This is a genomic window from Roseovarius gahaiensis (assembly GCF_011601345.1).
Lineage (GTDB): Bacteria > Pseudomonadota > Alphaproteobacteria > Rhodobacterales > Rhodobacteraceae > Roseovarius > Roseovarius gahaiensis.
This window is the reverse complement of record NZ_JAAORB010000001.1, coordinates 1-114655: the sequence shown is the minus strand read 5'-3', so window position 1 is coordinate 114655 and position 114655 is coordinate 1. Positions and strand designations below refer to the sequence as shown.

Annotated in this window: 110 protein-coding genes and 1 pseudogene (1 of these 111 cut by a window edge); 26 read left to right on the top strand and 85 right to left on the bottom strand. The window is 61.1% G+C overall.

Going from position 1 to position 114655, the window contains the following annotated elements:
• From lpdA to HAT86_RS00530, 5 genes are all read right to left on the bottom strand, one after another.
• Positions 1-695 carry the start of a dihydrolipoyl dehydrogenase gene (gene lpdA / locus HAT86_RS00550; RefSeq protein ID WP_167192641.1) on the bottom strand. The gene continues 700 nt to the left of window position 1, outside the view, so 695 of the gene's 1395 nt are visible here — the first part of the coding sequence; its start codon is at positions 693-695; the stop codon falls past the left edge of the window.
• Positions 696-932: 237 nt separating this feature from the next.
• Entirely contained in the window at positions 933-1520 is a 588-nt protein-coding gene (locus HAT86_RS00545) for a DUF924 family protein (RefSeq protein WP_167192640.1), read from the bottom strand.
• 126 nt (positions 1521-1646) lie between these two features.
• Positions 1647-2915, bottom strand: a complete 1269-nt coding sequence (locus HAT86_RS00540) for an MFS transporter (RefSeq protein WP_167192639.1) — start codon at positions 2913-2915, stop codon at positions 1647-1649.
• Positions 2916-2985: 70 nt separating this feature from the next.
• Positions 2986-4038 (bottom strand): tRNA preQ1(34) S-adenosylmethionine ribosyltransferase-isomerase QueA, encoded by a 1053-nt coding sequence (gene queA / locus HAT86_RS00535; protein ID WP_167192638.1) that lies wholly within the window; start codon positions 4036-4038, stop codon positions 2986-2988.
• Positions 4035-7367, bottom strand: a complete 3333-nt coding sequence (locus HAT86_RS00530; RefSeq protein WP_167192637.1) for a DUF3971 domain-containing protein — start codon at positions 7365-7367, stop codon at positions 4035-4037. The genes queA and HAT86_RS00530 overlap by 4 nt, the downstream gene beginning before the upstream one ends.
• 109 nt (positions 7368-7476) lie before the next feature.
• Between HAT86_RS00530 and HAT86_RS00525 the strand changes: the two genes are divergently transcribed.
• From HAT86_RS00525 to HAT86_RS00500, 6 genes are all read left to right on the top strand, one after another.
• Positions 7477-7938: a peroxiredoxin gene (locus HAT86_RS00525; protein WP_167192636.1), complete on the top strand. Its 462-nt coding sequence runs from the start codon at positions 7477-7479 to the stop codon at positions 7936-7938.
• A 20-nt stretch (positions 7939-7958) separates the two neighbouring features.
• On the top strand, positions 7959-8756 hold the full coding sequence (locus tag HAT86_RS00520) for a ferritin-like domain-containing protein (RefSeq protein WP_167192777.1): 798 nt from the start codon (positions 7959-7961) through the stop codon (positions 8754-8756).
• Positions 8757-8952: 196 nt separating this feature from the next.
• A complete protein-coding gene (locus HAT86_RS00515; RefSeq protein WP_196780455.1) occupies positions 8953-10272 on the top strand; it encodes a M23 family metallopeptidase in 1320 nt (439 codons plus the stop codon).
• Positions 10262-10807 (top strand): bactofilin family protein, encoded by a 546-nt coding sequence (locus tag HAT86_RS00510; protein WP_167192635.1) that lies wholly within the window; start codon positions 10262-10264, stop codon positions 10805-10807. Before HAT86_RS00515 ends, HAT86_RS00510 begins: the two co-directional genes overlap by 11 nt.
• 110 nt (positions 10808-10917) lie before the next feature.
• The gene (locus tag HAT86_RS00505; RefSeq protein WP_167192634.1) at positions 10918-11880 is read left to right on the top strand and encodes a glycosyltransferase family 2 protein; all 963 of its coding nucleotides are present in this window, start codon (positions 10918-10920) and stop codon (positions 11878-11880) included.
• A gap of 195 nt (positions 11881-12075) precedes the next feature.
• Positions 12076-13572, top strand: a complete 1497-nt coding sequence (locus HAT86_RS00500) for a DEAD/DEAH box helicase (protein WP_167192633.1) — start codon at positions 12076-12078, stop codon at positions 13570-13572.
• Between the two features lie 120 nt (positions 13573-13692).
• Here HAT86_RS00500 and HAT86_RS00495 read toward each other — a convergent pair whose 3' ends face one another.
• The 31 genes from HAT86_RS00495 to HAT86_RS00345 form a co-directional block, all read right to left on the bottom strand.
• The gene (locus tag HAT86_RS00495; RefSeq protein ID WP_167192632.1) at positions 13693-15363 is read right to left on the bottom strand and encodes a ribonuclease J; all 1671 of its coding nucleotides are present in this window, start codon (positions 15361-15363) and stop codon (positions 13693-13695) included.
• A complete protein-coding gene (locus tag HAT86_RS00490) occupies positions 15360-16139 on the bottom strand; it encodes a type III pantothenate kinase (RefSeq protein ID WP_167192631.1) in 780 nt (259 codons plus the stop codon). Before HAT86_RS00490 ends, HAT86_RS00495 begins: the two co-directional genes overlap by 4 nt.
• Positions 16140-16149: 10 nt before the next feature.
• Entirely contained in the window at positions 16150-16917 is a 768-nt protein-coding gene (locus HAT86_RS00485) for a biotin--[acetyl-CoA-carboxylase] ligase (protein WP_167192630.1), read from the bottom strand.
• Between the two features lie 105 nt (positions 16918-17022).
• Positions 17023-18456, bottom strand: a complete 1434-nt coding sequence (nuoN, locus tag HAT86_RS00480; protein WP_167192629.1) for an NADH-quinone oxidoreductase subunit NuoN — start codon at positions 18454-18456, stop codon at positions 17023-17025.
• A gap of 15 nt (positions 18457-18471) precedes the next feature.
• Positions 18472-20019, bottom strand: coding sequence for an NADH-quinone oxidoreductase subunit M (locus HAT86_RS00475; protein ID WP_167192628.1), 1548 nt, complete (start codon positions 20017-20019; stop codon positions 18472-18474).
• Positions 20019-22091, bottom strand: coding sequence for an NADH-quinone oxidoreductase subunit L (gene nuoL / locus HAT86_RS00470; protein WP_167192627.1), 2073 nt, complete (start codon positions 22089-22091; stop codon positions 20019-20021). The genes HAT86_RS00475 and nuoL overlap by 1 nt, the downstream gene beginning before the upstream one ends.
• A gap of 4 nt (positions 22092-22095) precedes the next feature.
• Positions 22096-22401, bottom strand: a complete 306-nt coding sequence (nuoK, locus tag HAT86_RS00465; protein ID WP_009818941.1) for an NADH-quinone oxidoreductase subunit NuoK — start codon at positions 22399-22401, stop codon at positions 22096-22098.
• A gap of 116 nt (positions 22402-22517) precedes the next feature.
• Positions 22518-23126 carry an NADH-quinone oxidoreductase subunit J gene (locus HAT86_RS00460; protein WP_167192626.1) on the bottom strand — a complete coding sequence of 203 codons (609 nt, stop codon included), beginning with the start codon at positions 23124-23126 and terminating at the stop codon, positions 22518-22520.
• A complete protein-coding gene (locus tag HAT86_RS00455; protein WP_167192625.1) occupies positions 23123-23536 on the bottom strand; it encodes a carboxymuconolactone decarboxylase family protein in 414 nt (137 codons plus the stop codon). The genes HAT86_RS00460 and HAT86_RS00455 overlap by 4 nt, the downstream gene beginning before the upstream one ends.
• Positions 23533-24027, bottom strand: coding sequence for an NADH-quinone oxidoreductase subunit NuoI (nuoI, locus tag HAT86_RS00450; protein WP_167192624.1), 495 nt, complete (start codon positions 24025-24027; stop codon positions 23533-23535). The genes HAT86_RS00455 and nuoI overlap by 4 nt, the downstream gene beginning before the upstream one ends.
• Before the next feature lie 3 nt (positions 24028-24030).
• On the bottom strand, positions 24031-25068 hold the full coding sequence (gene nuoH, locus HAT86_RS00445) for an NADH-quinone oxidoreductase subunit NuoH (protein ID WP_167192623.1): 1038 nt from the start codon (positions 25066-25068) through the stop codon (positions 24031-24033).
• 7 nt (positions 25069-25075) lie between these two features.
• Entirely contained in the window at positions 25076-25480 is a 405-nt protein-coding gene (locus HAT86_RS00440; RefSeq protein ID WP_167192622.1) for a hypothetical protein, read from the bottom strand.
• Positions 25480-27468, bottom strand: a complete 1989-nt coding sequence (gene nuoG, locus HAT86_RS00435) for an NADH-quinone oxidoreductase subunit NuoG (protein WP_167192621.1) — start codon at positions 27466-27468, stop codon at positions 25480-25482. Before nuoG ends, HAT86_RS00440 begins: the two co-directional genes overlap by 1 nt.
• Before the next feature lie 6 nt (positions 27469-27474).
• A complete protein-coding gene (locus tag HAT86_RS00430) occupies positions 27475-27888 on the bottom strand; it encodes a DUF5333 domain-containing protein (protein ID WP_167192620.1) in 414 nt (137 codons plus the stop codon).
• Between the two features lie 127 nt (positions 27889-28015).
• A complete protein-coding gene (locus HAT86_RS00425) occupies positions 28016-28336 on the bottom strand; it encodes a hypothetical protein (RefSeq protein ID WP_167192619.1) in 321 nt (106 codons plus the stop codon).
• Positions 28337-28341: 5 nt separating this feature from the next.
• Complete coding sequence (gene nuoF / locus HAT86_RS00420; RefSeq protein WP_167192618.1) at positions 28342-29637, bottom strand: NADH-quinone oxidoreductase subunit NuoF; 1296 nt, start codon at positions 29635-29637, stop codon at positions 28342-28344.
• 4 nt (positions 29638-29641) lie between these two features.
• Complete coding sequence (locus HAT86_RS00415; protein WP_167192617.1) at positions 29642-29863, bottom strand: DUF5337 domain-containing protein; 222 nt, start codon at positions 29861-29863, stop codon at positions 29642-29644.
• A gap of 11 nt (positions 29864-29874) precedes the next feature.
• Complete coding sequence (locus HAT86_RS00410; protein ID WP_167192616.1) at positions 29875-30648, bottom strand: NADH:ubiquinone oxidoreductase; 774 nt, start codon at positions 30646-30648, stop codon at positions 29875-29877.
• A 37-nt stretch (positions 30649-30685) separates the two neighbouring features.
• Positions 30686-31882 carry an NADH-quinone oxidoreductase subunit E gene (locus HAT86_RS00405; protein ID WP_167192615.1) on the bottom strand — a complete coding sequence of 399 codons (1197 nt, stop codon included), beginning with the start codon at positions 31880-31882 and terminating at the stop codon, positions 30686-30688.
• 2 nt (positions 31883-31884) lie between these two features.
• A complete protein-coding gene (locus tag HAT86_RS00400) occupies positions 31885-32139 on the bottom strand; it encodes a hypothetical protein (RefSeq protein ID WP_167192614.1) in 255 nt (84 codons plus the stop codon).
• A 29-nt stretch (positions 32140-32168) separates the two neighbouring features.
• Positions 32169-33386 (bottom strand): NADH-quinone oxidoreductase subunit D, encoded by a 1218-nt coding sequence (locus tag HAT86_RS00395; RefSeq protein WP_167192775.1) that lies wholly within the window; start codon positions 33384-33386, stop codon positions 32169-32171.
• On the bottom strand, positions 33386-33592 hold the full coding sequence (locus tag HAT86_RS00390; RefSeq protein ID WP_231125767.1) for a hypothetical protein: 207 nt from the start codon (positions 33590-33592) through the stop codon (positions 33386-33388). Before HAT86_RS00390 ends, HAT86_RS00395 begins: the two co-directional genes overlap by 1 nt.
• Complete coding sequence (locus tag HAT86_RS00385) at positions 33589-34197, bottom strand: NADH-quinone oxidoreductase subunit C (protein ID WP_167192613.1); 609 nt, start codon at positions 34195-34197, stop codon at positions 33589-33591. The genes HAT86_RS00390 and HAT86_RS00385 overlap by 4 nt, the downstream gene beginning before the upstream one ends.
• A gap of 55 nt (positions 34198-34252) precedes the next feature.
• Positions 34253-34786, bottom strand: coding sequence for a NuoB/complex I 20 kDa subunit family protein (locus HAT86_RS00380; protein ID WP_167192612.1), 534 nt, complete (start codon positions 34784-34786; stop codon positions 34253-34255).
• Positions 34777-35142 (bottom strand): NADH-quinone oxidoreductase subunit A, encoded by a 366-nt coding sequence (locus tag HAT86_RS00375; protein ID WP_167192611.1) that lies wholly within the window; start codon positions 35140-35142, stop codon positions 34777-34779. The genes HAT86_RS00380 and HAT86_RS00375 overlap by 10 nt, the downstream gene beginning before the upstream one ends.
• A 265-nt stretch (positions 35143-35407) precedes the next feature.
• Positions 35408-36190, bottom strand: coding sequence for a crotonase/enoyl-CoA hydratase family protein (locus HAT86_RS00370; RefSeq protein ID WP_167192610.1), 783 nt, complete (start codon positions 36188-36190; stop codon positions 35408-35410).
• Positions 36191-36218: 28 nt separating this feature from the next.
• Positions 36219-37082, bottom strand: a complete 864-nt coding sequence (locus tag HAT86_RS00365; protein ID WP_167192609.1) for a hydroxymethylglutaryl-CoA lyase — start codon at positions 37080-37082, stop codon at positions 36219-36221.
• The gene (locus HAT86_RS00360; RefSeq protein WP_167192608.1) at positions 37075-37743 is read right to left on the bottom strand and encodes a glutathione S-transferase family protein; all 669 of its coding nucleotides are present in this window, start codon (positions 37741-37743) and stop codon (positions 37075-37077) included. Before HAT86_RS00360 ends, HAT86_RS00365 begins: the two co-directional genes overlap by 8 nt.
• Positions 37740-39695 carry an acetyl/propionyl/methylcrotonyl-CoA carboxylase subunit alpha gene (locus tag HAT86_RS00355; protein WP_167192607.1) on the bottom strand — a complete coding sequence of 652 codons (1956 nt, stop codon included), beginning with the start codon at positions 39693-39695 and terminating at the stop codon, positions 37740-37742. Before HAT86_RS00355 ends, HAT86_RS00360 begins: the two co-directional genes overlap by 4 nt.
• A gap of 106 nt (positions 39696-39801) precedes the next feature.
• Entirely contained in the window at positions 39802-40764 is a 963-nt protein-coding gene (locus tag HAT86_RS00350) for an NAD(P)H-dependent flavin oxidoreductase (RefSeq protein WP_167192606.1), read from the bottom strand.
• Between the two features lie 146 nt (positions 40765-40910).
• Complete coding sequence (locus HAT86_RS00345) at positions 40911-42515, bottom strand: carboxyl transferase domain-containing protein (RefSeq protein WP_167192605.1); 1605 nt, start codon at positions 42513-42515, stop codon at positions 40911-40913.
• Between the two features lie 74 nt (positions 42516-42589).
• On the opposite strand from HAT86_RS00345, the pseudogene HAT86_RS00340 reads away from it, so the two are divergent.
• Positions 42590-43333 (top strand): annotated as a pseudogene (locus tag HAT86_RS00340) (OmpW/AlkL family protein).
• A gap of 74 nt (positions 43334-43407) precedes the next feature.
• Here the strand turns inward: HAT86_RS00340 and HAT86_RS00335 are convergent.
• From HAT86_RS00335 to HAT86_RS00315, 5 genes are all read right to left on the bottom strand, one after another.
• Entirely contained in the window at positions 43408-44964 is a 1557-nt protein-coding gene (locus HAT86_RS00335) for an AMP-binding protein (protein WP_167192604.1), read from the bottom strand.
• 9 nt (positions 44965-44973) lie between these two features.
• On the bottom strand, positions 44974-45285 hold the full coding sequence (locus HAT86_RS00330; RefSeq protein ID WP_167192603.1) for a hypothetical protein: 312 nt from the start codon (positions 45283-45285) through the stop codon (positions 44974-44976).
• Complete coding sequence (locus HAT86_RS00325) at positions 45282-46445, bottom strand: isovaleryl-CoA dehydrogenase (RefSeq protein ID WP_167192602.1); 1164 nt, start codon at positions 46443-46445, stop codon at positions 45282-45284. Before HAT86_RS00325 ends, HAT86_RS00330 begins: the two co-directional genes overlap by 4 nt.
• Positions 46446-46665: 220 nt before the next feature.
• Positions 46666-47859, bottom strand: coding sequence for a DegT/DnrJ/EryC1/StrS family aminotransferase (locus tag HAT86_RS00320; RefSeq protein ID WP_167192773.1), 1194 nt, complete (start codon positions 47857-47859; stop codon positions 46666-46668).
• 152 nt (positions 47860-48011) lie between these two features.
• Positions 48012-48674: an HAD-IIIA family hydrolase gene (locus HAT86_RS00315; protein WP_167192601.1), complete on the bottom strand. Its 663-nt coding sequence runs from the start codon at positions 48672-48674 to the stop codon at positions 48012-48014.
• Positions 48675-48812: 138 nt separating this feature from the next.
• Here HAT86_RS00315 and glmU point away from each other — a divergent pair, with 138 nt between their 5' ends.
• On the top strand, positions 48813-50168 hold the full coding sequence (gene glmU, locus HAT86_RS00310; RefSeq protein WP_167192600.1) for a bifunctional UDP-N-acetylglucosamine diphosphorylase/glucosamine-1-phosphate N-acetyltransferase GlmU: 1356 nt from the start codon (positions 48813-48815) through the stop codon (positions 50166-50168).
• Entirely contained in the window at positions 50168-51991 is a 1824-nt protein-coding gene (glmS, locus tag HAT86_RS00305; protein WP_167192599.1) for a glutamine--fructose-6-phosphate transaminase (isomerizing), read from the top strand. The genes glmU and glmS overlap by 1 nt, the downstream gene beginning before the upstream one ends.
• Positions 51992-52002: 11 nt before the next feature.
• Here glmS and HAT86_RS00300 read toward each other — a convergent pair whose 3' ends face one another.
• A complete protein-coding gene (locus tag HAT86_RS00300) occupies positions 52003-52524 on the bottom strand; it encodes a hypothetical protein (RefSeq protein WP_167192598.1) in 522 nt (173 codons plus the stop codon).
• Between the two features lie 86 nt (positions 52525-52610).
• Between HAT86_RS00300 and moaA the strand changes: the two genes are divergently transcribed.
• From moaA to HAT86_RS00285, 3 genes are read left to right on the top strand one after another with little or no spacing between them, the layout of a single operon-like run.
• Positions 52611-53618 carry a GTP 3',8-cyclase MoaA gene (gene moaA, locus HAT86_RS00295; RefSeq protein WP_167192597.1) on the top strand — a complete coding sequence of 336 codons (1008 nt, stop codon included), beginning with the start codon at positions 52611-52613 and terminating at the stop codon, positions 53616-53618.
• Between the two features lie 7 nt (positions 53619-53625).
• Positions 53626-54906, top strand: coding sequence for a 3-deoxy-D-manno-octulosonic acid transferase (locus HAT86_RS00290; RefSeq protein WP_167192596.1), 1281 nt, complete (start codon positions 53626-53628; stop codon positions 54904-54906).
• Positions 54907-54942: 36 nt separating this feature from the next.
• Positions 54943-55989 carry a glycosyltransferase family 4 protein gene (locus HAT86_RS00285; RefSeq protein ID WP_167192595.1) on the top strand — a complete coding sequence of 349 codons (1047 nt, stop codon included), beginning with the start codon at positions 54943-54945 and terminating at the stop codon, positions 55987-55989.
• 93 nt (positions 55990-56082) lie between these two features.
• Here the strand turns inward: HAT86_RS00285 and HAT86_RS00280 are convergent, their stop codons facing one another.
• On the bottom strand, positions 56083-57246 hold the full coding sequence (locus tag HAT86_RS00280) for a M20 aminoacylase family protein (RefSeq protein ID WP_167192594.1): 1164 nt from the start codon (positions 57244-57246) through the stop codon (positions 56083-56085).
• A 379-nt stretch (positions 57247-57625) separates the two neighbouring features.
• On the opposite strand from HAT86_RS00280, the gene HAT86_RS00275 reads away from it, so the two are divergent.
• From HAT86_RS00275 to HAT86_RS00265, 3 genes are all read left to right on the top strand, one after another.
• Positions 57626-58672: a YeeE/YedE family protein gene (locus HAT86_RS00275; protein ID WP_167192593.1), complete on the top strand. Its 1047-nt coding sequence runs from the start codon at positions 57626-57628 to the stop codon at positions 58670-58672.
• Between the two features lie 117 nt (positions 58673-58789).
• Complete coding sequence (locus HAT86_RS00270) at positions 58790-59161, top strand: DUF4177 domain-containing protein (protein ID WP_196780454.1); 372 nt, start codon at positions 58790-58792, stop codon at positions 59159-59161.
• Between the two features lie 188 nt (positions 59162-59349).
• Positions 59350-59973, top strand: coding sequence for a J domain-containing protein (locus HAT86_RS00265; protein ID WP_167192592.1), 624 nt, complete (start codon positions 59350-59352; stop codon positions 59971-59973).
• Positions 59974-59983: 10 nt separating this feature from the next.
• Here the strand turns inward: HAT86_RS00265 and msrB are convergent, their stop codons facing one another.
• The 4 genes from msrB to HAT86_RS00245 all read right to left on the bottom strand — a co-directional run bounded on the left by msrB (position 59984) and on the right by HAT86_RS00245 (position 62470).
• Positions 59984-60460: a peptide-methionine (R)-S-oxide reductase MsrB gene (gene msrB / locus HAT86_RS00260; protein ID WP_167192591.1), complete on the bottom strand. Its 477-nt coding sequence runs from the start codon at positions 60458-60460 to the stop codon at positions 59984-59986.
• An 88-nt stretch (positions 60461-60548) separates the two neighbouring features.
• Positions 60549-61109, bottom strand: a complete 561-nt coding sequence (locus tag HAT86_RS00255) for a fasciclin domain-containing protein (RefSeq protein WP_167192590.1) — start codon at positions 61107-61109, stop codon at positions 60549-60551.
• Between the two features lie 120 nt (positions 61110-61229).
• Positions 61230-61925 (bottom strand): anti-sigma factor, encoded by a 696-nt coding sequence (locus tag HAT86_RS00250; RefSeq protein ID WP_167192589.1) that lies wholly within the window; start codon positions 61923-61925, stop codon positions 61230-61232.
• Positions 61922-62470, bottom strand: coding sequence for a sigma-70 family RNA polymerase sigma factor (locus tag HAT86_RS00245; RefSeq protein WP_167192588.1), 549 nt, complete (start codon positions 62468-62470; stop codon positions 61922-61924). The genes HAT86_RS00250 and HAT86_RS00245 overlap by 4 nt, the downstream gene beginning before the upstream one ends.
• Positions 62471-62615: 145 nt before the next feature.
• Between HAT86_RS00245 and cobS the strand changes: the two genes are divergently transcribed.
• The 4 genes from cobS (at position 62616) to HAT86_RS00225 (ending at position 67959) form a co-directional block, all read left to right on the top strand.
• A complete protein-coding gene (gene cobS, locus HAT86_RS00240; protein ID WP_167192587.1) occupies positions 62616-63602 on the top strand; it encodes a cobaltochelatase subunit CobS in 987 nt (328 codons plus the stop codon).
• A gap of 88 nt (positions 63603-63690) precedes the next feature.
• Positions 63691-65568, top strand: coding sequence for a cobaltochelatase subunit CobT (gene cobT, locus HAT86_RS00235; RefSeq protein ID WP_167192586.1), 1878 nt, complete (start codon positions 63691-63693; stop codon positions 65566-65568).
• Positions 65569-65752: 184 nt separating this feature from the next.
• Positions 65753-67561 (top strand): aminopeptidase P family protein, encoded by a 1809-nt coding sequence (locus HAT86_RS00230; RefSeq protein ID WP_167192585.1) that lies wholly within the window; start codon positions 65753-65755, stop codon positions 67559-67561.
• A gap of 56 nt (positions 67562-67617) precedes the next feature.
• Positions 67618-67959 carry a DUF427 domain-containing protein gene (locus HAT86_RS00225; RefSeq protein WP_167192584.1) on the top strand — a complete coding sequence of 114 codons (342 nt, stop codon included), beginning with the start codon at positions 67618-67620 and terminating at the stop codon, positions 67957-67959.
• A gap of 65 nt (positions 67960-68024) precedes the next feature.
• Here HAT86_RS00225 and HAT86_RS00220 read toward each other — a convergent pair whose 3' ends face one another.
• The gene (locus tag HAT86_RS00220) at positions 68025-69713 is read right to left on the bottom strand and encodes a chloride channel protein (RefSeq protein WP_167192583.1); all 1689 of its coding nucleotides are present in this window, start codon (positions 69711-69713) and stop codon (positions 68025-68027) included.
• Between the two features lie 88 nt (positions 69714-69801).
• Here HAT86_RS00220 and HAT86_RS00215 point away from each other — a divergent pair, with 88 nt between their 5' ends.
• Positions 69802-71178 (top strand): FAD-binding oxidoreductase, encoded by a 1377-nt coding sequence (locus tag HAT86_RS00215; RefSeq protein ID WP_167192582.1) that lies wholly within the window; start codon positions 69802-69804, stop codon positions 71176-71178.
• Between the two features lie 124 nt (positions 71179-71302).
• On the opposite strand, the gene recN is transcribed toward HAT86_RS00215, so the two are convergent.
• The 13 genes from recN to ftsW form a co-directional block, all read right to left on the bottom strand.
• Positions 71303-72952, bottom strand: a complete 1650-nt coding sequence (gene recN / locus HAT86_RS00210) for a DNA repair protein RecN (protein ID WP_167192581.1) — start codon at positions 72950-72952, stop codon at positions 71303-71305.
• Positions 72953-72991: 39 nt separating this feature from the next.
• Entirely contained in the window at positions 72992-73840 is an 849-nt protein-coding gene (locus HAT86_RS00205) for an outer membrane protein assembly factor BamD (protein ID WP_167192580.1), read from the bottom strand.
• A gap of 110 nt (positions 73841-73950) precedes the next feature.
• Entirely contained in the window at positions 73951-74871 is a 921-nt protein-coding gene (gene lpxC / locus HAT86_RS00200; RefSeq protein ID WP_167192579.1) for a UDP-3-O-acyl-N-acetylglucosamine deacetylase, read from the bottom strand.
• Positions 74872-75090: 219 nt separating this feature from the next.
• Positions 75091-76737, bottom strand: coding sequence for a cell division protein FtsZ (gene ftsZ, locus HAT86_RS00195; protein ID WP_167192578.1), 1647 nt, complete (start codon positions 76735-76737; stop codon positions 75091-75093).
• A 206-nt stretch (positions 76738-76943) separates the two neighbouring features.
• Positions 76944-78278, bottom strand: a complete 1335-nt coding sequence (gene ftsA, locus HAT86_RS00190) for a cell division protein FtsA (RefSeq protein ID WP_167192577.1) — start codon at positions 78276-78278, stop codon at positions 76944-76946.
• Positions 78279-78282: 4 nt separating this feature from the next.
• Entirely contained in the window at positions 78283-79149 is an 867-nt protein-coding gene (locus HAT86_RS00185; protein ID WP_167192576.1) for a cell division protein FtsQ/DivIB, read from the bottom strand.
• Positions 79137-80015, bottom strand: coding sequence for a D-alanine--D-alanine ligase (locus tag HAT86_RS00180; RefSeq protein WP_231125765.1), 879 nt, complete (start codon positions 80013-80015; stop codon positions 79137-79139). The genes HAT86_RS00185 and HAT86_RS00180 overlap by 13 nt, the downstream gene beginning before the upstream one ends.
• Before the next feature lie 107 nt (positions 80016-80122).
• Complete coding sequence (gene murB / locus HAT86_RS00175) at positions 80123-81043, bottom strand: UDP-N-acetylmuramate dehydrogenase (RefSeq protein ID WP_167192575.1); 921 nt, start codon at positions 81041-81043, stop codon at positions 80123-80125.
• Positions 81030-81293: a DUF2484 family protein gene (locus tag HAT86_RS00170; protein ID WP_167192574.1), complete on the bottom strand. Its 264-nt coding sequence runs from the start codon at positions 81291-81293 to the stop codon at positions 81030-81032. Before HAT86_RS00170 ends, murB begins: the two co-directional genes overlap by 14 nt.
• Complete coding sequence (locus HAT86_RS00165) at positions 81290-82477, bottom strand: APC family permease (RefSeq protein ID WP_167192573.1); 1188 nt, start codon at positions 82475-82477, stop codon at positions 81290-81292. Before HAT86_RS00165 ends, HAT86_RS00170 begins: the two co-directional genes overlap by 4 nt.
• 63 nt (positions 82478-82540) lie before the next feature.
• Positions 82541-83941 carry a UDP-N-acetylmuramate--L-alanine ligase gene (gene murC / locus HAT86_RS00160; RefSeq protein ID WP_167192771.1) on the bottom strand — a complete coding sequence of 467 codons (1401 nt, stop codon included), beginning with the start codon at positions 83939-83941 and terminating at the stop codon, positions 82541-82543.
• 29 nt (positions 83942-83970) lie between these two features.
• Positions 83971-85086: a UDP-N-acetylglucosamine--N-acetylmuramyl-(pentapeptide) pyrophosphoryl-undecaprenol N-acetylglucosamine transferase gene (locus HAT86_RS00155; RefSeq protein ID WP_167192572.1), complete on the bottom strand. Its 1116-nt coding sequence runs from the start codon at positions 85084-85086 to the stop codon at positions 83971-83973.
• Complete coding sequence (gene ftsW, locus HAT86_RS00150) at positions 85083-86249, bottom strand: putative lipid II flippase FtsW (RefSeq protein WP_167192571.1); 1167 nt, start codon at positions 86247-86249, stop codon at positions 85083-85085. Before ftsW ends, HAT86_RS00155 begins: the two co-directional genes overlap by 4 nt.
• Before the next feature lie 174 nt (positions 86250-86423).
• Between ftsW and HAT86_RS00145 the strand changes: the two genes are divergently transcribed.
• Entirely contained in the window at positions 86424-87617 is a 1194-nt protein-coding gene (locus tag HAT86_RS00145) for a BaiN/RdsA family NAD(P)/FAD-dependent oxidoreductase (protein ID WP_167192570.1), read from the top strand.
• Here HAT86_RS00145 and HAT86_RS00140 read toward each other — a convergent pair.
• The 15 genes from HAT86_RS00140 to HAT86_RS00070 form a co-directional block, all read right to left on the bottom strand.
• Complete coding sequence (locus HAT86_RS00140; RefSeq protein ID WP_167192569.1) at positions 87607-88011, bottom strand: hypothetical protein; 405 nt, start codon at positions 88009-88011, stop codon at positions 87607-87609. The two genes, HAT86_RS00145 and HAT86_RS00140, sit on opposite strands and share 11 nt — an antisense overlap.
• 119 nt (positions 88012-88130) lie before the next feature.
• On the bottom strand, positions 88131-89528 hold the full coding sequence (gene murD / locus HAT86_RS00135; protein WP_167192568.1) for a UDP-N-acetylmuramoyl-L-alanine--D-glutamate ligase: 1398 nt from the start codon (positions 89526-89528) through the stop codon (positions 88131-88133).
• Positions 89529-89538: 10 nt separating this feature from the next.
• The gene (gene mraY / locus HAT86_RS00130) at positions 89539-90621 is read right to left on the bottom strand and encodes a phospho-N-acetylmuramoyl-pentapeptide-transferase (RefSeq protein WP_167192567.1); all 1083 of its coding nucleotides are present in this window, start codon (positions 90619-90621) and stop codon (positions 89539-89541) included.
• The gene (locus HAT86_RS00125) at positions 90622-92058 is read right to left on the bottom strand and encodes a UDP-N-acetylmuramoyl-tripeptide--D-alanyl-D-alanine ligase (protein ID WP_167192566.1); all 1437 of its coding nucleotides are present in this window, start codon (positions 92056-92058) and stop codon (positions 90622-90624) included.
• Positions 92055-93560, bottom strand: a complete 1506-nt coding sequence (locus tag HAT86_RS00120) for a UDP-N-acetylmuramoyl-L-alanyl-D-glutamate--2,6-diaminopimelate ligase (RefSeq protein WP_408014977.1) — start codon at positions 93558-93560, stop codon at positions 92055-92057. Before HAT86_RS00120 ends, HAT86_RS00125 begins: the two co-directional genes overlap by 4 nt.
• Before the next feature lie 19 nt (positions 93561-93579).
• A complete protein-coding gene (locus HAT86_RS00115) occupies positions 93580-95364 on the bottom strand; it encodes a peptidoglycan D,D-transpeptidase FtsI family protein (protein WP_167192564.1) in 1785 nt (594 codons plus the stop codon).
• Positions 95361-95708, bottom strand: coding sequence for a cell division protein FtsL (gene ftsL, locus HAT86_RS00110; RefSeq protein ID WP_196780452.1), 348 nt, complete (start codon positions 95706-95708; stop codon positions 95361-95363). The genes HAT86_RS00115 and ftsL overlap by 4 nt, the downstream gene beginning before the upstream one ends.
• Entirely contained in the window at positions 95708-96700 is a 993-nt protein-coding gene (rsmH, locus tag HAT86_RS00105; RefSeq protein WP_167192563.1) for a 16S rRNA (cytosine(1402)-N(4))-methyltransferase RsmH, read from the bottom strand. The genes ftsL and rsmH overlap by 1 nt, the downstream gene beginning before the upstream one ends.
• Before the next feature lie 3 nt (positions 96701-96703).
• Positions 96704-97207, bottom strand: coding sequence for a division/cell wall cluster transcriptional repressor MraZ (mraZ, locus tag HAT86_RS00100; protein WP_167192562.1), 504 nt, complete (start codon positions 97205-97207; stop codon positions 96704-96706).
• A 646-nt stretch (positions 97208-97853) separates the two neighbouring features.
• A complete protein-coding gene (locus HAT86_RS00095) occupies positions 97854-98294 on the bottom strand; it encodes a GNAT family N-acetyltransferase (RefSeq protein WP_167192769.1) in 441 nt (146 codons plus the stop codon).
• A gap of 174 nt (positions 98295-98468) precedes the next feature.
• Positions 98469-98885 (bottom strand): universal stress protein, encoded by a 417-nt coding sequence (locus tag HAT86_RS00090; RefSeq protein WP_167192561.1) that lies wholly within the window; start codon positions 98883-98885, stop codon positions 98469-98471.
• A gap of 200 nt (positions 98886-99085) precedes the next feature.
• A complete protein-coding gene (gene acuI, locus HAT86_RS00085) occupies positions 99086-100081 on the bottom strand; it encodes an acryloyl-CoA reductase (protein WP_167192560.1) in 996 nt (331 codons plus the stop codon).
• A gap of 106 nt (positions 100082-100187) precedes the next feature.
• Positions 100188-101297, bottom strand: coding sequence for a dimethylsulfoniopropionate demethylase (locus tag HAT86_RS00080; RefSeq protein ID WP_167192559.1), 1110 nt, complete (start codon positions 101295-101297; stop codon positions 100188-100190).
• Positions 101298-101365: 68 nt separating this feature from the next.
• Positions 101366-101995, bottom strand: a complete 630-nt coding sequence (locus HAT86_RS00075) for a DUF1326 domain-containing protein (RefSeq protein ID WP_167192558.1) — start codon at positions 101993-101995, stop codon at positions 101366-101368.
• An 18-nt stretch (positions 101996-102013) separates the two neighbouring features.
• Positions 102014-102748: a DUF2182 domain-containing protein gene (locus tag HAT86_RS00070; RefSeq protein WP_167192557.1), complete on the bottom strand. Its 735-nt coding sequence runs from the start codon at positions 102746-102748 to the stop codon at positions 102014-102016.
• 84 nt (positions 102749-102832) lie between these two features.
• Here HAT86_RS00070 and HAT86_RS00065 point away from each other — a divergent pair, with 84 nt between their 5' ends.
• Positions 102833-103567 (top strand): FadR/GntR family transcriptional regulator, encoded by a 735-nt coding sequence (locus tag HAT86_RS00065; RefSeq protein ID WP_167192556.1) that lies wholly within the window; start codon positions 102833-102835, stop codon positions 103565-103567.
• Positions 103568-103689: 122 nt separating this feature from the next.
• Here HAT86_RS00065 and HAT86_RS00060 read toward each other — a convergent pair whose 3' ends face one another.
• The 5 genes from HAT86_RS00060 to HAT86_RS00040 form a co-directional block, all read right to left on the bottom strand.
• A complete protein-coding gene (locus HAT86_RS00060) occupies positions 103690-103908 on the bottom strand; it encodes a Trm112 family protein (protein WP_167192555.1) in 219 nt (72 codons plus the stop codon).
• Positions 103905-104564, bottom strand: a complete 660-nt coding sequence (locus HAT86_RS00055; RefSeq protein ID WP_167192554.1) for an LON peptidase substrate-binding domain-containing protein — start codon at positions 104562-104564, stop codon at positions 103905-103907. The genes HAT86_RS00060 and HAT86_RS00055 overlap by 4 nt, the downstream gene beginning before the upstream one ends.
• Positions 104565-104591: 27 nt before the next feature.
• Positions 104592-105503, bottom strand: coding sequence for a thioredoxin family protein (locus tag HAT86_RS00050; protein WP_167192553.1), 912 nt, complete (start codon positions 105501-105503; stop codon positions 104592-104594).
• A 279-nt stretch (positions 105504-105782) separates the two neighbouring features.
• A complete protein-coding gene (locus tag HAT86_RS00045) occupies positions 105783-106571 on the bottom strand; it encodes an exodeoxyribonuclease III (RefSeq protein WP_167192552.1) in 789 nt (262 codons plus the stop codon).
• 260 nt (positions 106572-106831) lie between these two features.
• Entirely contained in the window at positions 106832-107518 is a 687-nt protein-coding gene (locus tag HAT86_RS00040) for a response regulator transcription factor (RefSeq protein ID WP_167192551.1), read from the bottom strand.
• Positions 107519-107682: 164 nt separating this feature from the next.
• On the opposite strand from HAT86_RS00040, the gene ribA reads away from it, so the two are divergent.
• Positions 107683-108774, top strand: a complete 1092-nt coding sequence (gene ribA, locus HAT86_RS00035; protein WP_167192550.1) for a GTP cyclohydrolase II — start codon at positions 107683-107685, stop codon at positions 108772-108774.
• A 71-nt stretch (positions 108775-108845) separates the two neighbouring features.
• Here the strand turns inward: ribA and HAT86_RS00030 are convergent, their stop codons facing one another.
• Positions 108846-109100, bottom strand: coding sequence for a DUF2842 domain-containing protein (locus HAT86_RS00030; protein WP_167192549.1), 255 nt, complete (start codon positions 109098-109100; stop codon positions 108846-108848).
• Between the two features lie 22 nt (positions 109101-109122).
• Positions 109123-110418 (bottom strand): adenylosuccinate synthase, encoded by a 1296-nt coding sequence (locus tag HAT86_RS00025; RefSeq protein WP_167192548.1) that lies wholly within the window; start codon positions 110416-110418, stop codon positions 109123-109125.
• Positions 110419-110609: 191 nt separating this feature from the next.
• Here HAT86_RS00025 and secG point away from each other — a divergent pair, with 191 nt between their 5' ends.
• Together secG and HAT86_RS00015 are read left to right on the top strand one after the other, a co-directional pair.
• Positions 110610-110972: a preprotein translocase subunit SecG gene (secG, locus tag HAT86_RS00020; RefSeq protein ID WP_167192547.1), complete on the top strand. Its 363-nt coding sequence runs from the start codon at positions 110610-110612 to the stop codon at positions 110970-110972.
• Between the two features lie 172 nt (positions 110973-111144).
• Complete coding sequence (locus tag HAT86_RS00015) at positions 111145-112788, top strand: CTP synthase (RefSeq protein WP_167192546.1); 1644 nt, start codon at positions 111145-111147, stop codon at positions 112786-112788.
• A gap of 93 nt (positions 112789-112881) precedes the next feature.
• On the opposite strand, the gene dusA is transcribed toward HAT86_RS00015, so the two are convergent.
• On the bottom strand, positions 112882-113877 hold the full coding sequence (gene dusA, locus HAT86_RS00010) for a tRNA dihydrouridine(20/20a) synthase DusA (protein WP_167192545.1): 996 nt from the start codon (positions 113875-113877) through the stop codon (positions 112882-112884).
• Positions 113878-114066: 189 nt separating this feature from the next.
• On the opposite strand from dusA, the gene HAT86_RS00005 reads away from it, so the two are divergent.
• The gene (locus HAT86_RS00005; protein WP_167192544.1) at positions 114067-114405 is read left to right on the top strand and encodes a hypothetical protein; all 339 of its coding nucleotides are present in this window, start codon (positions 114067-114069) and stop codon (positions 114403-114405) included.
• A 28-nt stretch (positions 114406-114433) separates the two neighbouring features.
• Here HAT86_RS00005 and HAT86_RS16785 read toward each other — a convergent pair.
• Positions 114434-114655: hypothetical protein (locus HAT86_RS16785; protein WP_231125764.1), on the bottom strand; the 222-nt coding region annotated here is incomplete at its 5' end.

Sequence of the window (114655 nt, the reverse complement as noted above, 5' to 3'; positions counted from 1 at the left end):
ATGATCTTCATGCCCTGTTTCTCAAAGGCTTTCTTGGCCATGCCCGCAATCTCGGCATCTTCGACCGGAAGGATCCGGTCCATCACCTCAACCACGGTCGTATCTGCGCCTAACGTGTTGTAAAAGCTTGCAAATTCGATCCCAATCGCACCCGAGCCGATGACCAGCAGCTTTTTCGGCATATGCGGCGGCACCAAGGCGTGCTTGTAGGTCCAGACCCGTTCACCATCGGCCTCCAGCCCGGGCAGTTCGCGCGCGCGTGCGCCGGTGGCCAGCACAATATGCTTGGCCGTCAGGTCCTCGGTGCCCTTCTCGGTCTTGACGCTCACCTTGCCCTTGGCAGGCACCGTCGCCTCGCCCATGATGGTCGTAACCTTGTTTTTCTTCAACAAATGGCCAACGCCAGAATTGAGTTGTTTGGCCACCCCGCGCGAGCGTTTGACAACCGCGTCCAGATCATAATCGATCTTGTCCGCCTTCAGGCCGAACTCGGCCGCGCGATGCATCAGGTGAAACACTTCCGAGCTGCGCAGCATCGCCTTGGTCGGGATACAGCCCCAGTTCAGGCAGATACCGCCCATATGCTCACGCTCGACCACGGCCACGTTCAGCCCCAGTTGCGCGCCCCGGATCGCGGCTACATAGCCCCCCGGTCCGGCACCAATCACGATCATGTCAAAGCTTTTCGCGGCCATTCCCATCTCCGTCTGCAAATTTAGTTTGATACTAAACTATCTCTAACCAATTCACAACGCAGCTTGTTGCGTGCCCGCTCAAACACCGCACACAGGCGCCCAACCCGTTGACACGCGGCAACTCTTTTTTTGCGGGTTGCCACGAAAAACCGCCGCGCCTTGGGCGCAGCGGTTGGTGTCGGCCAGTGCTTGGACCGGATAGATGGCGCAGGCAATCTGCTGCCAACGCGGCATGGATCAGGCCGCCTCAGCCGCCGCCTGCAATTTCCTCAGGGTGGACCCATAGCCGCCATTGTCGACATAGGTTTGCTCGGCTGCTGTGGTCGCGCGGGCCAAGGCGGTATTGCGATACGGAAAGCGGCCGAACTTGCGGATGACCTCGCGGTGCGCGCGGGCGTGCAGCAGGCTATCGGCCCCGGTCTCGGGCATACGCTCACAGATCAGGCGGATGCACTGTTCCTGATCGCACAGGTTTTCGGAATGCATAAGCGGCAGATAGAAAAACTGCCGGGCCGGTTCATCAATGCGCAAATCCCACTTGCGATGAACAGCAGCCTTGGCTGCGGCCAGTGCGGCCCGGTCACTGGCAAAGGCTTTGCCCTGTCCCCGGAACATATTGCGCGGGAATTGGTCCATCAAAATGATATATGCCAATGTGCCGGATGGATAGGTCAGCCACAGGGCGCAACTGCCCTCGCACGCCTCGCGCCACGCCTCCTCGAACCGGTCGCGTATCGCGCTGTCCAAGTCGTCCGAGACGGCATACCACCGCTTTGGGCCAACCTCGTCCAACCAAAAACTCAAAACCTCTTGTGGTGCGATCATGGGCGAACCTCCCTGCCACTGCGCACAAACCTGTTACAAAAATGTTAACTGCACATTTAGATTAAATGACAGTCACTTATTACTACAAATCCGACATTTTATTGAGGTTAGCGCAATCACCCCCGGTCACGGCGTCTGATCAGCGGCGTCCTGCTCATCTTGGGCGGTCTCAATCGCATATTCCTGTGCGAATTCCACCGCCACCGGCGACGCCGAGGCGATGATCGGCGCATAGCTTTCGGTATCTTCCACCGACGGCGCGGCGCGTTGTGTCATCCGGTAAGCGGCATAGGCGGCCATCGTCAGCATCAAGCCAGCGATGAACAGGAAAAACCCACGCGGGCCCACAAGACCCATAAACCACCCGGTGATCAACGGCCCGGCCACCGCGCCCAAGCCGTTGATGAACACCATGCCACCGGCTGCGGCGGCCATATCGTCATGCTCCAAAAAGTCGTTGGTGTAGGCGATCAGCAGCGAATAAAGCGGGTTAGACATGCCCCCAACCAGAACGCCTGCGATCAACAGCATTGCGAAAAAATCAATCAGCATAAACCCGATCACACCGCCGATCCCACAGATCAATGCGGCTGAAAAGATCAGAACCCGGCGGTCCATCCGATCCGACAGCCATCCGATCGGGTATTGCAACACCAATGCGCCAACGAAAAAGCTGGACACGAACATCGAGATTTGCTGCACGCTCAACCCGGCTTCGGCGCCAAACACCGCAGCCATGCCGAATTGGGCCGAAAAGACACCCCCCAGCAAAAACATACCAACGCAGCCCAAGGGTGACGTTTCAAGGATTTGCCGTAATGTCATCGGCTTGGCGGTTCCAAAGGCCGGTGTTGGGCTGATCGACAGCAAAATCGGCGCAAAGGACAGCGAGACCAGAACCGATGGGATAATAAACAGGATGAACCCGCCCGGATCGCCCACCAGCAACAGCCCCTGTGCGCTGACGATTCCAGCCATCTGCACGATCATGTAAAGCGACAGCGCCTGACCACGGGTCTCATTGGTAGAGGAATTGTTCAGCCAGCTTTCGGCCGTGACATACACCCCGGAAAAGCAAAACCCGATCAGAATGCGCCCAAGCCCCCACGGGATGGGATGGGTCAGCGTCGGGTAAAGAATCATCACCGCCGAGATCAAAGATGCCAACGCCGCGAACACCCGCACATGCCCGACGCGGCGGATCATCTCGGGCGCCATCCGCGAGCCGAACAGGAAGCCCACGAAATACCCCGCCATGACCAACGACATATCGAAGGTGGAAAACCCCTCAAGCGCGCCGCGAATACCCAAAAGCGTGCCTTGCATGCCATTGCCAACTTGCAACAGCATCATGCCCAGCAACAGCGCCCATGCGCCCGAAAGCACCTTGATCATCGCGTTTCACCTTGTCGAAACCAGCGCCAGCTTGCGCCCAAACCTCTGCTACCCTTGGCGTGCCAGCAAATCAGCCGGGGATCAACAACGAAGCATCCCCGTATGAAAAGAAGCGATACCGTTCTTCCACCGCATGCGCATAGATATTGCCCACCCGATCAACGCCCATCAAGGCGCTGACCAGCATCATAAGCGTCGATTTCGGCAAGTGAAAATTGGTCATCAGCGCATCGGTCACGCGGAATTGAAAACCGGGATAGATGAAAATATCCGTCTCACCCTCCCACGGTGCGATCTGACCGGTCTCGCGCGCGGCGCTTTCGATCAGGCGCAGGGCGGTGGTGCCCACCGGTATAACCCGGCCCCCGGCGGCCTTGGTTGTGGCAATCTCGTCGGCGGCTTGTTGGCTGACGACGCCCCATTCGGCATGCATCTTGTGGGTGGTCACATCCTCGACCTTCACAGGCAGGAACGTGCCCGCCCCCACATGCAGCGTGACATGGCTGAAGGCCACGCCGATATCGCGCAGCGCCGCCAGCAGCCCCTCGTCGAAATGCAAGGACGCGGTCGGCGCGGCCACCGCGCCGGGGGTGCGGGCCCAAACGGTTTGATAGTCGGTTTTGTCCTGCTCGTCCGCCGCGCGCCGGGCGGCAATGTATGGCGGCAAGGGCATCGCACCGGCCTGTGCCAAGGCCGCATCAAATGCCGCGCCTTCAAGGTTGAACTGCAGTTTTGCCTGCCCCTCGTGCTTGGCCAGAAGTTCGGCCTGCAAGCCGGCGGCAAATTGGACAACATCACCCGGTTGCAGCTTTTTCAAGGGTTTGACCATCGCCTGCCACGTGCCATCGGCCCCCGGCTCCAGCAAGGTCACCTCCATCTTCGCAACGGTCTCGCCTTGCGGGCCATGGCGGTGGCGCGCACCGCTCAGCCGGGCAGGAATCACGGCGGTATCGTTCAGCACCAGCCGATCACCGGGGCGCAGCCAATCGCCCAAATCGCGCACAATCGCGTCATGAATGGCATCGCCCTGCGCCACCAAAAGCCGCGCCGAAGAGCGCGGCCGCGCAGGCCGCGTGGCAATCAACTCGTCTGGCAGATCAAAATCAAAATCGCTCAACTTCACGGGCGGTTCTCCTCAAGCCTCGGCGCTGCTTCGCCGGGTGGCGGGCGGCGGAACAGGCGGCGGAATACACCCGGTGTCAGCACGGATAAAGGATTAACATCAACATCCGGCGCAGCCGCTGCGCCGCGTAGGGTATAATTCATGCCAACCAACCCTTCGCCGCGCCGTGTGAACAGCCCGCCCATGGCATTGAGCATAAAAAATGGTGAAACGACGCCCTGCATATCCATGCGCTTGCTGCCAAGATGATAATATCCATCCATCGAAATCCCCATCGACGCGCCGGTCGCACTCCCTGACAGCAGGGTCAAACGGTCGGGTGTCAAACGAAACCGGGCCAGAACCTCGGTAAAGTGGATGCCCTCGCCGTCCAGTTGCTCCAACAGGCCGACCACGCTCATCGCATTCAGCAGTTCAGCCATGGCCGGGGCGTCCTTTAGCCTGACATCGCGCACCGTCAATTGGCCTTCGTAAACCCCGGTTTCCCCGGTCGGCACCAGCGCCAGATCCATCCGGCCCTCGCGGGCCTGTTTCAACAGTCCGGCTGCTGCCATCACGCCGCCCGCATCGGTGGACAGGATGCGAATCGCGCTATTCCCGGCGGCAGGCGTGATCGTGCCCTGCACCTGAGGCCCGCCATTCACCCGCCCGGTGAAATTGCCGCTGGTGCCTTGGCTCATGTCGAAATCGGCGCGCAGGTTGGTCAAGGCGATCCCGTCCGAAATCTGGAGCCGGTCCAGCACCAGCGACACCGGCCCGGCCCGCTGGGCAGCCCCTTGGCCGCCGCCGCTCTGCCCCCCCGCGGATGGGCCAAAGCGACTTTTGCGCAGGTCAATAACGCCACCGCTGACCCGCACCTGTGGCACCTGCCCCGCCCCGCGGCCGACCAGTTCGACCGGCGCACTGAGCCACTCGTCCAGTCGCACCCGGTCAAAACTGGCGCGCTCCAACGTGCCGTCATCATTCAACCGCACCACGCCCTGCGCCTGCAAACCGCCCGCATCCAACGCCAAAAGGTCAATGCGCGGCGGCTGGCCCAACTGGCCTGTCACCTCAAGGCTGCCGCGCGCGCGTTGCCCAAAGCCCCAGCCCAATGCCGGTGCCGACAACCCGACCCCGGCCAGATCCGACCGCAGGGAAAATTGCGCCGGGGCATCGCGGCGCAAGTCAATCTCGATCTGGGCACGCCCCGCGCCGCTGAGGCTGCCGGGCGGCAAACCAATCATGAATTCATCCAAAAACCGGTCAGACACTTCGATCGAGCCGGTCACGGTGCTGCGGCCTTGCCCGTCATCATCGGGACCAAGCGGGCTTTGCCAACGGGCGTCAAACGGCACACGGCCGATCCGGCCCGCCCCTTCGACGCGGATCGCCGCATTGTCGGCGCGCACGGTCATCTCGGGCGCGGCCAATACCCGGCCCTGCACCAAAGTTTCGCTGCGCAGATCACGCAGCGTGCCGCCGACATCAAAGGCCACTTCATCCGGCGTCAAATTGGGCTTGAGCAGGAAAACCAGCCGCCCGGCCAAATCTGCGCGGCCATCCGCCAACGTGACAGGCTGGCCCGCCTTGGTCATGAACCGAAACGGCTTTTCATCCAGCAGCGACAACGCCGCCGTCACCGTGCTGTCGATGCGCATTCGCGCCTGCGCCGGGCCGCGTTTGATATGCACGTCAGGGATGATGAAACTGGTGCCGCTGATGTCGATCCGCCCACCTTGGGCGGCATTCACATAGCCACGGTCGGCGCGGATCGCGAAACGATCGGCAAACAGCGACGCGTGCCCCGAGGCCGCCGTGATCGGCGGCACATCCTTGATGAACCGGGTTTCCAACGCCTCGTAATCAAACGCCAAAAACAACTCCGGCTTGGCCTGTTCCGGCTCAAGCCGCAGGGCGAATTGAACATCGCGCAGCATCGCGTGGCGAACGTTTTTTACCACCCATTCCCGCGCCTTTGGGGCGACACCGCGTTCGGGCCACAGCTCAAGCAACCGGACAAGGCCCAAGCCGTCGCGCCGCGCCTCAAGCGCAACACGCCAACCTTCTGCCGTGCCGACCAATGTGCCCGACACCACCGTTCGTTCGGCCTTGTCCATCAGCGCCGCTTGCCCAAGGCTTACTTCGAACGGGTCAAGCCGCAGCCGGATATCCATCACCGCGCTGTCCAGCGTCACCGGCGCGGGGTACAGATCATCAGGATTGGCGCTTAACGCAGTGACACGAAACTGGCCCAACAATTCGTCGGGCCAGCCCTGTCCCATACCAACCAGATAAGCCCGCCCTTCGATGCGGGCGGTCATCCACTGACTGTCGACGGCAATTTCATCAAATTGTAGCACCTGCTGCACAGGGTCGTAGGAAAAATAGGTTTGCGCCTTGGTGAACGAAATCGGCTTGGTCGCCGGGTTGGGCTGCACCGCGCCCGCGCCTATATCCAGCGTCGCCGACAAGCCAGACAACGCGCCGCTGTCATTCACCGACACGCGCATCGCACCCGAAATCGGGGCATCCAGCGCCGCCAGCCAACTCAGCGCCGGGGTTTGTCCCGCGACATCCCGCGCTGGCATGTCTTCGAAGGTCACCCCCAAATCACCCGCTGTGTGGCCGACACGACCCTGATAGTTTATCGCCAGTGTGGTTGCGTAGTCTCGATCCCCCAACAGGGCGAAATCTCCGCGAAGGGTCAGATCCTCTCCGTCACGGTTCAAACTGACCCGCCCGCCATCCACGCTCCACGCCCGGCCTGCGCGCGCGTCTTCGTAGCGAATGGTCAGGTTGTTGGCCTCAATCTGGCGCAACGCGGCGAAATGCGGACGTTCCAGAATGGCATCCATCTGCCCCACCAACGCGGCCATGTTGGGAGCGTCCTGCACCGTCGGGCGCGCCTCGCCCACGGTGACGCCCACCGCACCATCTTTGGACCGGCGCAGCGTCAGCCGCGCCCCCGACAGCGTTACCACCGCAGGCTGCACATTGCCGCGCAACAGCGGGCCAAAGGCCACCTCGCTATGCGCCTGTGACACACTGGCCATCGGCGCGCCTGCGTCGTCGCGCAGCACCACATCGCGCAAGCTCAGACGCGGCACCCAGTCGGTGTCGACCAGAATGGCCATATCACCAAACCCCATCGACAGCCCATCCAGATCGGCATTGATCCTTTCGGTGATCTGCGCGCGCAGCCAATCCGGCGCGGCAATGTCGCGGCCAACCGCGAAATTCAAAAGCAGCCCGGCTGCCAGCATCAGAACAAAAAGCAGCCCAAGCAGCGCAACCCCAACCCGCCGGGCCAGAGGTTTGCGCGTTTTATCTTGTGCTTGCTCGTTCATTTCGTCCAAGAAATCACACGGAACACCGCCCGCCGCCTGCCTGATGCCTTTATTCCGGCTTGTCCTGCTCTAATATGAGCGCAACAGCAATGCATAACAAGGAAAGCCCATGACCGAGACCGGCCAAACCGCCCCCGATTTCACCCTGCCCCGCGACGGCGGGGACCAAGTGACCCTGTCCGCGCTGCGCCCCGCGCCCGTGGTTTTGTTTTTCTATCCGCGCGATGACACATCGGGGTGCACCAAAGAATCGCTGGCCTTCACCGCGCTGCAAGACGAGTTTCAGGCCGCCGGGGCGATTGTCATGGGTATTTCCAAGGATACTGTGGCCAAACATGATAAATTTCGCGACAAGCATGATCTAGGCGTGCCGCTCTTGTCGGATGCCGATAGCGACATTTGCGAACAATACGACGTTTGGAAAGAAAAAAGCATGTACGGCAAAACATTCTGGGGCATCGAACGCTCGACCTTTTTGATCGACGGCAACGGGCAAATCGCCCGCGTCTGGCGCAAGGTCAAAGTGCCGGGCCATGCCGAAGAGGTGCTGGACGCGGTGAAATCACTGTGACCGCCCAAACGCTTACACAAATGGCGGTGGACGTTCTGACCACCGCCGATGGGCGCGAAAAGACCGCCCTGTCGCGGCGCTATGCACAGACGTGGTTCGAGGCGCGCGCGGCGGGGCAAGACATTCCCGTTGGCGAAGGCGCGCCGCCCCTGCAACCGGCGCGCCCCGACCGGCCCGAGTTGCTGGACCCGCGCGATGTGCCCCGCCGCCGCCCCGGCAGCCCGCAAGGCCGGCAGGCCATTCTACATGCCGTGGCGCATATCGAATTGAACGCAGTTGATCTTCACTGGGACATCATCGCGCGCTTTGGCCATGTGCCGATGCCGATCGGGTTTTACGACGATTGGGTCAAATCGGCCGATGAAGAATCCAAACATTTCAACCTGATATGCGATTGTCTTGAAGCGCAGAACAGCCATTACGGTGCCTTGCCCGCACATGCGGGCATGTGGCGTGCTGCCGAAGACACGGCACAGGATCTGATGGGGCGTCTGGCCGTCGTCCCTATGGTGTTGGAAGCCCGCGGTCTGGATGTCACCCCCGGCATGATCGACATTTTCACCAAGGCCGGCGATACCCGCGCCGTCGAGGCGATGCAGGTGATTTACGCCGAAGAGGTACACCATGTCGCCTATGGCTCCAAATGGTTCCATTTCCTATGCGGGCGGCACGACCTTGACCCCAAAGAGGTATTTCATGATCTGGTGCGCCGCTATTTCCACGGTCCGCTGAAGCCGCCGTTCAACGAAGAAAAACGCGCCGAGGCTGGTCTGCCACCGGATTTCTACTGGCCGCTAGCCGATCAGCCCCCTGCGTAAGAATAGGCAAGCCCTTGCAAATCGGCGGTTTTTTGCCGGGATGGCGGCATTTGGCTCAAAACAGGGTTAAGCCGCCCCAAAAACCTTGATCAAAGCTTAAGCACTCGGTAACCCCTCGGTGAAGGCGCGTGGTCACACAAGATGACCAATTCGGAACAGCGCTGCGCGTGAGTAGGGTTGAATAGGGACTGGGAACTTGCGGACAATTCTTGCCATCAGGGCGCATGCCCTGCTCGAACGATATTTTCCCGAACGCCGGGTATTCCTGAAATCCGATACAGACACCCGCTTTATCCGTCTTCGACCGATGTCGCAGATCATCGGATTTGTCGGGGCCTCGGCCATCATGGCATGGGCGATTATTGCCACCTCAATACTTTTGATGGACAGCATCGGTTCGGGCAACTTCCGCGAGCAGGCCAAACGGGACCAGCGCACCTACGAGGCGCGACTGAATGCACTGGCCTCGGAACGTGACAGCCGCGCCGCCGAAGCGCGTGCCGCGCAAGAGCGGTTCAACTCGGCTCTGGAACAGATTTCTGCGATGCAATCCGAATTGCTGGCCTCCGAAACCCGCCGTCGCGAAATGGAAACCGGGATCGAAGTGATCCAAACGACCTTGCGCCGCACCATGAAAGAGCGCGAGAGCGCGCGCGATGAAGCACAGAAATTGGCGTTGGCGTTGGACAGCCAAGGCATGACGACTGGTGACAACGCCGCCACCACGTCCGACGACAGCACCCTCGATTTTCTAGCCGCTGCTTTGGCCGACACGGCCACCGAGCGCGACCAGATCACCGAAAACGCGCAGAACGCCCTCCTGCAAGCCGATGAAATGGCCGCGCAGATCAGATACCTGGAAGATCGCAACGAACAAATTTTCAGCCAGCTTGAAGAGGCGATGACAATCTCGGTCGAACCGCTTGATAAGATGTTTCGCGCCGCTGGCCTGAATACCGATTCCCTGCTGGACGAAGTGCGCCGTGGCTACTCGGGCCAAGGCGGGCCGCTAATGCCGCTCAGCTTCTCGACACGCGGCGAAGAACCTTCGGCAGACGCGCTGCGTGCCAATCGTATCCTCAACCAGATGGACCGGCTGAACCTGTATCGGATCGCCGCACAGAAAGCACCGTTTGCAGTGCCACTCAAAGGATCGTTTCGCTATACCTCGGGATATGGTATGCGGTGGGGACGAATGCACAAAGGCACTGATTTCGCCGCCCCGCACGGCACCCCGATCTACGCGACCGCCGATGGTGTCGTCATCCACGCAGGCTGGCAATCCGGCTACGGACGCATGGTGAAGATCCAGCATGAATTCGGTATCGAAACCCGTTACGCGCATAACTCGAAACTCTTCGTGAAGAAGGGGGAAAGGGTCTCGCGCGGGCAGAAGATTGCTGCTATGGGCAATACTGGACGTTCGACGGGCACGCATTTACACTACGAAGTCCGTGTCGGCGGCAAGGCCGTCAATCCCATGACCTATATCAAGGCTGCTAAAGATGTTTTCTAAAAGCAAAATCAACGAACCCGGCCCCAAGACAGATGACAAGCCGCGCACGGCACCCGCCGCTGACGCGCCGCAGGCCGCCCGCTCCGAACAGACCGGGACCGAATTCAAGGCCTCCAGCCCCAAGGCCAAGCCGCCCGCCTCTGTCCTGTCGACCGACCTTCAGGTCACGGGCAATCTTAAGACGACCGGCGACATTCAAGTCGAAGGCACCGTCGAGGGCGATATCCGCGCCCACCTGCTGACCATTGGCGAAACCGCCACCATCAAGGGCGAGGTCATCGCCGATGACGTTGTGATCAATGGCCGCATCGTGGGCCGTGTGCGGGGCCTCAAGGTGCGCCTCAGCTCAACCGCGCGCGTCGAGGGCGACATCATCCACAAAACCATCGCCATCGAATCCGGCGCCCATTTCGAAGGCTCGGTGCAGCGTCAGGACGATCCGTTGAACGGCAAATCCGGCGCAGCCAAACCCGCAGCCGCCGCAGACAAGCCGGCAGCCGCGCCGAAGCCCGCAGGCGACGCACCCAAAGCCTGATCCGAATACCGCGACGTGACAAGGCGCCCTGCCCTTGCAGCGGCGCCTTTTTCTTGGCCCCACGCCTGCGGCCCCTTGCATGCCTGCACCGCTGACCGCATTCTGCCGATATGAGCCAACCCACTTGGGGTCTTGTCGCCACGATCAAGGCCGATACCAGCGACATCCTGAACTTTGCCGCCCACCATCTGGATTTGGGCGCGCACCGGCTGCATATCTATCTGGACCAAGACAACCCGCAGGCCTTTGCCGCGCTCAAGGCGCATCCCAAATGCCGCGTCACGGTCTGCGATGCGGGCTATTGGAAACGCCGTGGCAAATCCCGGCCCGACGCGCATCAGCCGCGCCAGTCGATGAACGCCACCCATTGCCTGAACAAACGCCCGCAGGTCGATTGGCTGGCGCATATCGACGTCGACGAATTCCTGTGGCCTGCCACGCCCCTTCAGGCGCAACTGGCCGCCCTGCCAGACAGCACACGCAGCGCGCGCATCCGACCCGTCGAGGCGATGGCCGCCGACCCCGCCGATCCGCCCGCGCCGGGGCATACGTGGTTCAAAGGGTGTTCGCCGTTCCAAGGTGAACGCCGCGACCAGACCGCCCAAATCTACCCGACCTACGGCACGCATCTGAATGGCGGGTTTCTAAGCCATGTGGCGGGCAAGGTATTCGTGCGCACCGACCTGCCCGACAGCAGCCTGCGCATTCACAACGCGTTTTTTGGCAAGGAGAAAGACCCGGCCCCGGCCACGCTGGACGACACCGTGCTATGCCACCTGCACGCCCCCGACTGGCCCCGATGGCGCGCCGCCTACCGGTTTCGCCTACAACAGGGGTCGTATCGTGACGGGTTGAAACCGCCACCCGCCTCGGGCGCTGAAAGCCTGACAATGAATGCTTTGTTCACCCTACTTGAGGCCGAACAAGGCGAAGCTGCGCTTGAGGCCTTCTTTGCCGAGGTCTGCACCGCGACGCCCGACCTGCGCAAACGGCTGGCGGCCCATGGCCATTTGCACGATATCGCACTGGATCTTGACCGAAAGCGCGCGCGCCATTTCCCGGACCACATTTAACCTGTTGCCAATTGCACAACACTCAGCGCCCCGGTTGCCGGATTCCCCCGCCAATCCGCGCCTGCATTGACCCACCCCCCCGGTTTCCGGTAAACGCATGCCAAGGGTCACAGATGTGACGAAACACAGGGCTAAACGGGCCCGACCCTAAACAGACGTGCGGGCCAGGATCGTGTCCGCAAACCACGGACACACATGATAAAATTTTCTGAACTCAACCTGAACCCCAAGGTCCTCAAAGCTATCGAAGAGGCCGGATATACCGAACCGACGCCCATTCAGGCCGGTGCGATTCCCCCTGCCCTTGAAGGACGCGACGTTTTGGGCATTGCCCAAACAGGCACCGGCAAGACCGCCAGCTTCACCCTTCCCTTGCTGTCGCTTCTGGCGCGTGGCCGCGCCCGCGCCCGGATGCCACGCAGCCTTGTGCTGTGCCCGACGCGGGAATTGGCCGCCCAGGTGGCCGAAAACTTTGACACCTACGCAAAGCACCTGAAACTGACCAAGGCCCTCCTGATCGGCGGTGTCAGCTTCAAAGAACAGGACAAGCTGATCGACAAGGGCGTTGATGTGCTGATCGCCACACCGGGCCGATTGCTGGATCATTTCGAGCGCGGCAAACTTCTGTTGACCGGTGTGCAGATCATGGTCGTGGACGAAGCCGACCGCATGCTTGATATGGGATTCATCCCCGATATCGAACGGATCTTTTCACTGACGCCATTTACCCGTCAGACGTTTTTCTTCTCGGCCACCATGGCGCCCGAGATCGAACGCATCACCAATACGTTCCTGCAAAACCCTGAACGAATCGAAGTTGCCCGTCAGGCCTCGGCCTCGGAAACCATCGAACAGGGTGTCGTGATGTTCAAACCCTCGCGCCGCGACCGGGCCGACAGCGAAAAGCGCAATCTGCTGCGCGCCTTGATCGACGGGGAAGGCGAAAAATGCACGAACGCCATCGTGTTCTGCAATCGCAAGATTGACGTCGATGTCGTTGCCAAGTCGCTCACGAAACACGGCTATGACGCTGCACCGATCCACGGCGATCTTGACCAGTCGCAACGCACCCGGACACTTGATGGATTCCGTGCCGGAGATTTGAAAATCCTCGTGGCCTCGGACGTGGCCGCGCGCGGGCTTGATGTGCCCGCGGTCAGCCACGTGTTCAACTTCGATGTGCCCGGCCATGCCGAAGACTACGTGCACCGCATCGGTCGTACGGGGCGTGCTGGTCGTGACGGGAAGGCGATGATGATCTGCGCTCCGCGCGACGAAAAGAACCTCGAAGCGATCGAACGTCTGATCCAGAAAGCAGTGCCGCGGCTCGACAATCCAATCACAGGCACCAGCCCCGCAGCCGAGGCCGAAACCCCTGAGGACAGCAAGAGCGACGACACGCCGCCACGTAGAACGCGCAGCCGTCGCAGTAGCTCGAAACCCAAAGCGGACCCGGTTGATACAACAGCCGCCGAGGCACCCGCGGCCGAGGTCGTGGCCGAAGCACCCGCGCCTGAAAAGCCCGCCGAGACACCGCAAGACGACAGCCAACAGAAATCCTCACGGTCGCGCCGTGGTGGCAGCGGGCGTGGCCGGTCGGACAATGGCAACGGCAACAATAAGGTGGTCGGCATGGGCGATCACTTGCCCAGCTTCATCGCGCTTAGCTTTGATGAGCGGCGCACCGGGTAAGCCAACCCGCAGCCGCCGACCAAACGAAAAAAAACCAGCCGTGAAAGCGGCTGGTTTTTTGTTGTCACGGACAAGCGCGGCACGCGTGATAACGCCAACGGGCGTCCGCGTGCGGCGGGCTTATTCGATCAACCGGCTGATGATCACCGTCACTTCCGGCCGCTTGCCAATCTCGGTTTGCGCAGATTGACGGGCAACTTTACGCAATCCGTCTTCCAGCTTTTCATCATCGGCCATGGTCCGGCGCCCGGCCCGTCCCATGAATTGGCTCAGGTCTTCTTCCAATACGTCCACCAGTGGCGCGCGGCTCCGGCCCTCTTCGGGCAAGCCCATGGTTTCGCACCAAGGTTCTCCCAAAGGCTCGTTTGACTCGTCCAGAATGACATTGACCAAAACATGCCCGTTGAGGGCCATGCGGATACGGTCCCGCACAATCCCGTCCATCGCACCGATCTTGATGCTGCCATCCAGATAGGTGCGCCCTGTTTCGACATAATCGCAAATCTGCGCCTTGGTGCCGGTCAGGTCCACCATGGACCCATTGACCGCCAGAACCCCCTGCCGCCCTTTCGAATTGGCCAATTTCACATGTTCGCGCAGGTGACGGTGCTCACCATGCATGGGCACCACGACAGAGGGCTGCAACAAATCTTGCAGCGCCTCCAGATCAGGCCGGTTCGCATGGCCGGACACATGGTATTTGCCGCTGGATTCATCCACCACATCAACGCCCATCTCGCTGAACTGGTTCATAATCTTGATGACACCCCGTTCATTGCCGGGGATCGTCTTGGACGAAAACAGGAACATATCGCCTTCTTTCAGGCTGATGCCCTGATACTTGCCCTGCGCCAGTTGCGCGCTTGCCGCACGCCGCTCACCTTGGCTACCCGTGACCAGAAGCATCACGTTTTCACGCGGAACTTCTTTGACTTCCTCGGGGCTGATGGTTTTCGGAAAGCCTGTCAAAACGCCGGTTTCAACCGAGGCCTCGATCATCCGGCGCATCGCGCGGCCCAGCAAACACACCGAGCGTCCGGCGCGATCGGCCGCTTCGGCCAATGTCTTGACCCGCGCCACATTGCTGGCAAACGTGGTGGCCACAACCATCCCCTTTGCCCCGGCAATCAAGGCTTCGATATCAGGGCCAAGCGTGCTTTCGGAGCGGCCCGCATGGGTGCTGAACACATTGGTCGAATCGCACATAAGCGCCTTGACCCCCGGTTCGGCCAAGCTGGCCCACAGGTCGGTATCGAACGGCTCACCGACCACCGGGTTTGCATCAATCTTGAAGTCCCCCGAGTGCACCACCCGCCCAGCAGGCGTGTCGATGACCATCCCGGAACTTTCCGGAATCGAATGGGAAATCGGCACGAAACCAACGCTAAAGGGCCCCGCCTGCGTGACCTCGGGCCACGCAGACACAGTGCGCACCGATTTCTCGGAATAGCCGAACTCGGTCATTTTGCGCCGGGCGATATTGGCGGTAAAGGCCCGCGCAAATACCGGCGCCCCAAGTTGGTCATAGAACTGCGCCACCGCGCCCACATGGTCTTCGTGCGCGTGGGTAATAAAGATCGCCTCCAACTGGTCACGCCGTTCAATCAGCCAGCTCATGTCGGGGAAAATCAGATCGACACCGGGGCTGGTGTCCATATCCGCAAAGGTCACCCCAAGATCGACAAGGATCAGTCGTTCCTTGCCCGGCGCACCATATCCATAGACATAGGCGTTCATGCCAATTTCGCCCGCCCCGCCAAGGGGAAGGTAGATCAATCTGTCGCTGCTCATGTCGTCTCTGCTTTCTTGTTAAACTCGTGGATCACGGTCAGCCCGTGAATTGTCAGATCATCTTCAATAAAATCAAACAGCATCTCGCCCTGCGCAAACAAAGGTGCCAGCCCGCCGGTCCCAATGATCCGCATCGGGCGGTCATACTCGGCGCGAATGCTGTCACAAATCCCATGCACAAGGCCAACGTATCCCCAGAACACCCCGGATTGCATGCAATCCACGGTATTGGTGCCGATTACCTTCGGCGGCTTGGTCACATCCACATGCGGCAGCGCCGCCGCGGCGGTATGCAGCGCCTCAAGGCTGAGGTTCACCCCCGGTGCAATCGCGCCGCCCACATAGGCCCCATCATGGGCAACCACATCAAACGTGGTCGCGGTTCCGAAATCGACCACGATCAGATCACCACCATGCCGGTCATAAGCCCCGGTTGAATTGACCACCCGATCCGGCCCCACTTGGGTGCCGGGATCAACCCGCGGCGCATGCGGCAACAGACATTCAGGTTTGCCAACCACCAACGGTCTGCACCCAAAGAACCTGTCGGCAAAGACTCGCAAATTGAAAACCACACGCGGCACCGTGGACGAAATGATAACATCGGTAATGTCCGCCTTGATCCCGTAATGTTTGACCAATGTCGAATACCAAGTGAAATAGGCGTCCGCCGTGCGCGCATGATGGGTCGACGTGCGCAATGTGCACAAAAATGACGTGCCGTCCCAGATCGAGAACACGGTATTTGTATTGCCGCAATCTATGGCCAAAAGCATGGCGACCCTTTCAGAAAAACACCTCGGCCGCCGGAATGGCGTGCCGGGATTTTGCTGTTGTTAAAACAAGATTGCCGCTCGCGTCCACTGTCTCGAACGTGCCCTTGATGCTCTCCCGCGCGGTTCGGGCGGTGATGGCCTGCCCCAATTTGGCCGCGCGATCCAGCCATGCCCGCCGGATCGGCGCAAACCCGTAGGTTCTAAACTGATCCTCATACCGGGCATAGGCCGGTGCCAAAAGGTCCAGAAAAGCTTCTGGCGTGACGCTGGCTCCGGTTTCCGACAGCAACGACACAGGCCGCAGCGCTTGCGGCTCGACCTGATCAGGCGATGGCGCTTGGGCAAGGTTCACACCCACCCCGATTGCAAAATACGACAGGCCCGCCGAACTGCCCGCGCTTTCCAGCAGAATCCCCGCCAGTTTCCCACCATTCAGCAAAACATCATTGGGCCACTTCAAAGCGACCCCATCGGCCCGGCCGGTCGCGGCCACGACCGCGTCAAACACCGCCAGTGAGCCAACAAAGGACCGCAAGGCAACCTGATCGGGGCTTTCGGTCGGGCGCATCACCAATGTCGCCGCAAAATTGCCCGGCGGGTTGGTCCACGGCCGGCCCCTGCGCCCGCGCGCCGCTGTTTGCGTCAGGGCCAAAATCCACTCAGGCCCGGTCAAATCCGGGGCGATGCGCGCGGCTTCGGCGTTCGTGCTGTCCACTTCGGCCAATACACGTCGCCCGACCCCAATCGGCCAGTCTTGCCTGTCGCATCCCGACTTCATTGTTCGCAAAATACTCCCGCCGGAGGCAGCGCCCCACCGGGGCGCCCATAAACAAAGCGACGCGCCAAGGGCGCGTCACCTTTTTTATAAATCGTGCCTGTCGGATCAGTTGACAAGGGTTGCCGCCGCAGCTTGCGCCATGCCTTCTACGCCGAACATATTGATGATCCCTAAAAGCATCAGCGCCGCCGAGACCATCAAGAAACTCCACTGCACCGGAGAGCGCGACGTTTCCAGCGGTTCGCGTTCTTCGCCGAAATACATGTAATACACGATCCGCAAATAGTAGAACGCCCCGATCACCGACGCGATCACACCGGCCACGGCCAGCCATGCCAGACCGCCCTCATACGCCGCACGCAGAACATAAAGCTTGCCAAAGAACCCCAAAAGCGGGGGCACACCGGCGAGGCTGAACATCAAGATCAACATCGCCAAGGCCCGCGCCGGATGGGCGCGCGAATAATTGTTAAGGCTGGCGATTTCAGTGATCGGCTGGCCGTCACGCTCCATCGACAGGATAAAGGCGAAGGTGCCAACATTCATCGTCACGTAGATCGACATGTAAATCAGCATGGCTTGCACGCCAAACGCGGTGCCCGCAGCCAACCCCATCAGCGCATAGCCCATATGAGCAATCGATGAATAGGCCATCAGCCGCTTGATATCGGTTTGCCCAATCGCCGCCACCGCGCCTAGGAACATCGACAGAACGCTCAAAACCGCCAGCACCTGCTGCCAGTCGCCAACAACCCCGCCGAACGCGTCATGCACGACCCGCGCGAACAGCGCCATTGCGGCCACTTTGGGTGCCGTGGCGAAAAAGGCGGTGATCGGCGTTGGCGCGCCTTCGTAAACATCCGGAGTCCACATGTGGAACGGCACGGCCGAGACTTTGAAGGCCAGCCCGGACAGCACGAACACCAAGCCAATCAGAAGGCCAATCGGGGCTTGGCCCTCGGCGGCGTCGATGATGCCGGAAAACAGGGTCGTGCCCGCATATCCATAGGTCAGCGATGCGCCATACAGCAACAGCCCCGAGCTAAGCGCGCCAAGCACGAAATACTTAAGCCCCGCCTCGGTCGATTTGGCACTGTCGCGCCGCAAAGAGGCGACCACATAAAGCGCCAGGGATTGCAGCTCCAACCCCATATACAGCGCCATCAGGTCTCCGGCGCTGACCATCAGCATCATGCCGACGGCCGACAGGGCAATCAGAACCGGATACTCGAACCGCAGGATCTTGCGGCGCATCATGTATTCTTGGCCCATCACCATGACAGCCGCCGCCGACAGCAGGATCACCACTTTGGCAAAGCGGGCGAACCCGTCATCGTTGAACATGCCGCCAAAGGCCGTGCGTGTGCCCTGCCCCGTGGTTCCGATCCACAGCGCCATGGCCGCAAACAGGGCGGCCGTCAGCCACAGCAGCATCCCGGCCATCCTGTCACGCCCGGTATAGGCCGTGAACAGCAAAGCGGCGATCGCGTAGACCGAGATCACGATCTCGGGCAGGATAATATTCAGATCAGCCTGCATGTCTCAGGGCCTCCGTTAATGCGACGCATCGGCGATTTGGCTGGCGGCATGCGCCGCGGCCAAATCCGTGTCGTAGTTTGAAATCAGCGCTTCGACCGAAGGGCCGATGATATCGGTGACAAGGCTGGGGTAGACACCAAGCAGCAAGGTCATCACCACCAACGGCGCAAAGATCGCGCGTTCGCGGCCTGTCATGTCGGTGATGGATCGCAGGCTTTCCTTGATCAGATCGCCCAAGACCACCCGGCGATAGAGCCACAGCGCATAGGCGGCGGACAGGATCACACCGCTGGTCGCCACAAGTGCGACCCATGTGTTGACTTGGAAAATACCCACCAGCGTCAGGAATTCACCGATAAACCCGGATGTGCCCGGCAGGCCTACATTGGCCATGGTGAACAGCATGAAGATCAGCGCGTAGGCCGGCATCCGGTTGACCAAGCCGCCATAGGCGTCAATCTCGCGGGTGTGCATCCGGTCATAGATAACGCCCACACACAAGAACAGCGCCCCCGAGATGAAGCCGTGGCTGATCATCTGGAAAATCGCCCCGTCGATCCCCTGTTGGTTGGCGGCAAAGATACCCATTGTCACATAGCCCATATGCGCCACTGACGAATAGGCAATCAGCTTTTTCATGTCTTCCTGCGCCAAAGCCACAAGCGAGGTGTAAACAATGGCAATCGCTGACATCCACAGGATCAGCGGTGTCAACACCTCGGCCCCCACCGGGAACATCGGCAGGCTGAACCGCAAGAAGCCATAGCCGCCCATCTTGAGCAGGATTGCCGCCAGCACGACCGAGCCCGCCGTCGGCGCCTGCACGTGCGCATCCGGCAACCATGTGTGAACCGGCCACATCGGCATTTTCACCGCAAAGCTGGCGAAGAACGCGATGAACATCAGCGTCTGCATGCCGCCCACGATATGGATGCCCAGAATGCTAAAGCTTTCCGATCCGAACTGGTGGCTTAGCAACGTGACGATATCGGTGGTGCCTGCGTCCGAGAACATGGCCACCATCGCCACCAGCATCAGCACCGAGCCGAGGAAGGTATAAAGGAAGAACTTGAAGCTGGCGTAAATCCGTTCCTTGCCGCCCCAAATCCCGATGATCAGGAACATCGGGATCAGGCCCGCCTCGAAGAACAGGTAGAACAAGACCAGATCAAGCGCCATGAACACGCCAAGCATTAGCGTTTCAAGGATCAGGAAGGCGATCATGTATTCCTTGACCCGCTTGGTCACATTCCAAGACGCGGCAATGGTCAGCGGCATCATGAAGGTGGTCAGCAACACAAACAGAACGCTGATCCCGTCAACGCCCATCTTGTATTCCAGACCCAAAAGCCACTGGTGCTCTTCCACGAACTGAAAGCCCGTATCGCTTGGGTCGAACCCGGCCAGAATGAACAGGGACACGATGAATGTCAGCGTCGTGGCGATCAGCGCGACCCATTTGGCGTTGCGCTGTGCCGCGGCATCCTCGCCACGCAAAAAGATCGCAAGGATCGCTGCGGCGATGGCGGGGATAAAGGTTGTGATGGAAAGCAGGTTGTCCATTATTCCGCCCCTCCGGTCAGCGACATCCACGTGACCAGAACCGCAATCCCGATCACCATCGCAAAGGCATAGGTAAAGATGTAGCCAGACTGCGCACGGCCAGCCAGACGGGTGAAGAACGGCACGATCCCCATGGCCACACCATTAAGCGAGCCGTCGATCACATCACCGTCACCGCGTTTCCAGAAGAACTGTCCAAGCGCCCGTGCAGGACGCACAATGAGGAAATCATAGATCTCGTCAAAGTACCATTTGTTCAGCAAGAACAGATACAGCGGGCGTTGGTTTTCCGCCAACCGCTTGGGCAGGCTCGGGTTCACGATATAGAACCAGTAGGCCACGATCAGGCCAAGCACCATCGCGACGAAGGGCGAAAGCTTGACCCATGTCGGCACATAATGCGCCTCGTGAAGAACGGTATTCTCGGGCGCGATATAGATGGCCGCCTCGCCCGGTGCGCTGTCCATGACATAGTGCAATTCCGAGGCTTTCGGGCTGCGCTCTGCAACGGCCTCGACCAGTTCCTGCGCAGGCTCACCGTATGTGCCGCCAAAGAACTTCACCACCTCGTTGGTCTTGCCAAAGAAGCTGCCATACCAGATCGCCCCGGCAAAGATTGCCCCCACGGCCAGAACGCCGAGAGGGATCAACATGACCTTAGGGCTTTCATGGGCGTGTTGATGGGTGTGCTTGTCGCCACGCGGCTTGCCCCAGAAGGTCAGGAACATCAACCGCCAGCTATAAAAGCTGGTGAACAGCGCCGCGATCACCAGCATCCAGAAGGCATAGCCCCCCGCGGTGCCCGCATAGGCGCTTTCGATCACCGCGTCTTTCGACGCAAAGCCAGCAAAGCCGATCCAGCCGGTTAGCGGGATCCCCACCCCGGTAATCGCCAGCGTGCCGATCAGCATGGCCAAGAAGGTCAGGGGCATCTTTTTACGCAGGCCGCCATAGTTGCGCATGTCCTGCTCGTGATGCATCCCATGGATGACCGACCCGGCCCCAAGAAACAGCATCGCCTTAAAGAACGCATGGGTGAACAGGTGGAACATCGCCACGCTGTAGACACCCAAACCGGCCGCCACGAACATGTAACCAAGCTGCGAACAGGTCGAATAGGCAATGACGCGTTTGATGTCGTTTTGCACCAGGCCCACGGTGGCTGCGAAAAACGCCGTGGTCGCGCCGATGAAGGTGACAAACATCATCGCCTCGGGCGCGAACTCCATGATCGGCGACATCCGACATACAAGGAACACACCTGCCGTCACCATGGTGGCAGCGTGGATCAGGGCCGACACCGGTGTCGGCCCTTCCATCGCATCGGGCAGCCACGTGTGCAGGAACAGCTGCGCCGATTTCCCCATGGCGCCCACGAACAGCAGGAACGCAATCAGGTTGGCCGCGTTCCATTCGGTCCACAGAAAGCTAAGCTGCGTTTCGGCCAATTCAGGGGCGGCGGCGAAAATATCATCAAACCGGATCGAGTCGGTGAGGAAATACAGCGCCATGATCGCGAGCGCGAAGCCGAAATCACCCACGCGATTGACCACGAACGCCTTGATCGAGGCGGCATTGGCGCTTGGCTTGCGGAAGTAGAAGCCGATCAGCAGATACGAGGCAAGGCCCACACCCTCCCAGCCAAAGAACATCTGGGCAAGGTTGTCGGCGGTGACCAGCATCAACATCGCGAAGGTAAACAGCGACAGATAGGCGAAAAACCGTGGTCTGTAGCTTTCGTTTTCGCGGAAGTTCTCGTCATGGGCCATATAGCCCATCGAATACAGATGGACGAGCGCCGAGACCGTGGTCACGACGATCAGCATGATCGCGGTCAGACGGTCCAGACGGATGGCCCAAGCCGTGTTCAACGTGCCGGATTCGATCCAATCCAGAATGTGAACGATATGGGTTTCCCCGTCATGGCCAAGGAATACGATCCACGACAGGATACACGACAGGAACAACAGGCCCGTCGTCACCCATTGCGCGCCCATGTCGCCGATGATCCGCCAGCCAAACCCGGCGATTATGGCCCCGATGAGAGGCGCGAAAAGAATGGTCAACTCCATCGGATCAGCCTTTCATCACATTGACGTCTTCCACGGCGATGGTGCCGCGGTTGCGGAAGAAGCAGACAAGAATGGCCAACCCAATCGCCGCCTCGGCCGCCGCGACTGTCAGGACGAACAGGGTAAACACCTGCCCGACCAGATCGCCCAGAAAGGACGAAAACGCGACAAGGTTAATGTTGACCGAGAGCAGCATCAATTCAATCGACATCAGCAGGATGATGACGTTCTTCCGGTTCAGGAAGAGGCCGAAAATCCCGATGACGAACAGCGCCGCCGCCACCGTCAGGTAATGTTCAAGTCCAATCATGCGTGTCCCTCCGGGCCATGCCCGTCCGTCTTGTTATTCGTGTCATCCCGGGTTTTTCTCCGGGATCTCTTTGTTTTCGTGCTGCACTTGAAAAATCGCGCAGACAAGGCGCGGGCTTACAGCCCTTGCCCCGGTTTCACATCCTTCAACTCCATCGCCTTGGCCGGATCGCGATACATCTGCGCAAGCACATCTTGGCGCTTGATATCGGTGCGGTGCCGCAAGGTCAGGACAATCGCCCCGATCATCGCGACCAGCAGGATCAGGCCCGCCGTCTGGAACAAAAGGAAATAGGTGTCATAAATCAGCAGACCCAAGGCAGCGGTGTTTTCAACGCCTTCGGGTGCCACGGCCGCGCGCGCATTCTCGGCACCGTCCGCCATCTGCCAGTTGCCAAAGGCCAAACCGAATTGCATCAACAAGATCACACCGATCAACAGCGCCAGCGGCATGTATTTCGCCATCTCGGCCTTCAGTTCGGCAAAATCCACATCCAGCATCATGACCACGAACAGGAACAGCACGGCAACGGCGCCGACATAGACGATGATCAGCAACATCGCCACGAATTCTGCCCCTAGCAAAACGAACAACCCCGCCGCACTGATAAAGGCCAAGATAAGCCACAATACGGAATGCACCGGGTTTCGGCTGATCACGGTGAATAGGCCCCCGGCCAGAACCGAAACAGCAAACAAATAGAATGAAAGTACCGCAACGCTCATGTCTGGGTATCCTTTTCGTCGTTCTCGTCCAGCACCTCTTGGGCGAAATCCATCGCGCGGTGCATGGACGGGATGCCTGCAAACATCGCCATTTGGGCGATTGTCTCGGCGATTTCCTCTTTCGTGGCGCCCGCTTCCAGCGCGTGGCGCACGGTCATCCGAATTTGCGTATCGCTTTGCGCACCCAGCATCGTCAGCCCCGCCAAAGTCAGCAAAAGACGGGTCTTGGCGTCCAGCCCTTCTTTGCTGATGCCCTTGCCAAAGGTCATCTCCATGATGTCCTTGGGCAGCACCGGCCACAGCTTTTCCAGCCCTTCGGGCGAGAACGTCTCAAGCGCCGGATTCATGGATTTCGCCATCTCCTGCGCCTGCGCCATCATGGCCGCAAAGGGGTTGCTCGTATCGGTCATCGGTACGGGGCGTCCAGTTCAAGGTTGCGAGCGATTTCTGCTTCCCACCGGTCACCGTTCTCAAGCAGTTTTTGCTTGTCATAAAACAGCTCTTCACGGGTTTCGGTGGCAAACTCGAAATTCGGCCCCTCTACGACGGCATCCACCGGGCAAGCTTCCTGACAGAAGCCGCAATAGATGCATTTCGTCATATCGATATCATAGCGGGTGGTGCGGCGGCTGCCGTCATCGCGCGGCTCGGCATCAATCGTGATGGCCTGCGCGGGGCAGATCGCCTCGCACAGTTTGCACGCGATACAGCGTTCTTCGCCGTTCGGATAGCGGCGCAACACATGTTCGCCGCGAAAACGCGGGCTAAGCGGACTTTTCTCGTGCGGATAGTTCAGCGTCGCCTTGGGCGCAAAGAAATACTTTAGGCCCAGCCTGAAACCGTTGAAGAAATCCTTGAGCAGGAAATACCCTGCCGCGCGTCCATAATCGATCTGCGTCATGGTTTAACCTCCAATGGCCCAACGGGCCCACATGCCGCCAAGCACTTCGAACTTGGCAAGGAACGACACGATCACCACCCATGCCAGCGACATTGGCAGGAACACCTTCCAACCGATGCGCATTAACTGATCATAGCGATAGCGCGGGGTAATGGCCTTCACCATCGCGAAGATGAAGAAGAAAAACGCCATTTTGCCAATCATCCACAAAACCCCGTCGGGCAGGCCCGGTATCGGCGACAGCCAGCCCCCGAAAAACAGCAATGACATCAAGGCGCACATCAGGAAAATGGCAATATATTCCCCCGCCATGAACAAAAGGAACGGCGTTGCGGAATATTCCACCTGATACCCCGCCACCAGTTCCGACTCGGCCTCGGGCAGGTCAAACGGTGGGCGGTTGGTTTCCGCCAAGGCCGAGATGAAGAACAAGAACACCATCGGCAGATGCGGCAACCAATACCAGCCAAAGAAGCCATAGGCGGTATCCTGCGCGGCAACGATAGAGCCGAAATTCATCGACCCGGTCGAGAGGATGATGCCGACAATGATCAGGCCGATACTGACCTCGTAAGAAATCATCTGCGCGGCGGACCGAAGCGAGCCGAGGAACGGATATTTCGAGTTCGAGGCCCAACCGCCCATGATCACGCCGTACACCTCCAAAGAGGACACGGCGAAGACAAACAGGATTGCCACGTTGATATCGCTCAGCACCCAGCCTTCGTTCAACGGGATCACAGCCCAAGCCAAAATCGCCAGCACAAAACTGGTCAAAGGCGCCAGCATGAACACGGTCTTGTCGGCTCCGGCAGGCACGACGACCTCTTTCACCACGTATTTCAGCGCGTCGGCCACCGACTGCAAAATCCCGAAGGCGCCCACCACGTTGGGGCCCCGGCGCATTTGCACAGCCGCCCAGATTTTCCGGTCGCCGTAGACCAGAAACAGCAGCGAGATCATGACAAAGCCCACCACCGCAAGACATTGCGCCACGATGATCACCGCGATCCCAAGCGGGGTTGTAAAGAATTCAGCCATCAGGTCCTCACACCATCGGTATTCCGTTTTCCGCGCAATCGGCGGCGACGACTTCTGCGTCGATTGTCTTCAATCCTCGCGGCAATGCCGGCGAGATCGTATAAACCGCATCGCCGCTCCAGATGCCACCCGCTTCGGCGACATTTGTGCGCAAATGCCGGGCAAATCCGTAACCACGGATCAGGGCGTATTGCGCAGCCGCGCATTCTGCGTATCGGCTGACGTCCTCGCTGTTGCGCGCACCGCGCATTGCCACCCGAAAACTGACCAGCTCATTGTCCAAAAGCCGCGTTTCAACGCCTTGATAATCGGGCGCAAAACGGCTGACGCGGTCGGCGGCGGCGTTTTCACAGCCCGACACAGCACCGGCAAACACAAGCGCAATCGGCGATATCAGGGCGGCGCGCCGCATCACTCGGCCGCCACGGGCGTATCTTGGCGGGCCTTGGCGTTGGCGCTTAGCTCGGCCATCAGTTCGCTGGCGCGGGCAATTGGATTTGTCAGGTAGAAATCCTGAAGGCTCAGGCGGAAATCGGCATCGCCAAGCTTACCCTTGGGCAAAGGTTGCCAGTCATTCGCAATCACCTGATCGACCTTTGCCAAATGCGGCACCTCGGCCACCAAGGCCTTGCGCAATTGAACCAAGCTGTCAAACGGCAGGGCCTGCCCCATTTCGCCCGACACGGCGCGCAGGATCGCCCAGTTTTCCTTGGCCTCACCCGGTGCAAACCCGGCGCGCAACGCCAATTGCGGGCGGCCTTCGGTGTTGACGAAAAGCCCCTGTTCTTCGGTATAGGCCGCCCCCGGCAGGATCACATCGGCACGATGTGCGCCGCGGTCCCCATGGCTGCCTTGGTAGATCACAAAGGGACCGTCCTGAATATCAATCTCATCAGCGCCAAGGTTGTAGACCACGTCGGCCCCGTCAATCGCGGCCGCCATGCCACCCTCGGTGACACAGCCCGCATCCATCGCGCCGACGCGCGCGGCAGCGGTGTGCAGCACCAACAGGTTCCCCGATATCGCCTGAGCCGCGGCCAGAACCGCTGCGCCATCCGCCTCGTTCAGCGCGGATTGGCCAATGATAACAATGGCATCGTCACCGGCTTTGACCTGCGACAGCGCCGCGCGCCCGGTGCCGGCATGGGTGTAATCGTAGGTCAAATTCACCGCCGGGCCGACCACCGTCACGTCCGCGCCTTTCAGCCACGCCTTGCGAATACGCGCATTCAAAACCGGCGATTCGATGCTGGGGTCGGTGGCGATCAAAACGATTTCCTTGGCGGTATCCAGATCTTCGATGGCCACATTTCCCACATAGCCCGAGCGGTTCCCGGCAGGCAATTTGGCCCCATCTGTGCGGCATTCGACCGAACCGCCCTGCGCTTCGATCAATTGCTTGAGGGCAAACGCCGCCTCGACCGGGGCCAGATCACCGACCAAGCCAGCAACCTTCGATGCGCCTTTGATCGCCTCGGACACCTTGCCCAAGGCTTCGGGCCAGGTGGCGGCGCGCAGCTTACCGTTTTCGCGCACATAGGGGCGATCCAGACGCTGGCGGCGCAAGCCATCCCAGACAAAGCGGGTTTTATCCGAAATCCATTCCTCGTTCACGCCGTCATGGTTGCACGGCAAGATGCGCATGACTTCGCGGCCCTTGGTATCAACACGGATATTCGCGCCAAGCGCATCCATCACGTCGATGGTTTCGGTTTTGCGCAATTCCCACGGCCGGGCGGTGAACGCATAGGGTTTCGACACCAAAGCCCCCACCGGGCACAAATCAATGATATTGCCCTGCATGTTGCTATCCAGCGTTTGGCCCAGATAGCTGGTGATCTCGGCATCTTCACCGCGTCCGGTCTGGCCCATCTGCGCAATGCCTGCCACCTCGGTGGTGAAGCGCACACAGCGCGTGCAGGAAATGCAGCGCGTCATGTGGGTTTCGACAAGCGGGCCAAGGTCCAGATCCTCGGTCGCGCGCTTGGGTTCGCGGTAGCGGCTGAAATCCACGCCATAAGCCATGGCCTGATCCTGCAGATCACATTCGCCGCCCTGATCGCAAATCGGGCAATCCAGCGGGTGGTTGATCAGCAAAAACTCCATCACGCCCTCGCGGGCCTTCTTGACCATGGGCGAGTTCGTCTTGACCACCGGTGCCTGCCCCTCGGGGCCAGGGCGCAGATCACGCACCTGCATGGCACAGGAGGCCGCAGGTTTCGGCGGGCCGCCCACAACCTCGACAAGGCACATGCGGCAGTTGCCAGCAATCGACAGACGTTCATGATAGCAAAACCGCGGGATTTCGACCCCAGCCTGTTCACAGGCCTGAATCAGCGTCATCGCGCCGTCTACTTCCACTTCTTGATCGTCGATAATGATCTTGCGCAGGTCAGACATTGTTTCTCACTTCGTTTTCAGCAGCAGGCCGATCTGGCTCTGCTTGCGGATTTCGTCTTGGCCAAGAGCGCACAGGCTGGCCGGATCCAGATTGCTGGCCCCGCGCGCCTTGAAATATGCGTTCCGTTTGGCGCGCATCTTGGCTTTTTCTTGGTCATTCTCGATGTAGGCGTCGATCTCGGCCTCGGAATAGCCGCGCTTTTCGGCCAAGTCCTTGAGATTGGTCAAGTAGGCGCGCGCGGTAAAGAACCGTGCCGAGATGCTGTTGCACTCGCGGCGGATCTTGTCGGCAACGGCGACCACCAGCAGGCCGTTGTTGATATCTTTTTCTGCAGGCAAACCGGAGCTCACCGACGCTTGGGCATTCAGCGCCGTCGCAAACACGACAGCACCAATAAATAGAGGGTTCATCATACGCATGGCATATATCCTTTCACATGCTCAGCTAAGGACGCAGACTGCGCCCCGCCATCTGCTACGCAGATGGGCCCTGTCCCGCGTGATATGCAATAACACGCCGGCCAGAGTGCTGATATGAAAGGGGTTTTCACCATATGACGCAGCGCCCCTCAAACGTCATGCGGCCGTTCGAGACCGTCGCGGTGTCATCTGGTCCACGGGTCCAGTCGATGTTGGATGTGCCGAAATTCGTCAGGCAATATTGCGTGCCTTCATATCGTCCGGCCTCAGGGGCCAGATCGGGGTTCTTGTCGGCTCTGCGCACCGTGACGATGAAATCTTTCCGATCATCCGATGCCTTCTTGGACTTGGCCGGGAAATACACGCCGTCGAAGGTGACACGCTCGGCGCGTTGTTCGCACGCGGCCAGCGTCATCGCCGACAGTAAAATAAGGATTGCCTTGCGCATGCCGGTCACTCCGCCGCAACCGCGCTGACGCGGCCGGTTTTCTGGACTTTAATGCGATCCTCGATTTCGTCGCGGAAATTGCGGATCAGGCCTTGGATCGGCCAAGCGGCCGCGTCACCAAGCGCACAAATGGTGTGGCCTTCGACCTGCTTTGTCACATCCAGCAACATGTCGATTTCTTCAACCTCGGCTTGGCCATGCACCAAACGCTCCATCACGCGCATCATCCAGCCGGTGCCTTCACGGCAAGGCGTGCACTGGCCACAGCTTTCGTGCTTGTAGAACTTGGCCAGCCGCCAGATCGCCTTGATGATATCGGTCGACTGATCCATCACGATAACAGCCGCCGTGCCAAGGCCCGACCGCTGCTCGCGCAGATAGTCGAAATCCATGATCGCCTCGCGCATGTTTTCGCCACGGATACAGGGCACCGACGATCCACCCGGGATCACCGCCTTGAGGTTGTCCCACCCGCCGCGAATGCCGCCGCAATGGGTTTCGATCAACTCTTCGAACGTGATCGACATCGCTTCTTCCACGACGCAGGGGGTGTTCACATGCCCCGAAATCGCAAACAGCTTGGTGCCCGCGTTATTGGCGCGCCCAAAGCCTGCAAACCATTCCGGCCCGCGCCGCAGGATCGTTGGCACGACGGCAATGGATTCGACATTGTTCACCGTGGTCGGGCAGCCATACAGGCCCGCGCCCGCCGGGAAGGGTGGCTTCATCCGGGGCATGCCTTTCTTACCTTCAAGGCTTTCCAGCAAGGCGGTTTCTTCACCGCAAATATAGGCACCAGCCCCGTGGTGCAGGTAGAGGTCGAAGTCCCAGCCGGATTTACAGGCGTTCTTGCCGATCAATCCGGCCTCATACGCCTCGTCGATGGCCGCTTGCAGCGCCTCACGCTCGCGGATGTATTCCCCACGGATGTAGATGTAACACGCATGGGCATTCATCGCGAACGACGCAATCAGACATCCCTCGATCAAGGTATGCGGATCGTGGCGCATGATCTCGCGGTCTTTGCAGGTGCCCGGCTCGGATTCGTCGGCATTGACCACCAGATAGGCGGGCCGCCCGTCGCTTTCCTTGGGCATGAACGACCATTTCAGGCCAGTCGGAAACCCTGCCCCACCACGGCCACGCAGGCCGCTGGCCTTCATCTGCTCGACGATCCAGTCGCGACCGTTTTGCAGGATTTTCGCCGTTCCATCCCAATGCCCACGTGCCTTGGCCCCCTTCAGAGAGCGGTCATGCATCCCGTAGAGATTGGTAAAGATACGGTCTTGGTCCTTGAGCATCCCGTTACCCCTGATTGCTCTGGCGTGTCCGCCAGATTTGATAGATCAAGACGAAGGCCCATACGAACCCCGCCAATGCCAAAAGGTCGAACAACGCCTGTGTGCGGTTGCTCCACCCCAACTGGCCGCCGATCAACGTGGCCAGAATCCAGAATACCGCCGTGCCCGCAATCACCATCGCGGTGACACGGCCCTTGCGTGCAATCTGTTGATCCCGATCCGACATCGCTGCAACCTTCAATAGATGTTCCCGTCCTCAACCCGTTTCGAGAAATCCGTCTCGCCACCCGCCGCCAGCGTGGTGGCCTGTTCAATCCAATTGTCCCGTGTGACCCGGCCTTTGAACCCTTTCAGGTTTTCATTGACCCAAGCCACCTCATCGGCGCTCCACCCGGCGATCTGATCGAAATGATAAAACCCCATTTCGTTCAGCAGCTGTTCAAGCTTGGGGCCGACCCCCTTGATTTGTTTCAGGTCATCGGCCTTTCCATCGCGTGGGCCGTCCAATCCTTCGGGGCGGGCTCCGTCATCCGTGCTTTCTGCGACACTATCCCCCGCGTGGTCCGGCCCCGCCGTGCTGGTTGGCTTGGCGGCATCGTCAACTACTTTATCGGCCTTTTCCACCGCAGTCTGTGCAGCATTGCTCGCCTTGTCCGCGGTCGTCTCCATGGTCTTGGCCACCTCCGCACCGGTATCCTTGACCTGCTCTACGGTCTTCTTGGCTGCCTCTTTCGCGGTCTCACCTGCCGTGGTCACGCTGTCTTTGACCTTTGTCTCAACCGGCTTTTGTTCGGTATCTCCGCCAGCGGCCCCGTTTTGTGATTGCGACCCTGCGGTGCAGAACAACCGCGTCAGGACAAGCCCTCCGAAAACCGCCATGGCAGCGCCGGCCATCAAGGCGGCGATGAACCCGACCGCATCTGTCGTACCCAGTAAAATCAACAGTCCAATAAGTGCGGCAACAGCCCAACAGGCGATCTGGCACATGTTCCAATTTTCTGAATTCGACATCACGAACTACCCCCTAGCGGTCTCTGAAAAAGCGCCCTTAGTAGACGCCTCCTTTCTTGGCTTTGGCGGAAAATTCAGTTTCCTTGCCTTCAGCCAATAGCGTCGCCTGTGCGACCCAATCATCACGGCTGACACGGCCCTTGAACCCTTCAAGATTCTGGTCAACCCATTGCACTTCGTCTTGGGTCCAGTTCGCCACTTGGTCGAAATGGAAAAACCCAAGCTTGTGAAGCATTTGCTCAAGTTTCGGCCCGACGCCCTTGATCATTTTCAAATCGTCCGCCCCTGCCTTGCGCGGCGCTTTCATGGTGCGGGGCTTTTTGCCCGGCGCGACATCGCTTTCAGGCTGCGCTGCCGCTTTCGCCTTTGGCTTGGCCTTGGATTTGGCCTGCGCTTCACGCTTTTCGATGCCGGTTTCGTCAACCGTGGCATTCCCCGCCGGTTTCGGTTTCGCGGCTTTCGCGCCCACCTCTTGCGGTGTGGTATTCAGCTTGACCGACGGATCGGCGGGCCGGTGGTTGGCCCCGCGGTCGTTCCATGGGGTCAGCAAGGGCACTTCGGTGCCATCAATGCGCTTGATCGTATCGCCAAGATCGGTGGCCAGCTGCACACTGGCGTTAGATGTGGTCTTACCGCTGTCAAACTCCTTAAGGCTGGTCAGCCCCGATGCCGGTTCACAAGCGTAGCGGCCGTTCTGTGGGCCCGGTGTGGGCACTTTTCCGGCGGCCAAATCATCGATCAGCTTGGCAAAGTTCTCGGCTGTCAGATCCTCGTAGTAATCCTTGCCGATCTGCGCCATCGGCGCATTCGCACAGGCCCCAAGGCACTCCACCTCTTCCCAGCTGAATTTTCCATCGGACGACAGTTCATGCGCCTTGGGGGCGATTTTCTCACGGCACACGGCAATCAGGTCTTCCGCGCCACAAATCATGCAGGATGTCGTGCCGCAGACCTGAATATGCGCCACGCTGCCGACCGGCTGAAGCTGGAACATGAAATAGAACGTCGCCACCTCTAACGCGCGGATGTAATCCATCCCCAGCATTTCAGCGACATGTTCAATGGCAGGACGGCTTAGCCAGCCTTCCTGTTCCTGCGCGCGCCACAAAAGCGGGATCACCGCACTGGCCTGACGGCCTTCGGGATACTTGGTGATCTGTGCCTCGGCCCAGGCCCGATTATCGGGCGTGAAGGCAAAGCTTTCTGGTTGCTCGGGATGGAGACGTCTCAGCATTCTTACGCACAGGCTCCTGTCGTCAGGGTCACACCGCCATCGGGAAGGCGTTCAGCCTTGTCCGTGGACAGCAGATAAGAGGTAATCGCAGTCGTTTGTTCGCGGGTCAGGCCCGCTTGTAGCTCAACCGGCTGATAATCGGCTTCGGTCACCAACTGACAGCCGATCGTGGCCACAGCCAGTTCATATTCGGCAATATCCTCGGGCTCGACCCCTTCGGGCGTCATCGCACAGGCGGCCAACGGTAAAACGCTCATACCGACCAAAACTTTGTGGACAGTCTTGATCACCGGTCGATCTCCCCGAACACAACATCCATGGTGCCGATGATCGCGGCGACATCGGCCAACTGATGCCCGCCGGCCACATGATCCATCGCCTGCAAGTGCAAGAACCCCGGCGCACGCAGTTTGGCGCGGTAAGGTTTGTTGGTGCCATCGGCCACCAAATACACCCCAAACTCGCCTTTCGGGGCCTCGACCGCGGCGTAAACTTCGCCCTCTGGCACGCGGAACCCTTCGGTATAAAGCTTGAAGTGATGGATCAGGGCCTCCATCGAGGTCTTCATCTCACCGCGCGACGGTGGTGTCACCTTGCCACGGGCCAGAATATCCCCCTGCCCTTCAGGCGCGCGCAGTTTCTCGATCGCTTGCAGGATGATCGAAAGCGACTGGCGCATTTCTTCCATCCGCACCAGATACCGATCGTAGCAGTCGCCATTCTTGCCCACGGGGATCTGGAAATCGAACTCGTCATAGCATTCATAGGGCTGCGCGCGGCGCAAATCCCAAGCCATGCCACTGCCGCGCACCATCACGCCTGAAAAGCCCCAGTTCAGGATGTCTTCTTCGGTCACGACACCAATATCGGCGTTGCGCTGCTTGAAAATGCGGTTTTCGGTCAAAAGCCCGTCGATATCGTCGAGCACCTTGGGAAACGCGTTGGCCCAAGTTTCGATGTCGTCGATCAACGCAGGCGGCAGGTCTTGGTGCACACCACCCGGCCGGAAATAGGCCGCGTGCAGGCGCGCACCGCAAGCGCGCTCGTAGAATTCCATCAGCTTTTCGCGTTCTTCAAAGCCCCAAAGCGGCGGGGTCAGCGCGCCCACGTCCATCGCCTGCGTGGTGACGTTCAAAAGATGGCTCAGAATGCGGCCAATTTCCGAATACAGCACCCGTATCAGGCTGGCCCGGCGGGGCACCTCGACACCGGTCAGCTTTTCGATGACCAAACACCAGGCATGTTCCTGGTTCATCGGCGCCACGTAATCCAGCCGGTCGAAATACGGCAGGTTTTGCAGATACGTGCGGCTTTCCATCAGTTTTTCGGTGCCGCGATGCAATAGGCCAATATGCGGGTCGCAACGCTCGACAATCTCGCCGTCCAGTTCCAGCACCAAACGCAACACCCCGTGCGCCGCCGGGTGCTGTGGGCCGAAGTTCAGATTGAAGTTGCGGATTTTCTGTTCGCCTGTCAGGGCGTCTTCGAACTTTGACCCGTCCATCATGCGCGCCCTCCGCCAATCTTGTCACGAAACGCCATGACCCACAAAAGGACCAGCGCCCCCAGAAGAATGATCGCGACCAATGCCACCCAGCTTGAAATGCCGAACTTGGGCAAAAGCCGCCAGAACGGGACCACAACCAGAATAGCCATAACGATTAAAAACACCAAGCTTCCGCCGCCCATGCCGTAACCTCCGTGCATCATTTGGCCTCCTTCTGCTTCTCATCACCGGGCAGGATGTAGTCTGCACCCTCCCATGGCGACATGAAGTCGAACTGCCGGTACTCTTGAACAAGGCTTACAGGTTCATAGATCACCCGCTTTTGCACCTCGTCATAGCGTACTTCGGTATACCCCGTGGTCGGAAAATCCTTGCGCAGCGGATGACCACGGAACCCATAGTCGGTCAGGATGCGGCGCAGGTCAGGATGACCCGAGAACAGGATGCCGAACATATCGAACACCTCGCGCTCGAACCAGTTGGCCGAGGGGTGCACATCCGAGATCGAAGGCACCATATCTTCTTCGCGCACAGCAACGCGCAGCCGGATACGCTGATTTTGGTACATGCTGAGGAAATGATACACCACGTCAAACCGCTTGGCCCGCTCGGGGTAATCGACCCCGGTGATGTCCACCAGAGTGGAAAACTTGCAGGTCTGATCGGTTTTGAGAAATTCCACCAAGCCCACAATATTGGCCAGCGCAACAGTCACGTTCAACTCGTCATGGGTGACGTCCCAACCCAGCACGCAGTCGGGGCGTTTGGCCTCGATATGGGCGCCCAGTTCTTTCAACGCGTTGCTCATCGTTTTCGTCCTTTCGCGCGGCCCGTATTGGCGCGCCGTTGTCTGTCAGGCGCGCTTAGCGCACAATCGTCCCGGTCCGGCGGATTTTCCGCTGCAATTGCATGATGCCGTAAACCAACGCCTCGGCAGTTGGCGGGCAGCCGGGCACATAGATGTCGACCGGAACGATCCGGTCACAGCCACGCACGACCGAATAGCTGTAGTGATAATAGCCGCCGCCATTGGCGCAGGACCCCATCGAGATCACATAACGCGGCTCGGGCATCTGGTCGTAAACCTTGCGCAGCGCCGGGGCCATCTTGTTGGTCAGCGTCCCGGCCACGATCATCAGGTCAGACTGGCGCGGGCTGGCGCGCGGCGCCGTTCCAAAGCGTTCCAGATCATAACGCGGCATCGACGAATGCATCATTTCCACCGCGCAACAAGCCAGACCGAATGTCATCCAGTGCAGGCTGCCGGTGCGCGCCCAATTGATGATGTCTTCGGTCGAGGTAACAAGGAACCCTTTGTCCTGCAACTCGCGGTTCAGGTCCTGCGTCGCGACCTCGCGGTCGGGACCAGCAGTGTTCAGTCCGGTCGCTACTCCCATTCCATCGCCCCTTTTCTCCATTCATAGGCAAATCCGGCGGTCAGCACGGCAAGGAACGCCATCATCGACCAGAACGCCGTCATCGACACATCCTGAAAGGCCACGGCCCACGGAAACAGCATCGCGATTTCCAGATCGAAGATGATGAACAGGATCGACACCAGATAAAACCGGACATCGAATTTCATGCGCGCGTCGTCGAAAGCGTTAAAGCCGCATTCATAGGCGCTCAGTTTTTCAGGGTCGGGATGACGCACCGCCGCGACCACCGCCGCGAGGATCAACACCAGACCAAGACCAATGGCAATGGCCAGAAGAACCAGAATGGGAATGTATTCCCTCAGCATCTCGTCCACGGGATGGCTCCTTTCATGCGCGTCACGCACGCATTCAGATGGCTGTACAGACTATCGCAGGGTTTACCCCTGCCCCCGGTCAGGGTCAACAGACGCAGAACATATTCCAATTCTTGCACTCATACCAATCGCACCGTGTATGCAACTGTATACTTATAAGGGCTTTCATCAGCTCTCAGCTTTGAAAAGCCCTGTTAAACCTACCGGTTTGTATAAATCTAGAGTGCAAAACCGCTCTGTCATCCCCGGCGGCGTGGCGAATCTGTCACCCCATCCAAGACGGTTTGCTTTTGTCGAAAAATGCGCCGATCCCTTCGGGGGCCTCATCCCCTTGCCAACACGCGGCCAGTTCTTCGACCGTATGCGCGATGACCGAGTCGTCGATGCGCGGCCCCAAGTGCCGCAGCAATGCCTTGGCCCGGGCCACCGCGCCGGGCGCACAGTCCAGATACGGGGCGACCTCGGCCTCGACCGCATTATCGAGATCGTCCACCGGAACGGCGCGCGCCAAAACGTTCAACGCCACGCCTTCCGTCGCATCAAACCGACGCCCTGACATGAACACCCGCCGCGCCTTGGCCTCTCCCATCCGGGCGCAGACATAAGGCCCGATGGTGGCCGGGATCAGCCCCAGCCGGGTTTCTGTCAGGCCCATTGCAATGTGATCAGCCCCGATGGCCACATCACACACGCTGGCCAAGCCGATCCCGCCGCCAAAGGCATTGCCGTGCAAACGCCCGATCAAAGGCTTGGGCAGGGTATTCAGCGCCTGTAGCATATGCGCCAGCTTGGCCGCCTCGGCGGATCGAACCTCGGGGGCGGCCTCGAACTGGTCGCGCATCCAGCCCAAATCCCCCCCGGCACAAAACGTCTTGCCCTCGGCGGCAAGGATCACCACCCGCGTCGCGGCATCGCTGCTCAACTCTTGCGCGGCCTGAGTCAGTTCGGCAATCATCTGCGCGGAAATCGCGTTGTGCTTTTCGGCGCGATCCAGCCAAAGCGTTGCCACACCACGCGCATCGCGGTCTATTCGGATGGTTTCAAACATGTCCTGCCCCCTTCAATGTCCTTTGCGCTCACTCGGTGTTGTGCAAACGCAGCGCGCGCGCCAAACCCGCCGCGCTGTCCAACACGGCGCGGTCCAGCCCGGTCTGATATCGAAGGGCCGTCAGCCTGTCATGAACCGCCTCGGTCGCGACATTTCCCGCAGCGCCGGGGGCATAGGGGCATCCGCCCAAGCCGCCCACGGCGGCATCGAACACACGCAGCCCCCGCGCCAGCGACGCCTCGATATTGTCCAGCGCCCGGCCGCTGGTGTCGTGGTAATGGCCTGCCAGTTTGTCGGCAGGCACCACCTGACAGACTGCGCGCAACATCGCGTCAATGCTGTCGGGCGTGGCTTGACCGATTGTGTCGCCTAGCGACACCTCGTAGCAGCCCATCTGAAACAAGCGATCCGCCACCCGCGCCACATCGAATGGGTCGACCGCGCCGTCATAGGGGCAATCCGTCACGCAAGAGACATAGCCCCGCACCGGCACGCCGGCCTGTGCCGCGGCCTCCATCACCGGCACAAAACGGGCAAGGCTTTCTTCGATCGTGGCGTTGATATTGGCCTTGGAGAACCCTTCCGAGGCCGAGCCGAACACCGCCACCTCATCAGCCTTAGCCGCCAACGCGCCTTCGAACCCGCGCAGATTGGGGGTCAGCGCCGCATAACGTACCCCCGGCGCGCGGGTTATGCCGGCCAGCACATCCGCCGAATCCGCCATTTGCGGCACCCATTTGGGGCTTACAAAACTGGCCACCTCGATCCGGCGAAAGCCTGCGCTGCTGAGGCAATCCACCAAGGCGATTTTGTCTGCCGTCGCAATCTGGCGCTTTTCGTTCTGCAGCCCGTCGCGCGGGCCAACTTCGAATATCTCGACCCGTTCAGCCATCCCATGCCTCGTAAAAGTCCTGTTCGTAGATCAAGCCAGCATCCGGCCCCGGCAGCACGGCCTTGAAGCCCTCCCGCTCGGTGATCCGCTCGTACCATTTCTGGGTTTCGGGGTGGCCGTCCAACCGGGCAAAGCGACGGGCCATGTAGACCGCCTGCCCGACGCAGATATCGCAGGCCGAAAAGCCACTGGTCAGCAAATAATCGCGGTTTTCCAAGGGGGTGGACAGGCGCGCCTCAATCGCGTCATAGCATTTGCGCAGCCGCGCCGCCTCAAGCTTCATGACGATGGGGCTGCGCATCGCATCGTCGTACAGCATGATGTGCTGCTGCGTCAGCGCCGCCACGTGTTGGCTGATCGTTTCCGCAAAATGCACCCAGACAAGCCACGCCATGCGGTCCATGCTGTCCGGCCCCCGGCCAAGCCCCGCCTCGGGGAAGCGGTCGCACAGATATTCCACCATGGCACCGGATTCGAACATCCGCTCGCCTTCGATTTCCAAGGCCGGCACCCGCCCGGCCGGGGACAGAGACAAGAATTCCGGCGCGCGCAAGGATTTGTCGAACGCATGCTCGACGACCTGAAATTCGATCCCCAATTCATGCAACAACCAAAGCACCCGCATCGACCGGCTTTGTGGGACGTGATGTAATGTGATCATGCCGTGTTCCCTTCGCTGTTATCACTGGCCAACCGGATCAGGGCCGCACCTGCGGCAACCTGCGCGCCTTCAGCCACCAGCACCTCTTCGACGGTGCCGTCCCTGGCCGCCAGCAACGCATGTTCCATTTTCATCGCTTCCAGCACCGCCAGACGATCGCCCTCGCGCACCTCTTGGCCCGGTTTGGCCGTCACCAGCTTAACCAGACCGGGCATCGGCGCCTCGATCACATCCCGGTCGCCAGCAGCCATCGCGGCGCGATCGAGCGGGTCGACAATATCAAAGCCGATGCCATAGCGATCAAAAACCGTTACCAAGGCCCCGGACACGACGATATTCGGGGCAGCCTGCCCATCCATTTGCCAGCGGTCCCCGACCCGGCGCGCGGCCACGGTTTTATCCCCGACCTGCACATCATGGGCCTCCGCCGACAGGCTTTGCACCCGCACGGCGATCTCGTCACCGTGATGGCGCAAATGCACAGTTTGGGTCAGCGGGGACCACAGGCAAAAGCCTGTGCTGCGGTCGCTATCATGCAACACTCCAATCGCCGCCAAGGCCGCCAGCGCAATGTCGCGCGGCTCGGGCGCAGGTTCGACCACCAGATGATCCAGATCGCGTGCGATCAGGTCGGTATCCACCTCACCGGCGGCAAATCCATCATGCCCGGCCAAGGCACCAAGAAACGCCAGATTGGTCACCGTGCCCGCCACCTCGCAATCGCGCAATGCCGCCGACAGACGCCGCAGCGCGCCTGCGCGCGTGGCCCCATGGGTGATCAGCTTGGCGATCATCGGGTCGTAATGCGGGCTGATCTCATCACCCGCGCGCACCCCGGTATCGGCCCGCGCGCCATCGGGAAAGCGCAGATGCGCCAAACGCCCCGTGGCGGGCAGAAACCCCTTTGGGACATCCTCGGCATAAAGCCGCGCTTCAAAGGCATGCCCGTTGATCGTCAACGCGTCCTGCCGCTTGGGCAGGCCGCCGCCACTGGCCACGCGCAACTGCCATTCCACCAGATCGACACCAGTGATCGCCTCGGTCACCGGATGCTCGACCTGCAGCCGCGTGTTCATCTCCATGAACCAAAAGGCGTCCGGGCGCAGCCCCCGGCTGCCATCGACGATAAACTCCACCGTGCCCGCCCCGGCATAGCCAATCGTCTCGGCGGCACGCACTGCCGCCTGCCCCATGGCCGCGCGCATATCGTCGGTCATTCCCGGCGCCGGGGCCTCTTCGATCACCTTCTGGTGTCGCCGCTGAAGCGAGCAATCGCGCTCGAACAGATGCACCGCCGTCTCGCCATCGCCGAACACCTGAACTTCGATATGGCGCGGCTTTTGGATATATTTCTCGATCAACACCGCATCATTGCCAAAGGCGGTCTTGGCCTCGCTGCGGGCGCTGTCCAGCGCATCGTTAAAGTCTTCGGGCCGCGTGACCAGCCGCATCCCCTTGCCGCCACCGCCCGCCACCGCCTTGATCAGCACCGGGTAGCCGATGGCATCCGCCGCGCCGGACAGATGTTCCAGGTCTTGATTGTCACCGTGATAGCCCGGCACCACCGGCACGCCGGCCTTTTCCATCAACGCCTTGGCCGCATCTTTCAGGCCCATCGCCCGGATCGCCTTGGCCGACGGCCCGATAAACACCAGCCCCGCCGCCTCGACCGCATCGACGAAATCGGGGTTTTCCGACAAGAACCCATAGCCCGGATGAATCGCCTGTGCGCCAGTTTCCAGCGCCGCCTCGATGATCGCCGCGCCACGCAAATAGCTATCCGCCGGGGCCGGCCCGCCGATATGAACAGCCCGGTCCGCCATGGCCACATGACGCGCCGCGCGGTCGGCATCGGAATAGACCGCAACACAGCGCACCCCCATCTTGCGCGCGGTGTCGATGACCCGGCAGGCAATCTCGCCGCGGTTCGCAATCAGGATCGTTTCAAACATCGGTCTCTCTCCTGTCGGGCCAATTTGCGCCCGCGCTTCATTGTTCTCAAAATACTCTCGCCGAAGGCATCCGCCGGTTGCCACATGGCGCACAATTGTGGCCCCGTCACCATCGGCCCAAACCCTCTTGCGCCTGCGCCACCATGCGCGCCACGATCTCAGCCGCCGGTGGCACATCATCTATCAGGCCCACGGCCTCACCGGCGATCCCCGGTGCCCCGACGGAATCGCCAGCCTCAACAGCCTTGGCATACGCCGCGCGCGCCTCGGGCGTGGCCGGACCGCCCGGTACGGATTGCCAATGATCGGTCCACGCATTGCGCAGCGTGCGCACCGTGTAGGGCTTGGGCCAGTCCAACCCCCGCGCGATATCCGGCAGGGACGACCGCAGCGTGGCATCGCCATCAGCCGCGACCGCCGCGCGCTGAAAGCCGGGTGCCACCAACGCCTCTTGGCTGGCCCAGAACCGTGTGCCCACCAGCACACCGTCAGCGCCCAGCATCAGTGCCGCCGCCAGACCACGGCCATCGGCAATGCCACCGGCGGCCAGAACAAGCGCGCGCCCTGCCACGGCATCGACCACCTCGGGCACAAGGCTTAGCGTGCCTCGTGATGCGCCATGCCCACCCGCCTCGGAGCCTTGCGCGATGATCACATCACCCCCGGCCTGCATCGCCTCGATCGCGCCTTGCACAGTCTGCACCTGCGCCATCACCGGCACCCCCGCCGCGCGGGCCCGTGCTGCGAAAGGGGACAGATCCCCGAACGACAGGAACACCGCCGCCGGTTTGCGCGCCAGAACGGCATCAAACAGGCCCGGCGTTTCGGCCTCATGCGCGGCCAAGGCCCATGTGATGAAGCCGCAGCCGACGCTGGCATCGCCAGCCTCGGCAAACTGCGCCGCGATCCAGTCGCGGTCACAATAGCCGCCACCAATCAGGCCAAGCCCCCCGGCCCGGCTGACCGCCGCCGCCAAACGCCCACCCGACGCCATGGCCATAGGCGCCGAGACGATGGGCGCAGTCAGGCCAAACCGCTCGGTCAAGCGAGTTGTCAGTGCATCGCTCATGCGCCCTCCCTCCGGTCGCAATCCTGTCGCGGCCCAATGCAATACGCGCGGTCGTCACTCGCAGTAGCGTAAAAACACGGCTTGAATTTGGCTCTACATGTCACGTTCGCACACCTGCCATCATGGATGCGGGCCCGGTTTGCATTTTACATCCGGAACACGCCAAAGCGTGTCTCTTCAATCGGGGCGCACAGCGCCGCGTTTAGGCTCAGGGCCAGCACATCACGCGATTTGCGCGGGTCGACGATGCCATCATCCCACAGCCGCGCCGACGCATATAGCGGGTGCGACTGGCGTTCGAACATCTCGACGGTCGGGCGTTTGAACGCGGCCTCCTCCTCGGTGGACCACGCGGCGCCCTTGCGCTCGATCGCGTCACGCTTGACGGTGGCCAGCACGCCTGCCGCCTGCTCTCCACCCATCACGCTGATCCGGCTGTTGGGCCATGACCACATGAAGCGCGGCTGATAGGCGCGACCCGACATGCCGTAATTCCCGGCCCCGAAACTACCGCCGACCACCATGGTGATCTTGGGCACCGAGGTTGTCGCAACCGCCGTCACCATCTTGGCACCATGGCGCGCGATACCTTCGTTTTCATACGCCCGCCCCACCATGAACCCGGTGATATTCTGCAAAAACACCAGCGGGATTTTCCGTTGGCTGCACAGCTCGATGAAATGCGCACCCTTTTGCGCGGCTTCGGAAAACAAGACGCCGTTATTGGCCACGATGCCCACCGGGCAGCCCTTGAGATGCGCAAACCCGCAGACCAGCGTTTCCCCGAACCGCGCCTTGAATTCATCAAAGCGCGACCCGTCCACCAGCCGGGCAATCACCTCGCGGATATCATAAGGCGTGCGCAAATCGGCGGGCACCACGCCCAGCAAGTCTTCGGGGTCATAAGCAGGCTCTTCGGGGGTGGCCCAATGCACACTTGTCGGTTTCACCCGGTTCAGCCCCGCCACCGCGCGGCGCGCCAATGCCAGCGCGTGCCCGTCATCTTCGGCCAGATAATCGGCCACGCCGGACAGCCGGGTATGCACATCGCCGCCGCCCAGATCCTCGGCGCTGACCACCTCGCCGGTGGCGGCCTTGACCAAGGGCGGCCCCGCCAAAAAGATCGTGCCCTGTTCCTTGACGATGATCGTGACATCCGACATCGCGGGCACATAAGCCCCCCCGGCGGTGCAAGATCCCATCACCACGGCAATCTGCGGAATGCCCTTGGCCGACATACGCGCCTGATTGTAGAAAATCCGCCCGAAATGATCCCGGTCGGGAAACACCTCATCCTGATTGGGCAGGTTCGCCCCGCCCGAATCGACCAGATAGAGACAGGGCAGGTGACATTCCTCGGCGATCTCTTGGGCGCGCAGGTGTTTCTTGACCGTCATCGGGTAATAGGTGCCGCCCTTTACCGTGGCATCGTTGCACACGATCATGCAGTCTTGCCCGTGCACCCGTCCGATCCCGGCGATGACACCCGCGCAGGGGGCCGCGCCGTCATAAAGGCCATGCGCCGCCGTCGCCCCCACCTCCAGAAACGGTGAACCGGGATCGAGCAAATTGGCGACCCGTTCACGCGGCAGCATCTTGCCACGGCCAATATGACGCTCGCGGGCCGCTTCGCCGCCGCCCGCTGCGGCCAGTTCAGCGGCCTCGCGGACCAAACTCAAAGCCTCCAAATGCGCCTGCCTGTTGGCCTGAAAATCGGCTGATGCCGGAATGGCCTTGGAATTCAGTTTCATAGCTGTCGCACCTCGGGTGAATGGAAAGTTGGATCGCGCCCCGCCGAGCGGCCTAAGGCGGGCCTTATGCGGTCATGGCCGCGCTTCGCGTGTGTTACATTTTCGTCACAACCCTGCACAGGTTTTGTAATTTGACCTGCATCAATGAGAACCCGCGCGCCGAGGCAGATGGTCGGCTTCGTTCGCATAGGAATGGAAAGACCATGAAAAAGATCACCGCACTCACTCTCGCAACCGCTCTGGCCACGACTGCCGCACCGGCGCTGGCTCAGGATCAAGGTGACATGACGCTTGGCCTTGGTATTGCTTCGGTTATGCCCGCCGACAAAACCAACACCACGCTTGCCGGCAACCTGAGCGTCGACGACAACATTCGCCCGACGCTGACGTTCGAGTATTTCGTCGCCGACAATGTCGGCATCGAAGTTCTGGCCGCTTGGCCGTTCGAGCATACGGTCAGCCATCCGGCGCTTGGCGATATCGTCAAAACCTAGCACCTGCCGCCGACAATCTCGCTGAACTACCACTTCACCAACCAATCGTCGGTGACACCCTTCGTGGGGGCTGGCGTTAACTACACCACCTTCTGGGATGACAACGCTATTGGCCTTCTGGCCGGCACCCCCGTCAGCCTGTCCGACAGCTGGGGCGTCGCCCTGCATGCCGGTGTGGATTTCAAACTGAGCGAACGCGCCTCGTTCCGCACCGATGTCCGTTGGATCGACATCGACACCGACGTGACCGTGGGCGGCACCGACATCGGCTCGGTCGCGATTGACCCGCTGGTGGTTGGCGTGTCCTACGTCATGAAATTCTGATCCGGGTCGGGACAGACAGCACAAAGGGCCGGCCATCGCGCTGGCCCTTTTCTTTTCAAAGGCTTGCAGCGCGGTCATGATGCCCCCTCGGTTATCGCGCGGGCTTTCAAATCCTTGCGGATCACCTTGCCCGTCACCGTCATCGGCAACGCCTCCACAAAAGCAATCTCACGCGGGTAGGAATAGCTGGCCAGACGCGCCTTGACGAAATCCTGTAAGTCATGCGCCAACGCATCTGTCGCGGCAAAGCCCGGCTTTGGCACCACATAGGCCTTTACGATCTCGGTGCGCAGCGCATCGGGCTTGCCGACCACGCCAACCGTGGCCACAGCATAGTGGCGCAACAGGCAATCTTCAATCTCAGCCGGGCCAATACGATAGCCCGCGCTGGTGATTACATCATCCTCGCGCCCGACAAAGCGCAAAAAACCATCTTCCCACAGGCCACGATCCCCGGTCAGCATCCAGTTTCCGCGGAATTTTTCCGCAGTCTCAGCGGGCTTGTTCCAATAGCCCAGCATCATGCTGGCCGCACCACGGTGAATGGCGATATCGCCCTCGCCCTCCAGCTCTTGGCCAGCCGCATCGATCACACCGATCCGAAAGCCCGGCGCGGGTTTGCCGATACAGCCCGGTCGTGGATCAAACAGCGTCGCACAAGAGCTGGCCACCATGTTGCATTCGGTCTGGCCATAGAATTCGTTGATTGTCACGCCAAAGGCGCGCCGCCCCCAATCCAGCATCTCGGCGCCCAACGGCTCCCCGCCGCTGGCAATGCTGCGCAGCCCTGAAATCGTTTGGTCGGCGGCCTTCAGCATGCGCAGCGCCGTGGGCGGAAAGAACACATTGCGCACCCCGCCCTCCTCAACGATGCGCGCACAGGCCTCTGGTGTAAACTTGGGCAGACGCGCCGCAACCACCGGCACGCCCAGCGCAAGCCCCGGCATCAGCACATCGAACAATCCGCCGATCCACGCCCAATCGGCAGGCGTCCAAAGGCAATCCCCCGGCTGGCCCAGAAAATCATGGCTCATCTCGACACCGGGCAAATGCCCTGTCAGCATGCGGTGGCCATGCAGCGCGCCCTTGGGGCTGCCGGTCGTGCCGCTGGTATAAATCAACACCGCCGGATCGTCCGGCCCGGTCTCGGCCATCTTCAACGGGGCATCGTCCAGCGTCAGGTGTTCGGGAACAAGCGGCACGGCGGATGCGATACCCTCCAACATATCCGCGCCCTGCCCGTCACACAGCACCCAAACCGCGCCCGCATCCGCGATGCGGCTGGCCAAAGCATCATAGCGAAACAACTTGAACAGAGGGATCGACACCGCGCCGATCTTCCAGATCGCCAGATGCGCCGCAGCGCACCACGCGTCTTGGCTGCGCAGCACGCCCACGCGATCGCCGCGCACCACGCCCCGCGCCTGCAAATCCCGCGCAAGACCATCTGACATGCGCTTGAGATCACCGTAGCTGATGTCCTTGCGCGTCTCGGTCTGATCAATGATCGCAACACGCTCCGGCGCTTGCGCGGCCCAGTCATCGCAGGCCTGCGCCGCCATGTTCAGGCGCTGTGGCAGCGCCCACTCGAACCCGGCGCAAAGCGCGTCATATGGTGCTTTGCAAAGCATGCTGCCTCCTCAGCCTTGTCCGTTCACGGGGCCCTGATCGCGCACACGACCAAACCGGTCGATGAAATAAGCCACGCCGCCCCGCCCTTGCACCGGGGCACAAAGCACCACCAGCCATAGCCCCTCCGATTGCGCCGGACGGGCATGACAATCACTCAGTTGCGCCTGCGGGCTGGACTCGGCAACATAGCGGGCGGCCACACGTTCGATCACCTCGGTCTCGGTGGTCAAAGCCAACCGCGCCCCCAGCAAAAGCCCGATCCCGGCCACCGCCAGAACCAGCGCCAAGATGGGCGCATAAAACAGCCAACGTGGCCTCACCCCATGGCCCCCATCAATTCGCGCCCCACCAGCATCCGCCGGATTTCCGAAGTGCCCGCGCCGATCTCCATCAGCTTGGCATCGCGAAACAGCCGCGCCACCGGCGCATCGGCCAAAAAGCCCGCGCCACCCATGGCCTGCACCGCCTGATGCGCCTGCACCATGGCCTGCTCACTGGCGTAAAGACAGCACGCGGCGGCATCCTGCCGGGTCACATCCCCCCGGTCACAGGATTTCGCCACCTCATAAACATAAGCCCGCGCACTGTTCATCGCGGTATACATGTCGGCGATCTTGCCTTGCATCAACTGAAAGCTCCCGATGGGCTGTCCGAACTGCTTGCGCTCGGCCATGTAGGGCATGATCTCATCCAGACAGGCGGCCATGATGCCTGTCCCGATCCCCGCCAGCACCACGCGCTCGTAATCAAGACCTGACATCAGAACGCGCACGCCCTTGCCCTCTTCGCCAAGCACGTTCTCAAACGGCACCTCGACATCATCGAAGATCAACTCGGCGGTATTGCTACCCCGCATTCCCAGCTTGTCGAAATGCGGGCTAGTGGAAAAGCCCTTCATATCCTTTTCGATCAAAAACGCCGTGATCCCCTTGGCCCCGGCCTCCGGATCGGTCTTGGCATAGACCACAAGCGTATCGGCGTCCGGCCCATTGGTGATCCAGTACTTGTTGCCGTTCAGCTTGTAATGATCGTTGCGTTTTTCGGCGCGCAGCTTCATCGACACCACATCGCTGCCCGCCCCGGCCTCGGACATCGCCAGCGCGCCGACATGTTCACCGCTGACCAGCTTGGGCAGATACTTGGCCTTTTGCGCGTCATTGCCATTCAGCTTGATCTGGTTGACGCAAAGGTTGGAATGCGCCCCGTAAGACAGCGACACCGAGGCCGAGGCCCGCGCGATTTCCTCCACCGCAATCACATGCGCCAGATAAGACATATCGGCGCCGCCATACGCCTCCGGGACGGTAATCCCCAGAAGGCCAAGCGCGCCCATCTCTGTCCACAAATCGTTGGGAAAAGAATTCGACTGATCGACGTCGGCCGCCATCGGCTTGACGCGCTCCTGCGCCCACCTGTGCACCATGTCCCGCAGGGCGTTCACATCCTCGCCCAGATCGTATTGCATCACCGCGTTAAACATGCGCCTTGCCTCCCGCCAATGGCATTTATTGAACACTTGTTCATTTATAGGCGCAAGTTTCGAGTCGGGTCAATCCCGCTCTGCCATCGCGGGCCGCTGACCAATCCCCCCCTTCATTGTTCGTAAAATACTCCGGGGGAGTCGCCGCATCGCGGCGACGGGGGCAGCGCCCCCCAATCCCACCAAACCTGCGCGGCGCAGCCGCTCCGCCGGATCAGGCCTATGCGGCCTGATATACCGCGCCTACCTCGGCGCGGATGATCCGCGCGATCTGGGCGCAATCCTCCAGCGAAAAGGTCAGCGGCAGCCGCATATCCAGAATGCTGCGCAGAACCCGGTCTGTATCGGGCATCGGCGCGCTTGGCGCATAGCGCCAACTGTCATAGCGGCTGGTAAAGCCCTTGGGCTCTGCCCCGCCGAACCATTTCAATTCGACCCCGCGGGCAAGGCACCGGGCGATCACATCGGCAATCGCACTGTCTTGCCAATCCAGCAACAAGACCTGAATGGACGAGCCCACATAGGTTTCTTCTTCGGGTCGCTCCACGACGGTCAGGCCCGGCGTGCCGCGCACTCCCTCCTCGACCACCGCGTAGCGATCATTCCACGCCGCACATTGCGTCTCCAGCCGCGCCAGTTGCGGCCGCAGAATGGCCGCGCGCAAATGATCCATGCGGCCGGACACGTTGGGCGTGTCATACTTGACACGCTCGAACACATCTTCGGGCGGTGTGGTCCCATGACGAGCATACAGCATATAGGATCCTGACAGGATCGTGGCCTTTGCCGCGATCTCGGCGTCATCGGTGATCAGAAACCCGCCTTCGCCGGAATTGATATGCTTGTAGGTTTGGGTGGAATAGCATCCCACCTTGCCCCACCGGCCCGATGCCACACCCTTCCAAGCGGCCCCCATGGTATGCGCGCAATCTTCGATCACTGTGACATCCGCAGCTTCGCAAATTGCCATCAAGCGCTCCATATCGCATAGATGCCCGCGCATGTGGCTCAGCAGCAGCACATCCGCCTGATCGGCCTTGGCCTGCAAGTCCTCCAGATCGATGGTCAGGTTTTCGGTGACACCGACGAAAACCGGCACCGCCCCGACACTGGCAATTGCCCCCGGCACCGGCGCCAGCGTAAAGGCATTGCTCAGCACCTTATGCCCCGGCTGCACCCCCACGGCACGCAGCGCCGTGGCCAGCGCATACCCGCCCGAGGTAACCGCCAAGGCATATGTCGCGCCGGTGTAGTCGGCAAACTCACGCTCCAACAGCGCGGTTTCACCCGCTTCGTCGCCCACAAGATTGTAGCGGTGCAACCGCCCGCTGCGCATCACGTCAAGCGCTGCCGCGATCCCGTCCTCCGGGATCGGCTCTTGCTGGGTGAAACTGCCTTTGAACACTTCGCTCATGGGGATGTTTTGCGGCGCAAGGGCCAGACGGTCAATCCCTTCTGTGCGATCCACCAGCCTGATTTACAAAACACGAAGGTTTTTTACATGCTTTCCCAAAGGCAGCACTCCGCCCACGCCACAGCCCATTCGCCGGGCCGGGTGGCGGCGCCTTAGCCAATCAACGCGCGCACCACCGACGACAATTCGCGATAATGTCCGATCGTCGCCTCGGGTTTCAGCGCGGCCACCCCCTGCCCGTCCGGCCCAAACGTCACCAAAACCGACGGCACCCCGGCGGCACGGCTGGTTTCACGGTCGGTCACGGTATCACCCACCAAAACACACTGCGCCGGATCGCCGCCCGCGCGCCGCACCGCCTCGCGCAGCGGTTCAGGGTCGGGTTTGCGCACTGGCAAGGTATCGGCCCCGATCATCGCGCCGAACACATCCAGCACACCAAGCCGCGTTAGCAAAAGATGCGCCAGCTTTTCCGGCTTGTTGGTGCAGATCGCCACCCTGTACCCGGCTTGGCGTAGCTCTTCGACCGCGTCCATCGCACCGGGGTAAAGCCGCGTATGCGCGTCGATTGCGCCTTCATAGGCCTGCAACAGTAGCGGGTATTGCTGATCAACATCGGTGCCCGCACTATCGCCAAGCCTTTGAAACCCAAGGTCCAGCATCGCCCGACCGCCGCGAAACGCCGTGGCGGCATCAGCCACCGGGTCCAGAACATCTCCCGCGCCCAAGCCGCGAAAACAGGCATTGGCCGCCGCGATCAAATCCGCGCTGGTATCGGCCAAGGTGCCGTCAAGATCGAAAACCACTGTTCGCATATCGCCCGCCCATTCTTTGCACTGCGCGTTAATCCGCGCATGCCTGACATATATCGTAATCCAGTTTGATCCAACGCAGGCTTGCGCCCCAATGGCAACCAGATAAAACAGCGCTCGTGAGAGTTGTAAGGGAACCCGATGAGCACAGCATTGATCATTTTGGCCGCCGGTCAAGGAACGCGCATGAATTCGGACCTGCCCAAGGTTCTGCATCCCGTCGCCGGCGCACCGATGCTGGTGCATGCGATGAAATCTGGCGCGGCGCTTGATCCCGACCACACCGTGATCGTTGCCGGCCACGGGGCCGAGGCCGTCAGCAAAGCGGCACAGACCTATGACGAGACGGTTCAGGTGGCCATCCAGTCCGAACAGAAGGGCACGGCCCATGCCGTGGCCCAAGCCGCCCCGCTTCTTGAGGGCTACGAGGGCGACGCCATCGTTTTGTATGGCGACACCCCGTTCATCCAGCCCGAAACCCTGACTCGCATGGCACAGGCCCGAGCCCAACATGATGTGGTTGTTCTGGGGTTTGAGGCCGCCGATCCCGGCCGCTATGGGCGCTTGAAGATGACCGGGAAAGATCTTGATGCCATTGTAGAGTTCAAAGATGCGGATGACGCCACGCGCGCCATCACCTTTTGCAATTCGGGGGTGATCTGCGCATCGGCCCCGCTGTTGTTCGATCTGATCTCACAGGTGGGCAATGACAATGCCAGCGCGGAATATTACCTGACCGATATTATCGCGCTGGCCCGCGCGCGCGGGCTGTCGGCCACGGCCATTGGCTGCGACGAAGCGGAAACGATGGGCGTCAATTCACGCGCTGAACTGGCCATGGCCGAAGCCGCGTTCCAAACGCGCGAACGCGCCGAACTATTGGCGGACGGCGTGACGCTGATGGCCCCCGACACCGTGTATCTGGCCCATGACACGGTGATCGGCCGCGACAGCGTAGTTGAGCCGCATGTGGTGTTCGGCCCCGGCGTAACCGTCGAATCCGGCGCGCAGATCCGGGCGTTTTCCCATTTGGAGGGCTGTCACGTCTCGCGCGGTGCCATCGTGGGCCCCTATGCCCGCTTGCGTCCGGGCGCTGAATTGGCCGAGGACACACGGGTTGGTAATTTCGTGGAAATCAAGAACGCGGTGATCGACGCCGGGGCCAAGGTTAACCACCTAAGCTACATTGGCGATGCGCAAGTGGGTGAACACAGCAACATCGGCGCGGGCACCATCACCTGTAACTATGATGGCGTGATGAAACACAAAACCACGATCGGCCAGAACGCGTTCATCGGCTCGAACACCATGCTGGTGGCCCCTGTCACCATCGGCGACGAGGCGATGACAGGGTCCGGCTCGGTGATCACGCAGGATGTGCCCGATGGGGCCTTGGCGCTGGCCCGCAGCAAGCAGACAAACAAACCGGGCATGGCCCGCAAATTGTTCGAAATCTTAAAGAGTAAACGCGCCAATCGCGGAAAAGGGGCAGTGTAATGTGCGGTATTGTAGGCATTCTGGGCCAGCACGAAGTTGCCCCCACACTGGTCGAAGCGCTGCGGCGGCTGGAATATCGCGGTTATGACAGTGCCGGGATCGCCACGCTGAACAAGGGCGTTCTGGACCGGCGGCGCGCGGTTGGAAAACTGATCAACCTGTCGGATTTACTGGTGCACGATCCCTTGGCGGGCAAGGTCGGCATCGGACATACCCGGTGGGCCACGCATGGCGCGCCCAACCTTGCCAACACCCACCCGCACCGCGCCGGGCCGGTGGCCGTGGTGCATAACGGCATCATCGAAAACTACCGCGAGTTGCGCTTGGAACTGGCAGAGCAAGGCATTGGCCATGAAACCGACACCGATACTGAAACGGTCGCCCTTCTGACCCAGCTTTACCTTGGTCAGGGCCTTGCCCCTGTCGAGGCAGCCCGCCGCACCATAGACCGGCTGGAAGGCGCTTATGCGCTGTTGTTCCTGTTCGACGGTGAACAAGATCTATTGATCGCCGCGCGCAAAGGCAGCCCGTTGGCCATTGGTCACGGTGTGGACGAGATGTTCGTGGGCTCGGACGCCATCGCGCTGGCGCCGATGACGGATCGTGTCACCTATCTGGAAGAAGGCGATATCGCCGTCGTCACCCGATCCGGCGCCACCATCACAGATGCGGCGGGCCAGATCATTGACCGTCCCGTCAAGACCATACGCATTGGCAACACCCGCGTCGACAAGGCCGGGCACAAGCACTTCATGGCCAAGGAAATTGCCGAGCAGCCCACCGTCATCGCGGACGCGTTGTCACATTACCTGTCATCAGATGGGCGCGATGTCAGCCTTCCGGCGGGCAAATTGGATTTCAGCAGATTCGACCGCCTGACACTCGTGGCCTGTGGCACCGCCTACTATGCCTGCCTGACCGCAAAATACTGGTTCGAACAATTGGCCCGCTTGCCTGTCGAAGTCGATATCGCGTCAGAATTCCGCTATCGTGAGCCCCCGCTCAGTCCCCAAAGCGGCGCAGTTTTCGTCAGCCAGTCGGGCGAAACGGCAGATACTCTGGCGGCTTTGCGCTACTGCGCGGGCAAGGTGGACACGATCCTGTCGGTGGTCAATGTAGACGAAAGCTCGATCGCGCGGGAAAGCGATTTGGCCTTGCCCATCCATGCCGGTGCCGAAATCGGCGTGGCCTCAACCAAGGCGTTCACCTGTCAATTGACGGTGCTGTTGTTGCTGGCCCTGAAGGCCGCCAAGGACCGTGGCACAATGACCGCCGACGCGGTCGAGGACATGCTTGCAAAACTGCGCGGCCTGCCGTCGGCGATCAACGCCGCGCTGGAACTTGATGAGGTGTTCGCCCAGATCTCGCGACGCCTGTCCGAGGCGGAAGACGCCTTGTTTCTAGGTCGCGGCCTGATGTATCCACTGGCCCTTGAAGGCGCGCTTAAACTCAAGGAAATCAGCTATATACACGCCGAAGCTTATGCCTCTGGAGAGCTCAAGCATGGCCCCATTGCCCTGATCGACAAGAAAATGTCCGTTGTCGTGTTCGCACCGCGCGACCCGCTGTTCGACAAGACGGTCTCCAACATGCAAGAGGTGATGGCGCGCGGGGGCAAGGTGGTGTTGGTCACCGATCACGCTGGCGCGACCGACGCCGGGGAAGGCGTTTGGCGCACGGCTGTTATGCCCGATATCGACGCGATACTGGCCCCGATCCTCTATGCCATTCCGGCGCAATTGCTGGCCTATCACACGGCGGTCGCAAAAGGCACGGATGTGGACCAGCCGCGGAATCTGGCAAAATCAGTGACGGTGGAATAATCTCCGGCCTGTCATTCGGGCAAGCGAAACACGCGGACCTCGGGCAGGCCGGTCAGATCGGCCTCGATCAGCCGCATGGCGGCCAGTGAAATCTGGCTGCCCGCGCCCGGCAACACATCCAGAGGAATCAAATCAACCACGACCGACGTTCCCTTGTCAGGATAATCCACGCGGCCCTTGCCCGGCCGGTCGGTCAAAGGTGTCTTGAGCCAAAACCCCGGCTCGGTCGGGGCCCCAAGCGAGGCGATTGTCGTGCCAAGCTCTGCCGCACCGCTCGTGGTTTGCGCGGCGGCCACGGCCTCGGCCCTTTCGGCGTTTGTTGACGTGTCGAAACCGTCAGCGGTGCGCGCCGTCGCAACCGAAACAGTCGCGGTTTGTGCAGAGTCGTCTGATTGCGCCCCTGCCTGCTCTTCGTCTGCGCTATCATTTGACGCCGCAGGCGCGCTTGCCGCTTCACGGTCAAAAAGACCCTCGACCTGCGCACAGCCAGTCAGCGCTACACCCATAATGACACTGATCATCCAATATTTCATGCCTAAACTATACTCAGCCATCGACAGACGTTCAATCGACAACATCGGTCTTGCCCCATGCCCGGCAACGCCTTAGGTATTTTGATATGACAGCTCCATTGATCGACCCATTCCAACGCGCCATTTCTTATCTGCGCGTCTCCGTGACCGACCGTTGCGATTTTCGCTGCGTCTATTGCATGTCCGAAAACATGACCTTTCTGCCAAAGAAAGAGCTTCTGACCTTGGAAGAGCTTGACCGCATGTGTTCCACATTCGTGCGGCTTGGCGTTGAAAAGCTGCGCATCACCGGCGGTGAACCTTTGGTGCGCAAGGGCATCATGACGTTTTTCAACGCCATGTCCCGGCATCTTGAGGCCGGAACGCTGAAGGAACTGACGCTGACCACCAACGGCAGCCAGTTAGAGCGTTTTGCCGATGATCTCTATGCGGCGGGCGTGCGGCGGGTGAACATTTCACTCGACACGTTGGATGAACAGAAATTCGCCGACATCACCCGCTGGGGCCGTCTGCCACAGGTCATCAAGGGGATCGACGCGGCACAGCGCGCGGGCCTTCGCGTCAAGATCAACACCGTGGCGCTGAAAGACTTCAACGAAAATGAGCTGTTCACGCTGGTCGAGTGGTGCAAGACGCGCGACATGGACCTGACCTTTATCGAGGTCATGCCAATGGGCGATATCGGCAACGAAGACCGGCTGGACCAGTATTGGAAGCTCAGCGATCTGCGCAAGGATCTGGCGCAGAACTACACCCTGACCGAACTGAGCGAACGCACCGGCGGCCCAGCGCGGTATGTGCGGCTGGAAGAAACCGGGCAGAAGATAGGCTTTATCACGCCGCTGACGCATAATTTCTGCGAAAGCTGCAACCGCGTGCGGCTAACCTGCACCGGTGAGCTATATCTGTGCCTCGGCCAAGAGGACATGGCGGATCTGCGCGCGCCATTGCGCAACAATCCAAATGACGAAGCCCCGTTGGAAGAGGCCATTCGCCACGCCATCACCCTCAAGCCCAAGGGCCATGATTTCGACTACTCGCGGCAAACCGTGGACGGGCGCGTCTCGCGCCACATGAGCCACACCGGCGGCTGAGCGGCGCATGGGCCGACGCCCTTTGCCCCTGCGGCTTTATACGGTCGCGGCCAACCTGCTGGCGCCGGTGGCCTATAACCGCGTCAAGGCCAAGCTGCACGCCGAAGGCATCCCGCCGGACCGGTATCGTGAGCGTATGGGACATGCCACGCAGCCCCGGCCCGATGGGCCTTTGATCTGGTTTCATGCCGCCAGCGTCGGCGAAAGCCTGTCGGTGTTACGCCTGATCAGCTATATGGCGCAGGCGCATGATGATTGGCATTTCCTGATCACCTCCGGCACAGCAACATCGGGCAAGATGCTGGCCGACCGGCTGCCGCCGCGCTGCAGCCATCAGTTCGCCCCGCTTGACAGCGGCCGCGCCGTGGCGCGGTTTTTGGCCCATTGGCGGCCCGATCTGGCGGTGTTCGTCGAAAGCGAATTCTGGCCGCAAATGTTGGCCAAAACCCATGCAAGCGGCGCGCGCATGGCGCTACTGAACGCGCGTATTTCCGACAGGTCAGCCCGCAACTGGAAACGCTTTGCCACCACCGCGCGGCATCTTCTGGGGGTGTTTTCCCTGATCCACTGTCAGGACAAACGCACCGAGCGGCACTTGCGCGCCTTGGGGTTGGATCACGCACAGGTCGGCCAAAACCTGAAATCGCTGTCCGGCCCTCTGCCCGTTGACAGCGCGAAATTGCAGGCGATGCAGACCGCCACCGGCGCGCGCCCCGTTTGGGTGGCCAGTTCCACCCACCCCGGCGAGGATGACATCATGCTGGCCGCGCATCACCGCCTGCTGGCAGATCATCCCGATCTTTTACTGATCCTCGTGCCCCGCCACATCGAACGGGCGGGCCAGATCAAGAAGCTGATCGCGCAAAACGGGCTAAGTCATGCACAGCGGTCGGCCGGGGGTATGCCCGGCGCGGGCGATCAGGTGTATCTGGCCGATACGCTGGGCGAAACCGGGCTGTGGTATGCGCTGTCGCCCATCACCTGCCTGTGCGGGTCTTTTGTGCCAGTAGGCGGGCATAACCCGTATGAGCCCGCGCATGCGGGATCGGCGCTGGTGCATGGGCCGCTTTACGCCAATTTTGCCGACACCTACGCCGAGTTGGCCGCAGGCCACAACAGCACCGAAGTGCAAGACGCCGACGAACTGGCCGATGCCGTCAATCATTGGCTGGACAACCCGCCCGCCTTGCAAGACGCGCGTGACCGTGCGGCGCGGTTTGCCGCGGCACAAGAAGACGCACTGGACGCGCTGGCGCTGGACCTTTCGGCGCTGGTCGATCCGGTGTAAAAGCGCGCGAAATCAGCTTAGCCTAGGCCACCCGCCATGCCCCATCCTGCCGACACGATCGACGTGATCGCCCCGAATTTCAAATCCCGGATGTCGGGCGTTACCTCGACCGTGTTTCGGTTGGTGCCAATTCAGGCGCGCCGCATGGCCGTGGCAACCTGCGGGCCGAACATCCCCGACGATATCCCGCAAATTCCACCCGCCTGCCTACCCACGCTTGGCCATCGCCGCCGAGTCTGGCACGCGCGGCGCAACAATGAAATGCTGGCCGGGATCGCGCTGAAATACCTGTTGCGCAAGGATTTAAAGCTGATGTTCACCTCGGCTGCGCAGCGTGACCACAAGCCGCTGACCAAGTGGATGATCCGGCGCATGGACAAGGTGGTGGCAACCTCGGCCAAATCCGCGTCATTCCTCAAGGTTCCGGCACAGGTGATCCACCATGGCATCGACGTGGACCGCTTTGCCCCCGTGGCCGACAAGACGGCGCTGCGCGCCGAACTGGGCCTGCCGCAGAACAAAGTTCTGGTTGGCTGTTTCGGGCGCATCCGTCCGCAGAAAGGCAACGACCTGTTCACCGACATGATGCTGCGGCTTTTGCCCGACCGCCCCGATGCGGTGGCCGTGATGATGGGCGGCGTGACCGACCAGTTCCGCGCGTTTCATCAGGGGCTGGTCGACAAGGTTACCGCCGCCGGATTGCAGGATCGGTTCCTGTTCCTGCCCGAAGATCCGCATTGGGATGTGTCGCGCTGGTTCAAGGCGCTGGACCTGTATATCGCCCCACAAAGATGGGAGGGCTTCGGCCTGACCCCGCTTGAGGCCATGGCCTGCGGCAGCCCGGTGGTGGCCACGCGCGTCGGTGCGTTTGAAGAACTGGTGCAGGACGGGCAAACCGGCACATTGGTCGATGTCGAGGATCTGGAGGCGATGACAGCAGCCACCGCCCGCCTGCTGGACGATGCCGACCTGCGCGCGGAATGGTCACGCAATGCGCGCACCCATGCCGCCGACCATTGCCGGATCGAACAAGAGGCCGAGGCGCTCTGCGCGATTTACCGGGGCCTGCTGGACGCGGCGTAAGAGCGGTGGACCGGGCGTGTAGAGTCTGTTTTCAATGCGCGAAACAGCGGCCGCAGCCCGCCGCGCATCGCCGGGCTGCCGTAACCGCCACCCTCACCCCAAGGGCATGCGCTGCTCGACAATTCCGGCCCACCAGCTGCACCCCGCGGGAATGGCATCATCGTTGAAATTGTAATCGGGGTTATGAACCATGGCCGTATCGCCATTGCCGACAAGGATATAGGCGCCGGGCCGCTCTTCTAGCATAAAGGCGAAATCTTCGCCGCCCATGACCAGCGGCGCATCAGCACATTGCCCCGAAACCGAGCGCGCCACCTCGGCGGCAAAGGCGGTTTGCGCCTCGTGGTTGACCATCACCGGGTAGTTGCGTTCGTAGTTCAAAACAGCTTGCCCGCCAAAACCCGCCGGCAGGCTATCACAAATCGCCTGCATGCGGGTTTCGATCAGATCGCGTATCTCGGCGCTCAGGCTGCGGGCGGTGCCAATCAACTCGACCCGGTCGGGGATCACGTTGAACGCGTCCGAACTGGTTTTGAGCGCGGTCACGGACAGCACGGCTTGTTCGGTTGGGTCGGCATTACGGCTGACGATGGATTGGAGCGCCAGCACAAGATGGCTGGCGATCATCACCGGATCGACCGTATCATGGGGCTTGGCCGCATGGCCGCCCCGCCCGGTCACGGTGATTTCAAACTTGTCAGTGGCGGCAAAAAACGGCCCCGGACGGATGGCAAAGGTGCCGGTTGGCACACCGGGCCAGTTGTGCATCCCGTAAACTTCCTGAATGCCAAAGCGGTCCATCAACCCATCGGCGCACATCTCGCGGCCACCGCCGCCGCCCTCTTCGGCGGGCTGAAAGATGACCACGCAGGTGCCATCGAAATTGCGTGTCTCGGCCAGATACTGCGCCGCCCCCAGCAACATGGCGGTGTGCCCGTCATGGCCGCAGGCATGCATCTTGCCCGGCGTCTGGCTGGCATAGTCCAGCCCGGTGGTTTCATGGATCGGCAACGCGTCCATATCCGCGCGCAGACCTACCACCTTGCCCGAGCCCGTGGTGCGCCCTTTGATGACCCCGACAACCCCGGTGCGCCCCAGCCCGGTGACGACCTCGTCACAGCCAAAGGCGCGCAGATTGTCGGCCACCAGCTCCGCGGTGCGGTGGGTGTCGAACAAAAGTTCGGGGTGGACATGAATATCGCGCCGCCACGCGGTGATCTGATCATGCAATTCGGCAAATCGATTTTTGACGGGCATATCAAGCGTTTCCTGTTCAAAGAAATTCCACGTTTGGACGCGACGCTACAGCCCGGCACAGGCGGCGTCAAACGACACGCGTCACAGGTTTGGGGGCGCTGCCCCCGTCGCGCAAGCGCGACTCCCCCGGAGTATTTTTGGAACAATGAAGACCGCGGCCTTACAGGGCGGCGTGTCGAAAAGAAAATCCATGTTGCACGCGGCCCCCTTCAAGAACCGAATGACGCAGCTTGCACCTATTTTCAGGACATACGCCTCCCGTGCATTCAAAAATTGAAAAAATGTCCGCGATACAAGACAAGCCTGCCATGGATAAAAGCTTGAACGGCGGCAAATTTAGGCACATTTGGGAAAAAATTCCGATTTCGGAGGAAAGACCATGTTTGAGACATTAGGCTTTGGGACCCTGACCGCACCGCAGGCGGCCGTTTGGCTCGCGCTTGGCTTGGGCGCGCTGTTTGGCGCGCTGGCACAAGTCACGCGGTTTTGCCTGCGTCGTGCCATCGTGGCCGGGGAAGATCGCCGTCAGGCCGCCGGGGTCTGGCTGACCGCACTGGCCGTCGCCGTGTTGGGCACACAGCTTGCCGTGGCTCAAGGCTGGATCGCGTTTGACGATCATCGGTTCATGGCCACCGACCTGCCGGTTCTGGCCATCGTTGCAGGCGGGGTGATGTTTGGCATCGGCATGGTGTTGACACGCGGGTGCATCTCGCGGCTGACGGTCCTGAGCGGGGCAGGCAACTTGCGCGCGATCACGGTGCTGGTGGTGTTCGCCATCACCGCGCATGCGGCGCTGAAAGGCGTTTTGGCCCCGGTCCGGACCGCCCTCGGGGGGCACACCATCAGCTTGGAGAGCGCCGCACTGCCGGGTGCCCCGGCAATATGGGCCGGGCTCATCGCGATCGCCGCGCTGGCCTATGGGCTAAGGTCGGGCAACCGTCCGGGTGTGTTGGTTTTGGCCGGTCTGATCGGTGCGCTTGTGCCGATGGGATGGGTCGGAACAGGGTTTGTTCTGTATGACGATTTCGACCCCATTGCGATGCAGTCGCTTTCGTTCACCTCATCCGCCGCCGATGGGTTGTTCTACGCGGTTGCGTCGACCGCTGTCGGAGCCAATTTCGGGACAGGCTTGATCGGCGGCGTTCTGGTCGGGGCGGTGCTGGCGGCACTGCTGACCGGGCGGTTCGAATGGCAAAGCTTTGACAGCCCACGCCAGACCGGGCGCTATCTTGCCGGGGCGGTCCTGATGGGGCTGGGCGGCGTGCTGGCGGGCGGATGCACCGTTGGCGCGGGGCTGGCCGGTGTGCCGACCCTGTCGCTGGCGGCGGTGCTGGCACTGGGCGCGATCATCGCAGGCGGTATGCTGGCCGACCGAGTGTTGCGCGGCGTACAGCAGCCCAAGCCCGACGCCATCCCGGCAGAGTAATACCGGCCCATGCCGGACCTAAACCAACCAAAGGCCCCCGCACATGTGTGTTGGGGGCCTTGCGCTGCACTGTCGGAAGGCTATGATGCACAACCTCAGAATCCTGTACGAGGCGTTATGACAGTGTATGAATACAAGGTGATCCCCGCCCCTTCGAAGGGCCGCAAAGTTGCCGGGGTCAAAGGTGCTGAGGCGCGGTTCGCGCATACGCTAGAAGCCGAGATCAATGACCTTGCCGCCGAAGGCTGGGACTACCTGAGATCCGACATCCTGCCGTCCGAAGAGCGGCAGGGGCTGACCTCGACCCATACGGTGTATCGGTCCGTTCTGGTGTTTCGGCGCGCCTTGTTGCCCGCAGAGGTGACCGAGCCCCCCAAGGACGCAGAGCCCGAGACACAGCAGCAGCAAATCGAGGTTGAAAACGAGGCTGACCCTGACGACATAGCAGATAATGAGCCACCATCGGCGGAAACCGATCCCTCACGCTGACGGCGGCGACGCGCTGGCTTGGACGGCGGACAGGAGGACGTTGCTTTGATCATCGGCGATCTGTGACCTCTGCACAGCCACCCGTTTTTGGCACCCCCGCAAGTTTTTTTATCGAAACAGGCGTGCGACCCCTTCAATTCGCGCGCGTTTAGCCTAAAATCATCGCTCCGAGTCGCAAAGGTAAAGCCATGTCCAAAACAGATCCCTTCGGGTTCGACATGTCGATTTCGTCCGCCAAGAAGAAAAATCCGCGCGGGCGTCGCGGCATGTCCGGCGCGTCCGAGACCTCGACCCGCGTTTGCGAGAAAGACGGCTGCGAGAAAGCCGGCAAGTATCGCGCGCCCAAGGCGCCAGACGTGTTGGATGAATTCTATTGGTTCTGCCAAGAGCATGTGCGCGAATACAATCAGCAATGGAACTTTTTCCACGGCACCACCGAGGCCGAGATGAACGCGCAGATGTCCAAGGACAAGGTGTGGGAGCGCGAGACCAAGACATTCGTCGATCCCGAAACCCGGGCGTGGGCGCGGTTGGGCATCGAAGATCCGCATCAAGTGTTGGGCGAAAACGCCACCAAGAATCCGGGCCGCAAAAAGGCCGGCGGGCGCAAATTGCCGCCGACCGAGCGTCGCGCCCTCGAAGTGCTGGAGGCCGAGGACAATTGGACTCAGGCAGATATCCGCAAATCCTACAAAAAACTGATCAAGGTGTTGCACCCTGACATGAACGGGGGCGACCGCAGCCAAGAAGAACAATTGCAACTGGTCGTTTGGGCTTGGGATCAGATCAAGGCGAGCCGCAACTTCAAGTAACGCGCCGCGATCACGCGGGCTTGAACACCAGACTGACCCCGTTCAGGCAATGCCGCTTGCCGGTCGGCTGGGGGCCGTCGTCAAAAATATGGCCCAAATGGCTGCCGCAGCGGCTACAATGGCATTCGGTGCGCGGGATCAGCAGCTTCCAGTCGCGCTTGGTGCCGATGGCCGAGGGCTTGATCGGTTGCCAGAAACTGGGCCAGCCTGTGCCACTGTCGTATTTGTGTTCGCTGGAATACAGCGGCTGATCGCAGCCACGGCAATGATACAGGCCGGGGTCGTATTGCTTGTCCAAAGGCGAGCTGTAGGCAGGTTCGGTGCCGTCACGGCGCATCACCTGATATTGCCGGTCTGTCAGCATGGCCTGCCATTCAGCGTCCGAGCGGGTGACCTCGAATTTGTCATCCGAGGCGACAGCGGGCCGGGCCAAAGACAGCCCAGCGGCTGCGCCCAAAGCGGCTGAAACAAAACTGCGTCGGTGCATGGTCGGTCTCCCTTCAGGGGTTTGTGTATTAAATGTGCAGGCTGTGGGGCCGTTGCGCAATGCCCGGCCCCACACAATCAGGTGATGCTTACGACTGGGGGGGAAGGATCACCCGATCCACAACGTGGATGACACCATTTGATTGGTCGACATCCGCGATTGTTACATTGATCGTGCGCCCGCGTTCATCCTCAAGCATGATCTGGTCACCCTTATAGGTGGCCTGAAGCGTGCAAGACCCAAGGGTCGGCACCGGATGCACGCCGCCGTCATCGTCAATCATGCCCTTGATCGCCATCGACATGGCATCGGCACCCACGACGTGACATTTCAGGATATTGGCCAGTTGGCCCTTGGCTTCGGGTTGCAGCAGCGCTTCGACAGTGCCGTCTTTCAGCATTCCAAACGCATCATTCGTGGGGGCAAACACGGTAAACGGCCCTTCGGAATTCAACACATCGACCAGACCGGCTGCTTGCACAGCGGCGACCAGTGTTGTGTGATCCGCCGAATTGACAGCGTTTTCGACGATGGTTTTGTTGGCATACATCGCCGCCCCACCGACCATCGGGTTTTCGGCAGAGGCCGCGCTGACCGAAAGGCCAATGGCAGTGGCAGCAACAGCGGCAAAAGTCTTGGTGGTAAACATATCAAGTTCTCCTGTTATGGCGTCGCGGGCGCATCGGCCCGCCACAAGGCGTGACGGGCCTTATTGCCCGTCGACACCCCTAGCCACGCAGAGGACAGGAAAGAGTTTCAAAGAAAATGGTCACAGCTTCGTGATCGGCCCGGCGGCCAGCACATCGCCCGTCGGCGCGCCGGTAGGTGATCCGCCCGGCGGCTCATCCGAGATGGCCAGTATCGCACCGTCAAGCTGTGGTCGCAGCGCCGCTGGCACCTCTAGATCGGCGCGCGCGGTGTCGGGCAAAACCCCAAGCGATTGCGGCGCATCCTCGCCCGCGATCACCCACAGCTCAAGCGCGCGGCCAGCACGCGCCCCGCCCTGCTGGCGCTCGACAAACAAGCGGCCTTGCGATCCGTCATAGGCGGCCGACACCACAAGGCTGCGGTCTTCTGCGGCCAATTCGGCCTGATAGCTGGGGTTGGCGGGCGGCATCGGGCCACGGTCCAAAATGCCCGTGCCAAGACCCACAGCCAAAGCCAGCCCCGCAGCAGCGGCCACGCCCAAGCCCCACCGCAGCCAAGCAGGGCCCGCGCGGCGGCTTGGGCGTCCGAACAGACGAGCCTCGATCCGGCGGAAGCTGTCGGGCGGCGGTGCGACCGGTTCAATTCGATCGGTCAACATGGCCAGATCCTCGGCCCAATCCGCATAAGCCGCGCGCAGTTGCGCATCCGTCGCAAGCCGCGCCTCAAAGGCGGCGGCCTCGTCAGGCGACAGTAAACCAAGGGCATATTCCCCGGCCAGGGCCTTGTCGGCCTCGTGATCTGGTGTCTCATCGCTCATCGCGACAGGCACTCCCTTAGGGTTAGCAGGCTGCGGCGCAGCCATGTCCGCATCGTATTCAGCGGCACATCAAAGCGTTGGGCAAGATCGGCATAGGTCTCACCCTCAAGATAAGCGCCGCGCACGGCATCGGCATGACCGTCCGACAGTTCATCCAGACAGCCTTGCAAATGCGCGCTGTCTGATGCCGCAATTGCCGCGTGCTCGGGGCCACAACCGGGATCGGCTTGCGCCTCAAGCACCGCTGTGTCCGACACGACGCCAACCGCCGGACGTCGGCGCTTACGGTCCACCGCCGCATTGCGCGCGATCGTGATCAGCCATGTCATCGGGCTTAGCCCGTTGACGCGGTATCGCCCTGCATTGCGCCAAACGCGCAAATACACCTCCTGCAGAACCTCTTCGGCTTCGGCGCGATCATTCAATACACGCAAGATCACGCCAAAAAGTTTCGCCGAGGTGGCCGAATAGACATCGGAAAACGCTGATCTGTCCCCCAAAGCCACCCGGCCAATCCAATATTCCAAGTCCGCGCGCGTGTTCAAAACAACCCTGTCCAACTTTCTCGTCAGTGCAAGATTAGCGCGTGTTTAACCGCCGTCGACAGGTCGTGCCCTTCCCCTTGCCCTTTGCTGCAATATGTTGCACCACGGACATCAACCTGAGACACCCGAATGAAGGACCGCGCGAATGGCTGACGGCAGCATGGACATGAACGCAAAACCAACCGAAGAGATTTCCGTGCGCGAGGTGTTCGGGATCGATTCCGACATGATCGTCAAAGGCTTTGCCGATCGCACCGATCGCGTGCCCGAGCATGACAGCACCTACAAGTTTGATCCCGACACCACGCTGGCCATCCTTGCCGGGTTCAGCCACAACCGCCGGGTGATGATCCAAGGCTATCACGGTACGGGCAAATCCACGCATATTGAACAGGTGGCCAGCCGCCTGAACTGGCCCTGTGTCCGCGTCAACCTCGACAGCCATATCAGCCGGATCGACCTGATCGGCAAGGACGCGATCAAGCTCAAAGACGGTGTGCAGGTCACCGAGTTTCACGAGGGCATCCTGCCTTGGGCGCTGCGCAACCCCACGGCCATCGTGTTCGATGAATACGACGCGGGCCGCGCCGATGTGATGTTTGTGATCCAGAGAGTGCTGGAGGTGGACGGCAAGCTGACGCTGTTGGACCAGAACGAAGTGATCACACCCAACCCCTATTTCCGCCTATTCGCCACCGCGAACACCGTGGGGCTTGGCGACACCACCGGGCTGTATCATGGCACACAGCAGATCAACCAAGGCCAGATGGACCGCTGGAGCCTTGTGGCCACACTGAATTATCTCAGCCATGATGCCGAAACCAATATCGTGTTGGCCAAGAACCCGCTTTACAACACCGCCGAAGGCCGCAAGATCGTCAGCCAGATGGTCACCGTCGCCGACCTCAGCCGCTCGGCCTTTATGAATGGTGAGCTGTCTACGGTGATGAGCCCCCGAACCGTGATCGCTTGGGCGCAAAACGCCACGATCTTCCGCGATGTCGGCTACGCGTTCCGCCTGACCTTCTTGAACAAATGCGACGAACTGGAACGCCAGACCGTGGCCGAGTTCTATCAGCGCTGCTTTGACGAGGAACTGCCCGAAAGCGCCGCCAGCCTGAGCTTGGGGTAATTGCCGGGGCACTCTCCCTGCTCTGGCGTGCCAGTCTCACGGGATCGCCTGAACAGGCGCAAGCGCATCTTGGCATACGGAGACCGTCATGACCAAACCAACCGATAACCCCGCCGATCCGTTCAAAAAGGCTTTGGCCGAGGCCACCAAGGTGATGGCCGACGACCCGGACCTGATGGTCAGTTACTCGGTCGATCCGGCGGGCCTGACCGGCGATGCCATGCGCCTGCCCCAGGTCAGCCGCCGCATGACCCGCGACGAGGTGCTTCAGGCGCGCGGCACCGCCGACGCGCTGGCCCTGCGTCACCGGTATCACGATGCCGCCACCCATGCCCGCTACAACCCGTCGGGCGAAATGGCCCGCGATCTTTACGAGGCGATGGAAACCGCCCGCTGCGAGGCCATTGGCGCCCGCACCATGCCCGGCACCGCCGGCAATATCGACGCCCGGATCGGCGTCGACGCCGAGCGCATGGGCTATGGCGATATCACCGATCCGGCGCAGGCGCCGCTTGCCACCGCGGCGGGCTATCTGGTGCGCCATCTGGCCACCGGCCGCGATCTGCCGCCCGCCGCCCAGAATGTCATGAATCTGCGCCGCGATTTCATCGAGGCCGAAGCCGGCGGCACGCTGGAAGGCCTTGAGGATACACTGGCCGATCAGGCCGCCTTTGCCCGCTTTGCCCGCAAGGTGATCGAGGATCTGGGCTATGGCGATCAATTGGGCGACGATCCCGACGCGCCCGATGACGACCAAGACGATCAGGCCGAAGAAACGCCAGAAGAAGACGAACAGCCCGACAGCAGCGGGCAAGACGACAGCGATGACAGCGACGCCGACGCCGATCCCGAGCAGGCTCAGGATCAGCAGATGGACGAGCAGCAGGCACAGGTCTCGTCCGATGACATGGCCGAAGACGAGATGAGCGACGAGACCGAGCTGCCCGAAGGTGAAGCCCCGCTTGAGCCGCCCGCGCCCGCCCCGATCTCGGACGCCGACCCCGGCTATACCGTCTTCAGCACCGCGTTCGACGAGGAAATCCGCGCCGAGGATCTGGCCGAACCGATCGAATTGGAGCGTCTGCGCGCCTATCTTGATCAACAGCTAGAGCCGCTCAAAGGCGCGGTCAGCCGTCTGGCCAACAAGTTGCAACGCCGCCTTCAGGCACAACAAAACCGATCGTGGGAGTTTGACCGCGAAGAAGGCATTCTGGACGCAGGCCGTCTGGCCCGCGTGGTGGCTAATCCCACGACGCCCCTGTCGTTCAAGGTGGAAAAAGACACCGAATTTCGCGACACCGTGGTCACGCTTTTGCTGGACAATTCCGGCTCGATGCGTGGGCGCCCGATTTCCATCGCCGCGATCTGCGCCGATGTTCTGGCCCGCACGCTTGAGCGCTGCAACGTCAAGGTCGAAGTGCTGGGCTTTACCACCCGCGCGTGGAAAGGCGGCCAAAGCCGCGAGACATGGCTGAACGAAGGCCGCGCGCAACTGCCCGGACGCCTGAACGATCTGCGCCACATCATCTACAAATCCGCAGATTCGCCGATGCGGCGCACCCGTGACAATCTTGGCCTGATGATGAAAGAAGGCCTGCTGAAGGAAAACATCGACGGCGAGGCGCTGGAATGGGCGCATCGCCGCTTGGCCGGCCGCAAAGAGGCGCGCAAGATCCTCATGGTCATCTCCGACGGCGCACCGGTGGACGATTCCACCCTGTCGGTGAACCCCGCCAACTACCTTGAAAAACACCTGCGCGACGTGATCGCCATGGTCGAGCGCAGCAAAGCCGTGGAACTATTGGCCATCGGCATCGGCCATGACGTGACCCGCTATTATGACCGCGCGGTCACCATCACCGATGTTGATCAACTGGCCGGGGCAATGACCGAACAACTTGCCGCCCTGTTCGATTCCGATCCACGTGCCCGCGCCCGCGTCATGGGAATGAAACGCGCCGGCTGATCACAGGCGCAACACCGCCCTTTCATTGTTCCCCAAATACTCCGGGGGAGTCGCCGCAAGGCGACGGGGGCAGCGCCCCCTGCTTTCCCCCGGCCCTCTCAAGCCCGGCGTTGATCTTCGCACGCACGTTCACTAGCAATGTCTCGCAAGCCAAGCGCGCACGGCCATTTCGCAGGAGCCCCCGATGTTTCAATCCTTTGACGACACCGCCCGCCCCGATCAGGGCCCGCCACGTCTGGCACAGCTGCGCGTGGCAATGGCGGACCACGCTCTGGCCGGGTTTCTGGTGCCGCGCGCCGATGCCCATCAGGGCGAATACGTCGCGCCGCATGACGACAGGTTGGCGTGGCTGACGGGGTTCACCGGCTCGGCGGGGTTTTGCGCGGTGTTGCCCGCTATCGCCGGGGTGTTCGTTGATGGCCGCTATCGCGCACAGGTGCGTGTGCAGATCGACACCGATCATTTTACACCGGTGGATTGGCCCGACACCAAACTGGCCCTTTGGCTCAAGGAACATCTGCCCGATGGTGGCACGGTCGGGTTCGATCCATGGCTTTACACCCCGGCCCAGATCGGGGCGGTCGAAGCCGACCTGACGGATAGCGCAATCGTCCTGAAACCGGTTGAGAATCTGGTCGACCGCATCTGGCCCGATCAACCCAGCCCGCCGCAAGGCGCGGTGCGTGTGTATCCGCAAGACCTTGCAGGTGAGACACAAGGCGACAAACGCCGCCGGTTGGCCGCGACGTTGCGCACTGCAGGCCACGCGGCGGCGGTGATCACCCTGCCCGACTCGATCGCGTGGCTTTTAAACATCCGCGGCAGCGACATCCCCCGCAACCCGGTGCCGCATGGCTTTGCCGTGCTGCATGACGACGCGCATCTAAGCCTGTATATCGACCCCCAAAAGCTGAACGATAGCCTGCGAGACCATCTGGGAGACGAGGTAACACTCCGCCCGCCAAGCGCTTTCATCGCCGGCCTGCGCAGCCTGACCGGCCGCGTGCGGCTGGACAAGGACAGCGTGCCGGTTCGTGTGGTGCAGGAACTGGATGAGGCCGCCGTGCCCCATGTCTGGGGCGACGATCCTTGTGTTTTGCCCAAAGCGACCAAAACCCGCGCTGAAATCACCGCCACCCAAGAGGCGCATTTGCGCGACGGCGCCGCGCTATGCGAGTTTCTGGCATGGTTTCACACCCAAGCCCCCGGCACGATCACCGAGATTGACGTGGTCACCCGGCTGGAAGAGGCCCGCCGCGCCACCGGTGAACTGCTGGATATCAGCTTTGACACCATTGCCGGGTCCGGCCCGCACGGCGCTTTGGCGCATTACCGGGTGACGCACACCACCAACCGTGTCTTGCAAGACGGCGATCTGCTGGTGCTGGATGGCGGCGGGCAATATCTCGATGGCACCACCGACATCACCCGCACCCTGCCCGTGGGCCGTGTCGGCGAGGATGAGCGCGCCGCCTTTACCCGTGTGCTGCAAGGCATGATCGCGATGAGCCGCGCGCGCTGGCCGCGCGGGCTGGCCGGGCGCGATCTGGACGCGCTGGCGCGCTATCCGCTGTGGCTGGCCGATCAGGACTACGCCCATGGCACCGGCCATGGCGTGGGCGTGCATCTATGCGTGCATGAAGGCCCGCAGCGTCTGGCCCGCACCGGCACGGTGCCGTTGCAGCCCGGCATGATCCTCTCGAACGAGCCGGGCTATTACCGCGAGGGGGCGTTTGGCATCCGGATCGAAAACCTGCTGGTCGTGCGCGAGGCCACGGCCCTGCCCGGCGGCGACGCAGGCGACAAGCTGTGCTTTGAAACGCTCAGTTTCGTGCCCATCGACACCCGGCTGATCGTGGCGGATATGCTCAGCGCGCCTGAGCGCGACTGGCTCAATTCCTATCATGCCGCATGCCGCGACAAAATCGGGTCTCGGATATCTGCGCCCGCTCGTCTATGGTTCGACCAAGCAACCGCGCCTTTGCAACACTGACGTTACAAAAGCCGGGCAATCAAAAGCAAAAAGTTGAAGACGTGAAAGGGACGGACATGGCCGATATTACGATTCGTAAAGCCGAGGGCACATGGGTGGTGCGCGCAGGCGGCGCTGTACTGGGCGAAAGCAAAGACGCATTGGAGCTGTCCGAGCCGGGCTATCCCGACGTGATCTATTTCCCCCGCGACGACATCGCGATGGCCTTTCTGGACGAAACAGACCACCGCACCACCTGCCCGCACAAGGGCGAAGCGCGATATTTTTCGATCATCACCAAAAGCCATACACTGGACAATGCCGCATGGAGCTATGAAGCCCCACAAGACACCGTCGCGCGCATCAAAAACCACCTCGCCTTCCACCCCAGCGACAAGGTGGCCGTCGAACGGGTGTAATTCAAAGGTTTGGGTCGCGCCTGATATAACGCGCGGCCTGACAACATCCCTCCGAAATTCTACCCCTAGCTGTGTTCTTCAGCCGATACCGCCGCCAAGGCGCGGTTATAGGCCTTGAGCGCATCGACATGGAACAGCGCGCCTTTGAGTTCCGGCGGCTGGCCCTCGCCTTTCAGGGTCACGACCGGGATGAACGGCACGGCAGACCGGTCGAAGACCGGCATTGCGGCCTCAAGCGTGGCGTTGCTGTCGATATAGACACCGTCCTCAATCAACTCCCATAGCTGCTCGTCCTTGGCAGCGCGATCATGATCGGGGCCGCGCATCAGCCGCTCGACCCGGAACATCGCCAGAAGATAAGCCTGCGGCCCCGCCGCCAGCCGCGTGCCGCGCCTCTCAAGCTGTGTCAAAAAGAACGACCGGCGCACCAAGCGCCCGCCAAGCGCGGTCGACATCGACACCGCGACCATCACCGCAAGGCCGGTTTGCCAGTCTCCGGTCAATTCGAACACGATCAACGTGGTTGAAATCGGCGCGCCCAGAACCGCGGCGGCCACCGCCCCCATCCCGGCCAACGCATATAACGTGGCCGACCCGGACACATCGGGAAACAGGCCCGTGGCGATCGAGCCAAAGGCCAGCCCCGTCAACGCACCGACCATTAGCGAGGGTGAAAACACGCCGCCGCCCATCCGCCCACCGATGGTAATCGCCACGGCCAGCACCTTGAGCACGGTAAAAATCACCGCCTCATGCAGCAGCAACTGCCCGGTCAGCGCCGCCGAGGTCGTCTCGTAGCCGACGCCGATGATATGCGGGAACCAGATCGCCACTGCCCCCAACAGCCCTCCGGCCACCGCCGGGCGCAACCAGCGCGGCAAGCGGATACGTTTTTGGAAATAGGTGCCCATGTCCTCGGCGAACAGGATGGAATGCATCAACACCGTCGCCACCAGCCCACAGACCAGCCCAAGCAGCAAAAAGGCCGGCAGTTCCACGTAGAACTCCAGCACGCTGGTCGTTGGCAAGGTGAACTCGGTGATATCCCCGAATTCTAGCCGGTTGATGATGGTGCCCGCCACACTGGCGATCACGATCGGCGCAAAGGCATGCAGGGCAAAGTGGCGCAACACCACCTCAAGCGCGAACAGCGCCCCCGCAATCGGCGCGTTAAAGCTGGCCGAAACGGCCGCAGCCACCGCGCAGCCCAACAAATCGCGCCCGGTGATCCCGTCGGCATTGATCCGGTCACTGACCCAACTGGAGATGACACCGGCCATATGCACCACCGGCCCCTCGCGGCCCGATGAGCCGCCCGTGCCCAATGTGATCATCGACGCCAGCGCCGAAGCCACCCCCTCGCGTTGCTCGACCCGGCCATCGTTCAGCGCGGCCCCTTCGATCACGTCAGACACGCTGCGCACCCGCGCGTCATCGGTGAAGTGGTGCAAGATCAGCCCGACGATCAGCCCCCCGGCAATCGGCGTCAGCAAAATCCAATACCACGGCAAGGTTTCGGCCAAGGAATGCAACAGCCCCGGATCATCGGCACCATAAATCATTGCCTGTAATGCATTGATTCCCTTTCGGAAAAACAACGCCGCGACGCCGGCCGCGATGCCGATGGCCAAAGCGATCAGCCAAAACTGGAACTGGCTGGGCCCACGCGCCAACAACACTTTCCAACCATTTCGCAACGCCGCAATGGCCGCTGCGGCCTTTTGTCTGTAGATGGATTGGTCCTTGTCGGTCATGGCCCACCGATTTCCCCTGTTGCGATCTTTTCCCTGCCGCGTGCTTGTCCTACTGTGCGCCGAATTCACGTGCAGAGGAAAGCAAAGCATGAGTGTGCAGGACGCAATCGCCGAAATTTCCACATGTCTAGGCCAACGGCTGACCCGGTCCAAGTCCGATCTGGATTTGCACGGGCGCAGCGAAAGTCATTTTGCCCTCAGCCGCCCTGATGCAGTGGCTTACCCCGAAACCACGCAAGAAGTGGCAATGATCGTGCGCGCCTGCGCCAAGGCTGGCTGCCCGGTGATCGGATGGGGCACGGGCACCTCGCTTGAGGGGCAGGCGCAAGCGTTTCAGGGCGGAATCAGCGTGGATTTCACCCGGATGAACAAGATTCTGGATATCCGTCAGCAGGACATGGACGTCACCGTTCAGCCCGGTGTCACCCGGCAAAGCCTGAACGATGACTTGCGCGCCACCGGCCTGTTCTTTCCCGTCGATCCGGGCGCGAATGCCTCGCTTGGCGGCATGGCCTCGACCCGCGCCAGCGGCACCACCGCCGTGCGCTATGGCACGATGCGCGACAATGTGCTGGCATTGGAAGTGGTCACCGCAACGGGTGAGATCATCCGCACCGGCACACGGGCACGCAAATCCTCAAGCGGGTATGACCTGACGGGGCTGTTCGTCGGCGCCGAGGGCACACTGGGGCTGGTCACCGAACTGACGCTGCGACTGCATGGCCAGCCCGAGGCGATTTCAAGCGCGGTCTGCGGCTTTGAAACTGTCAGCGGGGCGGTGCAAGCGGTGATCGACACGATCCAGATGGGCTTGCCGATGGCGCGGATCGAATTGATGGACGCCGCCAGCGTCGCCGCGGTCAATGCCTATTCGGGCATGACCCTGCCAGAACGTCCGCATCTGCTGTTGGAGTTTCACGGCTCGGACGCAGGCGTGGCCGAACAGGCGGAAACCTTTGGCCTAATCGCGGCAGAACATGGCGGCAGCGGCTTTGACTGGGCCACCCGCGCCGAGGACCGCACCGCGCTATGGACCATGCGGCACAACGCCTATCACGCGATCATGGCATCAAAGCCCGGCGCCCGCGCGCTGGTGACCGACAATTGCGTGCCGATTTCGCGGTTGGCCGAAGCAATCGAAGGCACACAGGCCGATCTGGCAGAGGCGGGATTGCCCGGCCCGATCCTTGGCCATGTCGGCGACGGCAATTTCCACGCCATCCTGATGTTTGACGAGACGGACGCCGACGCGGTGGCCCGCGCCAAGGCCGTGTCGGACAAGATGGTGAACCGCGCGCTGGATCTGGGCGGCACCGCCACCGGCGAACATGGCGTCGGCATCGGCAAGCTGGAGTATATGGCGCGCGAACATGGCGGCGCATGGCAAATGATGGGCGCGATAAAAACCGCGCTGGACCCGCAGAACATCATGAACCCCGGAAAATTGGTGCCCCCCCGCGAATAACCGGCGGTGTAGCTGAATTTTGGAAAATTCCGGCCGGAAAACGGTGTTTTCCGGGACAGGGGGCGCTGCCCCCGTCGCGCAAAGCGCGACTCCCCAGGAGTATTTTTGGAACAATGAAGGGCTGTCAGCCTGCCATCAGGGCGGTGGCCGCGGCGCGCGCCTCGTCAGTGATACGGTCGCCCGACAACATGCGGGCGATTTCATCGGTGCGGTCGCGATCTGTCAGCGGCACCACGCTGGACAGGGTTTGATCATCAGTGACTTTCTTCTGCACCCGCCAATGATGAGCGCCGCGCGCGGCCACCTGCGGCGAATGGGTGACCACCAGAACCTGTCCACCATCAGCCAATTGCGCCAGCCTGCGGCCCACCGCATCGGCGGTGGCACCGCCAACGCCGCGATCAATTTCGTCGAAGATCATGGTCAGCCCGCTATCGGTGCCCGTGAGGCAGACCTTGAGCGCCAGCAAAAAGCGGCTGAGTTCGCCGCCCGAGGCGATTTTGTTCAAGGGGCCGGACGGCGCGCCGGGGTTGGTGGCCACGGTGAAGGTGACGGTATCGCGCCCATCGGGGCCGGCGTCGCCCGGGCTGATTTGGGTACTGAAGACTGCGCGTTCCATTTTCAGCGGCGCCAGTTCGGCGCTGACCGCGTGATCGAGATCTTTGGCGGCACCGGTGCGGGCGTCGCTGAGCGCATCGGCCGCCGCATCATAAGCCGCCTGCGCGGTGGCCAGATCCTCGGCCAGCGCCTTGATATCTGCATCGCCCTGATCCAGTGCGGCCAGCTTGCCCCGCAGATTAGTGGCGAAATCCCCCAGATCATCGGCGGCGACCCCATGTTTGCGGGCCATCGCGCGGATGGCGAACAGGCGTTCTTCGCAGTCTTCCAATTCGGACGGGTTGAAGCTTAGCCCGTCGAGACAGCGGGCCACGCCCTGTGTGGCCTCATCCAGTTCCACCATTGCGCGACCGAGGGCGGCCATTGGCGCGTCGAGCTGCCCCTCGGCCTGATCGGAGACGCCTTCCAGCCAGCGCAAAGCGTCACTGGCCGCGCCTTCGGCCCCATCGAGGCCAAGCGCGGCGTGGGCGCGCAGGATATCCTCGCGGATACGCTCGGATTGCTGCATCAGGCGACGCCTTGTATCCAGTGTTTCTTCCTCGCCGGGTTGCGGATCAAGCGCGTCAAGTTCAGCGACGGCATGGCGCAGGAATTCTTCTTCGGCGCGCACCGCGTCAAGCGCGGTTTCGGCGGCCTGCAAAGCTTTGCGCGCTTGCGCCACAGCGCGCCATTTGGTGCGGGTTTCGGCCCTGAGCGGGTCAAGCCCGCCATAAGTATCCAACAAGGCGCGGTGGCCTTTGGGGTCAAGCAGACCGCGATCATCGTGCTGGCCGTGCAACTCGACCAGCGTGTCAGACAAGCGGCGCAGCACCTCGCCGGAGCAGCGGCGGTCATTCACCCAGGCTGTCTTGCGCCCGTCGCGGGCATTGACCCGGCGCAAGATCAATTCATCACCTGCGGGCAAACCGGCCTCGTCCAAAACAGCCCGGGCCGGGTGCCCGGTTGGCAGATCAAACTCGGCCACAACCTCGCCCTGATCGGCCCCTTGCCGCACCAGTTCGGCCCGGCCGCGCCAACCAAGAACAAAGCCCAGCGAATCCAGAAGGATGGATTTGCCCGCCCCGGTTTCCCCGGTCAGCACGTTCAACCCCGGCTGAAAGGCCAGTTCCAGATGATCGATAATCAATATGTCGCGAATATCAAGCGCACGCAGCATCGGATGTGTCCCCGCGGCGGAGTGGTCCCCGCCGCGCCTTTACAACCACCGGCCCTGAACGGTCTGGCGATAGACTTGGCGCAGCCAGTTATCGCCCACAGCCTCAAGCGTGAGGCCCTGCCCCGTCAGCATTTTATAGCTGTCTTCGTACCATTCAGTGCCTTGGAAATTATGCCCCAAAATCGCACCGGCCGTCCGCGCCTCATCCACCAGACCAAGCGAAAGATACGCCTCAACCAAGCGATGCAGCGCTTCGGGCGTATGGGTGGTGGTCTGGAAATCCTCGATCACAACGCGGAACCGGTTGATGGAGGCCGCGAAATTGTCACGACGCAGGTAATACCGCCCAATTTCCATTTCCTTGGACGCCAAATGATCGAAGGCCAGATCGAACTTGAGGATCGACGACCGGGCATATTCACTGTCCGGATACCGTTCGATCACCTGCCGCAAGGACTGCAGGGCCTGAAAGGTCAGGCCTTGGTCGCGACCGACCTCGTCAATCTGGTCATAATAGCTGAGCGCCAGAAGATACTGCGCATATGCGGCTTCTTCGTCTGTCGGATAGAAGTCAATGAAACGCTGTGCCGCCGAGCGGCTGTTTTCGTAGTCTTCATCCTGATGGTAAGAATAAGCCTGCATGATCAGGGCGCGCTTGGCCCATTCGGAATAGGGGTAAAGCCGCTCAACCTCGCCGAAAACCTCGGCGGCCAAACCGGCATTGCCGCGCTCCAGATCATATTCCGCGCGTTCAAAGATTTGCTGAGCGCTGAAATTCTCGAATTCAACGTCGCCACGTTCGACCCGGCCATTGTCACTGCACCCTGCAAGGGCGAGGCCCAAAATGATTGCACCGACCAGCTTTGCCCGGGACTTGCCGATAGTCATGCTCGAACTCACCTATCTTGCGTCTTTGCAGGGAATTTCCGCTGCTTCTGGAATGGTCCTAGCACATAAATTTCCGGTGCAAAACGTCTTTGGCGGTTTTCTTCTACCGCTCAGGCGACTTCGGGAACCTCATCCCAGTGCACATCGGCGCCCGGCAGGCGTGCCGCCATTTGGTCATCGCATTCCACGATCTCGTAACATTCAGGCTGCGCGAACACGGCACGCAAAAGATCATTGGTCAGGGCATGTCCGGCGCGAAGCCCATGATAATGGCCCAGAATCGGCAGACCGGCCAATGCCAAATCACCCACCGCATCCAGCATCTTGTGGCGCACAGCCTCATCCGCGTGGCGCAGGCCACCCGGGCTGAGAACCTGTTCGCCATCGACCACCACGGCGTTTTCCAAGGTGCCCCCAAGAGCCAGCCCATTGGCGCGCATCATGTCGACATCGGCCTTGCGACAGAACGTGCGACTGGTGCTGAGTTCGCGCACAAAGCTGCCGTTCGACATGTTCAACGATTTCTTTTGCGTTCCAATCGCGGCGTCTTCGAATTCGATCGCGAATTCGATCAACAGCGTATCATGCGGTGTCAGCCGGGCACGCGCCGAGCCGCGGGTCACTTCGACCGGGTGCAGGATTCGCAACGCACGCAACGGCGCATCCGTACGGCGCACACCACGCGACAGAATACCACGCACGAACATCGCCGAACTGCCATCAAGAATAGGAACCTCGGGGCCGTCGATTTCGATCGTTGCGTTATGAATGCCACAGCCGATCAGCGCGGCCATGATATGCTCGACCGTCGAGACCGACACGCCATGCGCGTTTTCAAGGCGGGTACATAGAGGCGACTGGTTCACATTATCCCACAACGCCGGAATATCCGCCTGTGCGGGCGCCAGGTCGCTGCGCCGAAAAACGATGCCCTGCCCCGGCTCGGCGGGCAGAATCGTAGCACACGCAGGATGGCCGGAATGAAGCCCGACCCCTTGGAACGCGACAGATGATTGAACCGTTGTTTGCAAGATGACCCTCTGCTGCACCGGTAAGGCGCTTTGGTTGGTTACCAAGGGTTTAATTCGGCCAAGCGCCAGCCTCAACTCAATCTTTGCAACGGCTTGAAACATAGGGCAGAGGATGGTGGCGGATTTCCGCGCACGATGCGAGAGCCAACACCAAACCACTGACCTAAAAGAAAAAGACCGCCCTTAAGGCGGCCTTTTCTTACGTCTTCACCACGCGGATTAGTTGGCCTGACGGCGCAAAAATGCCGGAATTTCGATTTGTTCGTCTTCCGTGCTCTCTTGCGGTTCCGGCGCAGACTGCCGAGGTTGCTGAGCTTGCATGGTGGGCTGCTGGCGCGCCGGACGCGGGGCTTCGGCCTCTGCGCCATGGCCCGTCATCCGGTTGATCAGTGAATTGATCCCAAAGCGCGGACGCTGTTCGGAACCCGCTGCATCCTCGTGGGGCTGGTCATTCTCAACGGCCTGCGGACGCGGTTGGCCCTGCTGCGCCGGTGTGTTGGTCACGGCATGTTGCAGCCGGGCCAAAGCCTCGGGCGACGGGGTGCCGGGGGCCGGAGCGCGCGGCGCGACAAAGCCATCAAGGTCTTCCTCGTATTCGTCTTCTGCGCGGTGCCCGTTTGGATCGAAGGCCTCTTGGCGCGGCTGATACGCCGGGGTGTAATCATCATCGGCCTGCGGCGCGACAAAACGGTCTGGCGCAGGCTCAAAGATGTCTTCCATCTGGTCTTCCGCCGCGGCGCGTTGCGCATCCAGATCGTTGGTCTGGAACAGGCTTGGCTCATTCTCGGTGCGGGCAGCAACGTCATCCTGCGCCGGCACATCCTCGGCCACGTCCCCGGCAGGCTTCAGCGGTTCCGCCAGCGAGCGGCGCGGCACCGGGATATCATGTTCGGCCACACTGGCGTCGATGCCGGTGGCCACGACGCTGACGCGCATCATGCCTTCCATGCCTGTGTCCAGCGTGCTGCCGACGATAATATTTGCGTCCGGGTCCACCTCTTCGCGGATGCGGTTTGCGGCCTCATCCAGTTCAAACAGGGTCAGATCATGGCCGCCGGTGATGTTGATCAGCACGCCGCGCGCGCCTTTCAGGCTGATTTCATCCAGCAGCGGGTTGGCGATGGCCTTTTCGGCGGCCTGGATCGCGCGATCTTCGCCGCTGTCCTCGCCGGTGCCCATCATGGCCTTGCCCATCTCGTCCATAACGGCGCGCACATCGGCAAAATCAAGGTTGATCAGGCCGGGGCGCACCATCAGGTCTGTCACACCTTTGACGCCCTGATACAGAACGTCGTCCGCCATCGAGAACGCATCCGTGAACGTCGTTTTCTCGTTGGCCAGACGGAACAGGTTCTGGTTGGGAATGATGATCAGCGTATCGACCATTTTCTGAAGGGCTTCAACGCCATCTTCAGCCTGACGCATCCGCTTGGCGCCTTCGAACTGGAACGGCTTGGTCACGACACCAACGGTCAAGACCCCCAATTCCCGCGCCGCATGGGCGATGATCGGGGCCGCACCGGTGCCGGTGCCACCGCCCATCCCGGCGGTGATAAAGCACATATGCGCGCCAGCCAGATGATCGACGATCTGTTCGATGTTTTCTTCGGCCGCCGCCGCACCGACCGCGGCTTTTGCGCCTGCGCCCAGCCCTTCGGTCACTTTGACACCCAGTTGCACCCGGTGTTCCGCTTGGCTTTGCTGCAGCGCCTGCGCGTCGGTGTTTGCCACGACAAAATCAACACCATCAAGTTGCTTCTCGATCATGTTGTTGACCGCGTTGCCGCCCGCGCCGCCGACACCGAAAACGGTGATCCGGGGCTTCAGCTCGTGGTCTTGTCCGGGCATCGTGAGGTTCAATGTCATAGCTCTGTCCGCCTGCTGTTGCGCCTGTCGTTACAGGCCGTTTTTCTGCCTAATAGGCTATATTATTACTGATCGTTAAGGGTTACGTCACCCAAAAAACACTGTTTCGGCACAAAATATGGCCATTTTTTTACCCCAATTCGCGGGATTTCGCCGATAACGGCAGATTTTGGGGCCATGATTGACGCGCCCCATAGGCCGCGGCCCTACCAATTGTCCCGAAACCACTTGACCGCCCGCTTCAGCGACCGTGCCGGATACCGGTCTTGGGGAATCTCGAAATCCCACCATTCATCTTGCGGATTGGCCGCGAACAGGCACATGCCCACCGCGCTGGAAAAGCCGGGGCCGGTGGCCGCCTGCGGCAAACCGTGCACCCGCAAGGGCCGCCCAAGCCGCACCTGATGGCCCAAAATCTTGCTGGCCAGCCCATCAAGGCCGGGAATTTGGCTGCCGCCGCCGGTCAGCACGATTTGCTGGCTCGGCAGATGATCAAAGCCTGCTGCATCCAGTCGCGCGCGCACCTCTTCCAATATCTCTTCGACCCTCGGGCGCATGATACCGATCAGTTCTGCCCGGCTGACGGTGCGGCGGTCGTGTTCCCAATCGCCGGTTTCGCCGCCGATCTCAATCATCTCGCGGTCGTCCATACCGGTCGCCACGACCCCGCCGTAAAATGTCTTGATGCGTTCGGCGGTGGCCTTGGGCACTTGCAGCCCCATCGAGATATCGCTGGTCACGTGGTCGCCGCCCATCCGCACGCTATCGGCATAGATCATGTGCTTCTTGATGAAAATCGAAACACCCGCCGTGCCGCCGCCAAGGTCAATGCAGGCGGCCCCAAGTTCCTGTTCGTCTTCGACCAGTGCCGAAATGCCCGCCACATAGGCCGAACTGGCCAGACCAGCCAACTCTAGGTCGCAACGCTTGATGCAATAGGCAAGGTTCTGGATGGTGGCACCGTCCACCGTCAGCATATGCATGTCGGTGGACAAAGCCTGCCCCATCTGGCCACGCGGATCGGCCAGCCCGGTGCGATGATCCAACGCGAAATTCACCGGCTGCGCATGCAGCACCTCGCGGCCCTCGCCGTAATCGGGCACGTCGCAGGCGCTTAGAACGCGGCTGATGTCCTGTTCGCTGACAGTATGGCCTTCCAGTTCCACCTGCCCGGCCAAGCCATAGCTGCGCGGCTCGGCCCCGGAAAAACACGCGATCACGTGATCGACCCGAATATTGGCCATTTTCTGCGCCGCTTGAACGGCTGTGCGTATGGCGCGCTCGGTCTCGGCCATGGCGCTGACCTCGCCGAAACGCACCCCGCGCGACCGTGTCGTCGCCGCCCCGATCACCCGGAACCCGGCCTGACCGGCCATGGCGCCCACGCCATCGCCCTCCGCCAGACGCCCGGTGCCATCAAACCGCAGGACCAGACAGGCGATCTTGGATGTGCCCACATCCAGAACCGCAACCACCCCGCGTTGCATCGCGGCCTTGCGCATGTTGCGCATGGCTCGTTGGGATTCATAGAGCTCGATCATTGTGTCATTCCGCCTCTACGGTCATTTTTGTTACCTGCCACCATTCTTCGACGGCGTTTTCACTCATTCTCAGGGTTGGCCGCTCGGCCAGCCGCATATCAATCGCAACGACATCACGCGCCAAGGCCTCTTGCACCTCCTCCAGCACGATCACCCGCTCCAGTGCCTGCACCGGGTACGCCTCGGGCAGCAGGATGCGTTGCCCGCGGTCCAGCACCACATCCCAGCGGCGCTCGCCCATGCGCACCAAGCCGCGCAAGCGATCCTCCAAAGGCACGGCCGCCTGCAGAATGTCTAAAGCCTCGGGCACAGCGCGATCAGCCCCCTGCCCGACAATCAACGGCAGATCGGCACGCGCGGCGCGGCTGTCCAACTCATCCACAACGACGCCTTCGGCATCAACCACACCCAACCCGTCGTGATGTCGCCAGATGGCGGCGGGCTGACGCTCGGTGATCTTGGCCAGCAACACGCCCCCCTGACGAATGCGCAGGCTGGCCTCGGCCACGGCGGGCAGGCCCCGGATCATCTCTTGCACATGCGCCAGATCCAGATCGAACGAACTGGCCGGAAGGTCATAGGGAAAGATTTCGCGGATATCTTCCTCGATCCCGGTGCTCGCGCCCTCGACCGCCAAGAGCGACACCATGAATTCGGGTCGCGTGACAACTTGTTCCCGCAGATCGGTCAGCTTGAGGGTCAACGCCTCGCGGCGGCTCTCATCCGCCAAATAGGCCGTCACCACACCCAAGGTCAGGCAAAACGGCACGCCAACCCGCAGGGCAAGCCGAAACACCGGGGTCAGCATCAAGCGCTGAAACCGGTAGGACCAGCGCGACGGCGCCGGATCGGGGCGCGTTACCTGTTGCATGAGGCGTCCTCTACCATCCAGCGGCACAAATCGGGGAAGGACACGCCCACCGCCTGCGCCTGTTCGGGGCTCAGCGAGGTCGGGGTCATCCCCGGCTGTGTGTTGGTTTCCAGAATGATCAGACCATCCAGCCCACGCGCCTCGTCCCAGCGAAAATCGGTGCGGCTCAGACCCCGGCACCCCAGAATGCGATGCGCGCGCAGGGCATAATCCATGCAGGCGTCAAAAATCTCGGTCGGCACATCGGCGGGCACCACGTGGCGCGAACCGCCTTCGGAATACTTGGCATCGTAGTCATACCAGCCATCGGTCAGGATATCGGTCACCGTCAGCGCCCGGTCGCCCATCACGCTTGCGGTCAGCTCCCGGCCCGGCGCAAAGGCCTCGACCATCACCATGTCGGGCATGTCATCCGACAGCGCAGGCGGAGCATCGGCGGCATCATGCACCAGATACACGCCCACCGACGATCCTTCGTTGTTGGGTTTGACCACATAAGGCGGCGCGATCACATGCCGCGCGCGCACCTCGTCACGCGGGGCCAGAACGCTGTCGACCACCGGCAATCCGGCGGAGCGAAACACATCCTTGGTTTTTTGCTTGTCCATCGCCAGTGCCGAGGACAGAACGCCGGAGTGCGTGTAGGGGATCTGCATCCATTCCAGCAGGCCTTGCACACAGCCATCTTCACCCCAGCGGCCATGCAGGGCGTTAAAGACAACATCAGGTGCGACATCTGACAGTCGTGCGGCCAGATCATGGCCTGCGTCAACTTCAGTTACTGTGTAACCGGCTTCCCGCAATGCGGCGGCGCATTCACGACCTGTCGAGAGGGACACCTCGCGCTCAGCCGAAGGTCCGCCCATGATCACCGCCACATTCGGGGATTTTCTGCTCGAAAGTCCCAATATGTGCCTCAAAGTCCCGGGTCGTTTTGTCGACCCATTTTTTTATTCTGTCGCCTGCCTGGGCGCTACGGGGCCGGTTCTCCGACCCTCATGATTTCCCAATGTAACTCTATTCCACTGTTTTGGAAAACCCTTTTTCGCACCTCTTCGCCCAAGGATTCCAAATCATGCGCCGTTGCATCGCCGGTATTGATCAAGAAGTTCGAATGCTTCTCGCTCATTTGTGCGCCACCGACACGCGCGCCGCGCATGCCCGCGTCGTCAATCACCTTCCACGCCTTCAGATCATGCACATCGTCGGCCCGGCCCGTGCTGGAAAATCCAGCGGGGTTACGAAAGGTGCTGCCGGCGCTGCGGTCCTTGGTCGGTTGCGTGGCGTCGCGCTTGGCCAGTTGTTCGTCCATGCGGGCCTGTAAGACCTGCGCATCGCCCTCGGGCGGGGCAAAGGTGGCTTCGACAATCACCCACCCCTCGGGCAGGTCGGTTTGCCGATACTGAAACTTCAGGTCTTGCGCGGTCAGCGTCACAACCTTTCCGGCGCGAGTGACAGCCTTGGCCTCAACGAAATGATCCACCGTATAGGTGCCATAACAGCCCGCGTTCATCCGCACCGCACCACCGATCGCGCCGGGAATTGTGCGCAGAAATGTCAGGTCCAGCCCGGCTTCGGCGGCCTTGCGCGCCACATGCGCATCCAGCGCCGCCGCGCCAGCGCGCACCCGGCCGCCCTCAATCTCGATCTGGTTAAAGCCCCGGCCCAGTCGGATCACCACCGCGCGCAGCCCCCCGTCGCGCACGATCAGGTTGCTGCCCACCCCCATCGGAAACACCGCAACACTTGGGTCAAGCGCGGCCAGAAACGCCGACAGGTCGGCCACATCGGCGGGCTGAAACAGCCAATCCGCAGGCCCGCCCACGCGCAGCCACGTTAAATCAGACAACGCGCGATGTTCGCTTAACTTGCCGCGCACCTCAGGCATCTGCATCTTTTGTCCTCGCATCCCGGCGCAGCCAGCGCCCCAGATAGATGACCGGCCAGCGCAGCAGGCTCATCCCTGCAAACAAGACGAAAAAGCCGATCCATGGGCCGTTCTGATAGGTGACATAACCCAGAATGGGAACCCCCACGACAATCAACGCATAAGCCCGCCGCCAATGATTGTCACGGCTGGGGATCATCGCCAGAAGGTTGGCGCTGATGGCCCAAAGACAGGCCAAGATCAATGACAGGCTCATGTGCTCACTCCAAAACTGATGGCCAATGCCCCCAAGGCGGCGATCAGGCCCAGAACCGGCACCATCATCGGCACGCGAAACGGGGCTTCGGGCTGCGTTCGCTTCATCGCGATCAGCGCCGCGTTCACCAAAACGAACACCGACAGCAAAATAGCCGAGGTTGCCTCGGCCAGATCGGCCACCGGTAACAAAATCGCCATCACGATCACTGCCGCGCCGATCAGCGAAGTGGCCAAAACCGGCGTGCCAAACCGTGGGTGGGCATGGTGAAACACCGCCAGCATCGGATGCCGACGCCCGACACCGAACATCACCCGGCTGGCCATGACGATCTGCGCCAGAATGCCGTTCAGTGCCGCCGCCACCGCGATCAGCGACAAAAACGCGGCATCGCCGCCCCGCGCCGTGGACCAGACCAGCGCCAGCGGTTGCTCGGACCCGCTCAGCTGATCCAGCGGCACCGCACGCACCGCGGCCCAGCTGACCAGCGCATAAAGCAAGCTGGTGATCACCAGCGCATACAGAATGGCGCGCGGTAATGTGTGCATCGGCTCGCGCACCTCTTCGGCCATGTTCACGATATCCTCGAACCCGATAAATGCGAAAAACGCCAGCACAGCCGCCGAGGCCACACCGGGCCAGACAATCGCGGCAGGTGCGGTGTAGTCGGCCACCGGCTCGGCCCCTGCTCCGGCCCAGACCACCAGCGCAAGGCCAATCACCTCAATCGCGGTGAACAGCGCCGCCAACGTCAGGCTTTCCAACACCCCGGCGATGGCCACGCCAACAAGACCAAGGCCCAAAACCGTGGCCGTGGCGGCAAAGGGCAAATCGACCACTGTTAACAAATAGCCGGTTCCGCCGCGCAGCACCGCCGCCGCCGAAACCGTGCCCGCCGCGACAATCGCCAACCCGACGATCAGGCCAAGCCACGCGCGCCCAAGCCCCTTTTCCACGAACACCGCCTCGCCAGCGGCTTCGGGCAGGCGAGTGGTGAATTCGGCATAACTAAGGGCAGTCGGGGCGGCAATCAGGCCCGCAATGATGAAAGACAGCGGTGCCCAGACCCCGGCCTCGGCAGCTACCGCGCCCACCAGCACGTAAATGCCCGCCCCCACCATGACGCCCACGCCATAGGCGGTCAGCAGGCCCAACCCGATCCGGCGTTTGAGATGGTCACTCATCGCACGCCCTTTCCGTTTTCGTTAAACCAGAATGCCGCGGCATTCTGGCCCCCCGGGTGGCCGCTAAGCGCGGTTCAAACGCTCTGGCAATCCATTGGCCCATGCGCTGATCGTGCCAGCCCCAAGGCAGACCACCATATCGCCGGGCCGCGCCTGTTCGCGCACCAGACGCTCCAGATCATCCTCGTCGCGGATCGCGCGGGCGTGGCGATGGCCGTGGCGGATCAGCCCGGCGACCAGATCATCGCGGCTGGCCCCTTCAATCGGGTCTTCACCGGCGCCGTAAACCTCGGCGATGGCCACGACATCGGCCTCGTTGAAGCACGAACAGAAATCATCAAAATGATGGTGCAGACGGGTATATCTGTGCGGCTGATGCACGGCGATCACGCGCCCCTCGCAGGCTTGCCGCGCAGCGCGCAGAACGGCGGCAATCTCGGTCGGGTGGTGGCCGTAATCGTCAATAATGGTCACGCCATTCACCTCGCCCACGCGAGTAAAGCGGCGGTTGACCCCACCAAAGGCGGCCAGCGCTTCGCGGATCTCGGGATCGCTCATGCCCAGATGCCGGGCCACGGCCACGGCACTTAGGGCGTTGCTGACATTGTGATCGCCGGGCATCGGCAAAGTGCAGCCTTCGATGGTCTTGTCCTCGGGCTGCACCCGGATATCGAAATGCGCTATGCCCTTTTCGTAGGTCAGGTTGATCGCGCGGATATCGGCCTGCGCGTTGAAGCCATAGGTGGTCACGCGCCGGTCGGTCAGCTTGCCGACCAGAACCTGCACATCCGGATCATCGGTGCAGCACACCGCCAGACCGTAAAACGGAATATTGCTGACGAAATCGTAAAACCCGCGATGCAGGTTTTCCTCGGTGCCCCAATGCTCCATATGCTCGGGGTCGATATTGGTGACGATGGCGATGGTCGCGGGCAGACGGTTGAACGTGCCGTCGCTTTCATCGGCCTCCACCACCATCCATTCGCCCTGCCCCACGCGGGCATTACTGCCATAGGCGTGGATGATCCCGCCATTGATCACGGTCGGGTCGAACTTGCCATAATCCAGCAGCGCCGCCACCATGGTCGTTGTGGTCGTCTTGCCATGGGTTCCGGCTACGGCCACGTTGGATTTCAGGCGCATCAGCTCGGCCAGCATCTCGGCGCGGCGCACCACGGGCAGGCCACGGCGGCGTGCCTCGTCCAGTTCGGGGTTGCCCGGCTTGATCGCCGAGGAGATCACCACCACCTCTGCGGCGTCCAGATTGTCCGCCGCCTGACCTTCGAACACCTGCGCGCCCATCGACTCCAACCGCTCGGTAATGGGTGAACGTTTCAGGTCACTGCCTTGCACCACATAGCCGTGATCCAACAATACCTCGGCAATGCCCGACATGCCGATGCCGCCAATGCCGACGAAGTGAATGGGGCCCACGTCTCCGGGCAGTTTCGTCGCGGCGTTCATAACGGTGGCTCCTTGATATGCGGTATCTTTCATTTCCCGGCCTCCTGCGTGGCACGACCGGCCAGCGCCTCGACCATATCCGCCAGATGTTGGGGGGCATCGGGGACCGCCACGCTTAACGCGGCCCGCGCCATCTGCGCGGCCCCGTCCGGCGCGGTCAGGACGCTGACGATCTGCTGTGTCAAAGTCTCGGCGTCAAGTTTGGATTCGGGGATGACAATCGCCGCGCCTGCCTGCGACAACCCTTTGGAATTGGCCGTCTGGTGATCTTCCGCCGCCGCCGCATAGGGGATCAGGATCGACGGACGCCCGATCACGCTGATATCGGCCACGCTGCTGGCGCCGGCGCGGCTGATGACCAGTTGCGCCTCGCTCATCCGGCGCGGCACATCGCGGAAAAAACTGGCCACATCGGCGTCGATCCCGTGATCGGCGTAAAAGGCGGCCACACGCTCGCCATCCTCGGCGCGCGCCTGATGACTGACGCGCACATGGCGGCGCAGTTCGTCGGGCAAATTGCCAATCGCGGTTGGCACGATATCGCTGAGGATGCGTGCACCTTGGCTACCCCCGATCACCAGAACCGACATCGGATAATCACCGGGCGGAATATAACCCGCGCCGGCCCGCTCGATCACCGCGGCCCGCACCGGATTGCCGACATGCACGCCATCCACACCATCGGGCAAGGTGGTGGGCCAAGTGCCACAGGCCACCTTGTCGACCTTTTTTGAAAACAACCGGTTCACCCGGCCCAGCACGCCATTTTGCTCATGAACCATGCGCGGCAGCCGCAACAGCCACGCCGCACCTAGCGCCGGGATCGTCGGATAACCGCCAAAGCCCACCACAACGTCGGGCCGCTCGCGCAGCATCCGCACCGTCGCGCCCAGAATGCCGCCAAGAATGTGAAACGGTGCCAGCAGCTTGTTGAGCAGCCCGCCGCGCGCAAAGGTGGCACTGGCCACTTGTTCAATCTCGACCGAATGGGGAAAGCCGCTGACATAGCGCGCGCCGCGCGCATCCGTGCTAAGCCGCACCTTCCAGCCCCGGCGCAGCATGACCTCGGCCAGCGCTTGCGCGGGAAACATGTGCCCGCCCGTGCCACCGGCGGCAATCACCAGCAATGGCGCTTGTTCGGTCATCGGCTCCGCCCTCGCAGAATATCGCCGATCTCGCCCTGCGGACGCGATCGGGTAAAGGCAAACAGCATGCCCACAGCGATGCCCCCGGCAATTAGCGAGGATCCGCCGTAGCTGACAAACGGCAAGGTCATGCCCTTGGCGGGCAATAGCCGCACCGCGACACCCATGTTGATCATGGCCTGCACGCCGAACATGGCCACCAAACCCGTGCCCGCCAGACGAATGAACGGGTCACGCTCGCGCATCAGGCGCACCAGTGAGCGGACGACCACGCTGGCATACAGCGCGATGATGACCAGAACGAGGATCAGCCCGTATTCTTCAGCCGCCACGGCGATGATGAAATCGGTATGCGCATCCGGCAAGCTCCACTTGACCTCGCCCTCGCCCACGCCAACACCAAAAAAACCGCCCTCGCGGATGGCATTGGTGGCAAAGCCAAGCTGCGTTGTCGGGTCCACATCGGGGCTAAGGAACCCATCAATCCGGCGCGCAAAATGTTCCGAGTTGGAATAGGCGACACTGCCGACCAACACCACGCACAAGGCCATGCCAACCAACAGCACCAGCGGCGCACCGGCCACGAAATACATCACGCCCCAGCCAAACAGCACCAGACAGGCCTGACCGAAATCAGGCTGCATCGCCAAAAACGCCACGATTACAAGGGTCAAGGCAAAGGACCAACTGCGCCCCGGCGGGCCGTTGATGTCCTGACTGGCGGCCAGCATCCATGCCGCCACAACCACGAAACCGGGCTTGAGAAACTCGGACGGCTGCACACTGGCAAAGCCCAGCGAATACCACCGCACCGCGCCCTTGCCGAAATCAGTGCCCAAAAACGGCAGCAGCATCAGCGCAGCCAAGGCCGCCAAAAAGCCCAGCACCGCCAAACGGCGCACCAGTTGCGGGCTCATCATCGAGGTCAGCAGCATCGCGCTGAGCGCCAAGGCGCCGAAAATCGCCTGCCGTTCGACATAATGAAACGGCGCAAACCCGTTCTTTTCCGCCAAGGGAGGCGACGCGGCCAGCCCTAGCAAAATACCGATCCCAAACAGGATCAGAACACAGGACATCGACCATTTGTCGATGGTCTGCCACCATTTAGGAAGAACAGGCTCTGACTCCCGAACCGGGATCGAGCCATAGACCATTTCTGTCATCTGAACCGCCGAATACTGCCTCTGGAACTGCCCCTTTGCGGGGTCTATCGGGGCAGTTTAGCAGGAGATTGGCCTTTAGGGAAGCGGTCATGCGTGCATGAACTGCCTGCAGAACACGCCAAAGGCGCCGGAAACCGATTGACCCGGCCTGCCCCATGCGCCAAATCCTCGGCCATGCAATTCAACACGCTGATCCTTGGCGCCGGGGCCGCCGGAATGATGTGCGCCGCCCATGCCGGGCCGGGGGCTTTGGTGATCGACCACGCCAAGGCGCCGGGCGAAAAAATCCGCATTTCAGGCGGCGGACGCTGCAATTTCACCAACATGTATGCCGGGCCCGAAAATTTTCTGTCGGGCAATCCGCATTTCTGCAAATCCGCCCTGTCGCGTTACACCCAATGGGATTTCATTGATCTGGTGGCGCAGCATGGGATCGCCTATCACGAAAAGACCCTTGGGCAGTTGTTCTGCGATGGCAAATCCACCCAGATCGTCCAGATGCTGCGGGATGAAATGGCGCGCGCGCGCGCCGAGCTTTGGCTGCAAACCACGCTTGCCGATCTGTCTCATGACGAAAGCCACTTTACCGCCACACTAATGCGCGACGGGCAGCGCGTGGATATCACCGCGCGCCATCTGGTGGTGGCGACGGGGGGTAAATCCATCCCCAAGATGGGCGCGACCGGGCTGGCCTATGACATCGCCAAGCAGTTCGGCCATAGCGTAACGGAAACCCGCCCCGCGCTTGTCCCGCTGACCTTTTCAGATCAACCGTTTGCTTCCCTTTCAGGCTTGTCCGTACCGGCGCGCGCGTCGACCCCAAAGGCCAGCTTTGACGAGGCGGTGCTGTTCACGCATCGTGGGCTGTCCGGGCCTGCAATCCTGCAAATCTCGTCTTTCTGGCGCGACGGGCAAGACATCACGATCGACCTTGACCCAAGGGGCGCGCTGCTGGCGGCACTGCGCGCGCAGCGGCAACAGGCCGGGCGGCGCAATCTGTCCACCGAACTGGGCCACCATCTGCCCGCGCGTCTGGTCGATTACCTTGCGCCGACGCTGCGGACATCGGGCAACCTTGCAGATCAATCCGACGCCGCGTTGACCACCCTGACCGACAATTTGCGGCACTGGACGCTTCGGCCCACCGGCTCTGAGGGCTACCGCACCGCAGAAGTCACCCTTGGGGGCATCGACACCGATGGCCTGTCATCGCGCAGCATGATGTCGCAAACCGTGCCCAACCTGTACTTTATCGGCGAGGCCGTGGACGTTACCGGTTGGCTGGGTGGCTACAACTTCCAATGGGCGTGGTCCTCGGGATGGGCCGCCGGTCAGGCGATTGCGGCCACCCGATCTGTTACCGCTTGATGCAGTAGGTCGCCCCACCATAGATAACGGGCGCATTGCGCGGGCAGTTTCCTCGCAGCGCCTCGCGGGGTTTTGCCCCGACCTGCCCTTGTAAGCGGCCCAGTTTCTTATCAGCACAATCGTTGATCCATGCGGCATCGGCATTGCTGACCCCGCCGCGTGGCAATATTTTCAGAACCGAGTTTCCGGCCAGCGGATATTCCTGCCACACCGCCTGAAAAATGGCGCGACCACCGCGCCCCAGATCGTACTTGCAATCAAGAATCGCGGCACGCTGTTCATTCGCGGTGTGATACCCGGCCCGATCCGCCCCAAGCTCAAGCGCCCAAGCCGGTGATGTCATCGCAAAAACCGCGAACAGGGCAACTTTGGCTTTGGTTGTTACATGTCCCATTAAAAGTGCTTTCTGGCTGTAATATCCACCAGAGATTGATGTCACTTTCTGTCGGCCAGGTCAACGCGGCGCCGAGTGTTCGGTTTACAGGCCATCCTGGCGTATGTCGTACGAAACCCTCACAAGCGGGATTTGACATGCCGGATAAAATCCTCGCCGCGTTTTTCGAAATTGTCGTATTGGTCGAAACTGGCAGCCGCCGGGGCCAGCAACACGGTCTCTCCGGGGGTTGCATCGGCCATCGCTTGCGCGACGGCGTGCTCCATCGTGGTGCAAACCTCGGCCTCAAGCCCCTCAAGTTGAAGGGAGAATTCGGCCGCCTCCCGGCCTATGACATAGGCCTTGGCGACATGCGCAAACCCCGGCGCAAGCGCCGACAGCCCGCCCTCTTTCGCCAGACCACCGCAAATCCAGCGGATGTTTTCAAAGGCCAAAAGGGCTTTCAGCGCCGAATCCACATTCGTCGCCTTGCTGTCATTCACAAAAGACACCCCATCTTTTTCACCGATCAACTGGCTGCGATGCGGCAACCCTGCAAACGAGTGAAACGCCCGCTCGATCACTTTCGGCGCAAGCCCCAAGGTGCGGCAGGCCGCATAGGCCGCGCAGGCGTTTTGGTGGTTGTGCGCGCCGGGCAAGCCCTTGATTTTGCGCAGATCAATTGACCCGGCCTGTTTGCCTTTGCGGTATTCGCTCAGAAACCCTTTGCGCGCAAAAACCAACCACCCCGGCCCCAACAGCTTGCGATTGGCCGAGACACGAATGACCCGATCATCACCACGCCCTTCGGCCAGTTGCCCGGCCAGAAACAGGCCTTCGGCCTCATCCACACCAATCACGGCACGGTCTGGCCCGCCTTCGGCGAACAAACGCCTTTTGGCCGCGAAATAGCCGCCCAAACCGCCGTGACGGTCCAAGTGATCCGGGGTCAGATTGGTGAACACTGCAACATCCGGTGTCAACGCGCGGGCCAATTCGGTCTGGTAACTGCTCAGCTCCAGCACCACCACGCCGCCATCCCCCGGCGGGTCAATGTCCAGCACCCCGCGCCCAATGTTTCCCGCCAGTTGAACGTCTCGGCCGACCTCCTGCAGCACATGCGCGATCAAGGCCGATGTTGTTGATTTGCCGTTGCTTCCCGTGACGGCAATCACCTTGGGCGGTTGGTCATAATCGGCCCATTCCGCGCTTGCGAATGAGCGGAAAAACAACCCGATATCGTTGTCCACAGGGACACCCGCATGCAGGGCATTGGCGACAATCTTATTGGGCTGCGGATACAGATGCGGAATGCCGGGGCTGACGATCAGGGCTGCGATATCGTCGAAAGCAGCTTCGCCCGTCAGATCTTGGACCTCAAACCCTTCGCTCAGCGCGACATCGCGCGCAGCGGAGTTGTCATCCCATGCCAGAACCTGCGCGCCGCCTGCCCGCAACGCCCGCGCCGCCGACAGGCCCGACCGGCCCAATCCCAAAACGGCTATGCATTGCCCGGCAACGCCCTGCACCTCGATCATGCCGATCCCCCTACCGCACTTTCAGTGTTGCCAGCCCGATCATCGCAAGGATCAGGGCAATGATCCAAAACCGGATCACGATCTGCGGCTCGGCCCAGCCCTTTTTCTCATAGTGATGGTGAATCGGCGCCATCAGGAACACGCGCTTCCCGGTGCGTTTAAAATAGAACACCTGAATGATCACGCTCAGCGCCTCGACCACGAACAGCCCGCCGACAATGCCCAGAACGATCTCGTGCTTGGTGGCCACGGCAATCGCGCCCAAGGCCCCGCCCAGGGCCAGCGACCCGGTATCGCCCATGAATACGGCCGCAGGCGGCGCGTTGTACCACAAAAAGCCCAGACCGCCGCCAAACAGGCCCGCAACGAAAATCAGGATCTCGCCGGTGCCGGGAACGTAATGCACGTCCAGATAATCGGTAAAGTCGACCCGCCCGACCGCATAGGCGATCACACCCAGCGTGGCCGAGGCGATCATCACCGGCATGATCGCCAGCCCGTCCAGACCATCGGTCAGGTTCACCGCATTGGCCGCGCCGACAATGACGAACATCGCGAACGGGACAAAAAACCAGCCCATATTGATCAGCGTGTCTTTGAACACCGGCAGGGCCAGTTGGAATTGCAAGGCCTCGGGGTGATACATTGCCGCCCAGTAAGACGCGATCCCGGCGATCAGAAAGCCAAGCCCAAGGCGCACCCGCCCCGGCACGCCTGAGACATTTTGCTTGCTGACCTTGGCGTAATCATCGGCAAACCCGATCAGGCCAAAGGACACGGTGACAAACAACACCAACCAGACAAAGGGATTGTCCAGCCGCGCCCATAACAGGGTCGCGGTCAGCAACGCCCCCACAATCAACAGCCCGCCCATCGTGGGGGTGCCGGATTTGGCAAGGTGGCTTTCGGGGCCATCACTGCGGATCGGCTGGCCCTTGCCCTGACGCTTGCGCAAGACGTTGATCAGCGGCGGACCGAACAGAAAACCGAACAGCAGCGCCGTCATAAAGGCGCCGCCCGCGCGGAATGTGATGTAGCGGAAGAGGTTGAAGAAATCCCCGCCATCCGACAACGCGGTCAACCAATAAAGCATTCAACTGTCCTTTGTTTTCCGGCCCTTGGGCCGCGCTGCACGTCGCAAGGCATCGACCACAAGGCTGACTTTGCTGCCCTTGGAGCCTTTGACCAGCACGACATCGCCTGCATCTATCACACGCGTCACCCGGTCCGCCAGTTCCTGCGCCGTGTCGCACCATTTCCCGCGCTTATGTTCGGGCAACGCGTCCCACATGGCGTGCATACGCGGGCCAACGCAATGAATCAGGTCAAGATCGTGGACAAAAGGCAGATCGGCCAGCGCCCGGTGCATTTCGGCCTCGTCCTCGCCCAGTTCCAGCATATCGCCCAGAATGGCAATGCGCCGCCCCTTGGAAATACGTCCAACCCCATCCCGCGGAGCGGCGGCGGCAAGCACCTCAAGCGCAGCCGCCATCGAGGTGGGGTTGGCATTGAATGCGTCGTCGATCAGATCGAGCGTCAGGTCGGTATCACTGGAGTCCAATAGCAAGGTTTCGCGCGTGCCGCGCCCCGCTGGCGGCTGCCACCGGGCCAGATCATGCGCCGCCAGATCACGGTCAGCCCCAAGCGCGACGCTGGCGGCCAGAACCGCAAGGCCGTTCATGGCGAAATGACGCCCCGCCGACATGATCTTGAACAGAATGTTATCTCCGCCCGCCTGCGCACGCACGATGGTGCAGGCATCCGACAGCGTGACATCGCTCAGCACGTAATCGCCGTTCCGGCCAAAGGTGACAATCGCGGCGCCCACAGCGCGCGCCTTGGCCAGCAAAATGGGCGTTGTGTCCAGATCGGCATTCAAAACGGCCGTGCCGCCCGGCACCAGCCCCTCAAGAATCGCGGCTTTTTCGTGGGCTATGCCGTCGATGTTGTCGAATGCCTCAAGATGGGCGGCGGCCACGGTCGTGACCATCGCGACATGCGGCTGTGCCATGCGCGAGAGCGGCGCGATTTCGCCGGGATGGTTCATGCCGATCTCGATCACGGCAAACTGCGTGTCAGCGGGCATCCGCGCCAATGTCAGCGGCACGCCCCAATGGTTGTTATAGCTGGCCTCGGCGGCATGGGTGCGGCCTTGTGCAGACAGCACATCGCGCAGCATTTCCTTGGTCGAGGTTTTCCCGACCGAGCCGGTCACCGCCACCACACGCGCCTGCGTCCGCGCCCGCGCAGCGCGGCCCATATCCTCAAGCGCGGCCTGCACGTCATCGACGATCAACAGCGGTGCGCTGTCGTCCAACCCTTCGGGAATGTGGCTGACCAGCGCAGCGGCGGCCCCTTTTTCAAGGGCCTGCGCAACAAACGTGTGCCCATCCCGCGCCGCCTTGAGCGCCACAAACAGATCCCCCGGCTGCAGGCTGCGCGTATCAATTGACACGCCGTTTGCCTGCCACTCACAGGTGCTGCGGCCGGCAGTGGCTTGCGCGGCCTCGGCTGCGGTCCACAGCGTCATGCAAGGCCACCATCAAGTGCCAACACCGCGACACTGGCCTGTTCACGATCATCAAAGGGAAACACGGCGTCACCGACAATCTGGCCGGTCTCATGCCCCTTGCCACAGATCAGCAGGGCATCACCGGGGCCAAGCAAATCGACCGCGCGCAAGATCGCCTCGGCGCGGTCGCCAACATCTGTCGCTTTGTCAGACAACCCGGCTGCCGCGATTCCTTGCATCACCGCCGCCCGAATGTCTACCGGGTCTTCTGATCGCGGGTTATCATCGGTCACGACCACCAGATCAGCGGTTTCAGCCGCGGCCCGGCCCATCAGGGGCCGCTTGGCCGTATCGCGATCGCCACCGGCGCCGATGATGGCAATCAGCCGCCCCATGACATGCGGGCGCAAGGCCGTGATCGCCGTCGAGATCGCGTCGGGGGTATGCGCATAATCCACGAACACCGCCGCGCCGTTGCGTCGGGTGGCGGCCAGTTGCATCCGCCCGCGCACGGTTTTCATATGTGGCAGGGTTTCGAACACACGTTCGGGATCGGACCCAGAGGCAATGCACAGCCCCGCCGCCAAAGCCACGTTTTCGGCCTGAAACCCACCGATCAAGGGCATCCGCGCCTGATGCACACGGCCTTGCCAGTCAAACCGCAACTCTTGTCCCGTGGGTTCGAACCGCTGCGCCAACAAATGCAGATCGGCCCCTTCGGTGCGCCCCACCGTGATCAGATCCTGACCCCGGGCGCTGGCAATTTCGGCCATGGCCTGACCCTTGGGATCGTCGATATTCAGAACCGCCACACCGTCTTCGGGCAGAACACGGGCGAACAACGCGGCCTTGGCCGCGAAATAGGCATCGAACGTGGCGTGATAATCCAGATGATCCTGCGTGAAATTGGTAAAGCCCGCCGCCTGCAACCGGATACCGTCAAGGCGGCGCTGATCCAGCCCGTGCGATGACGCCTCCATCGCAGCATGGGTCACACCCTCGGCCTCGGCCTGCGCTAGAACCCGGTGCAAGGTGATCGGATCGGGGGTTGTGTGGGCCAAAGGCGCCTCGAACGCGCCTTCAACGCCGGTGGTTCCAAGGTTGACGGCGTCAAAGCCCATCTCGGACCAGATTTGCCGACAAAAGCTAGCCACCGAGGTTTTGCCATTGGTGCCGGTCACGCCCACCATCACGTCGGGCTGAGCGCCAAACCATAAGGCCGCGCAGAACGCCAAGGTCTGACGCGGATCTTCGGCCACGATCAGCGCCGCGTCATGCGCGGCCAAATCCGCAGCCGCCAGCTTGGCACCTTTGGCGTCGGTCAAAATGGCCGCAGCCCCCATGCGCAGCGCATATTGGATAAATTCGCCCCCATGCACCCGCGATCCGGGCAGGGCGGCAAACAGGTATCCGTCGCGCACCTCGCGGCTGTCTATGGCCAAGCCGGTGATGTCCGCACGCCGGCCGCTTTGTGCGGTCAGGCCAAGCTCTGTCAGTGATTTTGTCTGCCCCGCCACGATATGCCCCTGCGCGCTGTGCCTAGTTTGATGTCAGCGTTATATCAGCCAGTTCGCCGGGTTCAATCTGTGGCCGCACCCCCAGCAATGGCGCGACGCGGCGGGTGATTTCCGCGGCCACGGGCACGGCTGTCCAGCCTGCGGTGCGGCGCGGTTCATCGCCCGAGGTCTCGACGGGTTCATCCAGCGTTACCACCAATACATATTCCGGATCGTGGGCCGGGAACACGCTGGCGAAGGTCGCAATCACCTTGTCGTCATAATAGCCGCCGCCGTTTTCACGCGGCTTGTCGGCCGTGCCGGTTTTGCCGCCAACCGCGTAGCCCGGCACATCGCCAAAGCTGGCGGTGCCTTCGGTGACCACCTTGCGCAGCATCGACAGCGAGGCGCGCGCCGTTTGTTCGGACATGACGCGCGGCCCAAGTTGCCCCAAAGGCTGGTTCAGCAACGTCGGCGTAACCTTGCGCCCGCCATTGGCAAGCGTCGCATAAGCCGCCGCCAGATGCATCGGACTGGCCGACAGGCCGTGACCATAAGAGATTGTCATCGTCGAAAGCTCGGACCAATTGCCCGGCAACAGGGGCTGCCCCCCCGCCGCTTCGACGATTTCAACCGACGTCGGGTCAAAAAAGCCAAGCTTTTGCAGGAACGCCTTCTGCCGCTCGACGCCGATCATCTGGGCAATCCGTGCGGTGCCAATATTCGAGGATTTCACAATCACTTTCGTCGCGCTCATTTCAGAGCCGTAGTTGCGGAAATCGCGAATGCGATGCTTGCCCCACCGCAGCGGCCCCTTGGTGTCGATCATCGTTGATGGCTGGATCAAGCCCAGTTCCAACGCCTGCGCCACGGCAAAAATCTTGAAGGTCGAGCCGAGCTCGTAAACGCCTTGCACCGCGCGATTGAACAGCGGGCTGTCGCTGGCATCACCTTCGACGGCGGGGCGCGGCCGGTCATTGGGGTCGAAATCCGGCAAGGACGCGACCGAAATAATCTCGCCGGTGTTCACCTTCATCAGGATCGCGGTCGCGCCTTTGGCATTCATCAAGGTCATGCCACCATGCAACACGCGCTCGACCGCGGCCTGCACCGACAAATCCAAAGACAACGTCAACGGCTCATGCCCATGCGCGGGATCACGCAGGCGGTCGTCAAAGTGTTTCTCGATTCCGGCCACGCCGATCACCTCGGCGGCATGCACGCCTTCGCGGCCAAAGCTGGCACCACCCAGAACATGCGCCGCCAGCGTGCCATTGGGGTAAAGCCGCATTTCACGCGGCCCGAACAACAGGCCCGGCTCACCGATATCATGCACCGCCTGCTTTTGCTCAGGGCTCAGCTTTTTCTTGACCCACAGGAATTTGCGCTTGCCGGTAAAATCTTCAATCAGACGATCCCGATCAAGATCGGGGAAGATCTTGACCAGTTCCCGTGCGGCGCGCTCGGGCTCTATCATCTGGGGCGGCTGCGCATACAAGCTGTGGGTTTCAAAATTGGTGGCCAGAATGCGCCCCTTGCGATCCACGATATCGGCGCGCTGCGCAAAAATATCTGCCCCGGCAATCGAGGTGCGCGGCTCGGACGGCTCGGAATGGGCCAGCACACCCATCCGGGCCCCGATCAGACCGAAGGCGCAGAAAAACATCACCCCCAGAACCAGCAGGCGGCCCTCGGCGCGCAGCCGGGCCCGGTCGCGCATTTGTTCATGCCGGATACGGATATTCTCGCGTTCGATCGCATCGGGGTTTTCGCCCTTGGCGCGGGCCTCAAGGATACGGGCCAGCGGACGCAGCGGGGTGCGGATCATTGCGTGGCCTCCATGTTGGACACGTCAACAGGCGACAGGATCGGCAGGCTTGTGTCCTCGGGCGGAAAGGCCACCTGATCAATCTTGCCGAACTGGTAGGGCTGCAATGGCAAAAGCCCCAGCGAGTCGAAATTGATCTCCGCCAGATCGCGCAGCCGATCTGGGCGGTTCAAATAGGCCCATTCGGCGTTCAGAACCCGCAAACGTTGCCGCTCATGGCTGATCGCACGCTGCAAGGCTTCGGCCTTGGCCTGTGCGGCCTGTGTCTCGTAATTTTCGCGGTAAGCCCAAAACGCAAGGCCGATAACGGCCAAGGCGGTCAGAACATAAAACAAACTGCGCATTATCTGTCCCCCTTGAGCAATGGCGTTCCTATCGCTTTGCGGTCTATCGGCGTCGCGGGCGCGTCGGTGCGGATCGCGACCCGCAGTTTGGCGCTGCGCGATCTTGGGTTCTCGGCCAGTTCATGATCGTCGGGCCCAATGGCCTTGCGCTGTTTGACCTCGAACTCTGCCGTGTCTTTTTGGATTTCCGGCGCATGGCGGCTGCCACGCCCGCCGCCCCCCGACTTGGCCTGCAAAAAGCGTTTGACCATGCGGTCTTCGATCGAATGGAAGGTGACCACAGCCAATTGCCCCCCCGGTTTCAAGGCTCGCTCGGCCGATTCCAGCCCGGCCACCAGCTCGGCAAACTCGTCATTCACCGCGATGCGGATCGCCTGAAAGCTGCGGGTCGCGGGATGGGCCTGCCCCGGCTTGGGCCTTGGCAGGCATTTTTCTACGATTTCAACAAGTTGAAAGGTGGTTTCAATCGGGGCCACGGCCCGAGCTCGGGTAATCGCCCGCGCGATGCGGCGGCTGGCCCGTTCTTCGCCATATAGGTAAAGGATATCCGCCAGCTCGGCCTCTTCCGCGGTGTTCACCAGATCGGCGGCGGTTGGGCCGTCTTGCCCCATCCGCATATCCAATGGGCCGTCCTGCATAAAGGAAAAGCCCCGCTCGGCGCGGTCAAGCTGCATCGACGACACGCCCAAATCCAACACCACGCCGTCAGCATCCTGCACGTGATCGTCCATGTGGGAAAATGTATCCTGCACCAATTGCAGGCGTGCGCCATACTCGGCGCCCCATTGCCGCGCCATGTCCAAGGCCAATGGATCACGGTCCACCCCGATCACCCGCTCGGCCCCGGCCTCAAGCAAGGCGCGGGTATAGCCGCCCGCGCCAAGGGTGCCATCCACCCAGACCCCTTCAACAGGCGCGACGGCCCGCAAAAGCGGACGCAGTAAAACGGGAATATGCGGTGCAGAGTTGGGGGCTTGGGCAGCAGCAGCCATCCGTTACGCCCCTTTCGGTCCATCAAGGAAGGACAGCGGATCGAAATCTTCGGGCAACTCATCCAGCCATTCTTCGGTTTTGGCCAGCTCTTCCTGCTCGTAGGTTTCGGGCTTCCAAACTTGGAACGTATCGCCCGCGGCTATGAAAAACGCCTCGGCCTCAAGGCCGATCTTCTGCCTAAGCTTGGCCGGAAGAACCAAACGCCCGGTTTCATCCACATTGGTCGGGTAGGATTGACCATGAAACAAGCGTTGCAGCATCTTGCGCTCCATCGAGCCACGCGGCAACGCGTCGATCTTCGCGTCGACCTCTTCGATGGCCTCCATGGTGTAGCATTCAAGGTAATTGCGGCGATGGTCGCCGTAGACGATGACCAGTTCGGGGTTCAGACCTTCGGTCCAATTCGGGTCAGCCGCTTCGAGAACACGGCGAAACGAGGCCGGGATCGACACCCTACCCTTGCTGTCCACCTTGTGGTGGCTTTCGCCTCTGAACCTGCGAACCACTGTCCCGTCCGCCTCTCTGTCGCCCCCGATTGATATCGACCGCTGGAAACGAAACGGCGGATTGAGCTGCTGCCACTGCCCAATCCGCCGCCCTCGTCCCGCCTTGTGCGGGGTGTCCGACTGCGCGCGCCACCTGGGGGGATGTCTGCTCGCTCGCGCGCCGGATCTCTTCGTTCGATGAAAGCGGGTGCCTGTATGAAACCTGACTTGGGAGTTTTTTGTTCGGGGTCTTTGTTGCGCCCCTTTGTTCCCGTCCTCATCGTATGAACAGGGATGCCATGGGAATTCATGGAAATCAATATAAATTTATGGGCACGAGACGCAGAGCAACGCCTTCTAGGCCCCTCCAATAGAACATTATGCCCAAACCTACCTATGTATAACACACGTCATAGACCCCAAAAAAGGCAGCCACACAATATATAGACCTCAGACGCCGCAAAAAAATGTCCCACGATTTCCCGGAAAAAAGTGAATTTCTACACGATTATTACGCCGAAACTGGATTTCTGATGGGCGAGCCACCGAAATATCTCGCCAAACGCCGTTTTGATTCGTGCCGTTTGAAGCAGTGGCCCATGGTTTCCCACATGGCGCCCCGCGATATCCCATTTCGAATTTTCAGATTGACTGGCCGACGTGGTCGTCAGGCGTCTAGCCACTTGTACATCACAAGCGCATCGACCAGCCCTGCCTCGGGATGGTCGAACGCCCCCGGAAGACGACCGACTGTTTCAAACCCCAGATCCGTCCAAAGGTGGATCGCCCCAACATTCGTGGACACCACAAGATTGAACTGCATGGCGCGATAGCCCAGCTTTACCGCTGTGGCCTGTGAATGCAGGCACATCGTGCGCGCCAAGCCCTGCCCCCGCGCTTCAGCAGAGACGATATAGCCGCAATTGCAGACATGCGCGCCGTTCCCGGCCTGATTGGACTTGATGTAATAGGTGCCAAGAACGGCACCGTCACGCTCGGCCACATAAACGGCCCTCGGCTGCTCGACCCAAAGCTCCAACACGCGCTCGCGCGTCAAGTTCGGGTCGATGGCATAGGTGTCACCCTTGCGGATCGTATCACGCAGCATAGGCCAAAGGGCGTCTGTATCCGTGTCGCGCACTGTTCGGATCACAACTTGTGTGTCGTCGCTCACCTGCTGCTCCTTGTGGCCTTCAAAGTCGCGCCACAATACCGTGCAAATGTTTAGGAGCAAGCCCCGTATCCGGCCCCGGCGCATGACCGGGACCGGCAAAAAACGGCATCAGTCGCGCACGACAAAGACCGAACATTTGGCATGCTCGGCAATTTTACCACCGTTGGACGGCCAGATATAATCAAGGAAACTGGGCATATGGCTTTGCATGACAATCAGGTCAACGCCCTCTTCCGTCACGGCCTTCAACAGCACATCATCGACATCCGTGCGCGGATCATGGGCCACCACCATATCGCCGGTCGCGTTGATGCCGTAGGCCTCGGCCTGTTCGGCAGCAAAGGCGTTCAGCTTTTCCTTGTATTCTTCGGGGTTGTGCGCGGTCGAGCTTGGCGTTGGCGTCGTCGCCCCGACATAGACCAATTCTGCCCCGAACTTCTTGGCCAGATCAGCCGCAACGTCCAGCGATTTCTTCAGATCGCCTTTATGGGCCAGATCGACCGGCGTCATGATTTTCTTGAACATTCACTATCCTCCTTGCGTGCAGATCAAATTTCGCCCCGCACCAGATAATCGGTCCGGGCACGCACGCCGCACTGAACGGGGGCCTGCGGCGGCTCCGCAGGATACCCCTTGGATCAACGGTAACGCGACGCGGGCAGGAAAATCAATCAACCACGCCAACTCTTTGCTCTTATGCGACGGAACACGCCGCGATCGGACGATCAAGCGTTCACATCCACCACGACACGCCCCTTGACCTGACCTTTCAGAATATCCCGACCAAGCTGCGGCAAATCGGACAGCGTCGCAGGCTGAACCATCGTCTCAAGCTTATCCATCGGAAGGTCCTTGGCAATGCGTTGCCATGCCCGCACTCGATTGTCATAGGGCTGCATGACACTGTCGATCCCCAAAAGGTTGACACCGCGCAGGATGAACGGGGTTATCAAGGCCCCATCGATGGCGGCCCCACCGGCCAGTCCAACCGCCGCAACCGATGTGCCATATTTCATCTGTTTCAGCACCCGCCCCAGCATGGCACCCGCCACCGCATCCACGCAACCGGCCCATAGCTCAGATTCCAGCGGTTTTTTCGTCACTTCGGTCAACTCGTCACGCGCCACGATCTGTGTCGCACCCAGATCTTGCAGGTAGTCAGCGGTTTCCGGACGCCCTGTCACAGCTGCCACTTCGTGGCCCAGACTGGCCAAAATCGCCGTGGCCACACTGCCCACGCCACCGGCAGCCCCGGTCACAAGAACCGGGCCATGACCGGGCGCAAGCCCATGATCTTCCAACGCCAAGACCGACAACATCGCCGTCAATCCGGCGGTGCCAACCGCCATCGCCTGGCGCGCATCCAGCCCCTCGGGCAAGGGCACCAACCAGTCGGCCAGAACGCGCGCTTTCTGGGCATAGCCCCCCCAATGCGCCTCGCCCACGCGCCAGCCGGTCAGAACAACCTTGTCGCCGGGCTTGTACCGCGCGTCCGAGCTTTCTTCGACGGTGCCCGCGAAATCAATGCCGGGCACATGCGGATAATTCCGCACCAATCCACCCCCCGGCCCGATACACAGACCGTCCTTGTAATTGACGGTGGAATACTCAACCGCAACCAAGACTTCGCCATGCGGCAGATCATCCACGCCGATCTGTTGCACCGCAGCGTGGGTCTTGCCGCTGTCCTCGTCCTTATCGACCACCAATGCATTGAACATCTGTCTCTCCTTTTGCGCGCAGGACCAGCCCCCTGCTTTTTCTTGGTCAAAATACCCCGGGGAGTGTGAGGGGCTGGCCCCTCACTCCCGCCCTCTCGGCCAGAACTCAGGCCCAGAATGCCTCGCGCACTTGCGCTTCACGCAGGCCATCGGGGGTATCGACCTGCACCCTGGTGCCCGCGTCCCAATGGGTCATGCGCACCATGCCAATGGCCACATTGGTGCCAACATCCGGGCTCCACGCCGCCGAGCTGACGCGCCCAACCCGTTTGCCGTTGGCCATCACCGGCCACCAATGATCACAGCCCGGCACCGGCGGCCCGTCAATCTCAAGCGCCCGAATTTGTTGCACCGGCCCTTCCTTGGCCACCCGCAACAACGCATCCCGCCCGATACAGCCAATCGCGGTATGCGTGTTGCAAAACCGCCCCAACCCGCATTCATGCGGCGTGTTGTCATCGGTCATGTCGTTGCCATAGCTCAGCAATCCGCCCTCGATCCGTTCTATCAGGTTCGGACATCCGGCATGCACATCCAGCGGGCGGCCCGCCTCCATCAACGCCGCCCACAGATCCATGCCGATATCGGACCCTTCAAGGTAAATCTCGAATCCACCCTGCTTGGAGTAGCCCGACCGCGCAATCACCATGTCGCGCCCCTGAAAATCAAAGACACCGAACCGGAAAAAACGGATATCGCGCACCGCATCGCCAAAGACAGCTGCCATCAGATCATCGGCTTTCGGCCCCTGCACCGCCAGCGGCGACACGTCCGGTTCGTCCACCAGAACATCCAGCCGCCAGCCATGCGCGGTGGCCCGCACCCAATACAACAGGTCACTGTCGGCGATGGAAATCCACCACCGGTCCTCGGCCAGTTTGACGGCCACCGGATCGTTCAGCATGCCGCCGGTTTCGTCCACAATCGGCACGTAATAGCATTGCCCCGGCGTCATGCCGCGCAAATCGCGCGGCGTCAGCATTTGCATCAGGCGCCCGGCATCCGGCCCGCGCAACTCAACTTGGCGCTCGCAGGACACATCCCAGACTTGCACCGCCTCTTTCAGATGGCGGTAGTCCTCTTCGATGCTGCGGAACACCGTCGGCAACAACATGTGGTTATAGACCGTGTAGGCCTTCACGCCCGCCGCCGCGACACCTTCGGCAAAGGGCGTGCGACGCAATCGGCGCGACAGCGATAAAAGGGGGGCCGTCATGATCTCTCCTCCTGCATGACGAACAATGCGATGGCGGGCGGCACGCGGCCCGCCCGCCTGCCCATGCGTCAGCGTGGGCCGTGCCAGTCGATCTGGCAGATTTCCGCACTGCGGCCGTCGAAATCCCACACCCGGCCAAAGGCGCGCACACGGCCCTTGGTCGCGGTGGCGACGGTGATATCAGGGCCCATCCAATATTCGGTGTTGGTGACCACGATATCTTCACCGCCCTTGCCTTCAACGGGCACAACCTCGCCCTGAATTTTCTTGCCCACCATCAGGCGGCGCGCCTTGCCTTCGGTCTCGAACACCACCGGCGCGCGTTCAGCGCCCAGAAACTCGCTGACCAACAGGCTGAACAGCCCGGTCGTGCCCCGCGCCTTGCCGCTGAAGATATTGACCAACGCGTCATAGGCCGCATCACTGGCGCGGTCATCGATATAGGCCGCCGCCTTCCAATTGCCGCGCGCCATCAGGCCGGGAATTTCCAGCATCAACCCCACGTTCAGCCCCGATAGATCGGCATCGCCATACTGCCCCTCGTCAATGCGCACCCCGGCCCAGGCCTGACAATAGCCTTCCGTGGGCGGATGCTTGCCCAGTGACACCACGCAGGGGCAAAACACCGTGCAATTGCAATTGAGGATCAGCTCCCCTTTGATGGTCCAAGGCACCGTGCCCAATTCGTCCAATGGCATGTTTTCTCCTCCTCCGGATTAAAGCGCGCCCAGCAGTGCCCAGACACCGCCCGCCAAAAGCGCAACGCCCAAGGGCCGCGTTAACCAGCGGCCCAGATCGGGCAGTTTCTCGATCACCATCACCACGGTCGCCAGCCCCATGAACGCAAGGTTCATGACCCCACCGACAAAGGCCAGCGCCATAAGCGCCCAACAGCAGCCAAGGCACACCAGCCCCAAACGCAGCCCGTTGCGCCACGGGCCGTCCTCCCAATGCTGCATGAAAAACGTCAATGGCGCGCGGCACTTGGCCAAACAGGCCTCTTTCACCGGGCTGAACTGATAGGCCCCGGCCAACAGCAGCAGCACGCCAGACAACAGCCTTGATCGGCTGTCGCCAAACGCGCTCACCAGATCGGCGCGAAATAGGCCCATTTGCACAGCCGCCGCCAAAACCGAAAAGCCCAGCCAAACACCCAGATACCCGGCCAACAGCGCCCCAAACCGGCCCTGCCCGGCTGTGGGTAATTCATCATAGGTCGCCAAGGCCGGCAGGGCGGTCGGGGCCATCATCGCCGCCGACATCAACGCCCACATCGCCGTGATCCGCAAAAACCCGGCGGCGTCTGGCGTCACCACACACAGGCTGGCCAGAAAATCCGCCCCATAAAGCCGCCCCGCCGCGCGCAGGTCTTGCGGCAAGGCCATTGCATATAAAAGCCCCCATGCCACGATGATCAGCCCGAACAACACCAGCCAGTGCAGCCCGGTCATTTGCCTGATACGAAGTGAAATCATTTTGCCCTCAAACGACTCAATGCTTGCCAACAAATTGTCAGACAATTAAATGTAAGACAAATGAAAACTGATCCAGAGACCAAACCCGACCTGTCGGCCCAAATCGCCAAGGCAATCCGTGATGCGATCATCGAAGGCCGCATGATCGTGGATGAACGCCTGCCGTCCGAGGCCGAACTGGCAGACCAGTTCAAGGTCTCGCGCCCCACGGTTCGCGAAGCGCTAAAACGGCTTGCCGCGCAATCGCTGATCCGCACCCAACGGGGGGCCTTTGGCGGAGCCTTCGTCAGGCATCTCAGCTACGAAGAGGCCTATGGCCAACATATCACCACATCGACACTTCTATTATCGATGAACGCTGTCAGCTTCGAGACCGCTTGCGAAGCCCGCTATGCGTTGGAACGCGCCTGCGCGCCGCTGGCCTGCACCCGCCGCAGCGCCGACCATCTGGCCACCATGCGCGCCGAAATTCACCGCCAAGGCCAACCCGGCCTCAGCGATGAAGCGTTTTGCGCCTCGGATGTGACCTTTCACCGGGCCTTGGTCGATGCCGCCAACAATCCGGTGCTCAGCTACCAACTGGCCGGCGCGGTCGAGGCGATGCAACCCTTGATGAACATGATCACATTCACCGCCCGGTCGCGCGAAACAATCGTGCAATTGCACACCCGCATTGCCGACGCTCTTGAGCATGAAACCCCGCAACAGGCCGACACTGCCTTACACGAGCTTGAAGCCTATACATTGACACTTGGCCGCGATGTGATGGCCGCCCGCACGCGCCAAAACGCCTGACGCCCTTCTTCTGTTCAAAAATATCCCAGGGGGTTTGGGGGACAGCGTCCCCCAAGGCCTGCGTGGCCTGAACGCAAATCGCATATGGGCGCCAGCGGCGCGCCATTCAGGAAAATAACCGCTCAGTCGTCCAAAGGTCGCGCTTCGTCGACCAGCATGATCGGGATGCCGTCGCGGATCGGAAAGGCCAGCCCCGCCGCCCGGCTGATCAATTCTTGCCGGTCGGCGTCATATTCAAGCGTGGTTTGGGTCTGCGGACAGATCAACGCCTCCAGCATATGGCGGTCAAACGGGGGGCTGGCCTTCGGCGTCGTGCTGGTTGGGTCTGATGCATCTGTCATTGAACGAAATCCTTTTCGTCGCCGCCGCGCAGGGCATATTCGATCAGTGTTATCAAAGTTTCGCGCCGTGTCGACAGCGATGGTGCCTCAAGCAGCGCCTGCTTATCCTCGGGCTCGAACCCCAAAAGCATCGACAGCGAGTTGACCAGCAATTCGTCATCCGCCTGCTCCAACGTGTCCCAATCGGTCTGCAATTCCCGGGCATCGAAATATCGGCCCAAAAGCGACAGAAACGTTTCGCGGTCGAAGTCCGGGTCTTCTTCCGACGGGCCTAGGTCGCGCTCGAACCCGGTCCAAGAGGCCCTGACGCGGCGATACGGCGTGAAGCCGTCGATTTCTTCACTGATGCGAAAGCGGGACACGCCGGTCAGGGTGATCATGTACCGCCCATCTTCGGTTTCCGAAAACTGGGTGATGCGCCCCGCGCAGCCGATGGAATGCAACCCCTTGTCCTTGGCGGCGTCCGTTGCCGAGGCCGGGCCCGGGTTGGGCTGCACCATCCCGATCATGCGTTCCGGCGTTTTTAACGCATCATCCAGCATCGCCAGATAGCGGGGCTCGAACAGGTGAAGAGGCAACCGCGAACGCGGAAGCATCAAGGCGCCCGGCAGTGGAAAGACCGGGATGATATCGGGCAAATCGGATGTATTGAGCATGAGGGTGAACTTAGCCCGCGCGCCGGTTCAGGCAAATATCATCGAGCTGAGTTTGCGACGCCCGTTCAGCACGATGGGGTCATTGGGCTTGAGCGCCTCGAAAATAGTGAAAAGCTGCTGTTTGGCGGCTTCATCATTCCATTCGCGATCCCGCCGGAACAGTTCCAACAATTGCTGGACGGCGTCTTCGGTCTGGCCTGTCGCATGCAGAGCCTGCGCCAGATCGAACCGGGCCTGATGGTCGTCAGGATCCGCCGCGACCTTGGCTTGCAATTCCCCGACTGGTCCCGCGTCTGCGGCCTGCCGCGCCAGTTCAAGCGCCGCATGCGCGGCCTCCAGTTCCGGCGCGTTCGAGATGTCCGCCGGTGCACCGTTCAAAATCGCCTCGGCCTGATCAAGATCGTCCATGGCAATATGCGCCCGGACCAGCCCGGCATAGGCGGTCGCGTTTTGCTCGTCCTCCTGCAGGATCGCGGCAAAGGTCTGCGCGGCGTCCGTGGCCGCGCCTTGCTCTAGCATCTCTTCCGCGGCTGCGATTGCGTCGTCCAGTCCGCCACCCGCATCACCGCCTGCGGCTTGAATCACGCGGTCCACAAAGGCCCCGATTTCCGACGGGGCGATGGCGCCCTGAAACCCATCAACCGGCTGCCCTTTCCAAAAGGCATAGACCGTGGGAATAGATTGCACCCGCAACTGGCTTGCAATCATCTGGTTTTCATCGACATTCACCTTGGCCATTTTGACCGCACCCTTGGCGCGCGTCACCGCCTCTTCCAAGGCCGGACCAAGGGTTTTGCACGGGCCGCACCACGGCGCCCAGAAATCCACGATCACCGGCACGGTCTGGCTGGCGTCCACGACCTCGGCCATGAAATCCGCCTCATAGACGTCCTTGATCAAATCGGGTGCAGGTTGCGTTTGGCCGCCAAGTTCAAGCATGTCGCTGGCTCCGGATGCTAAGAAATTACTTTCAATTACATGGCGCAGCAACGCAGGTGTTGCAAGAGGTAGCGGATCAATCAGGCAAAGGGCTGGAGAATAAAAAATATTGACCAAGACGGCGGACGGCGGCTCAACCCTTCGGCAGCGCCGCCGCCCATGAGGGCATCTTTACGACACAACCCTGATCACCAGCTACTCACCCCCCGCGTGCTTTTCCTGAAAGCTAGACAAAATGATAGGTCAGGTTTTCCTTACCTTTACGTCAAGCGCAGCGTTTCAAAGGTCAAACGTTGCGAAAACCGGCGCATGATCGCTGGGTTTTTCCCATCCGCGCGCCGCTCGCAAGACGCGGCTGGAATGAAACGCGTTTTTCAGATCATCCGACGCCCAGACATGATCCAGCCGCCGTCCCTTGTCGGCCGCATCCCAATCGCGGGCCCGATAAGACCACCAACTGTACAGCTGGCCTTCGGGAATATCGCTGCGGGTCACATCCACCCACCCGCCGGCATCCTGCGTCTGGCCCAGATGGTCGACCTCAATCGGCGTATGGCTGACCACCTTCAGCAACTGTTTGTGCGACCAAACGTCATCTTCGCGCGGGGCGATATTCAGATCGCCCACCAAAATGGCCTTTTCGGGCCGGCTGTCACGAAACCAGTCACGCATCTCGGTCAGGTAATCCAATTTCTGGCCGAATTTCTCGTTTTTTTCACGATCCGGCACGTCACCACCGGCGGGGACGTAAAAATTATGAATCACCGTGCCGTTTTCCAGCCGCCCGGCCACATGCCGGGCATGACCCAAGCTGGCAAAGTCCTGATCCCCTGCATCCTCGATCGGCAAACGGGACAGGATCGCAACGCCGTTATAGCCCTTTTGCCCGCGCGCAACCATGTGGCCATATCCCAGATCGGCAAAGGCCTGCGTCGGTATCTTGTCGACCGGGCTTTTGCATTCCTGCAAGCACAGGATATCCGGCGCCTCTTCTTGCAAAAGTTTCGCAACCAATCCCTCGCGCAGTCGAACCGAATTAATGTTCCATGTCGCCAGCGTGAATGCCATGCGCGTTCCCCCTCGTGGCTGAGTGTTTCAAACTGTCCTGCGCTCTATACCGCGAAGCGCGGCGCACGACACCCTTGCAAGCGCCCCTGTCGTCCCACGGCACAAAAAAAGCCCCGGCAAAATGCCGGGGCCAGTCCAACAGGGAGGTGCATGTGATGACCCGCACATGCAACGGGTTCCAAAGCAGCATACAATTGTATTCAAGCCCCGCTTTGATCTGCGTCAAAACCTGCAGGACCAATTGCCGCCGCTTGCGTTTCTTAGGCCAAAAGACGATAGCCGCCCGATTCCGTGACCAGCAGGCGCGCATTCGACGGGTCAGGCTCGATCTTTTGGCGCAGGCGATAGATATGCGTTTCCAGCGTATGGGTGGTGACACCCGCGTTGTATCCCCAGACCTCATGCAGCAAAACATCGCGGGCCACCACGCCGTCGGTCGACCGATAGAGGAATTTCAAGATGTTCGTTTCCTTCTCGGTCAGGCGAATCTTGCGCTCATCCTCGTCGATCAGCATCTTCATCGACGGCTTGAACGTATATGGCCCCAATTGAAACACAGCATCCTCGGACTGTTCGTGCTGGCGCAGTTGCGCGCGGATACGGGCCAGCAAAACCGGAAATTTGAACGGCTTGGTCACGTAATCATTGGCCCCTGCATCAAGGCCCAGAATCGTGTCGGCATCGCCGTCATGGCCGGTCAGCATCATGATCGGGGCCTTCACCCCCTGTTTGCGCATCAGGCGGCACAGCTCGCGGCCATCGGTATCCGGCAGCCCGACATCAAGGATCACAAGATCGTACAGCCCTTCACGCGCTTTGGTCATGGCCTCGGCGCCATTTGCAGCTTCGACCACGTCGAAATCTTCCGTAACCACCAATTGCTCGCTCAGCGCCTCGCGCAGGTCGTCGTCGTCGTCGACCAAAAGGATTGTCTTAAGCTGTCCCATTCCAGTAGCTCCTCGTGCTGGTTGGACCCAAGATGTGCCAGCCATCAGCCCGAGACAAGATATGCAACACTGGTTTCACGTCGACGTGTTAGCGCGCGAGCATATGTTTCAATTCCTGTCGAAAGGCGCTAGATGTTACACAGTAACAACCAGGATCCCATCTCATGAGCCTTGCACCGGACCTGACCGAAACCATCGCCCGTGCCCGCGCTGACCTGCGCATGGGCGTGCCGATCGTTTTGCACGCATCAAAGGGCGCGGCATTGATCATGGCCGCAGAAACGCTGGATGCGCAGCGTTTGGCCGATCTGCGCGCCCTTGGCGGGCGTCCAGTGCTGGCCGTGACCACGCGACGGGCCGAAACCCTAAAGGCGCGGGCCTATGACGGGGATTTGGCGCGCATCGTGCTGCCCCCTGATGCCAGCCTGTCTTGGGTGTTGGGGGTGGCTGACCCGGCTGATGATCTGAAAACCCCGATGAAAGGCCCGCTGATCACGGCGCGCGATGGCGACGCCGGGCTGCATCGGCTTGCGCTGACCGTGGTCAAATCGGCGCGTCTGTTGCCCGCGGCCTTGGTGCTTGACCTGACCGACCCCGCGCCATTCGCGGCGCAACACGGGCTGACATCAGTGCCCGCCGATCAGGCCGCCGAATTGCTTTTGCACACAAGCCCGTTGCACCCGGTGGTCAGCGCACGGTTGCCTTTGCAAGTGTCCGAGGCCGGAAAGCTGCATATTTTCCGCCCCGAAGACGGCGGCGAGGAACATTACGCCATTGAAATCGGCCAGCCGCCGCGCGACGCACCCGTCTTGGCGCGGCTGCATTCGGCCTGCTTTACCGGCGACCTGATGGGCAGCCTAAAATGCGACTGTGGCCCGCAATTGCGCGGCGCACTGGCACAGATGGGCGGTAAAGGGGCCGGTGTGCTACTCTATCTCAACCAAGAGGGCCGTGGCATCGGGCTGGCCAACAAGATGCGGGCCTATTCCCTGCAAGATCAGGGATTCGACACCGTCGAAGCCAACCACCGGCTGGGGTTTGAAGATGACGAGCGTGACTTTCGAATCGGCGCCGAGATCCTCAAGCGCATGGGGTTTTCCGCCGTTCGGCTGATGACCAACAACCCCGGCAAAATCGCCATGATGGAGGGATCGGGCGTGACAGTGGCCGAACGCGTGCCTTTGAAAGTGGGTGAAAATGCCCACAACAAAGCCTATCTTGCCACCAAAGCTGCAAAGTCGGGACATCTTTTGTAACCCGTGCACCGGGTGGCACGGGCAGGATTTGAGTATTTTTGGAACAATGAAGCGCCGGGGCGCGACATGGCTTACCCGTTGCGCCCGGTCTGATCGTGGTCGTCCGGCAATGGCGCGTCAGGATCGGCTTGACCGACGCCCAGAAAGACGAACTTGAACGGCAAGATCCAGACCACGCCAAGCCCGACATAGACCAGAAACTCAACCCAGATCGAGGGGCGTTCGAACATATCCACAAGATTGACGGCCACCACGATATACAGTGGCAGTCCAATCAGCAGGATCACCAGCGACCACCGCCGCCGCGCCTTGTAACTTAGTGCCATGTCGCCCCCTTGAACGATCGGATCAATCCGCGAACGGGTCGGTGACCAATATCGTGTCTTCGCGTTCCGGTGAGGTGGAAAGTAGCGCAACGGGGCAGTCGATCAACTCTTCGACGCGGCGCACATATTTAATCGCATTGGCGGGCAAATCCGCCCAACTGCGCGCGCCTTCGGTCGACTCGCTCCAGCCGGGCACGTCCTCGTAGATGGGCACACAGCGCGCCTGCTGATCTGTCGCGGTGGGCAGGTAATCAAGCCGCGTGCCGTCCAGATCGTAGCCGACGCAGATTTTCAGCGTCTCAAACCCGTCCAGCACATCCAGCTTGGTCAGGGAAATGCCGTTGACCCCCGAGGTGGCGCAGGTCTGGCGCACCAGCGCGGCATCGAACCAGCCACAGCGGCGCTGGCGGCCCGTGGTTGTGCCGAATTCATGGCCGCGTTCGCCAAGGCGTTGGCCGTCGGCATCCTGCAATTCGGTGGGGAATGGCCCCTCGCCCACGCGGGTGGTGTAGGCCTTGACGATTCCAAGCACGTAATCAATCGCACCTGGCCCGATGCCAACACCGGTGGCCGCCTGCCCGGCGATCACATTCGACGAGGTAACGAACGGGTAGGTGCCGAAATCGATATCCAGCAACGCGCCCTGCGCGCCTTCGAAGAGGATGCGTTTTCCGGCTTTGCGCTTTTCGCTCATGACTTTCCAGACAGGACCGGCATATTGCAGGATATTCGGGGCGACCTGTTTGAGCTGCTCAATCAGCGCGTCGCGGTCGATGGGCGGCTGCCCCAGCCCCTTGCGCAGCGGATCGTGGTGTTGCAAAGCGCGATCAACGCGCGCCTCCAGCGTGGCATGGTCGGCCAGATCGGCGACGCGGATGGCGCGGCGGCCCACCTTGTCTTCGTAGCACGGGCCGATGCCCCGCCCGGTGGTGCCGATCTTGGTGCCCTTGCTGGCGGCTTCTTCGCGGGCGCGGTCCAACTCGCCGTGATAGGGCAGGATCAGCGGCGTATTTTCCGCAATCATCAGGGTTTCGGGGCTGATCTCGACGCCTTGGGCGCGGATCGTCTCGATTTCTTGCAGCAGGTTCCACGGGTCCAGCACGACGCCATTGCCGATCACGCTGAGCTTGCCACCGCGCACCACGCCCGAGGGCAAGGCATGCAGCTTATAGACCTTGCTGTCGATCACCAGAGTGTGGCCCGCATTGTGGCCCCCCTGAAAGCGCGCGATCACATCGGCACGCTCGCTGAGCCAATCCACGATCTTGCCTTTTCCTTCGTCACCCCATTGGGCGCCCACGACGACGACGTTTGCCATGATGATCCTCTTGCATGATGCTGCGGGTCAAAGCCCGGAACCGTATAGCGGGCCACGACGGGCGGCGAAACCGGAAATTGACGTGGCCGCGCGCAACCGCGGCACAGACTGCATTGCCGGGTTGCGGGTCCGCCCGGAATTGCATAGATACCCCGCCAGACGTCACTCGCATACGACAAAGGCCTTCCCCAATGGAAAACGTTGTCCTGATCATCCACCTTCTTCTGGCCCTCGCCCTGATTGGCGTGGTGCTGCTGCAACGCTCGGAAGGGGGCGGCCTTGGCATGGGCGGCGGCGGTGGCGGCGCCATGACAGGCCGTGCCGCGGCCACGGCCTTGGGCAAGATCACATGGGCCTTGGCGATTGCGTTTATCGCAACCTCGTTGACGCTGACCATTCTGGCGGCGCAGAAATCGGCGGGCTCGTCCGTGTTGGACCGGATCACCGACGCCCCGGCACCTTCCCCGGCCGAGCCGGACCTGCCCGATGCGGGCGGATCGCTTCTGCCGCCGGCAGCGGATGATACATCGCCGCTGACACCAAGCGCCGACTAACCACAAACGCTTGAGGCCTGTTTTCAGACCGCAACAGCATCTTGCGGTCTGCTTGCCTTAGTTCGACGAATCCTTTACATATTGAGTCCCGTGGTGCTGCGGCCAATTTTGGCCGGACAGGGCTCGAAATCGGCTTGGGTCTCAAGCCTGCAATCACGGGGGATGCCAGCGTATGGCAAGGTATATTTTCATAACTGGCGGTGTTGTGTCCTCACTGGGCAAGGGGTTGGCCTCGGCGGCGCTTGGCGCCTTGCTGCAGGCGCGCGGCTTTTCGGTGCGGCTGCGCAAACTGGACCCCTACCTGAACGTCGATCCCGGCACGATGTCGCCATTTGAACATGGCGAGGTGTTCGTCACCGATGATGGCGCGGAAACCGATCTGGACCTTGGCCACTACGAACGCTTCACAGGCGTTCCGGCCCGCATGACAGACTCGGTCAGTTCCGGGCGCATCTATTCCAACGTGTTGGAAAAGGAACGGCGCGGCGACTATCTGGGCAAAACCATTCAGGTCGTCCCGCATGTCACCAATGAAATCAAAGACTTTCTGAAAGTCGGTGAGGACGAGGTCGATTTCATGCTCTGCGAGATCGGCGGCACCGTGGGCGACATCGAAGGCCTGCCTTTTTTCGAGGCGATCCGCCAGTTTTCGCATGACAAGCCGCGCGGGCAATGCATTTTCATGCACCTGACCTTGCTGCCCTACCTGGCCGCCAGCGGTGAGTTGAAAACCAAGCCAACACAGCACAGCGTCAAAGAACTGCAATCCATCGGCATCGCCCCTGATATTCTTGTCTGCCGGTCCGAACAGCCGATCCCGGAAAAAGAGCGCGAGAAAATCGCCCTGTTCTGCAATGTCCGCAAAGAGGCCGTGGTGGCCGCCTATGACTTGAATTCGATCTACGAAGCGCCATTGGCCTATCACCGCGAAGGGCTGGATCAGGCCGTGCTGGACGCGTTCGACATTTCGCCTGCGCCCAAGCCCGACCTGCGCGTATGGCAAGACGTGGCCGACCGCATCCACCATACCGATGGCGAGGTGACCATCGCCATTGTCGGGAAATACACCCAACTGGAGGACGCCTATAAGTCGATCAAAGAGGCCCTGACCCATGGCGGGATGGCCAACCGGGTCAAGGTCAAGGTCAAGTGGGTGGATGCCGAAATATTCGATACCGAAGACCCTGCCCCGCATCTTGAAGGGTTCCATGCAATCCTTGTGCCCGGCGGCTTTGGCGAACGCGGAACCGAAGGCAAGATCAAAGCGGCGCAATTCGCCCGCGAACGCCAGATCCCCTACATGGGGATCTGTCTGGGCATGCAGATGGCGGTGATCGAAGCGGCGCGCAATTTGGCCGGTCTGGATGACGCAGGCTCGGAAGAGTTTGACCACGAGGCCGGGAAAAAGCGTTTTACGCCGGTGGTTTATCACCTCAAAGAGTGGGTGCAGGGCAACGCAAAGGTCAAGCGCAAGGTCAGCGACGACAAGGGCGGCACGATGCGCCTTGGCGCTTACGACGCGACTTTGAAGGATGGCAGCCGCGTGGCGCAGGTTTATGGCACGACCGAGATAGATGAGCGCCACCGCCACCGCTATGAGGTGGATGTGAAATACCGCGAAAAGCTGGAACAGGTCGGGCTGGTCTTTTCCGGCATGTCACCCGATGGCCGCCTGCCCGAAATCGTGGAATGGCCGGATCACCCGTGGTTCATCGGGGTGCAGTTTCACCCCGAGTTGAAGTCGAAACCCTTCGACCCGCATCCCTTGTTTGCCGATTTCGTGCGCGCGGCGGTGGAAACCTCGCGTTTGGTTTGAGGCGGGGTTTCGGGGGCGCTGCCCCCGTCGCGCACAGCGCGACTCCCCCGGAGTATTTTGAGAACAATGAAGGCGCAGGCCCGTTCGACGTGGTTATGCCGCGCAGGTGATCTGGTTTAAGGCCTTTTGCACAAGGGCGGGGCCTGCGCCGGGCTGTGCCGCGCCTTCCGACAGGATACGCCGCCACGCCCGTGCGCCGGGGCGCCCCGCGAAAAGCCCAAGCATGTGGCGGGTGATCTGATTGAGCTTCCCGCCTTGGGACAGATGTCGCTCGATATAGGGCAACATTGCATATACAACCGCCTCGGGTGTGCTGTCTGGCCCACCCGCGCCAAAAATCACCCGATCCGCTGCGCAGAGGATATCAGCGGGCTGATGATAGGCCGCACGCCCGACCATGACCCCATCCAGCCCCCCCTGCAGCGCGGCTTGTGCTTGGGCAAGCGTCGTCACGCCGCCATTGAGGCTGATGTGCAAATTGGGAAACAGCCCTTTCATTCGGTGGACAAGGTCATAGTCCAGCGGTGGAATATCGCGGTTTTCCTTGGGGCTCAGCCCCTGTAGCCAGGCCTTGCGGGCATGGATCGTCACCCGCTCAACCCCGGCGGCAACGATATGGGCCAGAAACTCAGGCAGCACCTGTTCGGGGTCTTGGTCATCCACGCCGATGCGGCATTTGACAGTGACCTCAACAGGCTGCGCGGCAATCATCGCCGCGCAGCACTCGGCCACCAAGGCGGGCTCTTTCATCAAAACCGCGCCGAACGTGCCGGATTGCACCCGGTCAGAGGGGCAGCCAACGTTCAGGTTGATCTCATCATAGCCCGCCTGCGCGCCCAAACGAGCGGCTTGCGCCAGTTCGCTGGGGTCCGAGCCCCCCAGTTGCAGCGCAACGGGATGTTCCTCGGGGCTGTGCTCCAGCAAATGCAGCGCGCCGCCACGCACCAGCGCCGGGGCCGTCACCATCTCGGTGTACAAAAGCGTCTGCCGCGACAGCAATCGGTGCAAATACCGACAATGCCGGTCGGTCCAATCCATCATCGGCGCAACGGATAGGCGGGCGGCCTTGGGGGCTGCGTTCACGGCCATTCAGCGTTCTCCTTGGGGCGCTTTAAATCAAACTAGACCCACTGCACATATCATATGCACACAAGGTCTGCACCGCCACCCTGCCGCTTGCAAAGACGGCCAAACGGCAAGGATTTCGTAAACCGCAGGCGATCCGACGTCAGCCTGTAGACGACCTTTGGAGCGCCGTCAAAAAAGGCCACGAAACATGTGTGCATCCCCGACGTGCATATCGCGGGCACAGTTTGCGAGCGCGCGGAATTTTCGCCAGACCCAAAGGCCGAACTACGCCTCAAAGTGAATCATCCGGCCAGCTTCGACACAGGGTTCCAAGGTGTTTCCAGCAATGGCTGCGTCCCGGTGGATGGCGTAAGCTATTTCGGGGAAGGCGTATCGACCTGTACCTATGTCAAAGACGTTCACGTTTCGAAAGATCGTATCAAGTTTGATATGCGGCAATCGTTCAAGCTGTCGATTGGCATACCGCATGTCAAAACTTGGGGTGTGGAAGTGCACCTTTGGCATCATAATTTTGACCTCAAGAACTGAACATGCATAGCGGCCCGGCGTCGAACCGTCAGCCGGGCCGTTTGCCGCTGATGGGGCGGACAGACAACACCTCATAGGACATCCACAACATATGAAACCAATTATCTTTATGTTTGCCACGGTTGGCGTCACAGGCTGCACGACGGCGGCTGATGTTTTTCACCAACCAGACAGTGAAGGACCACCGGCTGACGCCGGAGGCATCACTTGGAGGAATGTAATTCCAGGTACTGCCGGATGACGTCGTCAG

Excerpts from the sequence above, each read along its gene's own strand:
- HAT86_RS00545 (WP_167192640.1), bottom strand. The coding sequence starts at position 1,520 with ATGATCGCACCACAAGAGGTTTTGAGTTTTTGGTTGGACGAGGTTGGC.
- HAT86_RS00540 (WP_167192639.1), bottom strand. The coding sequence starts at position 2,915 with ATGATCAAGGTGCTTTCGGGCGCATGGGCGCTGTTGCTGGGCATGATG.
- HAT86_RS00530 (WP_167192637.1), bottom strand. The coding sequence starts at position 7,367 with ATGAACGAGCAAGCACAAGATAAAACGCGCAAACCTCTGGCCCGGCGG.
- HAT86_RS00525 (WP_167192636.1), top strand. The coding sequence starts at position 7,477 with ATGACCGAGACCGGCCAAACCGCCCCCGATTTCACCCTGCCCCGCGAC.
- HAT86_RS00520 (WP_167192777.1), top strand. The coding sequence starts at position 7,959 with ATGGCGGTGGACGTTCTGACCACCGCCGATGGGCGCGAAAAGACCGCC.
- HAT86_RS00510 (WP_167192635.1), top strand. The coding sequence starts at position 10,262 with ATGTTTTCTAAAAGCAAAATCAACGAACCCGGCCCCAAGACAGATGAC.
- HAT86_RS00505 (WP_167192634.1), top strand. The coding sequence starts at position 10,918 with ATGAGCCAACCCACTTGGGGTCTTGTCGCCACGATCAAGGCCGATACC.
- HAT86_RS00500 (WP_167192633.1), top strand. The coding sequence starts at position 12,076 with ATGATAAAATTTTCTGAACTCAACCTGAACCCCAAGGTCCTCAAAGCT.
- HAT86_RS00495 (WP_167192632.1), bottom strand. The coding sequence starts at position 15,363 with ATGAGCAGCGACAGATTGATCTACCTTCCCCTTGGCGGGGCGGGCGAA.
- HAT86_RS00490 (WP_167192631.1), bottom strand. The coding sequence starts at position 16,139 with ATGCTTTTGGCCATAGATTGCGGCAATACAAATACCGTGTTCTCGATC.
- HAT86_RS00485 (WP_167192630.1), bottom strand. The coding sequence starts at position 16,917 with ATGAAGTCGGGATGCGACAGGCAAGACTGGCCGATTGGGGTCGGGCGA.
- nuoN (WP_167192629.1), bottom strand. The coding sequence starts at position 18,456 with ATGCAGGCTGATCTGAATATTATCCTGCCCGAGATCGTGATCTCGGTC.
- HAT86_RS00475 (WP_167192628.1), bottom strand. The coding sequence starts at position 20,019 with ATGGACAACCTGCTTTCCATCACAACCTTTATCCCCGCCATCGCCGCA.
- nuoL (WP_167192627.1), bottom strand. The coding sequence starts at position 22,091 with ATGGAGTTGACCATTCTTTTCGCGCCTCTCATCGGGGCCATAATCGCC.
- nuoK (WP_009818941.1), bottom strand. The coding sequence starts at position 22,401 with ATGATTGGACTTGAACATTACCTGACGGTGGCGGCGGCGCTGTTCGTC.
- HAT86_RS00460 (WP_167192626.1), bottom strand. The coding sequence starts at position 23,126 with ATGAGCGTTGCGGTACTTTCATTCTATTTGTTTGCTGTTTCGGTTCTG.
- HAT86_RS00455 (WP_167192625.1), bottom strand. The coding sequence starts at position 23,536 with ATGACCGATACGAGCAACCCCTTTGCGGCCATGATGGCGCAGGCGCAG.
- nuoI (WP_167192624.1), bottom strand. The coding sequence starts at position 24,027 with ATGACGCAGATCGATTATGGACGCGCGGCAGGGTATTTCCTGCTCAAG.
- nuoH (WP_167192623.1), bottom strand. The coding sequence starts at position 25,068 with ATGGCTGAATTCTTTACAACCCCGCTTGGGATCGCGGTGATCATCGTG.
- HAT86_RS00440 (WP_167192622.1), bottom strand. The coding sequence starts at position 25,480 with ATGCGGCGCGCCGCCCTGATATCGCCGATTGCGCTTGTGTTTGCCGGT.
- nuoG (WP_167192621.1), bottom strand. The coding sequence starts at position 27,468 with ATGTCTGACCTGCGCAAGATCATTATCGACGATCAAGAAGTGGAAGTA.
- HAT86_RS00430 (WP_167192620.1), bottom strand. The coding sequence starts at position 27,888 with ATGCGTATGATGAACCCTCTATTTATTGGTGCTGTCGTGTTTGCGACG.
- HAT86_RS00425 (WP_167192619.1), bottom strand. The coding sequence starts at position 28,336 with ATGCGCAAGGCAATCCTTATTTTACTGTCGGCGATGACGCTGGCCGCG.
- nuoF (WP_167192618.1), bottom strand. The coding sequence starts at position 29,637 with ATGCTCAAGGACCAAGACCGTATCTTTACCAATCTCTACGGGATGCAT.
- HAT86_RS00415 (WP_167192617.1), bottom strand. The coding sequence starts at position 29,863 with ATGTCGGATCGGGATCAACAGATTGCACGCAAGGGCCGTGTCACCGCG.
- HAT86_RS00410 (WP_167192616.1), bottom strand. The coding sequence starts at position 30,648 with ATGTCGAATTCAGAAAATTGGAACATGTGCCAGATCGCCTGTTGGGCT.
- HAT86_RS00405 (WP_167192615.1), bottom strand. The coding sequence starts at position 31,882 with ATGCTGAGACGTCTCCATCCCGAGCAACCAGAAAGCTTTGCCTTCACG.
- HAT86_RS00400 (WP_167192614.1), bottom strand. The coding sequence starts at position 32,139 with ATGAGCGTTTTACCGTTGGCCGCCTGTGCGATGACGCCCGAAGGGGTC.
- HAT86_RS00395 (WP_167192775.1), bottom strand. The coding sequence starts at position 33,386 with ATGGACGGGTCAAAGTTCGAAGACGCCCTGACAGGCGAACAGAAAATC.
- HAT86_RS00390 (WP_231125767.1), bottom strand. The coding sequence starts at position 33,592 with ATGATGCACGGAGGTTACGGCATGGGCGGCGGAAGCTTGGTGTTTTTA.
- HAT86_RS00385 (WP_167192613.1), bottom strand. The coding sequence starts at position 34,197 with ATGAGCAACGCGTTGAAAGAACTGGGCGCCCATATCGAGGCCAAACGC.
- HAT86_RS00380 (WP_167192612.1), bottom strand. The coding sequence starts at position 34,786 with ATGGGAGTAGCGACCGGACTGAACACTGCTGGTCCCGACCGCGAGGTC.
- HAT86_RS00370 (WP_167192610.1), bottom strand. The coding sequence starts at position 36,190 with ATGTTTGAAACCATCCGAATAGACCGCGATGCGCGTGGTGTGGCAACG.
- HAT86_RS00365 (WP_167192609.1), bottom strand. The coding sequence starts at position 37,082 with ATGGCTGAACGGGTCGAGATATTCGAAGTTGGCCCGCGCGACGGGCTG.
- HAT86_RS00360 (WP_167192608.1), bottom strand. The coding sequence starts at position 37,743 with ATGATCACATTACATCACGTCCCACAAAGCCGGTCGATGCGGGTGCTT.
- HAT86_RS00355 (WP_167192607.1), bottom strand. The coding sequence starts at position 39,695 with ATGTTTGAAACGATCCTGATTGCGAACCGCGGCGAGATTGCCTGCCGG.
- HAT86_RS00350 (WP_167192606.1), bottom strand. The coding sequence starts at position 40,764 with ATGAGCGATGCACTGACAACTCGCTTGACCGAGCGGTTTGGCCTGACT.
- HAT86_RS00345 (WP_167192605.1), bottom strand. The coding sequence starts at position 42,515 with ATGAAACTGAATTCCAAGGCCATTCCGGCATCAGCCGATTTTCAGGCC.
- HAT86_RS00335 (WP_167192604.1), bottom strand. The coding sequence starts at position 44,964 with ATGCTTTGCAAAGCACCATATGACGCGCTTTGCGCCGGGTTCGAGTGG.
- HAT86_RS00325 (WP_167192602.1), bottom strand. The coding sequence starts at position 46,445 with ATGTTTAACGCGGTGATGCAATACGATCTGGGCGAGGATGTGAACGCC.
- HAT86_RS00320 (WP_167192773.1), bottom strand. The coding sequence starts at position 47,859 with ATGAGCGAAGTGTTCAAAGGCAGTTTCACCCAGCAAGAGCCGATCCCG.
- HAT86_RS00315 (WP_167192601.1), bottom strand. The coding sequence starts at position 48,674 with ATGCGAACAGTGGTTTTCGATCTTGACGGCACCTTGGCCGATACCAGC.
- glmU (WP_167192600.1), top strand. The coding sequence starts at position 48,813 with ATGAGCACAGCATTGATCATTTTGGCCGCCGGTCAAGGAACGCGCATG.
- glmS (WP_167192599.1), top strand. The coding sequence starts at position 50,168 with ATGTGCGGTATTGTAGGCATTCTGGGCCAGCACGAAGTTGCCCCCACA.
- HAT86_RS00300 (WP_167192598.1), bottom strand. The coding sequence starts at position 52,524 with ATGAAATATTGGATGATCAGTGTCATTATGGGTGTAGCGCTGACTGGC.
- moaA (WP_167192597.1), top strand. The coding sequence starts at position 52,611 with ATGACAGCTCCATTGATCGACCCATTCCAACGCGCCATTTCTTATCTG.
- HAT86_RS00290 (WP_167192596.1), top strand. The coding sequence starts at position 53,626 with ATGGGCCGACGCCCTTTGCCCCTGCGGCTTTATACGGTCGCGGCCAAC.
- HAT86_RS00285 (WP_167192595.1), top strand. The coding sequence starts at position 54,943 with ATGCCCCATCCTGCCGACACGATCGACGTGATCGCCCCGAATTTCAAA.
- HAT86_RS00280 (WP_167192594.1), bottom strand. The coding sequence starts at position 57,246 with ATGCCCGTCAAAAATCGATTTGCCGAATTGCATGATCAGATCACCGCG.
- HAT86_RS00275 (WP_167192593.1), top strand. The coding sequence starts at position 57,626 with ATGTTTGAGACATTAGGCTTTGGGACCCTGACCGCACCGCAGGCGGCC.
- HAT86_RS00270 (WP_196780454.1), top strand. The coding sequence starts at position 58,790 with ATGACAGTGTATGAATACAAGGTGATCCCCGCCCCTTCGAAGGGCCGC.
- HAT86_RS00265 (WP_167192592.1), top strand. The coding sequence starts at position 59,350 with ATGTCCAAAACAGATCCCTTCGGGTTCGACATGTCGATTTCGTCCGCC.
- msrB (WP_167192591.1), bottom strand. The coding sequence starts at position 60,460 with ATGCACCGACGCAGTTTTGTTTCAGCCGCTTTGGGCGCAGCCGCTGGG.
- HAT86_RS00255 (WP_167192590.1), bottom strand. The coding sequence starts at position 61,109 with ATGTTTACCACCAAGACTTTTGCCGCTGTTGCTGCCACTGCCATTGGC.
- HAT86_RS00250 (WP_167192589.1), bottom strand. The coding sequence starts at position 61,925 with ATGAGCGATGAGACACCAGATCACGAGGCCGACAAGGCCCTGGCCGGG.
- cobS (WP_167192587.1), top strand. The coding sequence starts at position 62,616 with ATGGCTGACGGCAGCATGGACATGAACGCAAAACCAACCGAAGAGATT.
- cobT (WP_167192586.1), top strand. The coding sequence starts at position 63,691 with ATGACCAAACCAACCGATAACCCCGCCGATCCGTTCAAAAAGGCTTTG.
- HAT86_RS00230 (WP_167192585.1), top strand. The coding sequence starts at position 65,753 with ATGTTTCAATCCTTTGACGACACCGCCCGCCCCGATCAGGGCCCGCCA.
- HAT86_RS00225 (WP_167192584.1), top strand. The coding sequence starts at position 67,618 with ATGGCCGATATTACGATTCGTAAAGCCGAGGGCACATGGGTGGTGCGC.
- HAT86_RS00220 (WP_167192583.1), bottom strand. The coding sequence starts at position 69,713 with ATGACCGACAAGGACCAATCCATCTACAGACAAAAGGCCGCAGCGGCC.
- HAT86_RS00215 (WP_167192582.1), top strand. The coding sequence starts at position 69,802 with ATGAGTGTGCAGGACGCAATCGCCGAAATTTCCACATGTCTAGGCCAA.
- recN (WP_167192581.1), bottom strand. The coding sequence starts at position 72,952 with ATGCTGCGTGCGCTTGATATTCGCGACATATTGATTATCGATCATCTG.
- HAT86_RS00205 (WP_167192580.1), bottom strand. The coding sequence starts at position 73,840 with ATGACTATCGGCAAGTCCCGGGCAAAGCTGGTCGGTGCAATCATTTTG.
- ftsZ (WP_167192578.1), bottom strand. The coding sequence starts at position 76,737 with ATGACATTGAACCTCACGATGCCCGGACAAGACCACGAGCTGAAGCCC.
- ftsA (WP_167192577.1), bottom strand. The coding sequence starts at position 78,278 with ATGATCGAGCTCTATGAATCCCAACGAGCCATGCGCAACATGCGCAAG.
- HAT86_RS00185 (WP_167192576.1), bottom strand. The coding sequence starts at position 79,149 with ATGCAACAGGTAACGCGCCCCGATCCGGCGCCGTCGCGCTGGTCCTAC.
- HAT86_RS00180 (WP_231125765.1), bottom strand. The coding sequence starts at position 80,015 with ATGGGCGGACCTTCGGCTGAGCGCGAGGTGTCCCTCTCGACAGGTCGT.
- murB (WP_167192575.1), bottom strand. The coding sequence starts at position 81,043 with ATGCAGATGCCTGAGGTGCGCGGCAAGTTAAGCGAACATCGCGCGTTG.
- HAT86_RS00170 (WP_167192574.1), bottom strand. The coding sequence starts at position 81,293 with ATGAGCCTGTCATTGATCTTGGCCTGTCTTTGGGCCATCAGCGCCAAC.
- HAT86_RS00165 (WP_167192573.1), bottom strand. The coding sequence starts at position 82,477 with ATGAGTGACCATCTCAAACGCCGGATCGGGTTGGGCCTGCTGACCGCC.
- murC (WP_167192771.1), bottom strand. The coding sequence starts at position 83,941 with ATGAACGCCGCGACGAAACTGCCCGGAGACGTGGGCCCCATTCACTTC.
- HAT86_RS00155 (WP_167192572.1), bottom strand. The coding sequence starts at position 85,086 with ATGACCGAACAAGCGCCATTGCTGGTGATTGCCGCCGGTGGCACGGGC.
- ftsW (WP_167192571.1), bottom strand. The coding sequence starts at position 86,249 with ATGACAGAAATGGTCTATGGCTCGATCCCGGTTCGGGAGTCAGAGCCT.
- HAT86_RS00145 (WP_167192570.1), top strand. The coding sequence starts at position 86,424 with ATGCAATTCAACACGCTGATCCTTGGCGCCGGGGCCGCCGGAATGATG.
- HAT86_RS00140 (WP_167192569.1), bottom strand. The coding sequence starts at position 88,011 with ATGGGACATGTAACAACCAAAGCCAAAGTTGCCCTGTTCGCGGTTTTT.
- murD (WP_167192568.1), bottom strand. The coding sequence starts at position 89,528 with ATGATCGAGGTGCAGGGCGTTGCCGGGCAATGCATAGCCGTTTTGGGA.
- mraY (WP_167192567.1), bottom strand. The coding sequence starts at position 90,621 with ATGCTTTATTGGTTGACCGCGTTGTCGGATGGCGGGGATTTCTTCAAC.
- HAT86_RS00125 (WP_167192566.1), bottom strand. The coding sequence starts at position 92,058 with ATGACGCTGTGGACCGCAGCCGAGGCCGCGCAAGCCACTGCCGGCCGC.
- HAT86_RS00115 (WP_167192564.1), bottom strand. The coding sequence starts at position 95,364 with ATGATCCGCACCCCGCTGCGTCCGCTGGCCCGTATCCTTGAGGCCCGC.
- ftsL (WP_196780452.1), bottom strand. The coding sequence starts at position 95,708 with ATGCGCAGTTTGTTTTATGTTCTGACCGCCTTGGCCGTTATCGGCCTT.
- rsmH (WP_167192563.1), bottom strand. The coding sequence starts at position 96,700 with ATGGCTGCTGCTGCCCAAGCCCCCAACTCTGCACCGCATATTCCCGTT.
- HAT86_RS00095 (WP_167192769.1), bottom strand. The coding sequence starts at position 98,294 with ATGCTGCGTGATACGATCCGCAAGGGTGACACCTATGCCATCGACCCG.
- HAT86_RS00090 (WP_167192561.1), bottom strand. The coding sequence starts at position 98,885 with ATGTTCAAGAAAATCATGACGCCGGTCGATCTGGCCCATAAAGGCGAT.
- acuI (WP_167192560.1), bottom strand. The coding sequence starts at position 100,081 with ATGTTCAATGCATTGGTGGTCGATAAGGACGAGGACAGCGGCAAGACC.
- HAT86_RS00080 (WP_167192559.1), bottom strand. The coding sequence starts at position 101,297 with ATGACGGCCCCCCTTTTATCGCTGTCGCGCCGATTGCGTCGCACGCCC.
- HAT86_RS00075 (WP_167192558.1), bottom strand. The coding sequence starts at position 101,995 with ATGCCATTGGACGAATTGGGCACGGTGCCTTGGACCATCAAAGGGGAG.
- HAT86_RS00070 (WP_167192557.1), bottom strand. The coding sequence starts at position 102,748 with ATGACCGGGCTGCACTGGCTGGTGTTGTTCGGGCTGATCATCGTGGCA.
- HAT86_RS00065 (WP_167192556.1), top strand. The coding sequence starts at position 102,833 with ATGAAAACTGATCCAGAGACCAAACCCGACCTGTCGGCCCAAATCGCC.
- HAT86_RS00060 (WP_167192555.1), bottom strand. The coding sequence starts at position 103,908 with ATGACAGATGCATCAGACCCAACCAGCACGACGCCGAAGGCCAGCCCC.
- HAT86_RS00055 (WP_167192554.1), bottom strand. The coding sequence starts at position 104,564 with ATGCTCAATACATCCGATTTGCCCGATATCATCCCGGTCTTTCCACTG.
- HAT86_RS00050 (WP_167192553.1), bottom strand. The coding sequence starts at position 105,503 with ATGCTTGAACTTGGCGGCCAAACGCAACCTGCACCCGATTTGATCAAG.
- HAT86_RS00045 (WP_167192552.1), bottom strand. The coding sequence starts at position 106,571 with ATGGCATTCACGCTGGCGACATGGAACATTAATTCGGTTCGACTGCGC.
- HAT86_RS00040 (WP_167192551.1), bottom strand. The coding sequence starts at position 107,518 with ATGGGACAGCTTAAGACAATCCTTTTGGTCGACGACGACGACGACCTG.
- ribA (WP_167192550.1), top strand. The coding sequence starts at position 107,683 with ATGAGCCTTGCACCGGACCTGACCGAAACCATCGCCCGTGCCCGCGCT.
- HAT86_RS00030 (WP_167192549.1), bottom strand. The coding sequence starts at position 109,100 with ATGGCACTAAGTTACAAGGCGCGGCGGCGGTGGTCGCTGGTGATCCTG.
- HAT86_RS00025 (WP_167192548.1), bottom strand. The coding sequence starts at position 110,418 with ATGGCAAACGTCGTCGTCGTGGGCGCCCAATGGGGTGACGAAGGAAAA.
- secG (WP_167192547.1), top strand. The coding sequence starts at position 110,610 with ATGGAAAACGTTGTCCTGATCATCCACCTTCTTCTGGCCCTCGCCCTG.
- HAT86_RS00015 (WP_167192546.1), top strand. The coding sequence starts at position 111,145 with ATGGCAAGGTATATTTTCATAACTGGCGGTGTTGTGTCCTCACTGGGC.
- dusA (WP_167192545.1), bottom strand. The coding sequence starts at position 113,877 with ATGGCCGTGAACGCAGCCCCCAAGGCCGCCCGCCTATCCGTTGCGCCG.